Annotated in this window: 70 protein-coding genes, 2 tRNA genes and 8 pseudogenes; 24 read left to right on the plus strand and 56 right to left on the minus strand. The window is 50.7% G+C overall.

The window, feature by feature from the left end; genetic code table 11:
* The first annotated feature begins 531 nt into the window (after window positions 1-531).
* The 4 genes from JCM12308_RS21730 to JCM12308_RS21745 all read left to right on the plus strand — a co-directional run bounded on the left by JCM12308_RS21730 (window position 532) and on the right by JCM12308_RS21745 (window position 5,784).
* Window positions 532-1,845, plus strand: coding sequence for a phosphatidylserine decarboxylase family protein (locus JCM12308_RS21730; protein ID WP_083416412.1), 1,314 nt, complete (start codon window positions 532-534; stop codon window positions 1,843-1,845).
* Between the two features lie 36 nt (window positions 1,846-1,881).
* On the plus strand, window positions 1,882-3,975 hold the full coding sequence (locus JCM12308_RS21735; protein ID WP_054785067.1) for a ferritin-like domain-containing protein: 2,094 nt from the start codon (window positions 1,882-1,884) through the stop codon (window positions 3,973-3,975).
* Window positions 3,976-4,039: 64 nt separating this feature from the next.
* On the plus strand, window positions 4,040-4,933 hold the full coding sequence (bufB, locus tag JCM12308_RS21740) for an MNIO family bufferin maturase (protein ID WP_128647458.1): 894 nt from the start codon (window positions 4,040-4,042) through the stop codon (window positions 4,931-4,933).
* Window positions 4,933-5,784, plus strand: a complete 852-nt coding sequence (locus tag JCM12308_RS21745; RefSeq protein WP_054785069.1) for an HvfC/BufC N-terminal domain-containing protein — start codon at window positions 4,933-4,935, stop codon at window positions 5,782-5,784. Before bufB ends, JCM12308_RS21745 begins: the two co-directional genes overlap by 1 nt.
* 11 nt (window positions 5,785-5,795) lie before the next feature.
* Here the strand turns inward: JCM12308_RS21745 and JCM12308_RS21750 are convergent, their stop codons facing one another.
* The 26 genes and pseudogenes from JCM12308_RS21750 to JCM12308_RS30815 form a co-directional block, all read right to left on the minus strand.
* On the minus strand, window positions 5,796-6,716 hold the full coding sequence (locus JCM12308_RS21750) for a hypothetical protein (protein WP_054785070.1): 921 nt from the start codon (window positions 6,714-6,716) through the stop codon (window positions 5,796-5,798).
* 12 nt (window positions 6,717-6,728) lie between these two features.
* Window positions 6,729-8,237: a metallophosphoesterase family protein gene (locus JCM12308_RS21755; protein WP_083416589.1), complete on the minus strand. Its 1,509-nt coding sequence runs from the start codon at window positions 8,235-8,237 to the stop codon at window positions 6,729-6,731.
* The gene (locus JCM12308_RS21760) at window positions 8,237-8,986 is read right to left on the minus strand and encodes a hypothetical protein (protein WP_054785072.1); all 750 of its coding nucleotides are present in this window, start codon (window positions 8,984-8,986) and stop codon (window positions 8,237-8,239) included. The genes JCM12308_RS21755 and JCM12308_RS21760 overlap by 1 nt, the downstream gene beginning before the upstream one ends.
* Complete coding sequence (locus JCM12308_RS21765; protein WP_054785073.1) at window positions 8,979-9,599, minus strand: hypothetical protein; 621 nt, start codon at window positions 9,597-9,599, stop codon at window positions 8,979-8,981. Before JCM12308_RS21765 ends, JCM12308_RS21760 begins: the two co-directional genes overlap by 8 nt.
* Before the next feature lie 123 nt (window positions 9,600-9,722).
* Complete coding sequence (locus tag JCM12308_RS27940) at window positions 9,723-11,444, minus strand: hypothetical protein (RefSeq protein WP_164845345.1); 1,722 nt, start codon at window positions 11,442-11,444, stop codon at window positions 9,723-9,725.
* Window positions 11,444-12,607, minus strand: a complete 1,164-nt coding sequence (locus JCM12308_RS27945; RefSeq protein WP_083416417.1) for a hypothetical protein — start codon at window positions 12,605-12,607, stop codon at window positions 11,444-11,446. The genes JCM12308_RS27940 and JCM12308_RS27945 overlap by 1 nt, the downstream gene beginning before the upstream one ends.
* Window positions 12,608-12,634: 27 nt before the next feature.
* A complete protein-coding gene (locus tag JCM12308_RS21775) occupies window positions 12,635-13,783 on the minus strand; it encodes a ferritin-like domain-containing protein (protein WP_208978849.1) in 1,149 nt (382 codons plus the stop codon).
* Window positions 13,784-14,780: 997 nt separating this feature from the next.
* Window positions 14,781-15,341, minus strand: coding sequence for a site-specific integrase (locus tag JCM12308_RS30770; protein ID WP_208608737.1), 561 nt, complete (start codon window positions 15,339-15,341; stop codon window positions 14,781-14,783).
* A gap of 255 nt (window positions 15,342-15,596) precedes the next feature.
* Window positions 15,597-15,806, minus strand: a complete 210-nt coding sequence (locus JCM12308_RS30775) for an Arm DNA-binding domain-containing protein (protein WP_208608677.1) — start codon at window positions 15,804-15,806, stop codon at window positions 15,597-15,599.
* Window positions 15,807-16,285: 479 nt separating this feature from the next.
* On the minus strand, window positions 16,286-17,575 hold the full coding sequence (locus tag JCM12308_RS21785; RefSeq protein WP_054785074.1) for a hypothetical protein: 1,290 nt from the start codon (window positions 17,573-17,575) through the stop codon (window positions 16,286-16,288).
* 1 nt (window position 17,576) lies between these two features.
* Complete coding sequence (locus JCM12308_RS21790) at window positions 17,577-18,134, minus strand: hypothetical protein (RefSeq protein WP_054785075.1); 558 nt, start codon at window positions 18,132-18,134, stop codon at window positions 17,577-17,579.
* Window positions 18,135-18,144: 10 nt separating this feature from the next.
* Window positions 18,145-19,536, minus strand: a complete 1,392-nt coding sequence (locus tag JCM12308_RS21795; RefSeq protein WP_054785076.1) for an FAD-dependent oxidoreductase — start codon at window positions 19,534-19,536, stop codon at window positions 18,145-18,147.
* A pseudogene (locus JCM12308_RS21800) lies at window positions 19,520-20,337 on the minus strand (FTR1 family iron permease). Before JCM12308_RS21800 ends, JCM12308_RS21795 begins: the two are co-directional and overlap by 17 nt.
* 88 nt (window positions 20,338-20,425) lie before the next feature.
* Window positions 20,426-21,226, minus strand: a complete 801-nt coding sequence (locus tag JCM12308_RS30785) for a hypothetical protein (protein WP_208978852.1) — start codon at window positions 21,224-21,226, stop codon at window positions 20,426-20,428.
* Entirely contained in the window at window positions 21,198-22,178 is a 981-nt protein-coding gene (locus JCM12308_RS30790) for a multiheme c-type cytochrome (RefSeq protein ID WP_208978853.1), read from the minus strand. Before JCM12308_RS30790 ends, JCM12308_RS30785 begins: the two co-directional genes overlap by 29 nt.
* A gap of 49 nt (window positions 22,179-22,227) precedes the next feature.
* On the minus strand, window positions 22,228-23,430 hold the full coding sequence (locus JCM12308_RS30795; protein WP_208978854.1) for a YncE family protein: 1,203 nt from the start codon (window positions 23,428-23,430) through the stop codon (window positions 22,228-22,230).
* Window positions 23,427-23,741: a hypothetical protein gene (locus tag JCM12308_RS30800; RefSeq protein ID WP_208978855.1), complete on the minus strand. Its 315-nt coding sequence runs from the start codon at window positions 23,739-23,741 to the stop codon at window positions 23,427-23,429. The genes JCM12308_RS30795 and JCM12308_RS30800 overlap by 4 nt, the downstream gene beginning before the upstream one ends.
* A 143-nt stretch (window positions 23,742-23,884) precedes the next feature.
* Entirely contained in the window at window positions 23,885-25,306 is a 1,422-nt protein-coding gene (locus tag JCM12308_RS21810) for a hypothetical protein (RefSeq protein WP_208978856.1), read from the minus strand.
* 86 nt (window positions 25,307-25,392) lie between these two features.
* Window positions 25,393-25,917, minus strand: a complete 525-nt coding sequence (locus JCM12308_RS30805; protein ID WP_208978857.1) for a hypothetical protein — start codon at window positions 25,915-25,917, stop codon at window positions 25,393-25,395.
* Window positions 25,918-26,244: 327 nt separating this feature from the next.
* On the minus strand, window positions 26,245-27,003 hold the full coding sequence (locus JCM12308_RS21815; RefSeq protein WP_054785077.1) for an iron ABC transporter ATP-binding protein: 759 nt from the start codon (window positions 27,001-27,003) through the stop codon (window positions 26,245-26,247).
* Window positions 27,000-27,959 carry an iron chelate uptake ABC transporter family permease subunit gene (locus JCM12308_RS21820; protein WP_054785078.1) on the minus strand — a complete coding sequence of 320 codons (960 nt, stop codon included), beginning with the start codon at window positions 27,957-27,959 and terminating at the stop codon, window positions 27,000-27,002. The genes JCM12308_RS21815 and JCM12308_RS21820 overlap by 4 nt, the downstream gene beginning before the upstream one ends.
* Window positions 27,934-28,886, minus strand: a pseudogene (locus tag JCM12308_RS21825) (ABC transporter permease). Before JCM12308_RS21825 ends, JCM12308_RS21820 begins: the two are co-directional and overlap by 26 nt.
* 59 nt (window positions 28,887-28,945) lie before the next feature.
* Complete coding sequence (locus JCM12308_RS21830) at window positions 28,946-29,854, minus strand: siderophore ABC transporter substrate-binding protein (protein ID WP_054785079.1); 909 nt, start codon at window positions 29,852-29,854, stop codon at window positions 28,946-28,948.
* Between the two features lie 151 nt (window positions 29,855-30,005).
* A complete protein-coding gene (locus JCM12308_RS21835) occupies window positions 30,006-31,565 on the minus strand; it encodes an alpha/beta hydrolase-fold protein (protein ID WP_208978858.1) in 1,560 nt (519 codons plus the stop codon).
* A 106-nt stretch (window positions 31,566-31,671) separates the two neighbouring features.
* Window positions 31,672-32,925, minus strand: a complete 1,254-nt coding sequence (locus JCM12308_RS30810; RefSeq protein WP_208978859.1) for a TonB-dependent receptor domain-containing protein — start codon at window positions 32,923-32,925, stop codon at window positions 31,672-31,674.
* Between the two features lie 8 nt (window positions 32,926-32,933).
* Window positions 32,934-33,707 carry a TonB-dependent receptor plug domain-containing protein gene (locus JCM12308_RS30815; protein ID WP_208978860.1) on the minus strand — a complete coding sequence of 258 codons (774 nt, stop codon included), beginning with the start codon at window positions 33,705-33,707 and terminating at the stop codon, window positions 32,934-32,936.
* Between the two features lie 261 nt (window positions 33,708-33,968).
* On the opposite strand from JCM12308_RS30815, the gene JCM12308_RS21845 reads away from it, so the two are divergent.
* On the plus strand, window positions 33,969-34,829 hold the full coding sequence (locus tag JCM12308_RS21845; RefSeq protein ID WP_208608679.1) for a helix-turn-helix domain-containing protein: 861 nt from the start codon (window positions 33,969-33,971) through the stop codon (window positions 34,827-34,829).
* Between the two features lie 146 nt (window positions 34,830-34,975).
* Complete coding sequence (locus JCM12308_RS21850) at window positions 34,976-35,470, plus strand: ferritin (RefSeq protein ID WP_008547124.1); 495 nt, start codon at window positions 34,976-34,978, stop codon at window positions 35,468-35,470.
* Here JCM12308_RS21850 and JCM12308_RS27950 read toward each other — a convergent pair.
* Complete coding sequence (locus JCM12308_RS27950) at window positions 35,467-35,649, minus strand: hypothetical protein (RefSeq protein WP_128647459.1); 183 nt, start codon at window positions 35,647-35,649, stop codon at window positions 35,467-35,469. The two genes, JCM12308_RS21850 and JCM12308_RS27950, sit on opposite strands and share 4 nt — an antisense overlap.
* Window positions 35,650-35,781: 132 nt before the next feature.
* Here JCM12308_RS27950 and JCM12308_RS21855 point away from each other — a divergent pair, with 132 nt between their 5' ends.
* Window positions 35,782-37,728 carry a TonB-dependent receptor domain-containing protein gene (locus JCM12308_RS21855; RefSeq protein ID WP_054785081.1) on the plus strand — a complete coding sequence of 649 codons (1,947 nt, stop codon included), beginning with the start codon at window positions 35,782-35,784 and terminating at the stop codon, window positions 37,726-37,728.
* Window positions 37,729-37,761: 33 nt separating this feature from the next.
* Here the strand turns inward: JCM12308_RS21855 and JCM12308_RS21860 are convergent, their stop codons facing one another.
* The 3 genes from JCM12308_RS21860 to JCM12308_RS21870 all read right to left on the minus strand — a co-directional run bounded on the left by JCM12308_RS21860 (window position 37,762) and on the right by JCM12308_RS21870 (window position 39,671).
* On the minus strand, window positions 37,762-38,220 hold the full coding sequence (locus tag JCM12308_RS21860; protein ID WP_054785082.1) for a MarR family winged helix-turn-helix transcriptional regulator: 459 nt from the start codon (window positions 38,218-38,220) through the stop codon (window positions 37,762-37,764).
* 102 nt (window positions 38,221-38,322) lie between these two features.
* Window positions 38,323-39,078, minus strand: coding sequence for a hypothetical protein (locus JCM12308_RS21865; protein WP_054785083.1), 756 nt, complete (start codon window positions 39,076-39,078; stop codon window positions 38,323-38,325).
* Window positions 39,075-39,671, minus strand: a complete 597-nt coding sequence (locus JCM12308_RS21870) for an RNA polymerase sigma factor (protein WP_244271989.1) — start codon at window positions 39,669-39,671, stop codon at window positions 39,075-39,077. Before JCM12308_RS21870 ends, JCM12308_RS21865 begins: the two co-directional genes overlap by 4 nt.
* 25 nt (window positions 39,672-39,696) lie before the next feature.
* On the opposite strand from JCM12308_RS21870, the gene JCM12308_RS31800 reads away from it, so the two are divergent.
* The gene (locus JCM12308_RS31800) at window positions 39,697-40,638 is read left to right on the plus strand and encodes a c-type cytochrome (RefSeq protein ID WP_054785085.1); all 942 of its coding nucleotides are present in this window, start codon (window positions 39,697-39,699) and stop codon (window positions 40,636-40,638) included.
* A gap of 57 nt (window positions 40,639-40,695) precedes the next feature.
* On the opposite strand, the gene JCM12308_RS21880 is transcribed toward JCM12308_RS31800, so the two are convergent.
* From JCM12308_RS21880 to bioB, 5 genes and pseudogenes are all read right to left on the minus strand, one after another.
* Complete coding sequence (locus tag JCM12308_RS21880) at window positions 40,696-41,688, minus strand: beta-ketoacyl-ACP synthase III (RefSeq protein ID WP_054785086.1); 993 nt, start codon at window positions 41,686-41,688, stop codon at window positions 40,696-40,698.
* Window positions 41,675-42,933, minus strand: a pseudogene (locus tag JCM12308_RS21885) (adenosylmethionine--8-amino-7-oxononanoate transaminase). The gene JCM12308_RS21880 and the pseudogene JCM12308_RS21885 overlap by 14 nt, the downstream one beginning before the upstream one ends.
* On the minus strand, window positions 42,933-43,571 hold the full coding sequence (bioD, locus tag JCM12308_RS21890) for a dethiobiotin synthase (RefSeq protein ID WP_054785087.1): 639 nt from the start codon (window positions 43,569-43,571) through the stop codon (window positions 42,933-42,935). Before bioD ends, JCM12308_RS21885 begins: the two are co-directional and overlap by 1 nt.
* Entirely contained in the window at window positions 43,568-44,707 is a 1,140-nt protein-coding gene (locus JCM12308_RS21895) for an 8-amino-7-oxononanoate synthase (protein ID WP_054785088.1), read from the minus strand. Before JCM12308_RS21895 ends, bioD begins: the two co-directional genes overlap by 4 nt.
* Window positions 44,691-45,692, minus strand: a complete 1,002-nt coding sequence (gene bioB, locus JCM12308_RS21900; protein ID WP_244271990.1) for a biotin synthase BioB — start codon at window positions 45,690-45,692, stop codon at window positions 44,691-44,693. Before bioB ends, JCM12308_RS21895 begins: the two co-directional genes overlap by 17 nt.
* A gap of 397 nt (window positions 45,693-46,089) precedes the next feature.
* Between bioB and JCM12308_RS21905 the strand changes: the two genes are divergently transcribed.
* Both JCM12308_RS21905 and JCM12308_RS21910 read left to right on the plus strand, forming a co-directional pair.
* Window positions 46,090-46,644: a hypothetical protein gene (locus tag JCM12308_RS21905; RefSeq protein ID WP_054785090.1), complete on the plus strand. Its 555-nt coding sequence runs from the start codon at window positions 46,090-46,092 to the stop codon at window positions 46,642-46,644.
* An 81-nt stretch (window positions 46,645-46,725) separates the two neighbouring features.
* Window positions 46,726-47,286 carry a hypothetical protein gene (locus JCM12308_RS21910; RefSeq protein ID WP_054785091.1) on the plus strand — a complete coding sequence of 187 codons (561 nt, stop codon included), beginning with the start codon at window positions 46,726-46,728 and terminating at the stop codon, window positions 47,284-47,286.
* 401 nt (window positions 47,287-47,687) lie between these two features.
* On the opposite strand, the gene JCM12308_RS21915 is transcribed toward JCM12308_RS21910, so the two are convergent.
* Together JCM12308_RS21915 and JCM12308_RS21920 are read right to left on the minus strand one after the other, a co-directional pair.
* Window positions 47,688-47,764 (minus strand) — tRNA-Arg (locus JCM12308_RS21915).
* Between the two features lie 80 nt (window positions 47,765-47,844).
* The gene (locus JCM12308_RS21920) at window positions 47,845-48,150 is read right to left on the minus strand and encodes an ETC complex I subunit (RefSeq protein WP_008546405.1); all 306 of its coding nucleotides are present in this window, start codon (window positions 48,148-48,150) and stop codon (window positions 47,845-47,847) included.
* A gap of 587 nt (window positions 48,151-48,737) precedes the next feature.
* Here JCM12308_RS21920 and JCM12308_RS21925 point away from each other — a divergent pair.
* Window positions 48,738-50,228: an inorganic phosphate transporter gene (locus tag JCM12308_RS21925; protein WP_174519212.1), complete on the plus strand. Its 1,491-nt coding sequence runs from the start codon at window positions 48,738-48,740 to the stop codon at window positions 50,226-50,228.
* A gap of 352 nt (window positions 50,229-50,580) precedes the next feature.
* Here the strand turns inward: JCM12308_RS21925 and JCM12308_RS21930 are convergent.
* Together JCM12308_RS21930 and JCM12308_RS21935 are read right to left on the minus strand one after the other, a co-directional pair.
* Window positions 50,581-50,657, minus strand: a tRNA-Pro gene (locus JCM12308_RS21930).
* A 390-nt stretch (window positions 50,658-51,047) separates the two neighbouring features.
* Entirely contained in the window at window positions 51,048-51,797 is a 750-nt protein-coding gene (locus JCM12308_RS21935; protein ID WP_008546711.1) for a tetratricopeptide repeat protein, read from the minus strand.
* A gap of 740 nt (window positions 51,798-52,537) precedes the next feature.
* Here JCM12308_RS21935 and parE point away from each other — a divergent pair.
* The 3 genes from parE to JCM12308_RS21950 all read left to right on the plus strand — a co-directional run bounded on the left by parE (window position 52,538) and on the right by JCM12308_RS21950 (window position 57,441).
* Window positions 52,538-54,634 (plus strand): DNA topoisomerase IV subunit B, encoded by a 2,097-nt coding sequence (gene parE, locus JCM12308_RS21940; protein WP_054785092.1) that lies wholly within the window; start codon window positions 52,538-52,540, stop codon window positions 54,632-54,634.
* Window positions 54,635-54,841: 207 nt separating this feature from the next.
* Entirely contained in the window at window positions 54,842-56,272 is a 1,431-nt protein-coding gene (locus tag JCM12308_RS21945; RefSeq protein WP_008547180.1) for a DEAD/DEAH box helicase, read from the plus strand.
* A gap of 110 nt (window positions 56,273-56,382) precedes the next feature.
* A complete protein-coding gene (locus JCM12308_RS21950; RefSeq protein ID WP_008547239.1) occupies window positions 56,383-57,441 on the plus strand; it encodes a GGDEF domain-containing protein in 1,059 nt (352 codons plus the stop codon).
* Between the two features lie 15 nt (window positions 57,442-57,456).
* Here JCM12308_RS21950 and JCM12308_RS21955 read toward each other — a convergent pair whose 3' ends face one another.
* The 9 genes and pseudogenes from JCM12308_RS21955 to JCM12308_RS21995 all read right to left on the minus strand — a co-directional run bounded on the left by JCM12308_RS21955 (window position 57,457) and on the right by JCM12308_RS21995 (window position 65,668).
* Window positions 57,457-57,867: a TfoX/Sxy family protein gene (locus tag JCM12308_RS21955; RefSeq protein WP_280138414.1), complete on the minus strand. Its 411-nt coding sequence runs from the start codon at window positions 57,865-57,867 to the stop codon at window positions 57,457-57,459.
* 115 nt (window positions 57,868-57,982) lie between these two features.
* Entirely contained in the window at window positions 57,983-58,642 is a 660-nt protein-coding gene (gene tenA, locus JCM12308_RS21960) for a thiaminase II (RefSeq protein WP_054785094.1), read from the minus strand.
* 42 nt (window positions 58,643-58,684) lie between these two features.
* Window positions 58,685-59,062 (minus strand): HesB/IscA family protein, encoded by a 378-nt coding sequence (locus tag JCM12308_RS21965; RefSeq protein WP_014285572.1) that lies wholly within the window; start codon window positions 59,060-59,062, stop codon window positions 58,685-58,687.
* 65 nt (window positions 59,063-59,127) lie between these two features.
* The gene (locus JCM12308_RS21970; protein WP_008546804.1) at window positions 59,128-59,523 is read right to left on the minus strand and encodes an SUF system Fe-S cluster assembly protein; all 396 of its coding nucleotides are present in this window, start codon (window positions 59,521-59,523) and stop codon (window positions 59,128-59,130) included.
* A 5-nt stretch (window positions 59,524-59,528) separates the two neighbouring features.
* A pseudogene (locus JCM12308_RS21975) lies at window positions 59,529-60,775 on the minus strand (cysteine desulfurase).
* Window positions 60,772-62,055 carry a Fe-S cluster assembly protein SufD gene (gene sufD / locus JCM12308_RS21980; RefSeq protein ID WP_054785095.1) on the minus strand — a complete coding sequence of 428 codons (1,284 nt, stop codon included), beginning with the start codon at window positions 62,053-62,055 and terminating at the stop codon, window positions 60,772-60,774. Before sufD ends, JCM12308_RS21975 begins: the two are co-directional and overlap by 4 nt.
* A gap of 15 nt (window positions 62,056-62,070) precedes the next feature.
* Window positions 62,071-62,823 (minus strand): Fe-S cluster assembly ATPase SufC, encoded by a 753-nt coding sequence (gene sufC, locus JCM12308_RS21985; protein ID WP_054785096.1) that lies wholly within the window; start codon window positions 62,821-62,823, stop codon window positions 62,071-62,073.
* A gap of 63 nt (window positions 62,824-62,886) precedes the next feature.
* A pseudogene (sufB, locus tag JCM12308_RS21990) lies at window positions 62,887-64,358 on the minus strand (Fe-S cluster assembly protein SufB).
* A gap of 143 nt (window positions 64,359-64,501) precedes the next feature.
* Complete coding sequence (locus JCM12308_RS21995; protein ID WP_054785097.1) at window positions 64,502-65,668, minus strand: cysteine desulfurase family protein; 1,167 nt, start codon at window positions 65,666-65,668, stop codon at window positions 64,502-64,504.
* Between the two features lie 328 nt (window positions 65,669-65,996).
* Between JCM12308_RS21995 and JCM12308_RS22000 the strand changes: the two are divergent.
* Window positions 65,997-66,655: pseudogene (locus JCM12308_RS22000) on the plus strand (alpha/beta hydrolase).
* A 73-nt stretch (window positions 66,656-66,728) separates the two neighbouring features.
* Here the strand turns inward: JCM12308_RS22000 and JCM12308_RS22005 are convergent.
* Window positions 66,729-67,115: an NADH:ubiquinone oxidoreductase subunit NDUFA12 gene (locus tag JCM12308_RS22005; RefSeq protein ID WP_008546198.1), complete on the minus strand. Its 387-nt coding sequence runs from the start codon at window positions 67,113-67,115 to the stop codon at window positions 66,729-66,731.
* Between the two features lie 169 nt (window positions 67,116-67,284).
* Window positions 67,285-67,974, minus strand: a complete 690-nt coding sequence (locus JCM12308_RS22010) for a response regulator (protein WP_054785098.1) — start codon at window positions 67,972-67,974, stop codon at window positions 67,285-67,287.
* Between the two features lie 698 nt (window positions 67,975-68,672).
* On the opposite strand from JCM12308_RS22010, the gene JCM12308_RS22015 reads away from it, so the two are divergent.
* The 3 genes and pseudogenes from JCM12308_RS22015 (at window position 68,673) to JCM12308_RS22025 (ending at window position 75,769) form a co-directional block, all read left to right on the plus strand.
* Window positions 68,673-72,344: a vitamin B12-dependent ribonucleotide reductase gene (locus tag JCM12308_RS22015; protein WP_054785099.1), complete on the plus strand. Its 3,672-nt coding sequence runs from the start codon at window positions 68,673-68,675 to the stop codon at window positions 72,342-72,344.
* 269 nt (window positions 72,345-72,613) lie between these two features.
* Window positions 72,614-73,840 (plus strand): heparin lyase I family protein, encoded by a 1,227-nt coding sequence (locus tag JCM12308_RS22020; RefSeq protein WP_054785100.1) that lies wholly within the window; start codon window positions 72,614-72,616, stop codon window positions 73,838-73,840.
* 262 nt (window positions 73,841-74,102) lie between these two features.
* Window positions 74,103-75,769: pseudogene (locus tag JCM12308_RS22025) on the plus strand (acetolactate synthase large subunit).
* Window positions 75,770-75,772: 3 nt separating this feature from the next.
* Here JCM12308_RS22025 and JCM12308_RS22030 read toward each other — a convergent pair.
* The 5 genes and pseudogenes from JCM12308_RS22030 to JCM12308_RS22050 all read right to left on the minus strand — a co-directional run bounded on the left by JCM12308_RS22030 (window position 75,773) and on the right by JCM12308_RS22050 (window position 81,297).
* Complete coding sequence (locus JCM12308_RS22030; protein WP_054785109.1) at window positions 75,773-76,471, minus strand: ABC transporter permease; 699 nt, start codon at window positions 76,469-76,471, stop codon at window positions 75,773-75,775.
* Window positions 76,472-76,499: 28 nt separating this feature from the next.
* Window positions 76,500-77,444, minus strand: a complete 945-nt coding sequence (locus JCM12308_RS22035; RefSeq protein ID WP_054785101.1) for an ABC transporter ATP-binding protein — start codon at window positions 77,442-77,444, stop codon at window positions 76,500-76,502.
* On the minus strand, window positions 77,441-78,610 hold the full coding sequence (locus JCM12308_RS22040) for an ABC transporter permease (RefSeq protein WP_054785102.1): 1,170 nt from the start codon (window positions 78,608-78,610) through the stop codon (window positions 77,441-77,443). Before JCM12308_RS22040 ends, JCM12308_RS22035 begins: the two co-directional genes overlap by 4 nt.
* A gap of 10 nt (window positions 78,611-78,620) precedes the next feature.
* Window positions 78,621-79,528 (minus strand): annotated as a pseudogene (gene osmF, locus JCM12308_RS22045) (glycine betaine ABC transporter substrate-binding protein OsmF).
* Between the two features lie 455 nt (window positions 79,529-79,983).
* Complete coding sequence (locus tag JCM12308_RS22050; RefSeq protein WP_054785103.1) at window positions 79,984-81,297, minus strand: enoyl ACP reductase FabMG family protein; 1,314 nt, start codon at window positions 81,295-81,297, stop codon at window positions 79,984-79,986.
* A gap of 24 nt (window positions 81,298-81,321) precedes the next feature.
* On the opposite strand from JCM12308_RS22050, the gene JCM12308_RS27955 reads away from it, so the two are divergent.
* The 3 genes from JCM12308_RS27955 to JCM12308_RS22060 all read left to right on the plus strand — a co-directional run bounded on the left by JCM12308_RS27955 (window position 81,322) and on the right by JCM12308_RS22060 (window position 84,712).
* Window positions 81,322-81,519 carry a hypothetical protein gene (locus JCM12308_RS27955; protein ID WP_083416426.1) on the plus strand — a complete coding sequence of 66 codons (198 nt, stop codon included), beginning with the start codon at window positions 81,322-81,324 and terminating at the stop codon, window positions 81,517-81,519.
* A gap of 363 nt (window positions 81,520-81,882) precedes the next feature.
* Window positions 81,883-83,877 (plus strand): BCCT family transporter, encoded by a 1,995-nt coding sequence (locus JCM12308_RS22055; RefSeq protein WP_054785104.1) that lies wholly within the window; start codon window positions 81,883-81,885, stop codon window positions 83,875-83,877.
* A 214-nt stretch (window positions 83,878-84,091) separates the two neighbouring features.
* Window positions 84,092-84,712, plus strand: coding sequence for a 2OG-Fe(II) oxygenase (locus JCM12308_RS22060; protein WP_208608680.1), 621 nt, complete (start codon window positions 84,092-84,094; stop codon window positions 84,710-84,712).
* A gap of 163 nt (window positions 84,713-84,875) precedes the next feature.
* On the opposite strand, the gene JCM12308_RS22065 is transcribed toward JCM12308_RS22060, so the two are convergent.
* The gene (locus tag JCM12308_RS22065) at window positions 84,876-85,517 is read right to left on the minus strand and encodes a DeoR/GlpR family DNA-binding transcription regulator (protein WP_208978861.1); all 642 of its coding nucleotides are present in this window, start codon (window positions 85,515-85,517) and stop codon (window positions 84,876-84,878) included.
* Window positions 85,518-85,895: 378 nt separating this feature from the next.
* Between JCM12308_RS22065 and JCM12308_RS22070 the strand changes: the two genes are divergently transcribed.
* The 3 genes from JCM12308_RS22070 to JCM12308_RS22080 form a co-directional block, all read left to right on the plus strand.
* Window positions 85,896-86,837, plus strand: coding sequence for an ABC transporter substrate-binding protein (locus JCM12308_RS22070; RefSeq protein ID WP_054785105.1), 942 nt, complete (start codon window positions 85,896-85,898; stop codon window positions 86,835-86,837).
* An 80-nt stretch (window positions 86,838-86,917) separates the two neighbouring features.
* Window positions 86,918-87,946 (plus strand): quaternary amine ABC transporter ATP-binding protein, encoded by a 1,029-nt coding sequence (locus tag JCM12308_RS22075; RefSeq protein ID WP_054785106.1) that lies wholly within the window; start codon window positions 86,918-86,920, stop codon window positions 87,944-87,946.
* A gap of 589 nt (window positions 87,947-88,535) precedes the next feature.
* Window positions 88,536-89,470: ABC transporter permease subunit (locus tag JCM12308_RS22080; protein ID WP_244271993.1), on the plus strand; the 935-nt coding region annotated here is incomplete at its 3' end.

Consider the following 89,470-nt stretch of genomic DNA (forward strand, 5'->3'; position numbering starts at 1 on the left):
CACAAAGAGGTTTAGCAAAGCTCCCTCCCGGGAGCTTTTTGCTTTTGTATCTTGTGTCAACGCGCTGTAAGCAAATGAGCGTGCTTGAAAGTGCAATTTCACCTCTCTTAGCTCCTGCAAATACCTTTTCTATTTCTGATTAAGAGCTAGCATCTTAAACCGTCCATTTTTGAAAATGAATAACTTCTTATCGCTGGAAGAAAACCTGCTCGAAACAAGTTGCAACAATGAGAGCGCCTAAATTTTCATTTCCGAATGCCGATGGGAAATTTGAAGCATCCCCGTATTCAAGTTGGATTGGCTACAGAACTTATTGAACTATGTAGAGTTGATGATAAGTATTTTACAAAGAAATTTTCTAAACCATTATGTCGATAAAACTCCAAATTCACACATCTAAGCAAGCTAAGTTAATCTAACTCGGCTGTTGCAGTATTTGCTAAATAGTATTCAGAAGTTGCTCTCCAAAATCCGCTCTCCCTATTGTCAGCACGCATATCAATTTCATGCATGCTGCGACAGGAGCGACGGATGCCACTAGGACAGTTTCAATCTCATCATGAAAACAGGCCTGGTGTGATTGCAGGCTTTCTCCCGCGGGACTCAAAGCTTCTGGGGAAGTGGCTGGATCATATCAGTCAAAAATCCATATCAGCGTATGGAGATCAAATTGAACAAGGCTACTCTTTTCTCGAGCCTTCAGTTCAAGCCCTCGCTTTTTTGCTGAATGAAGATGATCACCTTCATGGTCTGGTGAGCGAGATGATTGAGCAAGGCTGGCAAGTTCATCAAGAAGAAGAACCAAAAGTCGCGTATGGAATTAAATCCATCAACGATATGCTATGCGCCCTCAATTACATTATCAAACATGCACCAATCTTTGACCCGGACTTGCCGCATTCAGCATTTCCAATGTCAGGATTGTTTGTCTACATGATGTGGACACCCGCAGGGAACTTTGTCTTTAAAAACAAGCTTTTCAATGACGCCCTGAGAAACATTCTTGATGCCTGGTGTGAGTTTTTAGACTCTCCGGCTTCACTTAGTGTCGTTGTTACCTCAAAGGATGGTTGGCTTTCTGAAGCCTCATGGAAAGCCAACAGCCTGGATCAGTTCGTTACGAAAGAACAGATCGAGAAAGACCCTGTGCATTGGGGATACACATCGTTTAATGACTTCTTCCATCGTCAAATCATTGCGATCTGCCGACCAATTGATGGGCCGGACAATGATCGAGTGATTACGTCTGCTAATGATGGCACCGTTTATCGCATTGCACGTAATGTAAAACTGGACGACGATTTTGAGACGAAAGCCCAAAACTATTCTCTCGAGCAAATGCTTGATGGCAGCCCTCTCACAACGCGCTTTGTTGGCGGAGATGTCGTTCAAACGTTCCTGAGTGGTAACGACTATCACCGGTGGAGAGCTCCTATCGCCGGTAAGGTTGTCGAAGCACGAGTCGTAAACGGATATATGTTCTCTGAGCTTTACTCGGAAGGGTTTGATCCATCAGCTGGAACTAAGTCTCAAGGATACGAGGCGATGGTAAACACCAGGGCGCTTATCTTTATCGAGAGCGAAAGCCCTGCAATCGGTTGCGTGTGCATTATGCCCATCGGGATCACTGAAATCTCATCGATCTCAATTCAGGTCAAGGTAGGCGATAGAGTTGAAAAAGGACAAGAACTTGGGTGGTTCAGCTACGGTGGATCCTCAATGGCTCTTGTTTTTCAGCCTAAAGCCATCAAACAGTTTACGATTGTAAATCCTCTTTCAGATAACAACTCCAACAACGGGCCATTTGTCAGAGTTGGGGCACAAATTGCAATCTCCACTATTTAAGTCAGTCGTTGTTTTTCTCTTCAGCGCCTGGCGATAATGAAAACCAACGCCAGGTGTGCTTTCGCCAAACCGAAGGACACATCAATGCAACACCCTCTCCTGGAACTGAATGATAGCGCCTGCTCGGCTTTGGTCGATGCTTGCACAGATCGCGACCCCAAGTACATAGATGACGATCTGTCCTGTGTTAAAGCGATAGCTCAAGCAGCCATTAATGTAGAGTTGTTTACAATCCCCCTCTACATGACGGCGCTGTATTCAGTCCAAGGTACACATCAAATCAATAGTAAGGGCAGTAAGCTCTATGAAGGCCGCTGGTGGCCTGGCTCTGGTCCTGCCGCTGACCCTGACACAACAAACAAGCAAGTCTTCAATAAAGTCTACAGCGTGTTTATCGAAGAGATGCTGCATCTACAACTCGCTTCAAACATGGCAAATTTGATTGGAGTAAAACCATGCTTCACAAGTTCAGCCTTACAGAACAACGAGTTTGGATGGACCTGCTATAGGCATGGCAACACCATGATTCCCCACATTTTGGACTTCAATGATTGGATAGATCACCCCGTCTTATGTTCATATGATCCCGACCTTATGAACTTAAAAGGTATGCAAGTGATCCTACGCGCCATGAACAAAGATCAGGCAAAACTGTTCATGGCAATTGAAGAGACCGTTGAGCTCGCCAAGCTTAATCTGGAAAATTCTGAAGTCCCCATACCTGATCCTCAGCCCGATGGTGAAAAGACCCGACCAAAGTACTTTGAACCTGCACCATTTGATTGGTTCAAAGCCAGCATGACGGAAGCAGATCTACCTCTGTTCGGCTCAATTGGGCATATGTACTTATGTTACTGGAGTTATCTTGAAATTACCTATTCAGATGGAACCAGTTTGCTTGGGCGCCTCTTAGGTTTACAACGTGACCGGTTCAATAAGCCTGTACAAACGGCTTCACAATATCCGATGATTGATATGAACCTGGAAGAGCTGGACAGCCTGAAGCTCAAGCTCATTAACAATATCAATGCAATCACTGATCAGGGTGAAGGCGGGGATGTTGTCCAAGACATTGTGAGGGTTTGGGGCTTCAAGCCATGGGCCTACACACTTGCAAAAGGCTCAGAAAATCCTCTTGGCTGCGTGAAGGAAAAGTTCCAGCCTAACAAAGAAGCGTTGGTTCAAGATTATCCTCATTACGATGATCAAGGCAAACAGCTCCCAACGTTATCTGGTATAGCTCGCGCCAGATCTGATGCAGCGGATAAAGACCACTTCGAACTATTTTCGGAAGTGCTTCAACTTGTACAAAAGCCCGATTACATGACATGGGATACATGGCATGAAAAGCATATCTGGAAGCCAGATATGCTTGGTACAAATGGAGCCCCCAACGTGCCATGTGTTGAAGACATCGCAACAGCCCTCAACAACCTGAAAGACAATCCTAATAGCTATCAAATCTTAAGCCAAGCTGCGGTTGGGACGATTAAGGGCATCACTACAGTCTTGAACAGCTATTGGAACAATAGCGATAACACCGAGTTCCCCTCTCCTGCCATGGATGGTTCTGGTGATCGGGTTTCTATATGCTGGGCTGTGACCGGCAAAGTGCCAGATCTTGTGTCAGGTATTGCTTCACAAAAGGAGCATGTTCTCTACCATGCTTGTCAGGGTATGGCCTTAAACGGTTCAGATGCCGAGACTTGTGCAAGCGTTTTAGCTTACCATAGCTGTAAAGGTTCAAACGAATGCAAGACGCAGGGTGGGTGCGGTTTCGTTCAAAGTGCCAGCGGTGGAGGCAGCTGTGGAGGTTCTGTTGCCAAAGGCCTTAAGAGCGCACCAGCCGACAACAAATGTGGTGGCTTTGGAGGATGTGCAGTACCAATTTCAGCCTCTCAGCTTTACCCGAAACAAGACGATGATTGCTATGAGATGCAACTCTACAAATTTGGACCTGCTCCTGAGCATACCTCAGAGCCTTTGAAGCAGCATCTCCCCTACTCTGAAGGGGATACTGTTTACGGCATAGCGTGGCAAGCTTACTGCCATGCGAAAGGGCTCGATCCTGAAGCGAACAAAGCACCAAAAGCCAACGATTTGCGCCTTGCAATGCCACCAAGCACCTAAACGGGATCTAATGAGTTCATCTACTATATCAAAACAGGGAGCCGCAGGTTCAGCGGCTTCTGAGTTGAACGAAAATAAAGATTATCTAGGATTTGGGGTTGGCCTGCGTTCTCAGCACTTCCCCGAGATTATGGCTTGCGAGAGTTTACCTGTCGACTGGTTTGAGATCATAAGTGAAAACTTCATCGACAACCACGGATATGGTCGCCATGTTCTCAAGGAGCTCCGTAGCCGATGTCCGATTGTGATGCATGGTGTCTCCCTCAATCTGGGATCTTCAGACCCACTGAACTGGGAGTATCTTGAAAAGCTCAAAGAGCTGGCTGATTTTGTCCAACCATCATGGATCTCTGATCACCTGTGCTGGACAGGCATTCTTGGGCACAACACTCATGATCTCCTACCAATGCCTTTGACGGAAGAGAGCCTCAATCATGTATCCGAGAGGGTGCTGCAAGTTCAGACCTTCCTTGGACAACCAATCCTTCTTGAGAACCCATCCACGTATCTTGAGTTTCGACAAAATGAGCTCAGCGAGTGGGAGTTCATGTCGTTACTCGTCAAAAAAACAGACTGCCTTTTGTTGCTTGATGTAAACAATGTCTTCGTCTCCTCCTTCAATCATGGCTATGATCCGCTGGAGTATCTGAGGAACATTCCTCACAGCAGCATCCAACAAGTGCATTTAGCTGGTCCTACACGGGCTGGTAACTGTCTGTTGGATACCCACGATCAACCTGTCCCAGATCAAGTCTGGGAGCTTTACAAAGTGCTCCTAGAGAAAACCGGCCCTGTCTCCACGCTATTGGAATGGGACGCAAACATTCCGAGCTTTTCTGAGGTTGTCGCTGAGTTGAACAAGGCACGGCTCATTTTTGAAGGAAAGCCTTACCAACAACTAGAGAATGTCGACATCAATCAAGCGTCTGGTGCATTCTCGAGCCCGGTTGTTCGATAATGAAGGAAAGTTGTCTAAAGAAAGATATCCAACTAAGGCAGCTACAAAACTGGCTACAGGAGGTATTGATAAACCGTGGTGACCTCTATCAAAAACTCTTAGGAGCTCAGCACCAAACAAACTTTACCCTCGAAGAGGCCATAAAAGAGACGGAACAGTTTCCTGCAATCGAGCGCATCAACATTTATGCGTCAGGATACATTATGCGCTTGGTCGAAGCGTTAAAGGCAGAGTATCCGCTGCTGTGTAAGGTCATGGGAGATGAAGTCTTTGAAGGATTCGCAAAGGCATACATTGTCACCCATCCTTCGCGTTATACCAGTTTATATAAGTTAGGAGCTAAACTCCCTGAGTTTCTGGAGGAAACGCAACCGAAGGGAGCAAACTGCCCAGATCAAATCGGCTTATTTAAGATCCCAGCTGAGTTGGCGCGATATGAGAGAACGCAGGCAGAGATATTGCTCCATCATGGTCTTGAAGAGTATTTTTATTATCCTTCAGAAACGTCGATCACTTCTCTGATATCAATCCACTCTGAGCTATTACAAGCATCGCCATGCCTAAGAGTTCTTAAGCTAGAGTACCCAATCCGTACACTGGCCATGTCACTTCATTTGAACGACACTGTGACAACACCACAGCGAACTGAGAACTGGGTAGCTCTCACGCGAAAAGACTACAAGATCGTTTCGTTGCAAATTAATGATTGGCAGGCTGAGTTGTTAGAAGCTTTGAAGTCTCCAGCGCCCGTTTATCGAGCGCTGGAAAATGTTAAATCTGCAAATGTAGCTGAGGTTTTGCTTTGGCTTCCAACAGCGCTAGATTTTGGATTGGTCTACTACCCAAAATAGACCAATCTCAACTACATGAACAAAGCATAGTTTTGGTCGCCCAGTCTGTATGGAATGATTTGCGACACACCTGTAACCGCGGTGATAGTTGCCTCAGTTGTCCACCCCATACAATCGCCATGGACGCGATTTAAAGTCACCTCACCATTACTTGCCATATACGTCATAAAGTAAGGGTCACCTGGCCCAACCATAAATGGATGTACAATATCCAGCTCCTGATCATCCTTCAGATGCAGATGAGATCCAACTTCGTTGGTCCCTTCGCTTAAATCATCCGAGAAATGATCAATATTGACGTTCGGTTTCCATGTATTTGTTTTCAGGAAGAAATTCTCTTTACCCCAAGTAAAGAAGGCAAAACGTGTCCAGCCTTTAGCCCATTGGTGAGCCCAGACATTTTCTACGACAAGCGGAGGGCTTTTCCCTTCAGACTTTGCCGTGGCTGAGATCGTCCAGGTATTAACGGAACCATCTGTATGGTTGTAGCCAAACACAAAATTCTGTCCCAGATCGACAGCGCATTTTACTTCGCTCAGGTTCGTCGTATAGGGATAGCGTGTATGATAGAAATGCAAAGGATATTCGGATTTTAGATCCTTGGTTAAAGGGAAGAAATACATGTGCCCGTTTTTAGACTGATAGGCGAGCAAATGAGGCTTGTTCATCATGTAAAACGGCTGAATTGAATCCCAATCTTTGCCTAGCTCAAATGTATTGGGCACTTGCTTGATCCAAGGTTCTGCTTCAAGAAGCTCAAATGTGTCACAGTTTCCGCTGCCCTTATGGTATCCGACGAGGATCATGGTGCCATAATTGTCGTAGGTTGTCAGGGCGTCATAGGATTGACTGAATGCTGGCTGTCCGACCTCAGACCATTCCATTACGCCAGCTTGTTGAGTTGGCGTCATCGTGTAAAGAGTTGCAGTCATTATTCCCGTCTCCTAGCGTATCTCTTCGCTGTAAATTTTGAGGGGAGCCGGATCAGCGCCGGCGACTTGATAATAAGTGCAGTGGGCAGGCTGCCCTGCCCCATTCAATTTCAAAATCTCAAATCCGCGATTGTACCACTGCTCAACCATCTGGAGTTGTGTGCCCGGTATGATTGGAACCGGGTTCACTTCTGCATAAGGCGTTTCCCTCTCCTGTACCGGAATCGCTGAATGACCGATGCAGCGCCCCTTTGCGAGTGTCTTTAAAGGATTGTCTGGTTCTGAGCTATTAGGAGGCCAGCCAGTGGGCCTGAAGTTATCTTCAAAGATACAAAGGTTATGCTCATGCCCCCAAAACCATGCTGCAACCTTATCAAAATATGGACCGAAGGCTTGCCATAGCGCAGTGTTCACTCCGGGCCGATTGATGTCGCCGTCATAGTCTGGAGCTACACCAACAGTAAAGCGGCCAGAGTAAAGCTGATGGTGGCCGAATAAGAGCGTACGTCCAGAGAATTGGCTGAGGTGGTGACGGTGCCAATCCACTTCATCAGAGCGCACATATACCATAGGTGGTGGATTCTGAGGGTCATATGCATCACGAGGGGTAACGTGGAGCTCTCCCAAAGCCTCATCCAACTTGTCACCCGCCACTTTCAGATAGTGTCCATGATATCCAGTATCCATGCCAAGGATTTGCCAGGCTTCGTCCTCGGTGGTGAGGCGGAAATAGCTTGCTTGTTGCTGCTGATGGGGATGGTTTACCAGCCGACCTTCATCAAGACACCTGAAGTACGGAAATGCACCACAAAAATACTCATGATTGCCTGGAAGCGTATAGACGGGCGGACGGTGTCCAGTGGCTGTAAAAGCTGCATTAAGGAGGCCTAAGAAGTAGGTATCAAACTCTTGTTCTGTACCAGAATAGTAGACATCACCTACGTGCAGGATGGCATCTGGTTTGAATGAGAGTGCAGACGTTAGAACAGCAGCAGCCACATCCGTCCCTGTTCCGATATCACCAATCAAGGCAATGGTGGCATCTGAAGGAAGTTGCCAGCTCACGCAACCATAGTCATAGCTCCCTCCTCCATATTCAGGATCTCGCCAACTCCGGTAATCTAACTTGCCGCCGGAGTGTCCCGGATAGGCCCAGAAGTATTTGACATACTCATCAAACATCTGTTGCCAGGCCGGATTGCCAAAGCTGAAATCATCAAGCTGCGCCTGCATCTGCGCTTCAATTTGCTTATTACCGCTAAAAACTGCGTGTGCTTTATGATGCGTCAGATAAGCGAGGTATGCTGCTGCTTCCGGGTCATTCGCATCTCGAGTGGTCGGAACCGCAGGTGCCTTTCCTGCCAACGCCTTATGTGCATATGCATCCACCCCATCCAGCATCGGGTGAGCGATTGGAACACCTTGGCGAGAGTCATGATCTGTTAGTCTTGAAACAACATTAGCTGCTGCTGATTTCAACCGAGCCAGATCCGCATTCTCATAGTTGACAATGGGTTGCATCATATATCCAAGGTTCGATGAAGCTGAATGTTGAGACTGTTGGGTGCTGTCATGGGTATCCCAGTCCAGTCCTCCCACAGCCCATGCTCAAGTTCATAATGCTCAGAGGTTCGATCCAGCCACGTTGCGGTGATGCTCTTCAAAGGAGCAAAGCAATTTGGATTACCCTCTCCTTTGCCCCAAAGCGCCCAAGCAACAATGTAGCTTTCCCCTACACACAACAATCCGCCTTCTAAACCACTTGCTGACTGCAAGCTCCTTGCCCATTGAAGCGTTTGAGTTCGAAACAATTCGGGAGAGATGTTGTGGTTGCGTGCACCAATATAGTGCACCACATCACCGGACATCCAATCGGCTGGAGCATCTATCAGGAAGTAAGGTGTTTCAGGCTGCAGATCCTTCTCAGGGAGTTGGATAGGAAACTCAGCAGCACTGCGAGACGTATCGTAAAGATCATCGTGCAAATTCGTATAGCAGCGAACAGCAACACATTTAAATGCGTCGTGATAAGTTTGCTGCGAAGTCCAGAACATCAACGCGCTTTGATCGGGCACTGTTGGTGGTTTGCCCTCATGTTTCGGCAACGAAGGTATGTATGCATGCAAGCCTGCATTGGGCTGTAACAATGAGCAGCCCGGTACAAACACAGATCCCAGAAACTCTTCAAACTGTTGCTGAGTTTTATCTTCGCTCCGAAATCCGCGCCAGACATGCACAGCATCGGGAGGAACTTTACGAGTTTCATTCATTCTCAAAAGCCCTCGTGAACTGCATATTGTAAGTGTCTCCGGGCTTTACTTTCATGCCTGGCCAATCGTCCCAAAGGGCTGCTTGCGGTGGCAGTGTTGTCGGAACTGGTTCAAAGACGTGAGACCAGTCACAATGTGATTGCAACTGCTCAAGTCCAGGATCTGTGCCATCTCCCAATTCCCAATACGTGATATAGTCCGCGCCGACGCAGATGATGCCGCCCTGTATCTTTCCACGCACTTGCGTTTCAACAAGGATACTTTGCAGGTTCTGAAACAACTCTGCTGTATTAGCACCAGCTGGTAAACCGCCCACCAGGTGCCTTATCTTGCCTTTCATCCAGTCCTGAGACTTGTCGATAAGGTAGTAGCACTGGTCCAACACCAAATCTCCATCAAACAAGATTGGGAAATCAGCACCACTTTCCGGGGTGTAGCAACCACCGTGGGTCAGTGTGTAAGTACGGCCTGCCAGTGTCTTGAATCCATCCCAATAGGTCTGCTGGGAGTTCCAAAACAAAATTGCAGTTTCATCAGGAACTGTAGCTGGCTTTTGGGCCATGCCGCATGGAATGGTGGGAACATATGTGTCCAGCCCATTCTTGATCTGCATCTGCACGGTTGAGGGAATGAATGTTTCTCCAAGTCTTTGGAAAAACTCGTCTTGTGGAAGCGTTGCCTGGCGAAATCCTCGCCATATCCGGACAGCATCAGGAGGTATCTGGTACGACATGGCTTATGCCCCTCCCGACAGGATCTGATCTGTCACCTGATTTAGATAACCAATTGGGAGTGGTTTTTCCTCTGGTTTGCCATAGGGGCAACCAAGAGGAAATTTCCAATGTTCATTGACACAGAACTGGCATGGACCAGCTGATCGAGACAGGTAGTCTCCTACATCATTCCATGTCAACTTGCCCTCTCGATACATGTATCCGAGCACGTCAGCCATGGTGGCATGCGCATCGTAGAAGCTCTTTTCCAGGTCAGGCCACGCATCAGGCCAACTGGTCTTTATGACCTTCAGAATTTGTGGTGCATTTTCTGCAGAGAACTGGAAGGCATCATATCCATCGCCATTCCCAGGAACATATGTAATCTCGGGATTGGTCTCCAGATAATGCACACATTCAGGAGACTTTTCTTTCAGTCCAGAAAGCCATTCAGGGCTTAGCCGGAACTGAGGCAGGAAGTTTGTGTCGTAAGAAAAATGCGGTGTTACAACGATCCGGGTGTTGATGGCATAAGGTTCACCATCAATCTCAGTAGAGAACTCAAACATGGTCGGATTGTCATTCTCTGTAGTGAGAGAAAACAGTGTGAATGCGTTGTCATAAGGATCAGTCGGTAGTTCAGGTGAGCGCTTTATATGTTCCTTGAAGGCATCTCGGAACATATCCCAGGAACTCTCCCCCACCAGAAACAGAACTGCTGGGTTCGTCATAACCAACTGCTTGAGCGCCCACGCATTTTTAGTCACACAGTTGGAGATGATTGTGTCTTCACTCTCCTCTGATCCACCCAAGAAGGCAGGTTTCCAATGAGGAGATGCACAAGCCACCATATCTAACTGGCAGACATCTTCACCGATTTTCAGGTCAGCACTGCGATGACCTTTAGCTCGTAAATAGTCTGAGAACTCATTGAGGCTTGGAACAAACTGCTCATAGTAAGTCTGTAGCTCCTGATAAACTTCGAGCTTAACACCAGCAGGCATTTGCATCTTTGAGATGATTATGTCGCCTTTTTCGAATTTGTTATCCGGGCTATCGTGATTGAAAAGCAGCACATAACGCGGCGTTCCGGTAGGACGCTCTAATGTAAGCGTAACTTCCGCACCGCTTTCATATTCAATGATCACGTCGTAAGGAGAGCCTGCATGGTCTCTCTCAGCAGATTTAATCACGCCATCTTCGGCTGCGATAATCTGATCAGCTGTAACAGTTGTATCTGCTGTCGGGGTAACGGAACTTCCTGAAATCAGGTATTTTTTGACCTCTTCAAAGGCAAAGCGTTCCTGATAAACATTGCGATAGCGATAGTAGTAGGCATACTTATCATAGCCATCAGTTCCATCATCACTGGTAAAATCAGGGTAGGCCCAGGACGTCCCAGTAATGCCCGGACTGAACGCAGTCAGGTTTGGATTAATCCCTAGAGTCATGATTGGCGCTTTTCGGCAACCATCCATAATCTCGCCATTCGGGAAACCAGAGTTGCGGGTAACTCCTTTCACCCATGGATACATCTCTGGTGTCCCGACAGGATCTGCTGTTTTGGGGAAGTCTGACAAAAAATCATAGGTTGGATATGGGCCGTAAACTTGATCCTTGGGATTTGAAGGCCAGAAGAATGAACAGGTGCCGCAAGGACGAACATTAAAGACCAGCTCAATCTCCATGGGGTTCTTTGGCTGGCGCGGACTGGTTTGCCGCGGTGGCGTATAAGAACTGGTCATCATTTGCCCTTTCTAGTGGCTGCTTGTCCCTTCAAATCTCTATCAGCTACAATGGTTCCCCAGGTGAGCAGAGCACCATTCATGGAAGTATAGAAGCCGTAGTGCTCATAGATCTCACTGGACCAGTTCTCACGCAGCTCTTGCGGGATTGGCTTGCCAGAAGGCGTCTGAGTTGGAATTACAGTGTCAGACATATTGCGAACGAACACATAATCAACGTGATACTCTCCGGCAGCATAACCAACGACAGCATCATCCATCTCCAGCGCACTATACTGCTCGGTATCGTCCCCATCTGAGATGAAGTAATAGTCAGTCGTGAGGAGCGGAATACCTTTCTTATCAAGACCTTTAGGTGCCCCTAGATCTTCAAGCGCCGCGTTCATCATGTCTGCAACAGTGAACTGCCCTGCCCAGTCAGGATTACCTTTGTCTGAATCGTAAATTGCCTGACACAGAAGGTATTCTAGGTAAGGCTGCGTCACGACGGAACTCAGCTTGAAGAGAAGGTTTTTCTCTATAGTTGAGTTCATTGAAAGATCTGGATACCAGCTGGTGCAAGCTACTGTTTTGTCGTTCAGTCCAGAGCTCGTGTTCTCTGGCAGTTTTAGTTTGATTTTGCCGGTGTTCGTGATTGCTGCATCGCCCAGCTTCTCACTTATGGTTGCTCCGCCAGCAGTGCCTATTGAGTAAAGTCGTTCAGGAGATGCTTCCTTGAGGACGAAGTGCACCATAGCGATCAAACCATCTGCATAGGGTGGATGCGAAAGATGTGCGTCTGATTTCCAAAGCAGTATCTTCAAATCTATTCCGGCGGCATTTTTGACAGTAACAACCCGATAGAAGCCCCACAGGTTGTACGCTCCTTTCACATACTCATCGTTGGACCGTAAAAACCAACCCTTTCGGAACTCATCAGATGAGACATAAGCCTCCTTGTCAGAGGACACGAACACGTGGTCCAGCGCGTTCCATTCAGTGTCTGTCCAGGTCATCACAACAATGTCCACCTTTGGGAGTGGCGCATTCTTGTCTGGATTGCCGATATCTACGTTTACAGGAGCACTTTGCCCCACCTTCGCCCAGTCGATAACCGGCAGCGGAGGCAGAGCTCCTGGGCTGGTACAAGCTACACTCCGAGAGTCCGTGTAACGGTTTTTCATAGCTATGCCTCTCCTAAGCGTTTTGATTTATGAAACGGGGACCATAAAAAACTGGTGCTGATAAGTCCGTGTAGTGCGCCATGATCTTGCTTCATCGCCGTAGAGTTCCGGTAGTCGGGCAATCAGATTTGTAGAGATCTGCGAGCGCATGATGTTAAAACAGGAGAGCACACGTAAGTCTGTCATTGCTGCTACGGCCTTGCCAAATGTTGGCCAGGATGCTTCTGCTGGGCCGTTCCACATCAAGTCCAGATCTGTCATGATCTCAGTGTATTTGGCATCAAATGCATTCAGATTGCGTTTGACTGCCTCTCCCTCTGGATCAAGTTCAAGAAGTTTCTCGTAGCCATCGCGTGGAACAGCAAGTACATTGGTCACGTTCGGCCAGGGTATTTTGTGGCCTTTAAAAAATTCAGTTTCTGTCTCAGGTGTTAGTTTGGGTTCCGGAGTTGGAACGAGAAGCTGCGCGCCATAGTAGATTTCCGCGAAACGTGCGTAATGGCTCCCCTCCCCATCAAAGTTCTGCGCATAAAGATCTTGAGCATTGCTTCCTTCACCCTGCTCAATGATTTCATCAATACCATCGAGAAACTGCTGAACAGGCGTTCGTTTATCCTCTATGGAAAAAATGGTGAAACCGATGTTGTCACCAACTTGGTTGGGATAAGTGTTGGCTGGAGCTGTGAGTACCTTTTGGGCAGTAGCATTGATCTCAACCACATTTGCTGTGATTGCAGCCTTAATTTTTGAGTAGAATGCTCCTATTGAAGGATACTTCTCGTCTCTATATTTTGCCGCTAACAGACTGATTGGCGTTTCAAGACGTAAGAAGTTCTCCAGCTGGTTCTTACTTAACTGCGCAAAAACAACCGGCAGATCAGGCTCCACACCACCAGGCAATCCTTCAGAAGGAGAAAGTGGATCCAGTTTCTTTATTGAAGGCTTTTCTCCGAGGGCTGCCAATATGTTACAACCGATGGCCATATGAACCATCTCTTCCATCACGACAGAACGGATCAGGTTGTAGGTTGTATAATTTTGAACTTCCAGGGAAAACATCGCCGACAAGTAGAGCGGCAATGTTGCATGCTCTAAAGCAACAGCAGACTGAAGCGATGCTTTAATCCATTCAAGGTCTCGATCCTGCGGGGGAACTGATAGCAGCTGCTGGTCCACAAGTGGCCTCCCTCTGATAGCAAAAGTAATGCATACGAGAAAAGCCGCACCGTTTCTCTTCGAGGAAGATTAATAGTCCTCGAATAAAGCAAATTTCCTTGAGCTGGGTGCATTTTTTCACGTGGCCGGAAATTGTGCTTGCAAAATACGTGACTTCAAAAATATAAATCAATCATGCAATTGGAATGTGATAGTTATGACAGTTTTTACATTGCGTTAATTTCAAATAATTCAACATTAATAGCTTAAATGCTCCAACTCGCAGGACCATTTATTTGTTGCGACCTTGGATTTTTAAGAAAACTATGTTGTGGCGTTAAATAAGATTAGATGTGTTCAACTGTAAGATTCAAAAATACGTAACGGCACTATGGTTTGCTCTGAAACGCGCTTGGTATTGTGAAGAAGTAGAGCAAACAGAAAAGCTTTGAAGATTGTAATCAGGGCTTGAGGTCTAACTACACTGCATTACTTCCACTTGATGGAACAAGTCATGCTCGGTTCTGGATGCTTCGGACCTCAGCTGGTTTTAGCAACCGGATGCATAGCGCTGAGAGCCGCTAGTGTGCGGTCTGTTGGGTCATTGAAACATAAGCACAGTCCACCTCTTGAGTATCATCCAACAAATACGAAAACTCAAAGCCAATCTCTTAGGCTACATCACCTCAGCGCACGAAAAAGATCACTGAAAAGCTGCAGTTGGCTCCAAGGGGAGTGCTGGTTCTTCGTCTAATTAACTTTGATTGAACTTATCCTACAAAATAGCATGTACTTTAAATCGGTTTTTGAAGCTAACATGCCCTCCAAATTCGTGTACTTTCTCAGCGAATGAGGACTGTAAAGGATCGACATTTATACCTGCATCAAATTTGCAGAGAAATCGCTCGTTTTCGAATGTCCGCTATCGGTCAAAAGCCTCGTGCAGTACTCGCAAAAATCCAAACACCGCTCTCAATACCAGTAGCGGACCTCTCACTCCCCTCATCCAATCCCGCCTCTATGCGTTCCCCATTTGCTTCTGAAAGCATCCGGATCGAGTGGCATCGTGGTTAACATAGCGGTTGATGATAGTCACGTTGCGGTGACGCAGAAGGTGGCTGATAAGGACGGCGTTGCTACCTGCTTGAGCTGCCAAAGTACCAACCGTGTAGCGCAGATCGTGAATACGAACATCAGGAATATTGGCATGGATGTGGATGCGCTGCCTTGCGTTCTCAATCAACTCAATCGAAATAGGTTGTGTCGGATCTTTACAGCCGAGCAAAACATAAGGTGACCCATCCTCTCTTGGAATATTAGAGAAGATGTCGATCACACTAGCACTCACTGGATGAGGTTTCCGCTCATCCCCTTTTCTTGAACGCAGTGCAATCGTGACTAACTCAAAATCAATATGCTCCCATTTCGGGGTTGCTATTTCACTCATACGCGCACCGGTGTAAAAGAGCTGACGTAAGCAATAAAGAGCTCTGGGATTAACAGGTGCCTTCCGCTTTGCAATATCCTTGGGTAAGTGCTTGACTGTGCTCTGGCCGTAGGTCCCATACTTCAGCGAGATTGAACGCCTTTGATAAGACCGCTAGAACTTGATTGGTTTGATGAGGTGTTGCTCTCAACGAGTAGTGCAGCTTTGAAATATCCTGCTGCCTGACTGAGTTCAGTTCGATGTGTCCCAGTCGTGAACGACACATCGCTTTAGGAGACGTTCATTGTCTTGGGCATATTATGAAACTGCACATGTTTGCTCATGTAAGTATTACGAAGAACATTCACTATGGGAGCCGATCGTTTGTTTTTGCGCTTTAACAAGGGATCATCCCCGTTTCGGACCTTCGCCAGAACATCGGTCGCCAAGGCTCATACGACGGGAGCGGCCTTCATGCGTGCGATTTTGCACAATGATTGTTTTTGCACCGCTTGGCATCACTTGAAGGCCAAAGCCTTTGAGCTTGCTATCCCATAGAAGTCGCTTTTTGCTTGCTGGACTTGCCGCATCCGCCGTTCGCTCCGTTATGTTCGGCATAGACAAACCTCTCCCGCTGACGGCTCGTGACAGGAGCCACCACACATACGAAAATATCAGTTGAAATACGTACCAGATTGCCGCTGTTTCTGAAGGCCTGACAGCTTGTGACGACCTCTAGGAGGTTCTTTTAGAACCTGTGCAAGACAGCATCCAAACCGTGATAGGTCAAAAACGAACTGCTTAACGTTCTCTGTCAGCACTATATGAGATTGAGCGCGAAAAGCAAGGTAGGTCAGAGCAAGTAATTTTCTGCAACTATTTGATTTATAGTAATGAATCGCTCTTTAACGCAAATGATCGTTCCCCGCTGAAGTGCCATTTAGTCAGTAGGTCCACGGTTCGAACCGGTGCGGGCTCACCATTTAACCTCATGGTATATTAAGAGGTTTATTAAAGTTCCCAATTGGGAATTTTACTGCATTTTGGAGTGAATATTTAAGAAGCAACTAAAATTCTCTAGTTCGATTTCGCAATACTCAGCAATTAGACTGAATATGCAAGTCTCTCTCGCCAAGTGTTCTGCTTCCAAACGAGTAATTGTTTTCACACCATTTTATATCTTCGGTTGATCCTGTAAGTTTCCACGCAGGACTGTTTGTTTGAATAGTTAGTCGCTCTTCACCATCAATGTAATAAGCATCTTTAATCTGATGTTTGGGTAGCCGATCTCGCAGATAGTAAACTCCGCGATTTGTAACCAACAGGCTGTTTGGTTGTTTCTCTAGGTAGCCGATCGACCGATCTAATGGTGAGTCTGATGTAGGTTGAAGTTCAAGTTGAGACCACAAGTTCAGCTGCAATAGCACACTGATATACAATACATATCTCGTAGATCTCGCCCGCAAACTTGCCAACCAAATGACCAACAAAACAGTTGGCAGCAGTACGTGGCGCAGGTTCTCTGGGTTTTGGGCGAATGCTGTCCATAGGAGAGCTGATAGGGTGGCGATTGTGAGAGGAGTGAGTTGAGGCTTTTTGAAAAGTGCATAAGCAGCAGTGCAGATGAGCAGGGATAAGGTGATGAAAGCGAGAGGTTCGCGGGTTGCTGCGTCGAGCCAAGTGTCGCGTTTTGTTGCTTGCTCGAATGAGGTGTTTCCCCAAACTGTGAAGTGGCCCTCTGTAAACCGTAGCGCTTCCAGGAAGTAGCTTTCGCCCTCTAGCAGGACAACTGCGCCGAAAAACAAGAAGAGTGTTGCTGCCGTTGTAATGAACATGGTGAACCGGGCTTCTTTTTTCAAACACCATTCGATGAAAAGCGATAGCCCAATAGGGATGAAGAAGGACGGTCTGCAGGCGAGTGCCATTCCTGCGAAAGCACTGGCAAAACCGTGATGCCCTCTGCCTATGCTTGCCAAAGCAGCGAGGAAGAAGGCGATGCCTGTGGCATCACTCATCATGCTAAGGCTAACGAGCGGCAGGAACGGGAGGGTTAGAACTCCGGCAAACGCGAGTAATGTGCCAGTTGGTGAGGCACCGTTTGTTTTTGCGGCCCATGCAGAAAGTGGTGGAAGTGTAAGTGCCGAGAAAAGCGTGAGATAGAAGACGGCTTGCTTGGCGGTTAGTCCTGCAAAATACAGAAGTTTGCTGAGAGCGATGAAACCGGGGTAGCCGGGGAAATGAGGCCTGAACTCAAGGACACTGAAACGGATTGTGCCATTGACGAAAAAGAATGCATCGTCAGTCGGAATGCTGGGAGGGTGACGGAGCAGCCAGATTGACAGCACCGCATAGCAGAAGAGAGCAAGGCCCCACCCTAGCCTCAGCATCTTAGTTTGCCAAAGCTTTCAGAGTGGCTTCGACAGCCGCGTTATATGCAGCTAGATCAGGCTCGCGCTTACCCACACCGAACACACCCGGATTGCCAATCGCCTCCAGTGCATGACGCAGGGCTTCATCTGCTGCCTGACGTTTTTCTCCAGGCAGCTCCCCAGCCATTGAATCGAAGAAACGCTTGGATTTGACCACCAGCACCTTTGATGTTTGATAGTCGTTTAGGTTCTCTGCCCCAGCCTGTAGGCGCCGTGTAATCTCCGCGATGAATGCACGGTTGATTGCGGCTGAAAGCGCAGGTGTATCCTGCGATGCGAGTGCATTCTCGAATGCCTCTGAAAGGCCGCTATCATAATCTTGCGTCAGATACGTCAGCTCCTCAGAGATTTCATTTGCAGCGGCTTTTGCTGCTTCAAAGTTGCCTTCAAGTGCAGCCTTCAACATTGCTTCACGTGCATCGATCAACGGCTCTTTGCCCGCAGCGGCATAGGAATACGCATGTGCCTGCCCTGCTACAAATAGGGAAATCAGCAATGCATAAAACACTCTCATCATGACAAATCTCCTAGGCGACACTTTCCGTTTCAATCACGGTTCGCTCGCTGCGGTGTTCATAAATCGTTGTACGGTTGTTCTCGCCGTCAATCAGCACATTTGCAGCCATCTGGCCCATCTCCATAGAGGTGTCCGTGAAGATGTAACGGAAAGTGCCTTGCCGGCCACACTGAATTAGATTGTCGAACTGATTGAGGTGAGCAATTGCTCTGGCTCTTTTTGCTTCATAGCCAACAGACATCAAAGGATAGGCTTGGCTCTGATAAGTCGAGAAATACTCCCCTGTCGCCGCTGCGCTATCAACGCCGAGCTTGTTCAGAACTTCGCAAACCTTGGCGAACATCTGCTCGTTGTCCATGTCCCAGAGCGGACTACCTGGATCACATGGGATTTCAAGCATAGCCGAGGTATGTCCCTCAGGCACCATGAAGGGTGAACGTCTCTTAGGTTCTTGTAGACGGGTAGCTATGATGTCAGGATCAGAGAGGTACTGCCAGGTGCAATCAGACAGGTTGTCCATTTCCAATGGCATATTGAAGAACCGTAGGCCTCTGAACGAAAGATCGCACTCTCCGCCTGTCAGGTTGACCATGTAAGGAAGCGAGAGTGTAGAGAGCACCGCATCAGCGGAGTAAGAGTTGCCGCCAGCCTTTACAGCTTTGATGAACCCGCCTTCATAATCAAAACCATCTACGGGTGCGTCATAGATGATCTTTCCGCCCAGTTCTTCAACCTTCTGCGCCATGCGCTCAAAGATTATGCCAAACCCATACTTGGGATAGCGATAGCTTCTGGCATAGGTGCGTGGTGTATCCCTGCCAACAGGCAGTAGGCGTTTTGCAACATCCTTCAGATCCAACAGACTGATCCGCTGCCCTGCCCAATCAGCTGAAAGCTCTGTCGGGTCAATGCCCCAAAGCTTGGCCGTATATCCTTCAAAGAAGTTTTTATAGAGCGTCTTGCCAAATCTGCTGGTGATCCAGGTCGCAAAATTGTCGTCATTCGGCTTGCTAAACGGTAAGGCCGCCAGATCCTTTAGGGCACCGGCCAGCAAGGATGCTGGAGCTGTTTTGAGGATATTACCCATCGCCAACGGGTAATCATAGGTACGGCCCTGAAAGCGGATGACACTTTTACGCTGACTAGTGAGCAACTCATCACCGACGAGGTCCTCCACCAACTGCAACAGTTCTGCATTGTGGGTGATGAAGCGGTGACCACCGTAATCAAAGCGATAAGTTCCGTAGCGCCCTTCGAAAGTGGTTGTTCCACTCTGACCACCCTCTTTGGCAGCTTTTTCAAGCACAGTGACTTGAATACCGGCTTCCAGCAGACGCAGTGCGGCTGTCAGGCCAGCTGGGCCCGCCCCCAGCACCAAAACATGATCAGGCCTTTTGAGCATAGCCGCGGCTCCAGAAATTCAGGAATAGTCCAAGATAAAGCGCCCAGCTTGTAAACTGGATCATCGTTGGAGATGCGTTATAGCCGAACAAGGCGCGCATGAAAGTGCCAAAGGTGCCCTGATCATCAAGAATGAACGATATATTGAAGATCTGCTCCACAACAATCGGAACCACATCAATCGCTTGCAGCATATTGATAGCAGAAGAAAACAACCCGGCCGCGATGATGATGATCAACAAGCTAGTGTACTTAAAGAACGGAGCGATTGGAACCTGACGCGTACCACGCATCATGGCCCAGACCAGAACAATCGACGCAATCAGACCGATGGAGGCACCAATCAGGCCGTTCTCCAGCGTCACACCCTGCCCTGAATACATAAGAGCGGAGAAGAACAGAACGGTCTCAAAGCCCTCGCGCAGCACAGCAATGAACGCCAGAAACACCATGCCCCACAGGTTGCCAGAGGAGATATGAAACTCAAGCTGCTTTTTGACATGATCAACCTGTGCTTTGGCCTGTCTATGCATCCAGATGGCCATGTAGCTGAGCACAAGCGTAGCAAACAGCAGGATGAAGATCATCAGAAGGTGCTGATAGTGTTCATTGGAGAACTGATCGATCACCACCTGGAAGACAAAGGCAAGACCAAGAGAAACGATGAGCCTAAAATGACGCCCAGATAAACGTACTTATTGAAGTGCCGAACACCCAGTTTATGCATATATGACAGGATGATACCGACCAGTAGGAATGCTTCCAGACCTTCGCGGAAAGTGATCAGAAAACTAGCAAACATTATGGCTGCTCCAGTGTTTCGTTTAGTTCAGCCATAACAACAGCTTCAGGGTTTGGCAGGTCAGGGTAGGATTGACGAACGGCATCCGTCACCCATTGTGGTAGATGCGGAACATCATCTTCACATCAACGCTGAGTGGATACGAAACACCTTCTGGCAGAGCAAAGGTCTCATCCCGATAGCCATCCGCTGGGATCTTGGTGTCCTTGATCATCTTTTCATAACGCCAGAACAGCAGACCAACAGGATTGCCATCCTTGTCACCAAAGACCTTCTGGAACATACGGGCATCGGCTGGCACAACGCCTTTAGCATCCATTTTCCCGTCTTCCAGAATGATGGTTCCATTGGCGTCTTTGACCGTCACATCCAGCCAAAGCTGACGGAAGTCAGCCACACCGGTTGGCAAAGCGTGCCCTGCCCCAACATTCTTGACGCGAACAACCAGCTGGCCATCGTCATCAATACGACTTTCAAGTTCGGCCGCAGTTCGCAGCAACTCGATACTCATGTCTGCAAGTTTTTTGTTGCGCAGGCCAACGAGGTGATGATTGGCACCCGTGAACTGGTGCGTCACCACATTGTCTTTAACTTTGCCACCATCCGTAGAGATGCCTTGAACGTTCTCACCGATCTTCTGAACATCCGCCATCATGTGGCAACTGATGCAGGTTCGGTTTTTAGAAGGATCATCCGGGTTGTTGTAGGAGGACTTCTCCCACTCTCCATAGGTGTTCACAATCACACTGCCTGTGCCCGGAGCTACCTCGTTGTGGCACGTGCTGCACAGCGCAGAATCCTTGTAAAACGGCTGAGAGTAAGACTTGGCATGTACTTCCGGCTTGGCGTTGATCTGGCGGTTACCAACAGTGTAGCAGCGTATTGTCATTATCTTCGAATATGTATTTCTCTCTGTCCTTCACATTCACAGTGAAGCTAGCGTTGGTGCCTGCTGTTCTGCCCATGGCCGCTTCAATGCGTGTGATGCGGTGACAGAACAGGCAACCGGTGCCTTCATCAGAATCCGGAGTGCCGTCTTCGAGCGCTTTGAAAAGGCTTGCTCCGCCTTTTTCAAACATGTGCCCTTCCTGAGGAACGGCCTTTGGTTCCGTAAACTGCTCTTGCGGTTCATGGCAACCAAGGCACCATTTGCCGAACTCTTTACCCTCAGTCTGTTCAGCAACAGACTTCACGACCATGAAGTACGGGTTGGACTCCCCCATCAGGCGGTGATTTGAGTCAGCCCATTGCTCGAACATATCTGAGTGACAGGAGGCACATGCGGCGGAGTTCACCCAGTCCTTTTCGTGCAGAACCTTACGATCATCATCCAACCGGACCCAACTCGCGCCCAGAGGAAGGTTGCCACGCGACGTTATAAAGGCCTGCAGCGCTTCCATGTCGCGTTTAACAGGTTCGGTAGGCTCATCCGGGTTGATCTGCAGTGCGCCATCGCGATCGTCGTGGCCCATCCCGCCTTGTGTTCTCTGCATAATACGCAGGTAGTCGCTGACAAAATTACCTGAAATCATGTGTTTCAGATTGTCGTGGCCAATAACGGATCTGTCGAACTTTTTGGTCGGCGTGGAACGGTAAAGATAACCGTTGGTGAAGTTAAAACCGTCCACATGGCAACTCTGACAACTCATCCAGAAATCACCTGTGGTCGGCGTCAGCTTGGCATCATCTGTGTTGCCGCTATTAAAGAGCGTTTTGCCTCGACGAAGCTTGGGCTCAACGGGGTCCTTCGTCACAAGGCGCACAGACGGTTTGTCACTCAATGCAACTCTGGCAAACGGACCATCACCACCACGCTTCAGTTCAACCAGATCAAGCGTCATCGCATTTTGCACGAAAATGTCTTGCCCTGAGACCACAAGACCGCGCGGGTTATCGCCTGGGATATGGCGGAAAATTTGTGTAACTTTTGCCCACCTGATTGAGTTTGCCTTTCCGGCGCGCGCGACGTTTTTTCTTGCTGGTCAGTGCAGTTCTGCGTGTCAGATCGAAAACCATAAGGTCTTCACTGCCCGCCAGTGTTACATAGACCTTTTTGCCATCTTCAGAAAACTCAGCATCATGAGGGTTGGAAACAATGCGAGTGCGATTGTTGGTGTCGACGATGTTGATCTGTTTGAACAGATGCTTACGGCGCTCAGCAACTTCTTTTTCCTGCCCCCGCTCGAGGCTCAGCAGTGAAACACTCGGGAATACAGTAGACTGAAACTGAAACGGATGATCGAAGTTCCAAAGAACGTGAGGCAGCCACGCTTCTTTCTCATCCGGGCTCACCGCGATATCATCCAGAATGCGTGGAACGCCTTGAGAAACGGCTTCATCGCTGTCCTGCGTTTCAGCAAGAGCAATGATCTTGAGCAGTTTCAGTTTTGCGCCAGCAGTGTCCCAAATGGATACTTTACCAACCATCGCATGAGTAACAATCAGGCGGCCATCATTCAACAGCGCGAGACCGCGCGGCGTTTCTTCACTCTCGACTGCCTGAAGAACACCACGGTTGGGATCAATCGCAATAAGCTTGTGTGCTTCGAATAGAGACACCCAATAAACATCATTTGCCTTGTCATAGACGATCCCAAACGGGCGGTAATCTGTTTTGAACTCGGAAAGCACCTTGTTGGTCTTCAGATCAACAAAGACCACACGGTCGCCTGTGTAATCAGTTAGGCCAACAACATTGCGCTGACCATCCAGCGCAACACGGCGAACTTCTCCACCAACTGTAATTTCGTGGAGCAAAAGGTTGGAGCTGCGTTCAAGAACAGACACGCTGCCTGCATCAAAATTGGCAGAAATCAGCTTTGTTCCATCCTTATTGAGTATAAGGGAGCCACTTTCAACGGAAGCATAAGCTGGCACCATGAGTGCCACCAGCGCCAGTAGAAATGGAAAGATCCAAGCTGCAACCTTGACCATGGAATAGCGTTTGGCGTGATGGAATACCAATATGGATACAGGAAGCGCTGGCAACAGGTGCAACCAATAAGCCAGCTGCCCTAACACATTGCCTCTATTACCAAAAAACGCGAGATATATGCCGCTCAGCACCAATAAGGCCAGCACAATCTCAATCATCTGCCTGTTCTGCGCAAAAACGGACGACCGTTGCGCTTGATAAGATCACGATGAGAAAACCAAAATGGAAGAACGAACAAGGGAAAGATAATGAGGGAAACAACAAAGTGGACGGCAAGCGTGGGCTGAATGAGTTGCCACGGGAGACCAACCACATCCCACAGCATCAATCCGCTGATAGTGAGGAAGTAAAGCACGAACTCAGCATGTTTGCTTTTGTAACCAAGACGCTTCCAAAACACTGCTATTGCGCCGGGTTGTGCTGGCTTAGGTCCGTTTGCAGGTACACTATTTTTGCTTGCATCATCCATGAGTACGGATCGATTCTTTTGTAGGATTATTGGTTTTGTTGTCTCTATAGCTAAATGCGAATGCTTCGCATTTGACTTAAGTTAACAAGCAGAAGAAGCCGGGATGTTTTACACCCCGGCTGTCGTGATCTTCGGTAAACTACTTATTTTACAGCAGAAACCTTGACCTTACCGGCCATCACCATAGCTGTACCAGCCTGCACGACCTGAGGAACGCCATCTGCATCAGTGTCGATATCCTCACTGCCTGCAACCACGTTCTCACCACTGTCGCCAAGCCACTCCGACAACTGCATGCCTTCGTTCACATTGCGGCCATTGATGACAGTGCGGAACCAGCTCTCATAACGTCCAGTCAGGCTTGCCAGATCCAGCAGAGGCTCGCTTTCACCTTCACTGTTGCGCAGGATCAGCATTGCACTGCGCAGGCCCGCGCTGATTGCAGCGGCAGTGTATGGTGTATGCTCAGTTGGCTGACCCGGAACAGCAGCATAGGTGCCAATCGCCTTGTCATACATCTTCGCTTCAATGGTCAGGAACAACTTGCGCGCTGCCTCTTTGTAAGCTTCATCCTTGGTCGCGAGGAATGCTGAGGTCAGGCCATGAACAACTGCAAACTGAGTGCCGAGGCTTTGCCCAGCTTGTGCACCTTTTCCAATCTCAAAGCCATCAACGGCCAGACCGTTATCAGCAATCAGGTTCTTCAGGATAAAGTCTGCCTGTGCTTTGATCAGCTCCAGAGCGCGCTTACCACGTGCAGTATCAAGGCTTTCACCGGCATCAGCTGAAGCGTAACCAACCGCCAGAGCATCCTGAGAACGCTGGAAGATATTCAGCGCCTGCAAAGCGTATGCTGCATCGTAGGTAGTAACTATAGCGCCCTGCTTGCCATCATAAAGGTCGACCAGAGTGCCTGCTTCTTTGTTGAAGTGAAGCGCATCAAGGTTTTTGAAGGTTGCGTTGGTCAGAACACTGGCCGCAGAGAAGACATCGTCAGAAGCGACGTCATTCATTGGATCATTGTCTTTGTTCAGATCAGCAGCTGCTGCAAACGGAGCACCATCAAACACCGCAAGGAACGCAGGGTTCTGGTTGGTGTTCACTGTACGTTGATCACTGTACGCGTAGATCTCAGCCAAAGGCCACAGCATCAGCCATGTATCACGCAGAGTAGAAGCGCCGTCGATCACCTTCAAAGAGCCAATTGCTTTAACAGTATTCTCGGTCTTTTCGGTCACTGCCACTTTACGAGGGAACCAGATTGGACCGTTTGCAGGATTATAGGACGCTGTCAGCTTCACACCCAGCATCTTGCCATCATAGCCAAACTGATCGCGCAGTGTGACCAGACGATCATTGATCATTTCAGTCAGGATAACGCCGTTAAAGCCATCTGCGGTGGAAACGCCAAGTGCATGTATGCCGTCCTGATCCATGACAGCGCTTTCAGCTTCGACCTCCAGATCATCAGCAATGGTGTGCATGCCGCCCATGAAGTCCTGCGCCCACATCACGTCCTTCAGCATGATACCGGCAGCAGCACCCGGGTTGAAGGATTTGTCCATGCCCTCTTCCTTCCACGCAAGCGATGCGTAGTCGCGGAAGTAAGCAGGAATGTCGACCTTTACGATCTTGGACTTTCCATGCGCATTCAGGATCTCTGCTTCATCACCAGAAACAACAGAGGTGTCGACAGCCTGCCCAAACTCAGGAAGAGCTGAGATGTATGGAAGGTAATCGGATACATGTTGAGCGGGATTTCTTCTGCCGGGAAAGCAACGGAGCCAGCCAGCTCAATCACGCGCTTGCCAAGACTTTCCAGAGAACCACCACGTGCTTTGTTCAATGGTCCGTTGACGATATGCGGGCCCATTTTGGACTGGTAGTTCACCGCATACATTGCTTCTTCAGAGTACTCGTAGCTTTCGATGCCGGCTGCGTAATCAAAAGCAGTTGGCTGGTTAACGAGGTTTGGATCCAGAACATCAAGATCCAGACCAAGGCCCTCAGCCAATGGTTCTCCGGAAAGTTCGAATTCGGTGTATGCCAGGAAGCCGCCTGCCGGATCAAAGACCTTGTCGAGAACCTCGACTTTTACCTCAGGAGAACCAGCCAGTGCTGCGGAGCTGATTGCCACTGCGGATGCGAATGATAGAAGTGCTGTTTTGTTCAACATGCTTTAACTCGGAATCTCTTTATGAGGATATGGCCCAACATGAGCAAACCTCCCCTATCCCCCTCCAACGCGCCGAACCAACCAGGGCAAAACTGATCGCTTCCCGCAATTGAGAATGATTTGCAATCCGAGAAATATGGAAGAGACTTCCTATCGCAAATGACAAAAGTCAAATATGAGTTAAATAATCAGGATTTTGAATTACTCAAAAATACAATACGTTATATGGATTAGTGACTACATTACATATCTTCAAGATCACTGCATTTCACAGAACCAAAAATCAAATCAGCACTTTAAATCCTGACTGAGTTGTCACCTAACACCCTACAAATGATGTAGTGCAACAAGCTGCCCCTCGTGTTGGGTTACTGTGATTTCCATGGAGTAAAGTGACTTCAGGGCCTGGGTTTCCAGAACGTCATGTGGAGTTCCATGGATGGCGAGTCCTCCGTTTTTTAGGGCTATGATTTCGTTGGCGTAGGCGCCTGCGTAGTTGATGTCGTGGAGGACGATGACGAAGGAGCGTTGGCGGGCGTCGGCAATTTCTCGCAAGCGTTTCATGAGGCTACGGGCGTAGTACATATCGAGATTGTTCAGGGGCTCGTCGAGCAGCAGGTACTTGGTTTCCTGACAGAATGCCATGGCCACGAGCGCGCGCTGCTTTTGACCGCCAGAAACTTCATCAATGAACCTGTCCGCCATATCCTGAAGATCAAAATAATCGAGGGCTTCGTCTACGGCTTTGTGATCTTTTGCAGTTGGCCGTCCTTTGTGGTGAGGGTAGCGACCAAAACCGACCAGATCCCTCAGGGACATGCGGCTGCTCAAGGCATTGTCTTGCCGCAGGATTGCGAGTGTCTTGGCTAGTTCTCTGGTTGGTGTCTGAGCGACGGATTGTCCGTCAAAGGAGATAGAGCCGGTTTGAAGTGGTTGAAGGCGGGCCATGAGGGAGAGCAGCGTTGACTTCCCTGCCCCGTTTGGACCAATCAGAGCTGTAATACCGCTGTCCTGAATGGTGAGCGAGATATCGCTCAGGATCTTGCTCTTTCCATACCTATGAGAAACGCCAGTTATTTCAATCATTTCATTTTCCCTCGGAAAAGAAGCAGTAGGAAGAGAAGGCCGCCAAAGAACTCTACGGTTACGCTGAGCGTGGATTGGCTCTTCAGAATGCGTTCAAAGGCAGTCTGGCCAGTCACAAGAATGATCGCTGCGATCAAAACGGATGCAGGGAGAAGAATGCTGTGGCGATGCGTGTTCATAATGAAATGAGCCAGGCTGGTGACCAGCAAGCCGAAGAAGGCTACGGGCCCAACCAGAGCGGTTGAGACCGATACAAGCGTTGCGACCAGAACAAGAACGAGAAAGCTTGTCCGCTCATAGTTGACACCAAGGTTGATGGCATTGTTGCGTCCCAGTGCAATGACATCGAGAGTATGTCTGAGACGCCAAATCACGATACAACAACCAGATACCAGCAGAATGCTGACTCCCAATAGTTCCTTATCAACACTGGAGAACTGCGCGAAACTGGCACCTTGCAGGATGGCGAAGTCATTCGGGTCGATAATGCGCTGAAGAAAGCCTGAGAGACTGCGGAAGAGCACACCAAAGATGATGCCGACCAACACCATGCGGTGGAGGTCCTGCTTTCCTTTACCCATGATTGTTGTGAAGAGAAGTGTTGCCGCAAAGAGCATGACACCCACTTCTGCAAGAAACTTCAGCTGTCCATCCAAAGCCACGTAGGTAAAGCCGCCAAGCGTGAAGACCAGCAGTGTTTGTACGAGCAGATAAAGAGAGTCGAATCCCATGATGGATGGGGTCAGGATGCGGTTTCCGCTGATGGTTTGGAACAGCAGTGTTGCAACGGAGATGGCGACCGAAACCAGCAATAATGCGAGGAGCTTGGTGCCACGGAACACCAAAAGGAAGCTCCAGCTGCCCTTGGCGCCAATGGTCATGAACGCGATGCAGGCCAATGCAAGCAACACGCCCATAATGATGAGCTTTTTAGCGTGCATGGGCTGGTCTCGCATAAAGCAGATACAGGAAAACAAAGGAGCCAATCACGCCCAGAACTGTGCCCACTGGAATTTCATAGGGAAAATGAATAAGTCGGCCAATCAGATCGCAGGTCAGCACGAGTAATGCACCGAGAACAGCCACCCAGGGCAAGCTCGCCCGCAGGTTATCTCCCATCATGCGCCTTGCAATGTTGGGCACGACCAGCCCGACAAACGGGATCATGCCGACAGTTACGACGATCAGAGACGTTGAGAGCGCCAGAATAAACAGACCAAGGATAACCACTTGTTTGTAGTTAAGACCCAGATTGATGCTGGCGTCTTTGCCCATGCCGATGATGGTGAACTGGTCGGCTACGATGTAAGTCAGTATTGCCAGAACCCCGCAGAGCCAAAGCAGTTCATAGCGGCCGCGCAGGATGCCTGAGAACTCGCCGCTCATCCATGTGCCCTGAAACTGGAGCATATCTGTCTGGAAGGCGATAAAGACGGTCAAGGCCTCCACAATGCCGGCGAAGATCAATCCAACAAGCGGCACAAGCAGAGGCGACGTCACAGGTAGTCGGGAGATCATTGCCAGAAAAACTGCCATTCCGATCATGGCAGTTGCAGCAGCCACAATCATCTTTACGATTAGAGGCTCGCCGGATAAAGCAATGTGACCAATAAGATACCGAGAGCTGCACTTTGAGCCGTTCCGACGCTGGATGGCTCAACAAAGCTGTTGCGTGCAAGCATTTGCATGACGGCGCCTGAGACCGCAAGCGATGCGCCAGTCAAAACCACGGCCAGTGTCCGTGGGATTCGGCTGATGAGAAAGAGGTCGGTATTTTGTGGGTCTTGCCACCAATCTGTGATGGAGACTTCCTGAACACCTACAAACAGGCTGAAGCAGCAAAGAGCGAACAGAGCGACGATGGCAACGCCGATGTTTTTCATGGGGCACCGAGAGAAAGGCTAGAGCTGAGCAACGTTTGCCCAGCTCCTGGCTATAGTGATTATTTATTAAAGGCTTCGATCAGCTGCTCGAAGATGCGTGTGGTGGCCTGATAGCCGCCTTGAGCAATGTAGGTTGCAGCTGGATCAAGATAGATCACCTGCCCCTTCTTCCAGGCTGTTGTGGAGGTCACCAGTTCATTATCCAGAACCTGACGTGCATTTTCAGCATCGCTGCCGATTGCTGTTGCGCGATCCATAACCAGTAGCCAATCCGGATTTGCCTTCTGGATGTATTCGAAGGAAATGGCTTCGCCGTGGGAGGCAACTGCAATTTCGGCCATTGCTGGCTCGATTTCCAGTTCATCGTGGAACCAGCCGAAACGTGATCCCGGACCAAAAACAGAAACCTTTGGACCGTTGGTCAGAACAAAGAGCGCCTTGCCCTTGCCTTTAACCGCTGCTTTCACTTCATTCAGCAACTCATTGTATTTGCTTGTAAGTTCGGCAGCTTCTTTCTGCTTGTTGAAGACTTTGCCGTAAGCTTCCAGATGAGCAAGCAGCGTCTGGGACACCTCGGAGGCACTTGGGGTCATATCGATGGTTGGTGCAAGCTCAGAGAGTGGTTTCGCCTGCTTGCTAGAACGGCCACCAACAATGATCAGCTCTGGTTCCAGAGCGTTGATGGCTTCGAAATCCGGCTCAAAAAGGGTGCCGATGACTTCAGCATTGGACTGTACGCCATCCAGATAATCAACGTACATTTTGTTGACCACGCCTGCAGGCTGCACGCCCAAGGCGTTCAGGTTGTCAACTGCGCCAATATCAAACACGACAAGGTTTTTGGGTGTTACAGTGACGTTGGCTTTGCCTGTTGCAGTGGTAATTTCTACCTGATCAGCAAGGGCTGGAGACGCGGCCATTGCGAGGCAAGCCAATGCAGCTACAGACCTTTTAACACGATGAAACATGTCTAACTCCGTTGGATAGATGTCTCATGGCTTGGCCGCAGCCTGGCTGTTGAGCTTTGTCTCTATCTAAAATCAAAACTAAAAGTTGTCCAACAATACCTGAGGGTTACACTCAGATTTTTATACAGGTGCATCTAAGTGTGATGTATGGCTACTTTCTTGCGGCGTTTCCAAGCAGGTGAATGAGGCCATCACTGAGGATGGTTTGCCATGAAAACAGATCATGTCCAGCAGCATATGTTTTCATCTGAACTGGATAGCCTTTTGCCATCAGGACATCTCTAAGATGTTGATTGGAATAAAGGATACCGCGGTCTCTACCGCCGACTCCCTTCTCAAACAGCCCTGCACTCAGGAAAAATGCGATGTCCTGCTTTGGCTTGCTTGCAATGAGTTTGGCAACATAGTTCTCATCCCCTTCCTCTGAATACCAATAGGAGCCGGACATGGAGAGGACGTTTCCAAACTGCTGCGGATAGCGAAGGGCAACAGTGCTTGAAGCAAGACCGCCGTAGCTGGAGCCAGCCAAAATGGTTCTATCCGGTGATGAAGACGTCCCTAACTGCTCTTCCACAAACGGGAGGAGAGTTTTGGCCATAAACTGCGCAAAATCCGCATTGTTCGGCAGTTCACTGGACCGTGCTTTACCATCTATATGAGAGATGAAAACTGCAGCGAGTGGCGGGATTACGCCTTCCTCAACCATGTTATCCAGAATGACTGGGACTGAGATGCGACCGTTGTAATGCTCTGCATCGAACATCAGCAGAAGCGGCGCAGTTTCTTTTGATATCTCGTAGCCTACCGAGCGGTAGATCCAGATATTACGTTTATTTTCAAGGAGCTGGCTCTCTATCACGTGTTTGGCCAGAGAGCCTTTTGCGGCGCCATTTTCTTGTATAAAACGACCTTTATCGGCTTCTGGCAAAAGAACCGTAGAGTGTTGATTATATGGATCAATTGCGTCTGCAGGCCATGGATTTTTGTTGAATGGGTCCGCAGATAAAGTTGCAAGGATTGCTCTGCGGCGTTCCGTCCATGAGCCAGTAATCTGAGGAACGTCCTTTGCCAACTGATAGGACAATCGGGTTGTGTTGGGCACAACAAATGACTTGAACCAGACATCGCTGGTGCCAAGTCTTTCCAGTTCTTCGTGATTGCTGGTTGGGGCGCCTAACAAACGGACGGCGTTTTTTGCGTCTTTGGCCAGAAACGTCAGGATGCTGTTACCATCGCCTTGATCTTCAATGAGAGGTGTACCGGTTTCCGCCACATCCAACCAGAAATCATCGGAAGTACCACCAGTTTTCAGGTGCACAGCCAGTTTTGCAATGCGTGGGCTAAGGTATTCTTTTTGTGAGGAAACTTGCTCGCTGGCAGCTACCTTTCTCAAAACAGAAAGCGTGAACCGGCCTGTCTGAACAGCAGAAACTTTAAGATCCATCGGTTGCTCTCCGGCAACCAAAAGATATGGCGCTCTGCCGATGTTCTCGGAGATGAAGCGGCGTATGTGTTTGCCGGTTGTTCTTTCAACGCTGTCCAGATGAAAACTTCCGGATTGGGAGGACCAGCCGAGCTGAATGTAATCCCCCGGATCTGCCTGCAACTCAAACAACAGCTCCTGGCCCTGTTGAAGAGACACAGCTTCTGCTGCTGTTTCGGGGCTGAGGGAACGCGCTGCACTGCTCGGCACGACACTTTGTGAAATCATAAGAACCAACAGGCCTAGAAGAGTTTTCCTGAATGAAAACATGATGGTACGCCTTTACACGAAAAGGTGGGCGACACCCACCTTCCCGTTTCAATATGCCAATCCGTTAGAAACGTGTGGTGCCGGAGATGAAGTAGCGGCGGCCATCGATGTTGAACTCATCCCAGTCCGTTTTGAGGATCTGATTATCTGCGATGTTCAGGACACCTGCCCGGAGAGTGAAGTTCTCGTTCACATCATACCGACCTGTAAAATCTGCGGTGACATAACCATCAACTTTGCGGGCGTAAGTCATATCTCCATTGGCAGGTACTGAGGTGTACTGTTCGCCTACATAGTTGGCAGACAAGGCAAAACTCAGCTTTTCGTTAAAGGCGTAGTCCAGCTTGATGTTGGCAGAGTGTTCTGGCTGGAACGCCAGTGGAGCGTCGTTAGCGCTGGTGTTTTTTGCATCCAGATAGGTGTAGTTGGCGGAGACTGTCAGCTCATCGATTGGACGGACAGTCAGGTTCGCCTCTATCCCCATTGTACGGGCTTCTTCAATGTTCTCAAACTTGAAGATCGGCTTACCGTCAGAGGTCAATCCAACGTAGTTGGAGTATGTCTGAGCTACAGCTACATCAGCGGTTCGGGCTGGTGGAAATTGGATCATGTCTTTGATTGTGTTATGGAAACCTGTCAGGCCAGCACTCCACTTTGCCTGATCATATTTAAAGCCGACCTCGAAGCTGCTGCCAACTTCCGGGTTCAGATCTTCAGCGCCCTCCAGAAAACAATCCCCGCCACAGGAGACTTGTTTCCAGTTTGGAGACAACTGCAGAAGCGTTGGAGCTTTGAAGGACGAGGACCAGCCGCCTTTGAATGTGAGTGCGTCGGTGAAGTGGTAGACGCCGTAAACGCGAGGGCTGGCGTTCCAGCCAAATTTTTCGTGTTTGTCGAGGCGGCCGCCGAGGGTGAGCTCGAAACTATCTGTGATTTCAAGGCGATCTTCGATGAAGGCTGCGGCTTGCCAGATGGAGCTGTCAGAGCCGCCTTCGCCTGTCAGAACGAACTTATCTTCGAGGGATTGATGTTGATAAGTCGCGCCCACGGTGAGGAAGTTTGGCACGAGCAGATCAGCGTCAAAATTGACTTTACCATCTCCTGTGAAGTTGTAGGCGGTGTTCGGCATGTCTTCACCAGCGGCGTTGCCGTGTCCATAGGAGTTCTCGATCCGGTCCCCGAAAGCACGCAGTTCGGTCTCACCAAACTCGTAGGAGCCGTGGTGGGTTATGCCCCCAGAAACCCGGTCCAGTGTTGTCTTGTCGTGTGTGCGTTTGCTGTAACCTGCGTTAAAATCGAGAGAATTTTCCTCATTCACATCCCAGGTCACAGTCGTATCGATATACTTGTTATCGCTCTTGGCGAAGCTGCGTTGGCTCCCCCACTCGGACTATCCGGGTTCAGACTGCCTGAATCCTGACGACGGAAATCCCAGCTGCCATAGGTGCGCATGAAGAGTTTGTCCTTCAGCAACGGGCCGGAGACATTGAATCCTGTGCGGCCATAATCACCGGATTTGCGGTCTTCCTGAAGGGTATACTCGGTGGTAAGTGAGCCGTGCCATTCCTCCGTTTCCTTCTTTGTGATGATGTTGACCACACCGCCAATGGCATCTGAACCATAGAGTGAAGACATGGGACCGCGAACGATTTCAATGCGTTCGACGGCTTCCAGTGGGACCCAGCCTGAATCGTAGTCGTTGCCGCGGAAAGCGTTTGGGGCGGAGGTGACGCGTTTTCCATCGATCAGGAAGAGCGTGTAATTCTCATTCAAGCCGCGGATCTGCACCTTGCTCTGGTTGCCTGCTCTGTTGAATGTGAGGCCCTCCACACTTTCCAGCAGGGAACGAACATCCTTAGCGCCCTGATTTTCCAGGTCTTCTGCGGTGATAACCGAGATGCTGGCCGGAGCATTCTTGTAGGTCACTTCAGAGGCCGAGGCTGTGACGACCACCTCATCCAGCAAGTTATTCTCCTGCGCGACAGCCGCTGTTGAGCAAGTCAGCGCCGTTGACATCAATAAGAGATTTAGTGCGTTGGTTTGCGTTTTTTTGCAGAAAAGGCCGTTCTTAAGTGCTTTTTCAACGCCGCGGCTGGTCATCGAGACATTCTCCAATCCTGTCCGCGCGGCAGCACAGCACCATGAGCGCCTGCGGGGATAACAAGCACTTTGGGCACCTCATTCAGAGATGTTGGTTAGCTGGAAGGTCGCGCTGGACTAACTTCAATCATACGAAGTTTTAAACTTGACTTCAAAACTCATAATATATTTATGAGGGGGTGTTCGTCGATTGGAAATGCATTGGCGTGTGCGCCAAAAACATCTTCATGCGCGCCAATGAAAAGTCAGGGGGCATTTTCGGTGCAGATTGCGCAGCAGATTCGAGTCAAAGTTCTGGATGAGACCATGGGGCATCATGCGCATGATAGTCTGGTGGAGCTCTCACCCATTTTTCAGATCTTCATTTATCTGGAAGGACAGCAGCAGTTTTACATTGATGATGTCTATTTTGATCTGGATGCGGGCAATCGAAATGCACCCAAACCTCAGGCGCTGCTTTTTAACCTGAAAAAGAGCGCTAATCTGCGTTTGAAACCGAGTGAAGCGGGGCATTCTCTGCGCAAAGTTGGCATAGCGGCACAGCCGGACTGGTTTGGGTCTCTTGGGCTGGCGTCCCCTGCTCTTTCTGAGGAGCTGCGCAGCTTCATGAACGGGCATTTGAACTACTTCATCTGGCAACCGGATGAGCAGATGGTGGAATGCGCTGCTCGTGTTCTTTCCATGAGCTCTGAGGGCTGTGATGAGATTGGCGGTTTGCAGCGCCAGGCGGAAGCTTTGGGCCTTCTGGCGCAAACTTGCGCGCATTTACGCGGGGCTGTGCAAGCAGAAGCGCAGGAAGATGACACGAAACTGCGGATCAAAGGCCTGAAGGTTCGTGAGTACCTGCTGGAGCATTTGGGAGAAGACCTCTCTATTGAACGAATTTCCAAAGAGACGGGCCTCAGCAAGCGCAGCATTCAGCGGCATTTCAAAGAAAAGTACAATCTGACGGTCTCCGATTTCATCCGCAAACAGCGCCTGGAAAAAGCAAGACAGGCAATCAACAAGGGCGGCGTTACGGTTGCGGAAGCGGCGTATATGGCTGGCTATAACAGCCCGTCCAGCTTCAGCAATGCGTTTAAACGGGTCTATGGCTCTGCGCCTAAAAACTGGCGGGCGTGAGAGCAAAAACATGCGCCGCAAGTGCATTTGTGAAATTGCTAATCACTTGCAATTGCTAAGATAATTCTGTTGCAATTGACTTTGGTCAAGGCGATTAGTTTGTAGCTTTTCAAATCTGTCTCCACGAATTTTGATTGGAGATTGTGATGAAACTGAACACAAAAGTTGCTGACGCCCTGAACCAGCAGATCAATGCTGAGCTGAGCGCATCCTACGTTTATCTTGCTGTGGCTGCCTATTTTGACTCTTGCGAACTGCCAGGCTTTGCAAAGTGGTTCCGCCTTCATTCCAAGGAAGAAACCGAGCACGCCATGCGTATCTACGACTTCATCGTCAAGCGCGATTCCCGCGTGACGCTGGAAGGCATTTCCGCTCCGACTGTTGAATTTGATTCAGCTCAAGCTGCGATTGAACTGGCTATGAAAATGGAAGTGAAAGTAACAGAGCAGATCCACGCTCTGTTCGATCTTGCCCATGAGGAAAAAGAGTACGGCACTCAAAACATGCTGCATTGGTTCCTGGAAGAACAGATTGAAGAGGAAGATCTGTTCCGCCGCGTTCTTGACCAGGTTAAAGCAGCTGGTGATGACCGTTGGCACCTGCTGACACTCGACGATCAGATGGGTCAGCGCCAAGCTTAATCCTCTTTGTTTTTATGAGCCCCTGCCAAGCGATTAGTGGGGGCTTTTTTTGTGCCTTTGGTCAGCCTGTTGCGTTTAGCACCTGTTAGAATTGCCAGATACACACAGGTGCGATTCAGCACAAAATACCTACTAACATATTGATTTAAATAAAGAAGGGAGATCTTCACTTCCTTCACTGCAACTTCACCTATTTAGATGCACTTGCATCTATAATTTCCTTCCCATATACCCACGCGAATAAACATGAGTAATTTTCTCATATTTGATTCGCCGTAGGTAATACGGCCAATATGTGGGTGGGGACCATAATGAAGAAACTTCGGTGGCGTTTGCTTGTTTCCGTTTGTGTTTTAAACGGTGCTTATTTTTCTACCGGGGCTGCAGCGCAAGATAGCGTAGATGCCAGCGAAGAGCTGGATCCTGTTGTTGTTTACAGTTTCAACAATGACCGTTTTGCAGTGGCTGCAGACAGAAACACCTCAATCTACGTTTCCAGACAGGCGATTGAAGCGGCAGAGATGGGCACTCTGCGGGATGTGTTTGCTGAAGACGCCTCTGTGACTGTTGGCGGCGGTATTCCGATTGCCCAAAAGATCTTCGTCAATGGTGTGGACGCGCTCAACCTGAACATGACCATTGAAGGGGCAATGCAGAACAACCGCGCCTTCCACCATGTGACAGCCAATGCCATTGATCCTGCTTTGTTGCGCGCCGTGCGTGTGGACGCAGGTATCGCGGCTGCAGATTCCGGTCCAAATGCACTGGGCGGTTCTATCGCCTTCCAGCTGATTGATGCGCTGGACTTGCTGGAAGATGGTGAGACCATGGGCGGCAAAGCCACGCTGAGCTTTGACACAAACGGCAACACGTTCTCTCAAGCCTTGACTGGTTTTGCTGAACATAACGGCTTTGATATTCTCGCCTTTGCCAAGAACGCAAAAGGACAGGATTACACCTCAGGCGGCGACTGGGAAATCCCGGGTACCGGCGCAAACCTGCAAACCGGCCTTCTCAAAGGTGGTTACACTTCTGACACCGGGCACCGGTTTGAGGTTTCCGGTATGATGTTGAAGGACAAGGAAGAGCGGCCACATCGCGCGAATATTGGCTCTCTGACGAGAAAACCTAATGATACTATTAGGCTCTATGACACTTTGCGTAAGAGCTTCTCATTCCGTTATGAGCATCTTGAGCCGACCGATCTTTATGATCCCGAGGTGGTTTTGGGTTTCAGCGAGAACAACATTGATGTTCCTGTGCCGTATGGAAGTAAAGGCACCTCCAACACACTAAACGGCAAAGTCGCAAACACTTTCCATTTCGGTGAAGATATTGGTTTCACAACCGGCTTCGACTTTTATAGAAAGACGGCGAATTATGAAGATCCGTCCTCTGATTTAGAAGAGGTTGCGACTAATTTCGGTGGTTTCGGACAAGTACGTTGGACCCCCTTGTCGGCATTAAAGCTCTCAGCGGGCCTGCGTCTGGATCATCAGCGGTTTGAAGGTCTTGGAGATTTTGATACTTCTGTAACAGGGCTCAGCGGTAACGGGTCTGCATCCTATGAAGTCTTGGAAGGGCTCAAACTTAAAGCTGGTTACGCCACTGTTTTTGGTGGGATCGCTCTGGAAGACAATTATGTTTTCAACCCATCCTGGGATTACTCCGGCATTAAACCATCACGTTCTCACAATGTGACCACTGGATTTGAGTTTGAACGTTCCGGCTTCTTGCTTTCAGGTGAAGTTTTCAGGACCGACATTAGTGATGCTCGCTCAGGAGACAACAATGTCGACGTTCTTACCGAAGGCTTCAACTTGGCTGCGGGCTACAAATGGAGCTCGGGGACAGCAAAAATCACCTATTCCAACACTCGAGTGGAAGTTGATGGTGATGCAGCTGATACCTATATTGCACAGGACTTTGCCGCACCACTTGGGCAAGTTATTGCATTCAACATTTCCCATAGGTTGGAAGAGTATGATCTGACAGTTGGCGGAGATGTTCAGGCTGCTTTGGATTATGACACCGGATCTGGCGATTCCAACAGAACGATAGACGGTTACGCGGTTGTTGGGTTGTTCGCAGAGTATCAACCTGAACAGATTGACGGTCTGAAGCTGCGCTTTGAAGCGAACAATATCTTCGATGAAGATTACTCAGACCGTGGCACCTATGGTGGTGACTATCAGACAGTGAACACCCTAAAAGAACCAGGCCGGTCTTTCAGCCTAACGGCGAACTACAAATTTTAAAATGAATTTGGGCCGCTGCTGAGCGGCCCTTTTTTATGAATAGATCTTTGTTAGCAGTTTGAAGAGCGTAAAGGCTTCGTCCTTGTTGAGATGGGCGCCGACTTCCTTTTGAATAGTGCGGAAGTAGTGGGGCCAGAGCTCTTTGTTGACGTCTGCTCCCTTCTTCGTCAGGAAGATCAGATGAGCGCGACCATCTTCTTTATCGGGTTGACGCTCCACCAAGCCCTTCTTTTCCATTCGTGAGATATGCCGCGACATGGTGAACTGGGCCATGTAAAGCTTGTCCTGCAAATCAGCAGCCTTTGCGCCTTGCTCTCCTGCCCGCTCAATCTCCAGCATGATCTCGTACCAGACCGGATTATCAATGCCGTAGTCACGCAAGCTCCGCTCAAACCTTGGGTAGAGGTAGCGATGAGCCCGCATCAGGTGAAACCAGGCACGACTGGCCAGTTCTTCCTGATTTTCCGCTTCAATCTCATTGTAAGTCTTCATAAAACAACATCCTGATCGGCAATTCCGAAGACTTATCATAAGAACACCCGTCAATGCAGGGGCTCTTGAAGATACTGACAGAAAGATAAGTGCTTAGACCACCTACAGAACGTGGGAGTGGATTTGCTGAGCCACGGTGTCGATGCGGTTCTGGTTGTCCCCGCCGATGACCAGATAGCGGTAGCCATTGCCGGTCCAGTCGGCGGCTGCCATGCCTTTCAGATTATCGGAGTGCATGGCGGTATCTGATGCGCCGGTGTCTTTCAGGATGCAGAATGCGATGGGAGCGCCATTTGGATCCGCGAAGACGATCTGGATCAGCGGAGCCCCTTCATGGCCAAGGATCTGGGTTCTGAGCAGCTTCAGGCCTTGCAGGTCCGTCAGGTCGCTCAGGTTAAGCTGCTGGCCTACCGCAGCAGACGCTATGGCAAGTTCCTGCTTCAGTTCGGCTTCTGAGCGGTTGAGAGATGCAATGGTGTCTTTGACGTAAAGGGCCTGATAGCTGGCGACTTCCTGGCGCCAATCCGGTGCATCATCCGCCCAGACCATCATACCAGCGCCGATCACAAGGCCTGCCACTAGCGTTGCCGCGCGGGCGCCCCATTGGCGATAGAACGGTGTGGTCGGGATTTGCTCACTGGCGGTATCTTCAAAAATCTTCTCTTCCAGTTCCTTCAGGTGTCCTGGAGCTGGTTGGTCTGCAAAGCCGTGCTGGATGACCGGTATCAGACCTTCCAGAGCCAGAAGGCGCTGCTCAAGTATTGGGTCGTTTTCCAGATCTGCTTCGATCTGCTGGGCCAGAGAGGCTTCTGCCGTACCAGCGAGATAGGAACGCAGTTGTGCATCGGTGTATGTCATGCCAGCTCTCCTTTCTTCATCTGGTTGGCGTGATCCTGTTGCAAAGGTGCCAGTGTTTTGCGCGCAGCAGATAATCGACTCATGACCGTCCCAATAGGAATACCCAAAATTGCGGCTGCTTCGCGATAGGTGAATTGCTCTACAAAGACAAGTTCCACCACAGAACGCTGTCCTTCTGGCAGCTGCATCACTTGCTTAAACACTTCAGCGGCGAAAATATTCGTTTCTGGGGATGGTGACGGATCTATAAGGCCAGATTCCACGGCAGCATCAAGCTGTCCGGTCTTTCTGAGGTGCTGGCTGCGCATTTCGTTGAGCCAGATGGACCGGCAGATGGTCATGGTCCAGGCGGCAAAGTTTGATCCGGCCTTGAACTGGCTTTCCCTTTCCAGCGCGCGCAGGCATGTGGCCTGCACCAGATCGTCTGCCAGATCCTTTTGCCCGGCCAACGATAGCGCAAAGCGCCAGAGCCTTGGCATCACTGTGATCAGATCCCCCTGAAAACGCTTCGGATATTTTTTTCCAAAATGCATCGAATAAAAGCCAGCTGTCGTGTGTTTCCCATTTGATAGCAACCAAAAATCGTCAATCACATCAAATCACGAAGGCGACATACCTATGGTAAAATCCTTTTTCCGTACCTCCGCGATGCTTTTATTGTTGTCCGGCAGCGCTCTTGCACAGAGCTGGACAGTTGACAGCGACAGCTCGCGTCTTTCCTACGGCACAATCAAAAAGAACACCGTTGGTGAGGTGAACAGCTTTGAAAAGCTTTCCGGCACGGTGTCTGAGAATGGCAAACTGCAACTGGCGATTGATCTGGGATCAGTTGAAACCAACATCGATATCCGCAACGAGCGTATGCGTCAGATCGTGTTTCAAAGCATTGGTGCGGCTGATCTGACAGCGCAGCTGGATATGGCAGAGCTGAACAAGCTTGGCGTGGGAGAAACGACCATCGTTGATCTGGAAGCCACGCTGAACCTGCTGGGAACCGAGGTTCCGCTGGAAACGGAAGTGTTTGTGGCCCGGATTTCTGAGGGCAAGGTTCTGGCGACCACCAATGACATGCTGTTTTTGGGGACAGAAGAGGCTGGTGTGAATGCTGGCGTTGATCAGCTGAAGGTGCTTGCCAAGCTGAACAGCATTACGCGGACTGTGCCGGTGACCTTGCGTCTTGTTTTGAATGCGGATGGTAAACAGGCAACTGCTGCGCCAGCGCCCGTGGCTGCCCCGGTTCAGGTGGCGCTGGCAGGTGACGTGAAGGCGGGCAAGAAGGTTTTTAAGAAGTGCAGAGCCTGCCACAGCGTGAAGGAAGGACAGAACAAGGTTGGACCCAGCCTTTATGGTGTGATTGGCAGCCAAGCAGGTGCTGTTGAGGGCTTCAAATACTCCAAAGCCATGGCGAATGCGGATGTGACCTGGGATGCTTCGAGCCTGACTGAGTTCCTCGCCAAGCCAAAGAAGTTTATTCCGAAGAACCGTATGGCCTTTGCAGGCCTGAAGAAGCCAGCAGATATTGAGAACCTGCTGGCTTATCTGGACAGCGCATCAAAATAGCTGCGGTTTGATGCGCAAGCGCCCGCTCGTTTTTCCACCGCGAGTGGGCGCCCCTTGTTACATGCCGATCAGCAATGAGCCACTGACGAAGCCTGCGCCAATCGCAGACAGCAACAGCTTGTCACCGGGCTTATAGCTGCGCTCTTCACGGCATTTGGATAGGCTGAATGGGATCGTTGCCGCAGAGCTGTTGCCGTACTCCCCCAGAGTCATCAGAGTCTTGCCGGTGTTTATTCCCAGATTGGTTCCAACGGCCTGAATGATCCGTGCGTTGGCTTGATGGGGAGCCCAGTGGTCCACATCAGATGGTTTCAACCCGGCCTTATCCAATATCTTCATGGCAGAGTCTGTGAGGGTGTTCACCGCTTTGGCGAATACGGTCTGACCGCCTTTCAAGCTCATCAGGTATTCGTTGGGGTCCATATCCGGTCGGTACGGATTGCGGCTGCCGCCACCTGAGATCTTGATGAGATCGTAGTAAGCGCCATCGGAGGCAAGATCGGAAGCAAGAATGCCCTGCCCGTCCTGCGTTGGCGGTGTCACTACAACGGCTCCAGCCGCATCTGCAAACAGCACGCGGCTAGCCCGTTCTTCCGGATTGATACGGCGGCTCAGGATGTTGGCTGCGACGACCAGCACCGCAATGCCCTGCGTTTTGGCATAGGCATCGGCCATGGCGAGTGCGTAGAGGAACCCGGCGCACGCACCTGCCATATCGATGCCACCAGAGTTCGGCAGGCCGAGCTTGTGCACCAGCAGCGGAGCAGATGGTGGCAGCAGGTGATCCGGCGTGCTGGTAGCCAGCAGTGTCAGGCCGATCTTGGACGGATCGATGCCAGAATCTTCGATGGCCATTTGTGCAGCTGGCAGCGCGATGTCTGTCAGAGCTTGATCCGGCGCCACATAGCGGCGTGCGCGAATGCCTGTACGGCGCTCAATCCAGCCCTCTTCAAGGCCCAGATCCTGCTCGATTTCAGCGTTTGCTACACGTCGTTGCGGGGCGTAGTGCCCAAAACCAATCAGTCCACCGCGATCCTTAAAGGAGTTCATCAGCGGCCTCGGCAATTGCATCGTAGATCTGGTTGATGTCGTCTTGCGTTACACAGTAAGGCGGCATGGAATAGAGTGTGTTGCCCAGTGGGCGCAGCAGCAGGTTCTTAGATTTGAAGAACTCATAGAGGCGCGGGCCAATATCGGACAGATAACCGTGATCCTTCACGTTGATATCCATTGCGGCAATAGTGCCGGTCTGACGGATGTTGGTGAAGCGGTCGTCATCCTTAAAGCGCGCCAGACCTGCTGCCTGCATTTCAATGAGGTTTTCAATGCGCTCGTAGACAGGTTCGTTCTCCCAGATCTCCAGATTGGCAACTGCTGCGGCGCACGCAATCGGGTTGGCCGTGTAGGAGCTGGAGTGGAAGAAGGTTTTGCTTCTGTCTGTCGAATAATGCTCATCATAAATAGCTGAGGAGCACATGGTGATCGCAAGTGGCAGAGACCCGCCGGTCAGGCCCTTGGAATAGCACGCGATGTCTGGCGTGATCTGGGCGTGCTCACAGGCGAACAATTTGCCTGTGCGGCCCCAGCCGGTCATCACTTCATCAGCGATGAACAGGGTGTTGTGCTTTTTGCAGGTCTCATAGAGCGCCCGCAGCGTTTCTGCGGAGTACATGAGCATGCCACCCGCGCCCAGAACCAAAGGTTCGACAATAAAGGCGGCAACATCGCCTTGAGCGCAGAGCTTTTCCAGCTGGTCGATTGTGGCTTGCTCGTTGCCCGCAGACGGGAACGGCACTTTAGCCACATCAAACAGCAGCGGATTGTAAGGCTGGTTGAACACCCCACGCTCACCAACAGACATGGTGCCGATGGTGTCGCCGTGATAGCTGTTTTCCATCACGATGATGCGCTGGCGGTTCTCGCCAGATGATGCCAGTAGCCGAGGGCCATCTTCAGCGCAACTTCCACACTGGTGGAACCGCTGTCGGAGAAGAACACGTAATCCAGACCATCTGGTGTGCAGCTCAGCAGCTGCTGGGCCAGACGTTCAGCTGGTTCGTGGGTATGGCCAGCGAAGATCACCTGATCCAGCTTATCGGCCTGCTCTTTGATGGCGCCAATGACGTGCGGATGGCAGTGACCGTGGGTGACGACCCACCAGGATGCGATGGCGTCGAGCAGTTTTTCACCGTCAGCCTTGGTCAGGTAAGCACCGGAACCGCCGGTAATCTTGGTCATTTCCTGCAGCACGGCATGCTGAGTGAACGGATGCCAGATCGGTGAGCTCTTGGACATTAAGCGGTCTCCCCGGTTTGCGTGCAGAAATCTTCCAGACGGAAGTTCTCAACAAACGCTGTTCTTATTGTTTCTGGGGTGATTTCTTTCAGCAGCGGCAAGCGGCCAAGTTTTTTGACGCCTGCGTATTCTGCAATGGTGCGCTCAGAATCTGCCACTTCATCGCCAATGAATACGATGCCGAGCAGATTGCAGCCACGGGCTCGCAGCGCTTCAATGGAAAGCAGGCTGTGATTGATGGTGCCAAGACCTGTGCGGGCGCACAGCACAATGGGTGCCTGCCACTTTTTGAAAAGGTCGATATAGAGCGTCTCGCGGGTGAGCGGGACCATAAGGCCGCCTGCCCCTTCAACCACCAGAGGACCATCAATCTCAGGCAGGGTCAGGTTCTCGACATCAATCAGGACGCCTTCTTCCTCTGCAGAAAAGTGCGGAGATGCCGGAATTTGCAAGCGATATGTTTCGGGCAAAGCCGTGCAGCCTGTGAGGCGTGTGACAGCCTGCGTATCTGTTTCTTCTTCCAGGCCAGACTGGACAGGTTTCCAGTAGGTGGCGGAAAGAGCCTGAGTCAGCGCTGCAGAAAAGATTGTTTTGCCGATGCCGGTGTCTGTACCAGTAACAATGATTGGTTGTGTCATGACGGAACCAGATCCATTTCCTCTGCAAGCACTTCAAACATGCTGGATACATCAGCCTTGCTGGCGTGCAAGGTCAAAGCAATACGTAGACGGGAGGTGCCACGCGGAACGGTTGGCGGGCGAATGCCGCGGATGTCGTAACCGGTTTCTTGCAGGGCCTTCGCGATACGCATGGTGCGTTTGTCATCGCCAATTAAGAACGGCAGAATATGTGTTCCGCTGCCCTTTTGACCGCACAGACGTTCCATCTCCGCATTTGCGTGGGCGACCAGATCGGCCAGTTGCTCCCGGCGCTGCGGCTGGCTCTGCACCAGTTGCAAAGACGCGCGGACGATGGCCGCAACCAGTGGAGATGGCGCCGTGGCGTAGATGAATGCGCGGGCGCGATTGATGAGATAGTCGATCATGACCGATGGACCGCACACAAGAGCGCCGGATGCGCCCAGTGCTTTGCCACAGGTGTGCAGTGAAATAACGTTTTCACGGCCTTCAAACTCAGCTGCCAGACCTCGACCACCCTTGCCCAGGACGCCAGTCGCATGGGCCTCATCAACCAGCAGGAAGGCATCGCGTTGATCGGCAAGCTCTACCAGTTCCCTGATCGGCGCCTGATCGCCATCCATGCTGTAAAGGCTTTCGCAGGCCAACCAGATACGACCCGTGCCACCCTGCTCGCGCCATTGCCTGATACGGTCTTGCGCGTCGTCCACCTGATTGTGGCGGAAGGCCATGGACTGCGCTGAGCCCAGTTTGATGCCGTCGTGCGCACTGGCGTGGATCAGGCTGTCGTGCAGCACCAGATCGCCATTTTGAGGAAGCGTGGAGAACATGGCCAGATTGGCGTTGTAGCCGCCACCAAAGAACAAAGTTCGCTCAGCGCCAAAAAGCTTGGCAGCTTCTTCTTCCAATGCCTCATGTTCAGGATCATTGCCGCGCAGCAGACGGGAGCCGCCTGCCCCCATGCCAACGCCACGTTGCAGCGCATTTTCTGCTGCCAAACGCAATTCTGGCGCTGTTGTCAGCGCCAGATAGTCGTTGGATGAGAAATCACAGCCATGCGCTTTGAGCAGGGAACGGGATCTCCCCCGTTCCGCCAGACGCTCCAGCGCACCCTGATGCTTATTCAGCAGGCTCATGGGCAGTCGCACAGCTCTTCAGCCCCATTGGGCGGATGCCAAGGCGTTTGAACAGAGCTGCGTCCTTGGAGTCTTCAGGGTTGTCTGTGGTGAGCAGCGTGTCGCCTTTGAAGATGGAGTTTGCACCCGCAAAGAAGCTCATCGCCTGTGTTTCATCAGACATTTCCGTACGGCCTGCGGACAGGCGTACGTGGGATTTTGGCATCATGATACGCGCAACAGCGATCAGACGAACGAAGTCGATCGGATCAACCGGCTCTGCATCCTGAAGCGGTGTGCCCTCAATCGGGATAAGCATGTTGATCGGCACACTGTCCGGATGCTCATCCAATGTAGCCAGGGAAACCAGCATGTCGAGGCGATCCATATCCTTCTCGCCCATGCCGACGATGCCACCGGAACATACCTTGATGCCCGCTTCCTTCACCAGATTGAGGGTGTCGATACGGTCGGAGAACTTACGTGTTGTAATGATCTCGCTGTAGTAGCGCTCAGAGGTGTCGATGTTGTGGTTGTAATAATCCAACCCGGCATCTTTCAGGCGCAGGATCTGCTCAGGGGTCAGCATGCCAAGTGTCATGCAGCTTTCCATGCCGAGCTCTTTGACGCCTTCCACCATCATTTCGATGGCCCGCATGTCGCGGTCTTTTGGAGAACGCCAGGCAGCGCCCATGCAATAACGGGTCGCACCGCTTTCCTTCGCCTTCTTGGCTTCTTCAAGCACCATTTGCACTTCAAGCATCTTTGAAGCGGAAAGCTCGGTGTTGTTGCGAGCGGACTGACTGCAATAAGCACAATCTTCCGGGCAACCGCCTGTCTTGATGCTCAAGAGCTGGCTCTGCTGGACCTCATTGGGGTCAAAATGCTCGCGATGAACGCAATGAGCTTTAAACAGCAGGTCATTAAACGGCAGGTTGTAAAGGGCTTCAGCCTCTTCACGTGTCCAGTTAGTACGGATTTCTGATGAATTTTGCACGCAGTTCAACTCGTTGATTTCCCCTAGGGCGTGTTTTGCCGTCAAATACAGCAAAAATGTGGCATGCACAATGATCTATTAGAGGAATTTATTAAAACTGCGGCGGATTGAACACCTTATATCCCTTCAGTTTTGCTGGGGTTTTGAGAGGTTCAAAACTGCAGATTTCAAAGAGCTTTACAATCGTGGAATACAAAGCTGCACTGCTCAACTGATGAGACGAATTTACTCTTTAGGTGCAAAAACAGAGAAAGCGGTTTCCGCCCTTTCAAAGACATCAGCCTCTGTTCTTCAAAACTATTATGGAAAGCTAATGCACATCTAGTGTAAATTTTACAACCATTAATTGTATTAAACTCTTAAGCACATTACGCTCACTTCAGAATCGTTTAAATAGAGGCCTGGTATGAGACAACTTTATTTGCTCATGATTGCTATGTTTTTAAGCTTGATGAGTGGCCAATCAGCATTCGCTCAGCTTATAGATATAGATTCTTTCAGAACAATGCGCTCAGCCTTCTTCAACTCAATTAAAGCTGTCCAAGTTAGTGTTGATGATAATGTAAAAGGCGGCTGTTTGCCCCGCCCTCAAGGGCTAAAGAAAAAGATGGAAGCCCACCTGCGAGAGAATGGCTTTTCAATACTTGGTGAAGGTGACATTCCTGATGCTAGAGTAATACTCAGAATCGCAGGACTTAGGACGGAGGCCGGTTGTGTGGGTTACATCAACACAGTAATCGCCTTTTTTGTATATGGTTATGTCCCAGAATCTGAGTATGTAGAGCCCGCCACCTCATCTTACATTGGTAGCGAATTTAGTATTGGTGCATTAATGCTATCGGGCTTCAACACTAATATGCAAATGCGTCTTGAGAAAGTCGCAGAGTTGCATGCAAAAAAACTTCAAGTTGAAGTTATGCGCGGAAAACTTCACCTTCTAAAAAACATTAATTCTCAATAAATTAGTAAGTTCATCACCTCTCTCAGGAAGGTGAAAGGGCATTTGAGGCTGACTCTTTAAACAGTTAGAGCAAGATTTGTTATGAAATCAAATTATTTATCCATCGCAGCTTTGTTTGTGAGCTTGATATACACCCAGACTGCCTTTGCGGCAAGCTTATCTTCTTACGAGGCGGTGGATGCTGCTTTCCTCACTTCAATTAACACCGTTGAAGTTCGCATCGATGATCAAGTTAGTGGAGGATGTTTGCCACGCCCTCAACAACTTAAGCACATAGTACGAGCCAACTTAACAGAAGATGGATTTTTAGTCGTTGAAGAAGGGCGAGAGTCTGATGCTCGAATTGAGATAAGCGCCCTAGGTTATAGAACCAAAGCTGGCTGCGTCGTTCACATCAGGACGGATGTAGCCTTTTATACGTTGGGTTTTGTACCGGAGTCAGAGTTTGTGAAAGTAGGAACCTCCGGTGTGATTAATACCGAGTTGAATGTTGGGGAGAGGCTGTTAACAGGCTCCAATATGCAGAGTCGTCTTGATAAAGTTGTAATGTTGCATGCAAAGCAACTCAATTTGGAGATCACGCGAGGAAAACTCTATATACTAAAAGGTGTAAGGGATAAAAATCTCTACATTGCGCCTTGAAGTGCATCAGACCGTCTATCACTACTTCTATTCATAGCGTGAGCGGATCAGGGTGAGTTGTTATAGTTTAACAAAGGGAAAACGATAGCAAGTTCATTCTGATCCAGCCCTTAAATACGTAACCATCAGAAATTAAAAAGAAAATCTGTATTTTCGCTTGCCGCTGAAACTTAGGCAGTAACGCACCAACAAGCTTGTAAAGCTCATCTTGAGCAATTCTCACACTCTATGTTTCTATCAAAGTTTCAAGTCGTTATTTAGTAAAGATGTCACGAAATGGACTGTGGCAGGAGTAACAACTCATTAGGTTATCCTGAAAATAGACCGAATCAGAAAGGATACAAAACTGTCAAACAGTCCAACTAACTTTTAGGAAGAAGATGCCAAGCCGTTTAAAAAAGTGGCGATCCCTGCAGGATTCGAACCTGCGACCGTCGGCTTAGAAGGCCGGTGCTCTATCCAGCTGAGCTAAGGGACCGCTTTGGCTCGGGGCGATCAGCTCGCCCCTTGCGTGAGATGTTTCATAAGGCCGTTAGAGAATAATCTCAATGGCGAAACTTAATGTGTCCACGGAGATAATCTGTCAAAACGGAAATTATCTGAATAAGATGCACGGCGGTGCTTGCGCTTGGCCTCTTCATCAACGCGGTACTGAATGTTGTTGCGGCTGGCATACGCGACCGCTTCTTCCTTGGAGGAGAATTTCAGCTTCACCTGCTGTTTCATGTCGCCGGAAGATGTGTAGCCCATGAGCGGGTCAATGGACTTTGGAGACTGCGGATCAAACTCCAGCACCCAGTTGTTGGTTTTGGCGGTTCCGGACTGCATGGCCGTTTTGGCTGGATTGTAGATTCTAGCTACCATGTCACCTCTCTTGCTCGCATCGGAATCGGAAACACGTTTTCCAAGGCGAAATACCAGTTTTCCTGTTTCTTCTCCAATTATGCCATTGGTGTCAATGCACTTGGTAAACCTATACCGATTTCTCTTAGTAAATAACTATAGATGCACTCATTGCGGCAGCAAGTGCAATAATTGCGCTCATAGGTGCAATATTTGCGGTTTTGACTTCAGTATTATTGGACTTGACGCTGAGCCATTTTGAGTGAAGGTAGTGCGAAGTTTTCGTGAAATATCTGTGACTAGTTACTTCTCCAAAGTTTATAGGTATTTTTAACTTGAAATATACCGGCGCAAAAACTAGTTTGCACGCGAACTGAGCGTTCACCGGAAATAAAAGCGCTTGCAGGTAGCTTTAATACACAAAGTTCCTCGAGAAATGTTTCCGGCGCAGGCTCATTTGAAGGCAAAGGTGCCACACTAAATGACATGCACTCACCTGTCCTTATCGGATGATGAGGGGTTGGGTGCCAAATTGCAGTGGGTATGATGCTTGCTGCGCGGTGCATGAGAAACTACGCGAAGAAGACGCGGCGAAAAAAGTATACAGCATGTCTAACCTTAGAAAAAAGCCGACTCTAGACAAAGACTTAGAAAAGTTTTCCAGGCTAGAGCTGGCCGGCAACGCAATGGCACGGCCATTGGTTGCTCCTGCGGTCGCATTTGTTTTTCTAATGTTCGCTATGGCGATGGCTGGTTTTTATGTCTCTGACCAACCAAACGCTATTATTATTGTTGCTGCAGCTGGTATTGGCGCCTATCTGGCGATCAACATCGGCGCAAATGATGTGGCAAACAATGTGGGCCCTTCCGTGGGCTCCAAAGCTCTCACAATCGGCGGCGCCCTGCTGCTGGCTGCCATCTTTGAGAGTGCTGGCGCTTTGATTGCCGGTGGTGACGTTGTTAAAACGGTTTCCAAGGGCATTATCGACGCAAGTCAGGTTGGTGACTATACCGACTTCGTAAAGCTGATGCTGGCGGCGCTGATTTCCGCTGCAATCTGGCTGAACCTTGCGACCTGGATCGGCGCACCTGTTTCCACCACTCACTCCATTGTTGGGGGCGTGATGGGTGGCGGCATTGCTGCTGCTGGTTTCAGCTCTGTAAGCTGGGGCACTATGGCCGGTATCGCGGCCAGCTGGGTTATCTCTCCGGTTCTGGGCGGCATCATTGCTGCACTGTTCCTGGCCTTCATCAAAAGCTTCATCATCTATCAGCACGATAAAATCGCTGCTGCGCGCCGCTGGGTGCCACTGCTGATCGCGATTATGGCGGGTGCATTTGCGACCTACCTGGCGATGAAGGGCCTGAAGAAGATCGTCAAGATCGACATCGAGATTGCTCTTCTGATTGGTGCTGCAGCGTTTGTTATCGCGCTGCTGGTTTGTCGCCCACTGATCCGCAAGCAGTCTGAAGGCATGGAGAACCGCAACCAGTCTCTGCGTACGCTGTTCCGCTGGCCTCTGATTTTCTCTGCTGCGCTTCTCTCATTTGCGCATGGTGCAAATGACGTTGCAAACGCGATTGGTCCGCTCTCTGCAATCGTGCACACCATTCAGGAAGGTGGCATTGCGAAAGCTGTTGCGATCCCTCTGTGGGTGATGCTGATCGGTGCGTTTGGTATTTCCTTCGGACTGATGCTGTTTGGTCCTAAGCTGATCCGTATGGTTGGCGAGAAGATCACCAAGCTGAACCCAATGCGCGCTTACTGTGTGTCCCTGTCCGCTGCGATCACCGTGATCTTTGCAAGCTGGCTCGGCCTGCCTGTGAGCTCCACGCACATTGCTGTGGGTGCGATCTTCGGTGTTGGCTTCTTCCGTGAGTGGTACACCATGAAGTCCAAGCGCCGCATTGCTTTCGTGAAGCAGAGCACCGGCATGGAGACCTTCAAGCAGAATCGCGTCAAGGAAGACGAGAAGCGCCGTATGCTGGTTCGCCGCTCGCACTTCATGACCATCATTGCTGCATGGGTTATCACCGTGCCGCTGGCAGCGATCCTGTCTGCTTGCATGTTCTTCGTTGTGGACCTCTTCATCTTCTAAGAAGAGCCGAACAACACAAGATTTCAAAAGCCCGGAGGTTTACGCCTCTGGGCTTTTTTATTGCGCCAGCGTGCTTCCCTCATTGCTAAGCTGAATGCTCTTTATGAGGCGCATAGAACCGCCTGTAATGCCCACCTGAAGCCCTTCGCACAACCATTGCTAAATGGGCCTGCGAACGCCACTGGAGAGGCCTGCGAATAGACTGCTGCTCCAGCATAAAGGTCTTGATTGTACGAGAAAGTTTCGGTGCACCTGATGAGCTCGCAGCCTCTGAAAGGTTGGTGCAGACACAAAAAAACACGGAGATGATCCGTGCTGTTTCAGTCTTAAATTTTAAGAGAGAAAAAGAAGATGGTCGGAGCAGCAGGATTCGAACCTGCGACCCTCTGGTCCCAAACCAGATGCGCTACCAGGCTGCGCTATGCTCCGTTACTCATCAACGTGACGCCCCGCGGCGTCTTGTTGAGGCAGGTATATAGGCAGAGTTTTAAAGCTTGGCAATAGCGTTTTGTAGTTTTTCCCAAATCATGCGTGAAAAATGAGAAATCAGCTTCCAGCTGTTGAAAAGGCTGAAATTTCAGGGGCTTAAACAATATGCGTGAAGACTGTGAAAATTTTAGCTTTTCTGCGGGGTTCAGGCAAAAAAAGAGGGTGAGCCAAAAGACTCACCCCAAGTACATTCCAGAGACCCGCATCGGGGTCTACAATCGCCAAACAGAGGTCAATAACAAAACTTGAATATTGAACTCATGATTTAAATCGCAGAAATAACCTGAGTGGTCAAGTCATATTTAGAAGAAAATGCAGGAAGGGCGTGGATTAGTTGCTGGAGGCAACCACGTGACCGCGTTTTGCGAGCCATTCATCAGCCCATTCAGCGGATTTGCGGCGTTCTTTTTCGGAGGCCAGAGAGAAGGCTTTCTCGTGCAGCGTGACGATCCAGGTGTCATTTGCACCGCCGACAATCTGCCTGCGCGCCAAAGTCATCCATTTCAGACCGGTTATGCGTGCTGTGGTGAGTTCTTCTGTAAAGTAAAGAAGTTCACCGAATTTAGCCTGTGCGCCCACATGACCTTTTACTGCTGCCAGCTTAAGCCAACGCGCCGCGAGACGGCGGTCATGATCCGGAAGCTTGTCGTCCAGATACATAAGGCCGAGATTGTACTGGGCATCTGCATCACCGAAATAAGACGCGGCGTAGGTGAAGACCTCACGTGCCTTATAGGTGTTCTGCTTGACTGGAGTATCGCCAATGCCTGTCAGGAAGTAACGGCCTAGTTCAACGAGTGCACTTGCCACGAAAGGAGCGGAGCGCGCGTTGGGACCATCGGAAGAATATTCTCGGACGACCTGAGAAAAGTACTGGAACGCCTGAAGATCATCTTCTGGCACACCATCTCCCTGCGCGTACATTCTGCCGAGCTTCCAGGCGGCCATGGCCTGCCCGTTTTCAGCAGCATAACGAAGCGGAGAAAGTGCCTTGTCTTTTTCACCGGAGTAATAAGCGCGGGCCCCTTCTTTCAGAGCCTGCTGAGGTGTGACGTTTGCCATCTGGTTGACGGCGGCCATAGCATCGGCACTCTTATTTGAATCGAGTGCGTAAACATTTGCAACTGCAGCGAACGTGAGAACCGAGACACAGCTCAAGCTTGTTATAAGACGCGTAAACGCAGCGCGGTGCGTCACCATTCCATCTTTAAACAATGCTTTTTTCAAAGTGCCTCACTTGACCGCTGTCGAATGATCAACGGTTCTGACTTCTCATGTTTTCATGCCGTCGTTGTAGGTTCAGGCTATGAAAGGAAAAAATGTCAATTTTGTTTCCAAAGGCGACATATCTTCAAATTGTCACAAATGATCTTACAAATGCCTAGCTTTCAATCTGATTGACAAAAAACCTACACAGTTCGACCACCTCTCAAACATGGACAAGGCAAACTATCCAATTTGCCTTTACCGAACCAGTGTCAGTTTCGACCATTCCGGTCAGCGTAATTTCATGTTGCAAGCTCGCAACAATCTACAGCACATGACGCTACTGCATTGTGTATGTGCGGTGTAAAGTTTTGACCACAGGCCATAGGGTAATCAGAAATGCCATTTGTATTTTCGCCGCGAATGGCGCATATGGCTGTCAGATGCCCGCTAAAGGTGGGGCTCGGCACATTCAGGTAAGCGAAAAAGCGTATATCTGGCGCTTACCCACAAGGAACAAGAGTAGAACTCCGGCAGATCTTTGCCCTTTTCTCTCAGTCCTGCAAAACTGCCGTTTGATTCGAGACTACTAAGCGCAAGACCAAAGAGGTACGATGAGCACGCCTGATGATCTGTTTGCAGATGTTACCAAAAGCATGGATGAGCTGACATCCTCTTCTGGCAGCACTGAGAAGAAACAAGCACCAGCAGCAAGCGCACCGTCCTCCCCTGCCAAATCATCCAGCGCAGGCCGGACTCCCCCTCCTACGGCTGCGGGTGATGCGGAATATACTGCTGCCGACATTGAGGTGCTTGAAGGGCTGGAGCCTGTTCGTCGCCGTCCGGGTATGTATATTGGTGGTACGGATGAAAAAGCGCTGCACCATCTGTTTGCTGAAGTGATTGACAACTCCATGGATGAGGCTGTTGCAGGCCACGCCAGCTGGATTGATGTCTCCTTAAGTGAAGATGGCTATCTGACCATTACAGATAACGGTCGCGGTATCCCGATTGATCCGCACCCCAAATATAAAGACAAGTCTGCGCTGGAAGTCATTATGACGACCCTGCACGCTGGTGGTAAGTTTGACAGTAAAGTCTACGAGACCTCCGGTGGTTTGCACGGCGTGGGTATTTCCGTTGTGAACGCGCTCTCTGAAGAGCTGGTGGTTGAGGTTGCCCGTAACCGGAAACTTTATCGCCAGACGTTCCGTCGTGGCCTTGCTGATGGCGGCTTGGAGCTGGTTGGTGATGTTCACAACCGCCGTGGCACCATGGTGCGCTTCAAGCCGGATGCGGAAATCTTTGGCAAAACACTGAAGTTCAAGCCTGCCCGCCTGATGAAGATGGCCCGTTCCAAAGCCTATCTGTTTGGCGGTGTTGAGATTCGCTGGCGCTGCGCCAAATCTCTGGCTGATGAAGCCAATGGTGTTCCTGAAAGTGCAACCTTCCATTTCCCGGGTGGTCTGAAGGATTATCTGGAAGAAGCGTTGGGCAAAGAGCGCCGCGTGACGGATGAGGTTTTTGCTGGCCGTACACAGGCCACCGGTAAACATGGTGCAGTTGAATGGGCTGTTGCCTGGTTTGCAGGCGATGGGTTCGTCAACTCTTACTGTAACACCGTTCCAACTCCGGAAGGTGGTACACACGAGACCGGTCTTCGTTATGCCCTACTCCGCGGCCTGAAAGCTTATGGTGAGCTGATCGGCAATAAGAAAGCTTCCATTATTACTGGTGATGACGTTCTGACGTCTGCGGCTGGTATGCTTTCTGTGTTTGTACGTGAGCCTGAGTTTGTTGGTCAGACCAAGGACAAACTGGCGACGAATGAAGCGACGCGTATTGCAGAAAATGCCGTTCGTGATGCCTTTGATCACTGGCTGACGGCTTCCCCGAACCAGGCCAACAAGCTTCTGGAATGGGTGATTGATCGCGCAGAAGAGCGCCTGAAGCGTCGTCAGGAAAAAGACGTTGCCCGCAAGACTGCGGTTCGCCGTCTGCGTTTGCCGGGTAAGCTGGCAGATTGTTCCACCAGTAAGTCTGATGGCACTGAACTGTTCATCGTGGAGGGTGACTCAGCGGGCGGCTCTGCAAAGCAGGCCCGTAATCGCTCAACACAAGCTGTTCTGCCGCTGCGTGGTAAGATCCTGAACGTTGCCAACGCTGGTCGTGACAAGCTTGTGGCCAACCAGCTGCTCTCTGACCTTATTCAGGCGCTGGGTTGTGGCACACGCTCCAACTACGACGACAAAGATCTGCGTTATGAGCGCATCGTGATCATGACCGATGCGGACGTTGATGGTGCGCACATTGCGGCGCTGCTGATCACCTTCTTCTATAAAGAGATGCCTGATCTGATCAACAATGGGCACCTTTATCTGGCTGTTCCTCCGCTTTACCGCATCAGTCAGGGTGGCAAAACGCTGTATGCCCGTGATGATGAGCACCGTGAGCAGCTGCTGAAGACCTCCTTCAAGAAGAACGGCAAGATTGAAATTGGTCGCTTTAAAGGTCTGGGTGAGATGCTGCCTGCGCAATTGAAAGAAACCACCATGGACCCGAAACGCCGCACCCTTTTGAAGGTGGTTGTTGGTGAAGATGAAGTGATTGAGACCCGCAGCGCTGTAGAGCAGCTTATGGGCAACAAACCTGAGGCTCGTTTCAACTTCATTCAGGAGCGCGCGGAGTTCGCGACTGATCTGGATATTTAAAAGAGCCTTAATTCTGAATAGTTGCTGAGTTTTACGTAGGTTAGAACTCAGCAACCTTGGCATAACTTGAAGGAATATATCGGTTATGCCGCAGAATTTATTGACAACGCTGCTTAGAAATGTAGTGTTCCGCCAAACTGGTTGGAGAAACCTGTAAATCATACGGATTCCAGCTTCTCTCCTTAATTATCGTAAAGAACATGCCATATGTCGTTTTCCACTCTCGGACTTAGTGAGAAAGTTCTCGCCGCTGTTGAAGCCTCTGGTTACACAGAGCCGACTGCCATTCAGGCAGGCGCCATCCCTTACGTTTTAGAACGCAGAGATGTCCTCGGCATTGCTCAAACCGGAACCGGGAAAACGGCAAGCTTTACTTTGCCGATGATTACTCTTCTGGAAAAAGGCCGTGCGCGCGCCCGGATGCCAAGAACTCTTATTCTTGAGCCAACCCGTGAGCTTGCTGCGCAGGTGGAAGACAATTTCAACCGTTATGGTGTCAATCACAAGCTGAACGTGGCTCTGCTGATTGGCGGCGTTTCCTTCGCTGAGCAGGATCGCAAGCTGGAGCGTGGCGCTGATGTTCTGATCGCGACACCTGGCCGCCTGTTGGATCACTTCGAGCGCGGCAAACTGCTTTTGCAGGGCGTTGATATCCTCGTGATTGATGAAGCCGACCGCATGCTGGACATGGGCTTCATTCCGGACATTGAACGCATCTGTAAGCTCATCCCATTCACGCGTCAGACCCTGTTCTTCTCCGCAACAATGCCGAGCGAAATTCAACGTCTGACCGATACATTCCTGCAGAACCCTGCCAAGGTTGAAGTGGCTAAAGCTTCCACTACAGCTGAAACGGTGACACAGCGTATTGCTGCAGCTGAGCCGGAAGATTATGAGAAGCGCGCGAAACTGCGCGAGCTGATCGAAGGCGCTGAAGATCTACAGAATGCGATTGTGTTCTGTAACCGCAAGCGCGATGTGGCCACCCTCTTCCGCTCGCTTGTTCGTCATGAATTTTCCGTTGGCGCCTTGCACGGCGATATGGACCAGCGCTCCCGCATGACCATGCTGGACAACTTCAAAAAAGGTAACATCAAGATCCTTGTTGCCAGTGATGTTGCTGCACGCGGTCTGGATATTCCGAGCGTAAGTCACGTATTCAACTTCGATCTGCCGATTCAGGCCGAAGATTACGTCCACCGGATTGGCCGGACAGGACGCGCAGGCCGTGACGGCACCGCGATCTCCATTGTGACGGGTAAGGACGAGAAAGCATTGCAAGCGATCAACGAGACCATTGGCAAGGAACTGGAATGGGTTGGCGAACCTGTCGACTTCTCAGCGCCTGTCGAAGAAAAGAAATCTCGCCGCCGCTCTACCCGTGGCCAGAAAGATAAAAATCGCTCACGTAAGTCCAAAGCAGAAGCACAGGAGGCTCCAGTTCAGGAAGCTGATTCTGTTCCAGCTGGCTTGGAAGAGCAACCTATGGTTCCAATGCACACCGAACGCCGTGCTCCAGCACGCGCACGAGGTGGTCGCCGCGCTAACCAACCTAAGGATGAAGCGATTTTCCGTAATGCAAGCCACATTCCGGCGTTCCTGCTGCGGGAAACTCGTTCCAAAGTTCAAAGCCGATAGCCCATTTTCCTGAGGTTAACCACTGGTTAGGTATATCCCATTAAATAAGCTAATGTTAAATTAGCTTATTAACTATGGGGTAGCCCTATCCGTGACGCGGTGATGCAATCATGAGTCAAGAAGACGAGTTCAAGCGTACTATTGTTTATGCAGACAGTGCGCTCGATTACATCAAAACGAATAAGCTTCCAGCGTTTCCACGCAACTATGAGCTGTGGTATTCTTACGCATCCGGATTTAACCGGGCTCTCAACCGGACCATCAATAAGATTCTTGCCCGTGATGGCAAAATCTCTCCTGAAGAAACTCAGAAGATCTACAACCGTTTTTTGTCGCCAAACCGTTTGGGTGAGCGCATTGACGAAGTTGGCGACAAGATCTCCGAGGAAGTCCGGGAACTGATTTCCGCTCTTGATAAAGGCACGCTGAAGACCACCGAATACGGTGAAGAGCTTGCCCGCACTTTGAGCGCTCTGGAGAACGTGAGTGATCGTTCTCAACTTTCCAAACTTGTGATCCATCTTGCCAAGCTGACCACTGAAACTGCTGAAAGCAATCAGGAGCTTCGCGAACAGCTGGTTGATTCCCGTCGCCAGATTGGCGTTCTGCAGGAAGGTTTGGAAGCGATCCGTTATGAGTCGCTCACCGATGAGTTGACCACGCTGAACAACCGCAAGCACTTCGATCAGAGTTTGGTGCGCGCGGTGAAGGAAGCAGAAGAGAGCCATGCGCCCCTCTCCTTGCTGATTTCAGATATCGACCACTTCAAGCAGTTCAACGACAACTACGGCCACCAGACCGGTGACCAGGTTCTTCGTCTTGTTGCACTGGCTGTAAAGCAGAACGTGAAAAACAATGACATCGCATGTCGTTACGGCGGTGAAGAGTTTGGTATCATTCTGCCACGCACCACTATTGAAGATGCGAAAGTGATTGCGGAGAAGATCCGCAAGAACGTTGTTGCAAAGGAACTGGTGAAGCGCTCTACGGGTGAGAACCTTGGCCGTATCACGATTTCTATCGGCATCTCCACTTTCCGTCCGGGTGACAGTGCGGAGAGCATGGTTTCTCGTGCTGACCTTGCGCTTTATGCGGCAAAGAAAGCTGGCCGTAACCTTGTGAAAGCTGAGGAAGAGAAGAAAATCCCCAGCGTGACACAGGTTGCTTGATCTAAGCGACTAACTTTAAAAGAACAACGGGTTCGGGACGGCAGATCGTATGGTTGCCGTCTTTTTTTGTCGGCTATCCAATGTGACAGATGCCTTAGCTGTTTTCTCGGCTTGTTCCAGCTGCCGGATTGCCTTTGCGATCCACTTGGTCAGCTGAGCCTCATCCTCCACAACATTCAGCGGAACTGAATAGAAGTTTGTCGGGAAATACTCGCCAAAACACTGATGGATGTAGGGTAACTGACCGGTCAGAAGAAAGTCTGCAACATTACCGGAACCTGCCTTGAGGTACAAAGACTTCTCACGCACAAGCGCGAACATTTTTCCGTTTGCATAGTATCCGTGACCGCCAAACATGGGGCGGCAGCGGATATTCTTTAGAAATAACGGGCGTTTATCAGATAGAAAAAATGCGGACAAAGACATAAGCTATCACCAAAAGAAATAAATATACCGAAAGCTTGCAATATTCAGTCAAACACCGACAAGAATATTGCCTACTTCATCCACTCACAGAAATGTGATGTGATCTTTTGAATGATTATAGCTCGAGGCCCATTTGCCAGAAATTGGCCTCAAGTCTAGTGGCCTCTCTAAATATTCTAGACAATTTGGCGTAGCGGGCGTCTGTGGCGTAGAGTTCGCCGAGATCATCGATCTCTTTCACAGTATCCGCTGCCAGTTCCTGATACTCATCACTGGAGTACTCTTTGATCCACTCCGCATACGGATTGCTTGGATCAAGTGCACCATCCTGCTTTGCCAGCTCAGCACCAATTTCACCGTAACCAATTGCACATGGTGCAAGCGCGACTTTCAGATCGAGCATGTCGCCTTTCATCGCGGTGTCGAGAACATATCGGGTGTAGGCCAGATTAGCTGGCTCTTCCGGCGTTGCCACGATTTCAGCTTCTGAAAGCCCCCAGCTTTCGCAAAGGCGAATGTGAAGACCCATCTCTACTTCCAGAATGCCTTTAGCGGAGGAAAGGCACTTTCTCATCTGGGTCAAATCAGTGGACTTGTACATGCCAAGCGCATAGGCACGGGCAAATTCGATGAGGAAGAGATAGTCCTGAACCAGATACTTTTTGAAGGCATCAATCGGCAGTGTGCCGTCGCCAAGGCCCTGGACAAACTCATGTTTTGTGTAGGAATGCCACGTCTCGAGATTATCGTTTTTCAATGAGTTAAAAAGAGACATGGCACCCCACCTATTGCCATAGTTGCTCTTAAAGGAGCACTATTAGTTTTTCTGAGCGAACTTTGAAAGGTCAGCCGCCTGCAACTCTACGGATTCACCGCAGCCGCAAGCAGATACTTCATTTGGATTTTTGAAGGTAAAGCCAGAGCGGAACTTTGTGGATTCAAAACCCATTTCCGTTCCAAGCAAGTAAAGTGTTGCAGCCGGATCAACAAAGACCTTCACGCCTTTGTCTTCCACCACATCGTCACCGGACTTTGCTTCTGTTACCAGATCCAGTTCGTATTCCATACCAGCACAGCCACCGGACTTGATAGAAACGCGCAATCCGAGTGGATCAGCGTCACTTGCATCAAGCAGTGTGCGGATGTGCTCAGCAGCTTCCTCTGTCAGCTGTAATACCTGAAATCCTGAGGCCATTTTGCACCCTCCATGGGCACCTCAACACTGTCGAGGTGCCATACATTGTAAGCGCTGTTCGAACCTTAGAAGAAGTTCAATGCGACGCGAGCTTCGTCAGACATGCGGCTTGGATCCCATGGAGGATCAAAAGTCATGTCTACCTGCACAGCACCAACGCCAGGTACTGAACTTACTGCGTTTTCTACCCAGATCGGCATTTCGCCAGCAACCGGGCAGCCTGGAGCGGTCAAGGTCATGTCGATTTTGACCGTGCGATCGTCCTCGATATCAACCTTGTAAATCAAACCGAGTTCGTAGATATCGACCGGGATTTCCGGATCGAAAACGGTCTTCATCGCAGCAATGATATCTCCGGTCAAACGTTCCAGTTCTTCTGCAGGGATCGCAGAGCTCTGGTTGATTTCCGGAGTTGTCAAAGGTCCGTCAGAGAACTCGCTTGTTTGTGTGTTGTCTGTCATAGGTCCTAACCAAACATCATCTGCGCTTTACGCAAGGCTTCTACCAGAAGGTCGACTTCTTCATGGGTGTTGTACAGGCCAAAACTTGCACGGCATGTACTGGTCACACCATAGCGAGCCAATAGCGGCTGCGCACAATGCGTACCTGCCCGAACTGCAACGCCCGCTCTGTCAATCACCATTGAGATATCGTGGGCATGCACCCCTTCAATCTCGAAGGAGAAGATAGATCCTTATCCTTGGCATTACCAAAGATCTTGAGGGAATTGACTTCCTTTAAGCGCTGCTCTGCATAATCACGTAGGGACGCTTCATGCAATGCGATATTTTCGCGCCCCAGACTATCCATATAGTCAAGTGCGGCCCCTAATCCAATAGCCTGGACGATTGGTGGGGTACCAGCTTCGAAGCGATGAGGTGCTTCGGCATAGGTGACGAGACACTCGGTCACGTCCTTGATCATCTCACCACCACCCTGGAATGGGCGCATCTGGTTGAGAAGTTCTTTCTTGCCGTAGAGCACGCCGATGCCGCTTGGGCCATACAGTTTATGCCCGGTGACTGCATAGAAGTCACAGCCGATATCCTGAACGTCTACAGGCATATGAACTGCAGCCTGTGAGCCGTCCACCAGGACTTTTGCACCACGTTCGTGCGCAAGACGTGTCACTTCTTTCACTGGAACAACTGTTCCGGTGACGTTGGACATGTGGGTGATTGCAACGATTTTGGTGCGATCCGTCAGGAGCTTTTCAAACTCCTCAATCAGGAATGTACCATCTTCTGCAATCGGTGCCCATTTGATGACCGCACCTTTGCGTTCCCGCAGGAAGTTCCAAGGGACGATGTTGGAATGGTGCTCCAGAATGGAGATGATGATCTCATCGCCTTCCTGAATGTCCTCTTCCAGACCGTAGGACACAAGATTGATTGCTTCCGTGGTTGACTTGGTGAAGATCACCTCATCCACGCTTGGAGCATTCAGGAAGCGGCGCACGACCTCGCGTGCCGCCTCAAAGTTTTCAGTGGCTGTGTTCGACAGATAGTGTAAGCCACGGTGCACATTGGCGTATTCCTGGCTGTAGGCTTTGGTGATTGCATCAATAACTGCCTGCGGCTTTTGGGCCGAAGCGCCGTTATCCAGGTACACCAACGGCTTGCCATAGACTTGCGTGGATAGGATCGGAAAATCTTTCCGAACCTTCTCTACGTCGTATGGAGCTGTGAAAGCCGTGTTGTCGACCTTGGTCATTCGCTCACCATCTCGTCGGCGTGGAGCCACTTGCGTGTCATTGCTTCCAGCAATTCTACAGAGCGTTCCTCTTCAAATTCCTCAATAGCTTCAGAGAGGAATGCAAGAACGAGGATTTTACGCGCCTGTGCTTCCGGAATACCGCGAGCCATGAGGTAGAACAGCAGGTCTTCGTCAATGTCGCCGGTGGTAGAACCGTGGGCACACTGAACGTCGTCTGCGAAGATTTCCAGCTCAGGTTTGGCATTGATTTCAGCCGTATCGCTCAAAAGAAGAGACTTGATCATCATCTGACCGTCTGTCTTCTGGGCACCTGGTTCCACAATGATCTTGCCTTGAAAGACTGCGCGGGCTTTGTCGTCTACGACGGCGCGGTAGTATTCGCGGCTTTCACATTCTGGCACTGCATGGTTCACAAACAGTGTAATATCAGCATGTTGGCTGTCTTTGAGCAGACATGTGCCGCGCAGACCTGCGTGGGTACCCTCGCCTTTGAACTCCAGGAAGAGCTGTGCACGAGACAGCGCTGAGCCTTCATTGTAGATGAAGTGCTGGAAATTGGTTTCCGCACCCAGTTCAATGCTAAGCGTCTCAATGTGCTGCGCTTTTTCGCTTTCCACCTGCAGTTTCAGCCAGTGAATGTTGGCTTTATCGCCCACTTTCACTTCTGTCAGAGCGTTGGACTGGTAAGCAGCCTCAGCGTCACCTTCGAAGCTTTCGATGATGAGCGCTTTTGCGCCAGAACCGATTTCAACAGAAGTGCCTGCATAGGAGCTGACTTCTGTGCCGTCGGTGTAACGAACGATCTCAATTGGCGCTTCAATGGTTGCATCTGCATCAATCTTGATGGTGATGCCGCCCTGAACAAGAGCCTGATTGAGGTGCGCCATGGCATCGTCTGTGCCTAGCTGAGCGGCCAGGAAGCCCTCTGCTTCGGTCACAGTTAGACCTGCAAGTGCCTGATTTGACGACAATTCCGGTACATAACGACCGTTGACGATCGCAATGCGATAGGTCTCCAGACCACCAGCACCAGTCAAAGCGTCAGCCTTTGGCGACGTCTTGGATGCCAATGCAAACGCATCGGTCATCTTGGTGCGCAAGTCAGTGTAGTGCCACTCTTCAACGCGGCGGTGCGGGATGCCTTTCGCTTTGAAAGCGTCCCACGCCTGTTTGCGTTGGTTTGCGTTATCTTGCGTTGTTTGCGCGAGAGTTGCGTCGAACTGAGCGTTCAGGCTCTGCTCTGCTTTTGTCTCTTGAATTTTTGCCGGAGCATTCATCGGTTACCCTCCAGCTCAAGCAGCTTCTTCGTCGACGTAGTCAGCGTAGCCGTTTTTCTCCAGCTCAAGAGCAAGCTCTTTGCCGCCAGTCTTTACGATCTTACCTTTGGACAGAACGTGCACGACGTCTGGTACAATGTGATCGAGCAGACGCTGATAGTGAGTGATCACGATCATGGAGCGTTCTGGGGAGCGAAGCTGGTTGACGCCTTCGGAAACGATGCGCAGTGCATCGATGTCCAGACCTGAATCTGTTTCATCCAAAACGCAGAGTGTTGGCTCCAGCAGAGACATCTGCAGGATTTCAGCGCGCTTCTTTTCACCGCCGGAGAAACCAACGTTAAGCGGACGCTTCAGCATGTCAGGCGTGACTTTGAGCTCTTTGGACTTTTCGCGTACGAGCTTCATGAAGTCCGGGGTGGAGATTTCGTCTTCACCACGTGCTTTGCGCTGCGCGTTCAAAGCGGTCTTCAGGAAGGTCATGGTTGCAACACCCGGAATTTCGATCGGGTACTGGAATGCCAGGAACATGCCAGCCGCTGCGCGCTCATCAGCGCCAAGCTCAGACCAGTCCACACCGTTGTAGCTGATGGAGCCCTCGGTGATCTCGTAGTCTTCTTTACCTGCCAGAACATAAGACAGGGTAGACTTACCAGAACCGTTTGGACCCATGATTGCGTGGACTTCGCCCGGGCGAACAGTCAGGTCAATGCCGCGAAGGATTTTGTTGCCATCAACTTCGGCGTGCAGGTTTTTAATCTCAAGCATCTATCGTTCTCGTCTTTTCAATTCTTCAATAGGTACGAGGCAAACGCGGGATCTGTCCGCGTTTTAGCCCACACTTCCTTCAAGGCTGATGGAAATCAGTTTTTGAGCTTCAACTGCAAATTCCATTGGCAGTTGCTGGATTACGTCCCGGACGAAACCATTCACGATCAGCGCGACAGCTTCTTCCTCATCAAGGCCACGGGCCTGACAGTAGAACATCTGATCGTCGGAGATCTTGGAGGTTGTCGCCTCGTGCTCGAACACCGCTGAGGAGTTCTTGCTTTCGATATATGGGACGGTGTGGGCACCGCACTTATCGCCAATGAGAAGCGAGTCACATTGGGTGAAGTTACGTGCGTTAGATGCCTTGCGATGCGCGGAAACCTGCCCGCGATAGGTGTTTTGAGAAACACCTGCTGAGATACCCTTGGAGATAATCCGGCTGGCCGTGTTCTTGCCCAGGTGGATCATCTTGGTACCGCTGTCGATCTGCTGGTGACCATTGGAGATCGCAATGGAATAGAACTCACCTTGGGAGTTATCACCGCGCAGAATGCAGCTTGGGTATTTCCAAGTGATAGCAGAACCAGTTTCAACCTGTGTCCAAGAGATCTTGGAGTTCTTTTCGCGGCAATCGCCACGCTTGGTCACGAAGTTGTAAATACCACCCTTGCCTTCAGAGTCGCCTGGATACCAGTTCTGAACGGTGGAGTATTTGATTTCTGCATCTTCGAGCGCAACGAGCTCAACAACAGCTGCGTGAAGCTGGTTTTCATCGCGCTGAGGAGCTGTACAGCCTTCCAGATAAGACACGTAAGAGCCTTTATCTGCAATGATGAGTGTACGCTCGAACTGACCGGTGTTCTTCTCGTTGATACGGAAGTACGTGGACAGTTCCATTGGGCAGCGAACGCCTGGTGGTACGTACACGAACGAGCCGTCAGAGAAGACTGCGGAGTTCAAAGTTGCGTAGAAGTTGTCGGAGACCGGCACGACTGAACCAAGATACTTCTGCACCAGTTCCGGATGCTCACGAACCGCTTCGGAGATCGGGCAGAAAATCACGCCAGCTTTGGCAAGCTCTTCCTTAAAGGTGGTTGCAACTGACACACTGTCGAACACGGCGTCAACTGCGACGCGGTTTTCAGGTGCGACACCGGCGAGGATTTCCTGTTCGGACAGCGGAATACCTAGCTTCTTGTAGGTTTCCAGCAGTTCAGGATCCACTTCATCAAGGGACTTGGGCCCTTCAGTGTTCTTTGGTGCTGCGTAATAGTGAAGGTCTTCGAAGTCGATCTTCGGATATTCAACACGCGCCCATGTTGCTCTTCCATCGTTTTCCAACGACGAAATGCCTCCAGACGCCAGTTTAGCATCCATTCCGGTTCTTCTTTTTTGGCTGAGATGAACGCAATGATATCTTCGTTGAGCCCTTTGGGAGCAAGCTCACTTTCGATATCCGTTACAAAGCCATATTTATACTGATCAACGTCAATTGCTTTGACCTGATCAATTGTTTCCTGGACTGCCGCCATGCTTTGTCTCCATACGCGGTTCAAAGCCGCATTGGGTACACCTTATTGGACCCTTTTGCCCTATCTAACAGATGCGCTGTCGCAACACAGTGCATCCTTATTTATACGAGGGTTTTGTCCTCGTTTATTTTTATATTTGGCGCTCACCCCTTCTGTGTGGGCTTCATTCGTTTATAAATTTTCGTCCAAGCGCCTAAAAAGCGCTCGACGTCGTCTTCGGTCGTTGCCCAACCCAGGCTTACCCGGATTGCGCCCCGCGCCAGTGATTCCGGCACCCCCATCGCAAGAAGCACATGGGATGCGCCTACTTTGCCGGAAGAACAAGCTGATCCAGATGAAACTGCCACACCAAACAAATCAAAGTTGATGAGCGCGGTTTCAGCTGAAATCCCTTCAACTGCGAAACACGTCGTGTTGCCAAGACGCGCGACATCTTTACCAAAGATGATCGCATCAGGAGAGATTTGTTTCACTCTCTCCTCCATATGGTTTCGCAGGCGCAAAATTCTAGCATGTTCATCAGGATCAGTTGATTGCGCTGCCGCAACTGCAAATCCTGCAATCCCTGCTGTGTTCTCTGTGCCTGCTCTTCTCCACGACTCTTGTCCGCCACCGGTGAGCAGCGGGATTGGCCTGAAGTCACCCTTACCTAAGATAAGAGCGCCTACCCCTTGCGGACCTCCGATTTTATGGGAGGAGATCGACATGGAGTTACAGCCAATCATGGCCATGGAGATTGGTTCCTTACCCGCCATCTGGACTGCATCCACATGGAAGATGTGACCTTTATCTTCTACCAGTACGCCTATTTCCTGCAGCGGCTGCAAAACACCGGTTTCGCTGTTTGCGGCCATTACGGAAATAAGAACTGTTTCATTTTCACCCAGAGCATCCAACATATTGGAAAGTTCGCCGACAATGACACGGCCTTCCTCATCAACCGGAATGCTCTGTACGTTCTGAGCTGCAAATCGGCCACCTGCGACAACGGAGGGATGCTCGATTGCGCTCACAAAAACCTGGGTCAGAATATAGGGCTCGCCATTTTTCAACCAAGTGGGCGATAATGCCGTTACATTCGCCTCAGAAGCACCACTTGTAAAAATAATGTTTGCCGGATTGCCATCTACCAGATCTGCAATTTTGTGCCTTGCGTCTTCGATGATCGCCCGGGCGCGCCGACCGCTGCTGTGAATAGAGGACGCATTGCCAGCGGCTTTATATGCTTCCTGAAGAGCTAAAAGAGATTCTTCCCTCAACGGAGCGCTGGCGTTATAGTCTAAATATGTCAGTTCGCGGTTCGTTGTCATAGTTTAACACAGAAAATGGGGTTCTTTAGTGCCCTAATTGGGTCTCTATGGAAATGGAAACCTTGATATTTTCCACGGTGCTTACGATAAGGGTTAGTGAGTTCCCTTTGAATTCGTTGAGGTCTATAACGTGAGTGCGCCGAGTTGGATATACCTTTCTCCAATAGAGGTCGATTTTCAGTGTAGTCCTTGAGATTCACCGTAGAATAATTCTAAACTGGTTCTAATAAACTTGCCCTTCGCAGTCAAGTTTAATCGACATTGATCCAGTGTACCAAAAAATCGGCGGTCATTTGCTGCCGACCAAAACAAAAGGATTTTGCAGTATATGCCTGAGGTGATCTTCAATGGCCCTGCAGGGCGGCTAGAAGGCCGTTTCCATCCAGCTAAAAAACGCAATGCTCCAATCGCATTGGTGCTTCATCTGCATCCGCAGTTCGGCGGGACGATGAACAACCAGATCATCTATCAGATGTATTACATGTTTGCGAAACGTGGCTTTGCGGTTCTGCGCTTCAACTTCCGCGGTGTCGGTCGTTCACAAGGCCAGTTCGATCATGGACAGGGCGAGTTGTCTGATGCGGCAGCAGCGCTGGACTGGGTACAGACTGTTCATCCGGATGCGCGCGCGTGCTGGATTGCAGGCTTCTCGTTTGGTGCGTGGATTGGTATGCAGCTTCTGATGCGTCGTCCTGAAGTGGAAGGCTTCATTTCCGTTGCTCCACCAGCAAACCTGCATGACTTCTCCTTCCTTGCGCCTTGCCCGTCTTCCGGCTCATCATTCATGGTGAGCAGGATAAGGTTGTTCCGCAGAAAGACGTTCAGGCTCTGGTCGACAAGCTGAAGACCCAAAAGGGTATCATCATCGATCACCAGGAAATGCCTGGCGCGAACCACTTCTTCGAGAACCATGTTGATGGTCTGATTGATAACTGTGCCGGTTATCTCGATCGTCGTCTCGGTTTGATCGGTGAAGACGCGATGTAATCCGCGCAGATTTTCCGAATAAAAAAAGCCCGGTCAAATGACCGGGCTTTTTTTTTGTAACTGATGTTCTGACTTATTCGCCAGGTGTCCAGGCGTGGTAGTCTCCAGTCACTTCCGGACGTTTTTCCGGGGTCAGGATGGAGCCTTTTGGACGGTAGGCGTTTGGTGTGCCTGTCAGGTTTGGCTGGTGATCTGCTTCCCAGTCGCGCTTGACGTATTCCATCTCAGTTGGAGGCGTGTCAGTGCGGTAGTGCATCCAACCGTGCCAACCGGCAGGGATCTGGGAGGCTTCTGCGAGGTTCTTATAGATCACCCAGCGACGCTTGCCGCCACGCTCTCTATAGTACTTGTTGCCAAACTCATCGGTACCGACGAACTCACCCTTTCTCCAAGTGAAGAAGCGAGTGCCCCACGTGTCACTGTTCCACCATGTGAAGAACGTAAGCAGAAGGTGTTTCATGTGTCTGGCCTTTCCAGATCGCTGGCTTGTAAATTTTGCTGGAATATGACGAGTGTTGGCCTGCCTGTCCAGTCTTTGAGTACCGTAGTTTCAACTATTCACCGGAAGTCGCTTAAAATATCCTAGGGTCAGTTAGCAATTTCCCAATTCTGCCCCTCATTTTGCGACTTCACTTCTTGGCTCTGCGCGGCAAGTACGGGTTTTGACTGAACTTGTCTGCCGGTGAAATGTTGCCAACTTCCAGATCCTTGAGGGAAAGCGGTTCATTATCGTCCCTGCCCCGCTGTCTGCGCTTCGGTGGCACCGGTTCAGATTCGGGGGCAGCTGCGTTTTCATCCTTCTGGTATTCGCGCGCTTTGTTGAGCGCTGCGAACTTGGCCTGATTCTGTTCCAGACGCCTTGCCGTGCCATCAATGATGAAACCACCATCATCGTTGCGCACGAACTGACGGCGATCCTTACAGATTGATTCCAGCGACTTCTTCAGCACTGCGGAGGAAATAGGCGTCACCAGCAGATGGTGCGCCCCCGCTTCCATGGCGCGGGTCACGAGTGCACGGGTGCCGTAAGCGGTGATGAAGACGAGCGGAACGTTGATGAGTTCAGGGATTCGGCCTGAGCGCATCAGCTTTAAAAGCTGGAAGCCGCTGACCGGTTTCATCTCCCATCCGGACAATACTATATCTGGTGGGTCCGAGATAAGCATCGGCAATGCATCCTTGGGACTGTCATAGACACGTACGCGCCCCAGCTTCAGGGTGCCTAATATGCCCCTTAGGATTGCTTGGGTGGGTTTTGACTGTTCCACAAGAACCACATCTAACTGAGAAATGTCCTTGCCGAAGGAGGTGTGATGCATATCTGCTCGCTAATTTAACCTAACCAGATACTGAAGGTAATTGAGAAACTATATATGATCTCTCCATACAACTACTGCGTAAAATTGCGTGGGGTGCACAGACTTTTTTACCTGCGATTTTTTGTGATCCACTGAATAATTTTTCCGAAAAATATCCCCCAGAAAAAATGAGGTTGAGTTTGCTTTTTCGCTTGGCTTTGCGGAAATGGCAGGGTTCTGCTGCCTGTGCCCCATTTCGGACATACTTGAAGCTCCACACAATCCACACAGATTACAATATTTGGTGTTCCGATCCCTCTTATGCACACAAGCAGTGGACAGATCGACCTTGACGATGGTTTCCGATTCAATCTAGTTTGAGGTCGAAATCAAGACGTGTTCAGGATAGTGCGGCCTCGGCCGGGAGTTCACCTAATTTAAGTAGCTTCGAGTGCTAGGAGTTGGATTTATTTTCAGTTCCGGCGGTCGCTTTTTTTTGCCAATTGCAAGCTAAATATTGTGTTAATGTATTATCGACACACTAGATATTGTGATAGCATCAGATTGCGTACCACTTTGCCTGCGTTAACTAGTATAAATACCAGATGGCGGATTAGTCGAAACCGGCGGCGGATTTTTGATTAAAATCTTAGCTATCTGATCTCTCAAAACCGAGATGCGCCGCGGTGGCCTTCACCGGGTGCGATAAGGGGCTAAATATGAGAATTGAGCGCCGATATACTGCGGAAGGACAATCCCCCTACGCAGATATTGAATTCTGCAATGCCACAAGTGAGATCCGTAACCCAGACGGGTCCGTTGTGTTTCGCCTTGAGAACATTCAGGTTCCAAAGCAATTCTCTCAGGTTGCCTCAGACATTCTTGCTCAGAAGTATTTCCGTAAGGCGGGTGTGCCTGCAAAGCTGAAGGCCGTTGAAGAAAACACGATCCCTTCCTGGCTGTGGCGCAAAACTGCAGACGACAAGGCGCTGAACAAGCTGCCTAAAGACAAGCGCTTCGGTTCTGAAACCGACAGCCGTCAGGTCTTCGATCGTCTGGCAGGCACCTGGACGTATTGGGGCTGGAAAGGCGGATACTTTGACAGCGAAGCTGATGCGCAGGCGTTCTATGACGAACTGCGGTACATGCTCGCCACTCAGAAAGTCGCGCCAAACTCCCCACAGTGGTTCAACACTGGCCTGCATTGGGCTTACGGCATTGATGGCCCAAGCCAGGGTCACCATTACGTTGACTTTGAAACCGGCAAGCTGACCCGCTCTGCGACCGCCTATGAGCACCCGCAGCCGCATGCTTGCTTCATTCAGTCCGTTGATGATGATCTGGTGAATGAGAACGGCATCATGGACCTGTGGGTTCGTGAAGCGCGTCTGTTCAAATATGGTTCCGGCACCGGCACCAATTTCTCTTCTCTGCGTGCAAGCGGTGAGCGTCTTGCAGGTGGCGGCAAGTCCTCCGGCCTGATGAGCTTCCTGAAGATCGGCGACCGTGCAGCGGGCGCAATCAAATCCGGTGGTACCACTCGCCGTGCAGCGAAGATGGTTGTGGTCGACATCGACCATCCGGATATCGAAGAATTCGTGACCTGGAAGGTGCATGAGGAACAGAAGGTTGCGGCGATCGTAACTGGTTCCAAAGTCTGTCAGAAGCACCTTCAGGCTGTGATGAAAGCTTGCGTCAACTGCGAAGGCAGCGGCGACGATTGCTTTGATCCGAAAAAGAACCCTGCCCTGAAGCGCGAAATGCGTGCTGCCAAGAAGGCAATGGTTCCTGAAAACTACATCCAGCGTGTGGTTCAGTTCGCACGTCAGGGCTACAAGACCATTGAGTTCCCAACCTACAACACAGATTGGGATTCTGAGGCATACCTGACCGTTTCCGGTCAGAACTCCAATAACTCCGTTCGCGTGACTGATGGCTTCCTGAAAGCTGTTACCGCTGATGGTGAGTGGGATCTGATTGGCCGTATTGACGGTGAAACCAAGAAGACCATCAAAGCTGCTGAGCTTTGGGAGCAGATTGGTTACGCGGCATGGGCATCTGCTGACCCAGGCCTGCAGTACCACACCACCATCAATGAGTGGCACACCTGCCCACAGGGCGGCGAGATCCGCGCATCCAACCCATGTTCTGAGTACATGTTCCTGGATGACACCGCGTGTAACCTTGCATCCCTTAACCTGCTGCAGTTCCGTCAGGATGATGGTCAGTTCGACTTTGACAAGTTTGAGCATGCGACCCGCCTCTGGCAGATCGTGCTTGAGATCTCCGTCATGATGGCGCAGTTCCCATCCAAGCAGATTGCAGAGCTGTCCTACGAATACCGCACCACAGGTCTGGGCTACGCCAACATCGGCGGCCTGCTGATGACCTCAGGTATTGCTTATGACAGTGACGAAGGCCGCGCGCTGTGTGGTGCAATCACCGCGATCATGACCGGTGTGTGTTACGCCACTTCCGCTGAAATGGCTGGTGAGCTGGGTGCGTTCCCTCGTTATGAGGAAAACGCGAAGGACATGCTGCGCGTGATCCGTAACCACCGCCGCGCTGCCCACAGCGATACGCAGGGTTATGAGAAACTCAGCACTCTGCCTGTTCCTCTGGACGCTGCCAACTGCCCACAGGCTGACCTTGTTGAGCGTGCTCGTCTGGCATGGGACAAGGCGCTGGAACTGGGTGAAAAGCACGGTTACCGCAACGCGCAGACCACTGTTATTGCTCCAACCGGCACCATCGGTCTGGTGATGGACTGTGACACCACTGGTATTGAGCCTGACTTTGCGCTGGTGAAGTTCAAGAAGCTTGCTGGTGGCGGTTACTTCAAGATCATCAACCGCGCTGTGCCTGAAGCTCTTCGCGCTCTGGGTTACTCTGAAGCTGAAATTGGTGAGATCGAAGCTTATGCTGTTGGTCACGGTTCCATTGCTCAGGCTCCGGCAATCAATGAGGCCAGCCTGAAGGCAAAGGGCTTTGATGATGAAGCGCTTGAGAAACTGGCTGGTGCCCTTGGCTCTGCCTTCGACATCAAGTTCGTGTTCAACCGCTGGACCCTTGGTGACGATCTGCTGACCGGTAAGTTGGGTGTTTCTGCTGAGCAGCTGGAAGATATGGAGTTTGATCTCCTGTCCCACATGGGCTTCAGCAAAGCAGACATTGAAGCAGCAAACACCCACGTTTGTGGTGCAATGACCCTGGAAGGTGCACCGCACCTGAAGGAAGAGCATTACCCAGTGTTTGACTGTGCGAACCCATGCGGTCGCATTGGTAAGCGCTTCCTGTCTGTGGACAGCCACATCAAGATGATGGCAGCGGCTCAGCCGTTCATCTCCGGTGCGATTTCCAAGACCATCAACATGGCAAACACTGCCAGCGTTGAGGATTGTAAAGACGCCTACATGCTCTCCTGGAAGCTTGGCCTTAAAGCTAACGCGCTTTACCGCGATGGTTCCAAGCTGTCTCAGCCGCTGAACGCTCAGCTGCTGGAAGACGATGAGGATGATGCAGAAGACACCGTTGATGACATCCTCGCACAGCCACAGGCTGCACGTGCGGAAGCTGTTGCAGAGCGTGTTGTTGAGCGCATCGTTGAGCGCGCTGTCCGTAACCGTGAAAAGCTGCCAAACCGCCGCAAGGGCTACACTCAGAAGGCTTCCGTTGGTGGCCACAAAGTGTACCTGACAACCGGTGAGTACGAAGATGGCCGCATCGGCGAGATCTTCATCGACATGCACAAGGAAGGCGCTGCATTCCGCTCGTTGATGAACAACTTCGCGATCGCGATCTCTCTTGGCCTGCAGTACGGCGTGCCGCTTGAAGAATACGTAGACGCATTCACCTTCACCCGTTTTGAGCCCGCTGGCATGGTGATGGGTAACGATGCGATCAAGAATGCAACATCCATTCTTGACTACATCTTCCGCGAGCTGGCTGTGTCCTATCTGGGTCGTAACGATCTGGCACACGTTCCACCAGAAGCGCTGGACAGCGCAACCTCCACCTCCCGCTCTTCTGCTGAAGGTCAGGGTGATGAAGGTGGACCGGCGATCGTGTCTCACGGCCTTGTTCGTGGTCAGACCGAGAAGTTCCGTCTGGTTCCAGGTGGTGATCCAGCTGTTCAGCTGGCCGGTGCGATCACAGCTCAGTCTGATGCCATTGCAACTGCGTTCCAACGTGGCGGCGAAGCAACCGCAACAGCAACTGTTGGCACAGCTACACCAGCTGCTGCACAGCCATCCGTTGCAAGCCAGGTCGCTCAGGCCCGCATGAAAGGCTATGAAGGCGAAAGCTGCGCAGAGTGCGGCAACTTCACCATGGTTCGCAACGGCACCTGCCTAAAATGCGACACCTGCGGCTCCACAAGCGGCTGTAGCTGATTGGAACCTGAGATCAACGCGAGATAACTCCGCTAATCTTTGGACTGATTATGAAAAAGGCCCTGAGCTTCGGTTCAGGGCCTTTTTTGTGTTTACGATTTAAAAATGCCAAACATAACATCACTAACTTCGCAAATGAAATGGACGTCGCCGATCAGGCCTATTTGACAGCAGCCTAATGCATTTCGCCAACTTGAAACTCACTAATTTTTCGTGCGGGCTAAGCGTGATTTACTTGAGCAGATTTCATCCATATTTTCAGGTGTTTCATGTCCCTCGTAAAATTCTTTTCTGCATTTTCTGCTGTTTGCTTGCTCATACTCGTTTCACAATCAAATGCGGTGTTGGCCGATCAGAAGTCCGAGATCGCATGTGTCCAGACTTTTCTTGATTTCTGGAAGTTAAAACCGGGACCAATCGACGGTGCTCTTGGAGCTAAAACAGTTAGAGCCTCAAGGGCTTTTCAGGAAAAAAGAGGTGGTGGCCTCCCTACTCTTTCCAGCGAGAGTACTCATGAGTGGTGCCAGCATGCCCTTGTTTCACGCCAATTTGCACGGTTGTTGGCAGGCGACAAGCAACCAGTAAAGTCATTCAGTTATGCAAAACCAAGACTTAGTGACATCTTTATAGGAGGTCATGGGAGTAGGTATGAGCAAGCAGAACGAAACATCAAAAACCCTAGAGCACTGGAGCTTGTGCCTCTTGCTGATGGAAGTGCAGCAGCCCGTGTTGCTGTGAACTATGAAGACAAAGGGCATCCTGATGATTGGCTAGAGCTCAAACAACCGGGAATGACACAGCGATATGAGTTGACTGAAAAACGCAAGTTGTTTCAGCGACCCGGCAAAACTTATTGGCATCGTATTTCGATATTCATTCCCGCAGGTACCCACATTAAAGATCATGTCACACTGTTTGGCATGCACCCGTGGGGGAAGACTATTGGTCTTGACCCTGTGTTTTATCTCATGATTGCGCACGACTGGTTACGCTTCCAGCACACCTTAGATGAAAGCTTTAAATGTGTTGTCGGACCAAGCTGGCGAGGCGGAGATGTCTCTTATTGTGATGCTGATATTACTATTGAGCGGCTCAAGCCTGTCTACAAAATAACCGGCAAATGGATAACGTTGGTGTCCCGTGTTTACTGGGGCAGTAAGCAAGGCACCTACCATTTGTGGATGAATAATGAGCTGGTCTTAGGTGTGAAAGGTCCAACCCATCCACCCCGCACCATTTCGATCGGGAACAAGTTTGGAGTGTTGAGGGGCTATTATGAAACGCTTGGCACGCCTTCCCCAGATCTCTCTATTTACTTTTCGAAGATAGGTCGGGCCAAAGATTGCAAGAGCTTGGAGCTTTTGAACTGCGCACAGTTTGAAGCAGACATCAAAACCTTTGGTAAGTTTACCGTTCACAGTACCAAGAAGCTCATCACCCGCGAGATGAGCAAGTACTTGAAAAAAGGTGGCCGCGTTAGATACCGAATGTATTAGCGCTGGTCTGTTCGCTGCTCGAACAGACATGACCCATCATATCAGGATAGAGCGCGATCTGGGTGCTCTAAAAGACAAGAAAGTACGTATCTCTTTAGTAAAACAGGTGAATTGCGAGATGGCAGATGATTTACTATCTGCCGCTTCCCTCTATTTCCGAAGATTGTGGGCGCGAACTGTTCACTTTAGGCTGGCTGTGTGAGTGTCAGGTTTTTCCACCTGCCCCGCCAAAACAACGCCTTGACTGAATGGAGGCCTTCTTATGCCTGAGACTGCACCCAAAGCGCCGATGAAAGCTTCTGATCTTCTTGTGGCGGCACTGGAGGCGGAAGGGGTAGAGTACGTTTTTGCCGTTCCAGGCGAAGAAAACCTCGATATCGTTGAATCGCTGCGCACATCATCGATTGAGTTGGTACTCAACCGGCATGAGCAAGGCGCAGGCTTCATGGCAGCAACCTATGGGCGCCTGACGGGCAAGGCTGGTGTGTGCATGGCAACGCTTGGGCCCGGCGCCACCAATCTGGCGACACCGGCGGCCTACGCCTATCTTGGCGGGATGCCGCTGATCATGATCACAGGTCAAAAGCCGATCAAGCAATCCAAGCAAGGGCAGTTTCAGATCGTTGATATCGTGAGCCTTTATGAACCTATCACAAAGATGTCGAAGGCCATTATCAACGGGAACACCATCCCTGCCCTCGTTCGTGAAGCCTTTCGGGTCGCGGAAGAAGAACGCCCCGGCACCGTGCTTCTGGAGTTGCCGGAAGACATTGCAATTGAAGAGACAGATGAACCGTTGCTGCTGCCTCACCCACGCTACTACGCCATTGCTGGCGATACAGTGCTTGATGAAGCAGCGGAGATGATCCGCGACGCCAAGATGCCACTGCTCCTTCTGGGCGCTGGTGCAAACCGGAAGGATGCGCACGCTGCGCTGAGTGCATTTGCTGAAAAAACGCAGATCCCGTTCTTCAATACCCAGATGGGCAAAGGGGTGATCGACGAGCGCTCTGATCTGTTTTTGGGAACGGCTGCCCTGTCTGATGGCGACTACATCCACTGCGCAATCGCGCGGGCGGATCTGATTATCAATGTGGGCCATGATGTGGTTGAGAAGCCGCCCTTCCTGATGGAGCCTGGCGGCACCAAGGTCATCCACCTGAACTACAAGGCTGCGCAGGTGGATCAGGTATACTTCCCTCAGGTGGAAGTGGTTGGTGATCTTGCAAAGTCCATTACCCGTCTGGGAGATATCCTCGGCGGACCACTGGAGTTTGATCGCAGCTATTTTGAGCGCATCAAGAAGGAAACGGACCTGCACACCTCAGAAGGGTCCAATGTTTCCCGTTTCCCGGTGATCCCGCAGCGATTGGTGGCAGATACCCGTAGGGTGATGGGAGATGACGACATCATCGCCCTGGATAATGGCATCTACAAAATCTGGTATGCCCGCAACTACAAGGCGCATAAGCCCAACACCATTCTTCTGGACAACGCTCTGGCGACTATGGGTGCAGGTCTGGCGTCTGCATGATGGCTGCCAAACTAAATCCGGATAAGCGGGTTATGGCAATTTGTGGAGATGGCGGCTTCATGATGAACAGCCAGGAGATGGAGACCGCAGTTCGAGAAAAGCTCAATCTGGTGATCGTTGTGCTTGATGACAGCTCATACGGCATGATCCGCTGGAAGCAGGCCCATGCCGGTTTCCCTGATTGGGGCCTGCAATTCGGCAATCCGGACTTCGTTGCCTATGCAAACAGTTACGGCGCCACCGGCCATCGCATCACGCGTACTGAGGATCTTGTCCCGACGTTCGAGAAAGCGTTCGAGGCTGGCGGCGTACATCTGGTGGATGTCCCCGTTGATTACAGTGAGAACCAACGGGTTCTGATTGATGAACTTGCCGCAAAGACCTGTTTGATTTAGCCGTTAGTGAGCCAATCCAAGGCGTTTTTGGAAGAAGGTTTCCAGCTGGGTGAGTGCGTCGTAGATCAAGACTGCGAACAGGCCGACTATGAGGCCGCCTTGCAGGACGTAGGCGGTGTTGTTGGTGAGCAGGCCTGCGATGATGACCTCTCCCAGTGTGCGAGCTGCAACAGTTGAACCGATTGTGGCAGTGCCGATGGCGATGACGACTGATAGGCGGATGCCAGTGAGGATCAAAGGGAGCGCCAGAGGGAGCTCGACCTGAAACAGGCGCTGGCGACGGCTGAGGCCTATTCCTCTGGCAGCTTCCATTGTGGCGGGTGGCAGAGTTGAAAGGCCGGTCATAGTGTTTTCAAAGATCGGCAGGATGCCATAAAGGAACAAGGCGACCAGCGTTGGCCCTGAGCCAAACCCCAGCATGGGGACAGCCAGCGCAAGCACAGCAACAGGCGGGAATGTCTGGCCCATATTGGCGATTGTGCGGGAGAGTGGCAGGAAGGCTTTGCCAGATGGTCGTGTCACAAGAATGGCTAGCAGTAAAGCAACAAAAACCGCAGCCACAGATGCTGCAGCGACAATGACGAGGTGGCTCAAAGAGAGCGACAATAGCGATGCGCGATCGTAGATGATTGCAGCGCCTTCTGGTGCAAATGGTGCGAACATCGGTTCAAACCATTCAGGACGCAAAACGAGCGCGAGCATCAAGCCACAAACGGCGGCTCTCAGGAGATTAGCCCAGCTCATGGCTGCCCTCCGCTCTGGACCGGATTGCCTTCAGAGTCACATGACCGATCAGAGCGCCATTTCGTTCCACCGGGACAGAATCTCTTCCGCTCCACAGACACGCAGACAAAGCCTCTCGCAGGTTCGTCTTTTCATCTATTGGCTCACCCTCAGCAGCTCCGTCCTCCAGAATGTCAGAGATGGGGAGCAAGGACAGCAAGCGGAGCGGGCGATCAACACCGCCAACCATCTCCGCAACAAAGTCTGTCGCTGGGTTGCTGATGATCTCTGCCGGGGTGCCGTGTTGGACTAGTCGCCCTTGATCCATAACCGCGACCTGATCCCCCAACTGGATGGCCTCTTCCATGTCGTGCGTCACAAGAAGGATTGTGGATCCGAGAGTGCGCTGGATACGGTGCAGGTCTGCTTGTGCTCTTGTGCGGATGATAGGATCGAGCGCGCCGAAAGGTTCGTCCATGAGCAGAAGATCCGGGCGGGAGGCCAGGGCTCGGGCGACACCGACGCGTTGCTGCTGTCCGCCTGAAAGCTCTGCCGGATAGCGACTGCGAAACTCTTCAGGTGGCATAGAGAACAGATCGAGGAGTTCGTCAACCCGATCCTGTATCTTTGCCTTGTCCCATCCAAGCAGCCTGGGAACAGCGCCAATGTTGCGGGCAACAGTGTGGTGCGGGAAAAGTCCGTGACCCTGAATGGCGTAGCCGATCCGTCTGCGTAGCGCATTCTTCGCCATGCCTGTTGTCGGCTCACCATTGATCCGCACTTCGCCTGAAGTTGGTTCAACAAGGCGGTTGATCATGCGCAACAGCGTGCTTTTGCCGGAGCCGGACGTGCCGACAATAGCGGTGATCGTTGCGCTCTCAATGGTCATTGAAACGGCATCAACAGCAGGGCGACCCTCATAGATCTTGGTGATGTTGTCGATCTCAATCATTGATGCCTCGTTGTGTTTGGCTGGGCGAGCTCGACCAGAATGTCCATTGTGATCGCTGAGACTAGAGCCAGTGCCACTGTTGGCAAGGCTCCGAGCAGGATCAAATCTGTTGCGGTTTGATTGAGGCCCTGGAAAACAAAGGTTCCAAAGCCACCGCCACCAATCAATCCGGCGATGACTGCAAGGCCGATGTTTTGCACCAGCACAATGCGGATGCCTGCGAGCATGACAGGAAGGCCAAGCGGCAGCTGGACTTGCAACAATCGTTGATTGCGTGTCATGCCCATACCGCGTGCAGCATCCATTGCCGCAGGTGGAGCCGCCTCCAGCCCTGCAACGGTGTTGGCGACAACTGGCAGCAGCGAGTAGATGACAAGCGCCAGAAAGGCCGGGAGGAATCCAATCCCGGCAACGCCCAGTTCCCGCGCGCCGGGCACTGTTGTGCCAACCCATGCCAAAATCGGGATCATGATACCGAACATGGCAAGTGATGGAATTGTCTGGAGGAAACTGAGTATCGGCAGCACCGCACTGCGCATGGTCTCATTGCGGTGGCTTAAAACTCCAAGCGGGAAGCCGATGACCGCGGCAACAGCCAAAGAACCGAAGGCTAATCCTAAATGCCGTCCTGCAGCATCAAAGAAGGCATCCTGTCTGCTGGCGTATTCTTTGAAGATGGAAAGGTCCGTTAAAGCCCCTGACCACAGGATGAGGACCAGAGCCGCTATCGTCCCAATCAAGAGCACACCGCGCGTGAGCGGACCGGGAGCGAGATACGATAGCGCATCTGCTGCGAGCAGGAGAAGGATCGCAAAGAGGAACCAGAACCCGCTTCCCAAAGACACCCTTGCATACGTCCCTGCCCCTTGCAGGAGCGTTTCACTACCTTGCATAAGCAGCCAGACCAAAGCAACAATGCCCAAGGCTGCACCTATCAGCCTCAGCTTGGGGAGAGCGGCTGGCAGGCTCAGAACAAGGCTCAGGGCTATGGCGATCAGCCCGGGACCCGTCACTTCCGGTGCGGCAACCGCCCAGACAGGGATACCCTCACCTGCCACGATCCGGTTGGCTGCGAGCGTCAGAAAAGGTGCGAACAAGGCAAAAAGTCCCAGAACCGCGAACAAAAGTCCGGGTCCTGAGACCGATGATTTGATCCTGCTAGGCATAACGTGGTAATTAGTCCAGAACACCAGTTTTGGTCAGATAGTCCTTCGCCACTGCAGCTGCTGGCTCACCACCAACCTGAATGCGGCCATTGAGTTCCTGAAGCGTGGCCAGATCCAGACCAGAAAAGATTGGGTTCAAAACCTCAGCAACCTGCGGGTACTCTTTCAGGGTTTCGCTACGGATAACCGGCGCTGGCTCATAAACTGGCTGAACACCCTTGTCATCGGTCATAACAACAAGACCTGTTGCTGCAACGCCGCCATCGGTGCCGTAGGCCATGGCTGCATTTACGCCGGAAGTTCCACGTGCTGCTGCCTGAATGGTTGCTGCGGTATCACCGCCAGAAAGAACAACTGTTTGGTCTGGAGAAAGTTTGAAGCCATAAGCTTCCTGCATTGCAGGCAGAACAGCTGGCGAAGACACGAACTCTGTTGAAGCAGCCAGTTTGACGTCACCGCCTTTTGCGACCCATGCACCGAAATCTGACATGGTTGCAAGGTTGTTCTGGCTTGCCAGGGCGCCAGTTACGGCAATAGCCAGGTGTTGTTCGCCGGGGCTGGCTGCAGCCATACCAAGCTGTTCTTTTCGCCATCCAGCTCAGCTGCGCGGGCGTATCCGGCCTTTGCATCTTTCCAGACATTGCTGTCTGCTTCGTTGTGGAAGTATGCGGCATTGCCAGTGTATTCTGGATAGATATCAATCTGATCCGCCAGCAGCGCTTCACGCACCACTTGCGTGCCACCGAGCTGCAAACGACGTTCAACAGGCAGGCCAGCATCTTCAAGAGCAAGAGCGATGATGTTTCCGAGGAGGCCACCTTCTGTATCAATTTTGGAAGAAACAACGATTTCAGCATGAGCCGCAACTGTGAGGGCTCCAGTCATGCCGATTGCAGCAAGAATTCGATTAAGTGTCATAGCGAAGTAAGCTCCTCAAAGCTCTCTGTTTTGGCAATGCAATTTGAATTTTCGATTATGGGAAGAATGTGACGCTCTTGAAAGGACGATTGTCCTAAATTTGCGGATGCCCGATGGAATCGATTTCGCAAATTCCTTTGAATGTCACCTGAGAATTCTCCTAGCTCAGCGGCTATGTTTGCCTTCCAGCACGCTCCTGTGAGCCAAACTTGGTTCTGAGCTGTGCTAAGGAAACATCCATATAGGTAACCGCTTGCCACCAGACAACCGGAGTCCACCGCAAATTTCCGATTAATCCATTGTTCTTGCTGTCTGTCAGTTTCTCAGCATAAACGCAGCTCTGCCCTCACCGCAAGGTTTTGCATCAATTACCAAGACAATCTGTGTTTGCAATAAAAAACGGCCCTCCAAATGAAGGGCCGTTTCTCGAAATGTTTCGCTTTTACAGCTTAGGTTCAGTTTGACTGAATGAGGCTTTGGGCGACCATGTCGTGGTCGAGCCAGAGGACTGGAGCTGCTGGTTCGCTGGCTTCGCCGAAGATGAGCGCGCCGGTTGCTGCGACCACGTGCTGGCTCAGCTCATCGCTGATCAGCTCTTTGCGGTTTTTGTGCAAGTCCACGATTTCCTGAGAGGTGCCAACGGTCTTGTCGACCTGCGCTGCAGAGTTCTGCATTGGCCATGCTTCGAAGTTGTAGAACGGCTGCATGGCGTCATCCTGCTGATAGTCAGAGACTTTCTGCAGCATGTCTTCCACGGTCGCGTCGTCTTTCAGCAAGCCCTGACACTTTTGCCAGATGCCATCCACCCATGCGCCGCCACCTTCTTTTTTGAAGGCCGCAAGCAGAGGCAGAAGAGACAGTTCAATGCCTGCGAAAACATCAGAAGAGTTGGTGCGGATTTCTGGACAGTTGAAGACAGTTGCCTTCACGCCATTATCCCAAGCCGCTTTCGCAAAGTTTTCCAGGTTCATTTTGGCAAAGCCCTGCGTATAGCTGGTGTAGGTCTGCCATTTGTACTCGCCATCAATCAGAACGCGAGTGCCGTGGTAACCGTAAGCGGTGTAACGCACCTGGCCGCCGTCCGCTTCAATGCGCTCGCGGATGGACTTACTTGCTTCCAGCAGATGACCGAAGCTGTTTGCGGTCACTTCGTCGAAGTTCTGCAGGATCAGCTTGCCCAGATCACTGTCAATCAGATCCTGTGATGGCATGTGACGTGCGCCGCGGCCTTTATAGATGCGGTTTGCGATTGCCATGAAGACTTTCGCGCGCGGGATGCCGCCAGCCATGGTGTGGGCGAAGAACACGTTCTTGCCTGCCGGGATCATGTCATTCAGCTGTTCCATGATCTTTGCCAGAGACGCTTTAAAACGCTCGGTGCCCAGCTCACGGCATTTTGCCAGATGATCCCAGTCGAGCTTGTGCTCCTGCCAGGTGTCCATGGTCATTTCGTTGACCAGTTCGGTTGGCGTTGGTGTGCCTTCCGGCGCATCCTGATCAAAGCCAGCCATCAGTGGCACGTTGATGATTTTGCCGCCAAGGTTCGCTTCAGCTTCTGCCAGCTCTTCATCGGTCAGCGCACGCAGGGTGTTGTCAGCGTCGCGGCGACCAACGGTGATGCCGATGACGTCCATGCCTGCAGCTTTGGCTTGCTCCAGCAGGCCAGTGGCATAGCCGCGTCCAAAAAGCTCGCCGAACAGAACGAAGATATCACCTTCCCGGAACAGGGTGTTGTGACTGATTTTTTCGAGCGGTCTGGATGTGTTCATCAAGATCTTCCAAGGAGTTTAACAATGACAGACCACGACGCGCGCACGTTGGTGCTGCACGAACATGGTGTTTTTCTTTGTCTGGTGGTTCGTGCCCCTATGGCACATCCCACGCGAGAAATAGTTGTAATGCCGCAGCTAACCTTTTTGGATTTGAACGGTCAACACCATACAGGCGCTAAATCAGGCTTTTTCAGGATTGGTTGCACCAAAACACTCTGAGAAGCGTTTTTGAGTGCCTTTTTTAGATGATTAACGTGTTAAGCAGGCCATTTCTTAGCCCTTTGCGTCGTGAATACCATTTCATCCAAGCGCATTACTTTAAAGTAAGTTCGAACCGCAAAAAACAACCGAGTAATAGGTAATGCGGACTGCGACACAAAAGCATTTGCCTGGCAGATGGAGTAGGCGTATCTCCAGCGCCCCGCTTTTGATGTTCTGCTTTGAGTTCAATCAGAACAAACCAGAGTTGGACTGGTTGTTTTAAGGGACCGTCTACACAACCAAGTTAGTTTGACCATGAAAAATGCAGGTCTCGTCACTCGTGCGTCTTTTTGCATTTTTCGGCGCTTGTTGAAGCACGCCATGACAATAAAACATAAGTTCAATCCCCACGTCTTTATCAGTTCAATCTCGCTGATCTTCCTGCTGCTGCTCACTGCGGTGATCTGGCCGAAGGGATCTCAGGAGTTTTACACCAGCATTCAGGACTGGATCGAAACCAATACCGGGTGGCTTTACATTCTCGCCGTTGCGATCTTTCTGCTGTTCATCCTGTTCATCATGGTGAGCCGGTTTGGGGACATCAAACTGGGGCCCGACCATGCGGAACCCGACTACAGCTACAAAAGCTGGTTTGCCATGCTGTTTTCGGCAGGTATGGGGATCGGGCTTGTGTTCTTTGGTGTTGCTGAGCCAATCATGCACTTCATGTCCCCTCCGGGGATGGAAGGCTACACGATTGAAGCTGCCCGCGAAGCCATGAAGATCACCATGTTCCATTGGGGGCTGCATGCCTGGGCGATCTACGGCGTAGTTGCGTTGTCACTGGCCTATTTCACTTATCGCCATCAGCTGCCGTTGCTGCCTCGCTCAGCACTTTATCCTCTCATTGGGGAACGCATTTACGGGCCGATTGGTCATGCGGTGGATACATTCGCGGTGCTTGGGACGCTATTTGGTGTTTCTACGTCGCTTGGCTATGGCGCATTTCAGGTGAACTCAGGCCTGAACTATCTGTTTGATGTTCCGGTTTCGACAACCTCGCAGATTGTCCTGATCGTGTTGATCTCCAGCATGGCAACGGCTTCAGTCTTTTCTGGCCTCGACAGAGGCGTGAAGCGGCTTTCAGAGACGAACCTCATTCTCGCGGTTTGCATCATGTTGCTTGTGTTGATCGTAGGGCCAACGGTTACGCTGTTGCAGACAGCCGTTCAAAATGCAGGTGCGTATCTGGGAGACCTGATCCATAAGACCTTCAACCTTTATGCCTATGACAGAAAAGACGAGTGGCTGGGCGGCTGGACCCTGCTCTACTGGGGCTGGTGGATTTCATGGTCCCCGTTTGTGGGCACATTCATCGCCCGTGTTTCGCGTGGACGTTCCATTCGCGAGTTTCTTGTGGGCCTACTGTTTGTCCCAACCGGTTTCAGTCTGATCTGGTTCACGATTTTCGGGAACACCGGTATCGATCTGATCCTTCATGGCGGCGCAGACAATCTGGCTGAGGCAGTCTCATCGGATGTATCACTGGCGCTCTTCAAGTTCTTTGAGTACATGCCATTTTCATCCGTGCTGTCCATGCTCGGCATCGTTCTGGTGGTTGTATTCTTTGTGACCTCTTCAGACTCGGGTTCGCTGGTGATCGATAGCCTGACATCTGGCGGCGACATCAACTCACCTGTGTGGCAGCGTGTGTTCTGGGCAGTCTTGCAGGGTCTTGTGGCCATCATCCTGCTCTATGCCGGTGGTCTTGGCGCCCTTCAGACGGCGACAATTGCCAGTGCCTTGCCGTTCCTCATTGTGATGCTACTGATGTGCTTTGGGCTTTACAAAGCTTTGCAGGACGATGCTTTGCGCACCAAAAACCTGCAGATGCACCACACTACGGTTCAATATACCAAGAGCACGGTGGACTGGCGCCAGCGCATTGGAACTTTAACCGAGAATGCCACATTGCAGGATGCCCGGCAGTTTATGCAGACCGTAGGCAAGCCTGCGCTGGAGAAGGTTCAGGAAGAGTTCGAGAAACGCGGTTTCACCACCACGTTGACGGGATCCAGAAACTACCGGTTGACTATTGAGCAATCGGAGGAAACCATCTTCGTCTATGGCCTGCGCAAGCGCTACTTCACTACTGCTTTGGCGATTGGTCCTGGTCACTTGATTGATGATGAAGACGGTGAAGAAGAAAGCGATGATGAAGGCACAAACTACTACCGTGTTGAGGTGTTTCTGGCTCAAGGTGGTCAAGAGTATGATGTTCTTGGCTATACAGAAGAACAGCTGATCGCGGATGTGGTGACCCAATACGAGCGCTTCATGCAGTATCTGCATCTCTCTCAGGCAGAGCTAATCTGACCCACCAAACGGCATGCTGGAGCCGTCACGGTTTCAGCATGCTTCTCGATCCCCTAGAGCGGTGGGATTAGGCGCTGACTTCTTCTCATTTAAAATCCAAACGTGAATATTCTGCACTGAGAACTGACAATTTTGGAAGCTTTCGCAGCGTGTTACAGCTTGCATTCATATAAGTTTAATGACGCGGCAGCAGCGCTTTCAGGGAAGTCAGAAAATGATCAATTTCGATGCTCTCAGGGCCTCCAATACTCGCACAAGTCCTTTCCAGTACATGGTTGGAGAGAATGTTCTTACCAAAGAGCAAGCTGCTGACATTCGTCGTGATTATCCTGAGATCAAACAGACTGGCTATTTGCCTCTCTCCAAGTTGGAGTCGACCGGTGCTTTTCAGAGCTTGATTGAGGATTTACAGAAGCCTGAGCTTGCAGAGATCCTTTCTGACAAACTGGATCTGGACCTGATAGACAAACCACGGATGATCACCGTACGTCGCCTTTCCAAACATGGAGATGGCCGGATACATAACGATTCCAAGTCCAAGATCTGCACCATGCTGATCTACCTCAATGATGATTGGGACAACGCAGAAGGTGGAGCTATTCGCGCGCTTAACGGTGACAAGGACATGGATGACTATGCCGAAGAGGTGTCTCCTCTTGCTGGCAATGTCTTCGCCTTCAAGCGCTCAGAAACAAGCTGGCACGGGCACCCATCCTTTAAAGGCGAGCGCTACGTGGTGCAAACGACGTTCTTGATTTCAGAGGAAGAGTTGGCACGCAAGGAAAAGCGTGGTGGTTTTCAAACAAAGCTGAAGCGGCTTCTACGGATAAATTGATCCAGCTGGTTCGTTATGGCTGAGTATCGCGGTTGAGCTTCATAGAAAGTTCTCAAAGCTGCCTATGACGTTGCTGATTGATTGAATGTCATGCGATACAGGTGGAAATGAGCTGCACGGCATTCAGCCCTGCATTGATGGCCGTCTAAGGCTCCATACCCCGCTAGTTTGCAACGACGATTCTGGCCTCCCAACATTCTGCTGACTGATAGAACGTGTCGGTCGGTTTCTGCTCTGTGACAAGCGCATCAATCAAAGTTGGATCGCAGACATTGATGGGGGCTGTTCGGGTGAATTTTCTGGAATCTGCGGCCACGATTTTGCAGTTGGCGTGTTGCATGACTGTTCTGGAGATTTGAGCTTCTTCAAGGTCAAACAGCATGATGCCTTTGCTTGGGCTTATGGCAGCAGCCGATAAGATGGCGTAGTCTGTTTGAAAGTTCTCGAAGAAGCTTGCGGCTGTGGCGCCAAAAGCGCCCCCATCATGGGCGCGCAGTTCTCCTCCGGCCATGAAGACGCGGTTTTCATTTCGTGTGGCAAGCTTGTAAGCAACGGCGACCGAGTTGGTGACGACCATCAGGCGCTTATGGTCTTTGAGCGCATCGGCAATGAAAGCAGTGGTGCTGCCCACATCCAAAAAGAGTGAGCTTTCGTCTTCGATCATGTTTGCGACAGTTGCAGCAATCTTTCTCTTTCCTGCCGGGCACTCAAGCATTCGTGCGTGGAAGTCGCTTTCCTCATTGTCTTCATGGAGCAGTCGCACGCCCCCATGGACTTTCTCCAGAAATCCTTCTTTCGCGAGCATCTCACGTTGCGGCGGATGGTTTCTTCAGAGACTGCAAGGTGCTTGGCAAGGCTTACGATTCGGCTCGTTCCTCCTGCCTTTCTGACCGCTTCCAAGATTTCACTTTGGGTTTGATTATTAATGTTTTCCATGAAATCCGCTCCACAACAGCTTTGCATATGCCAGTGTTAAGTTCCATTACTCAAAACACAAAATACCTCAAATAGCCACATTAACCCACATAACAGCACATTATTTGAGAATTATATCTGTGGGATTATGTTGATTTTCTCAAATACCTCAACGTAAGCTAAGTGCACGCTGATGGAGTTGTTCGGGAGATGGGTTTCAATTCTTGCAGCGTTGAGATGAGGAAAATCATCTGCAGGAGGGGACAGGATGAAATACTCTGGAATTCCATCAGTTGCTTTGGTCATAGCTTTGAACATCGGCGCTGCCAAGGCCGACGTTGAATCGCTTGATCCAATCAAAATCACCACGCATGACTGGTCTGGACAGATCATCACCACCACCATCATGGGAGAAGTTCTGAAGCGGGCTGGTTATAACATCGAGTATGTACAAGCCGATTACATTGCTCAGTTTGCTGGCCTGAAGACCGGCGATTTGCACGTTGCCATGGAGATCTGGGAAACCACAGGTCGGGAAGCGATGGATGAAGCCATTGAAACCGGGAATGTGGTGAGCCTGGGTGAAAGCGGCATGATCGCCATCGAGGAGTGGTGGTTTCCATCGTACATGGAGGACGTTTGTCCCGGTTTGCCGAACTGGGAAGCTCTCAAAGACTGTGCCGAAGCATTTTCAACTGCTGAGACCGCACCACTAGGGCGTTATCTGGGTGGTCCTGTCACCTGGGGCGGTTTTGATGAAGAGCGGGTTGAGGCTTTGGAGCTGGATTTTGAAGTTGTCCATGCCGGTACCGATGCTGCGTTGTTTGCAGAGTTGGAGTCTGCTTATCAACGCAAGGCGCCCATCATTCTCTGGCTTTATGAGCCCCATTGGGCGCCTGCAAAGTATGACGGTAAGTTCATCGAGTTTCCGCCCTACTCTGCAGCCTGTTACCAGGACGCGACAACTGGAGTTAACCCCAGTGCGGCCTATGATTGTGGCAAACCCACTGGCCCCATCTGGAAGGTTGCCTGGGCGGGTCTAGGTCAAAAATGGCCCGGCGCTGCGCAGGCAATCTCCAACTTCCACGTCAGCAATGCTGAAATGAGCGCGATGATCTCCAAAGTGGATCTGGAGGGGCAAGCCGTTGATGCGGTTGTCGGTGAATGGCTCTCTGCAAATGAAGAAAGATGGCAGGGCTGGTTAAAATAACTCTGCCCTGGATCTGGCCTTGATACGAGGCAGATCTTCCTTTGCTTCCAGTTGACGATCAGCGCTTGTGGGGATGTTTCATGAACCAGTCTGTCCTTTTGGATTGCCAGGATCTTTGGAAGATCTATGGGTCTAACGCTGAGACTTTTCTACGTGATAGATCGTCTACGCCAGATCTTGAGGCGCTGGATACTGCTGGGCTGACGGGTGCTGTTCGTGCTGCAGATCTGCAGATTATGAAGGGCGAGATCTTCGTGATCATGGGCCTTTCCGGATCTGGTAAATCAACTTTGGTGCGCTGCCTTTCCCGTTTGGTGGAACCCACCGCAGGTTCGATACGTTTTGAAGGGCAAGACCTCCTCAGCATGTCCGAGCGTGAGCTCATAGAGGTCCGGCGCAAGAAGATGGGTATGGTGTTTCAGCAGTTTGCCTTGCTGCCGCATCTGACTGTCCTTCAAAACGTTGCCTTTCCATTGGATGTGCAGGGTGTGCGCCGCGCAGAACGCGAGGCGCGTGCACAGGAGATGATTAACACCGTTGGCCTGACGGGGCGTGAAAACGCCTATCCTCGGGAGCTTTCTGGCGGGCAACAGCAGCGGGTTGGAATTGCGCGATCGCTCGTTGGTGATCCCCATCTCTGGTTTCTTGATGAGCCCTTCTCTGCGCTGGACCCCTTGATCCGGCGAGAAATGCAGAATGAGTTTTTGCGACTTCAAAGCAAGCTTCACAAGACGATCATCTTCATCACCCATGACTTTGAAGAGGCTATTCGGTTAGCAGACCGAATTGCCGTGATGAAGGATGGCGAGATCGTCCAGATTGCAACGCCGGAACAGCTGGTCACTCATCCAGCAACAGAGTACGTGGAAGAATTCACCCAGCATATTCCCAAGACCAAAGTCATTCAGCTTGCAACGATCATGGAGCAAGGATGCTCCGCAGGCTCGTATGCCGGAGATTTGAGTGCGCACCAGAAGGTCGCGGATGTGGCGGTTCAAGTTGGAAAGTCAAACCGTCCATTTCGTGTGATGAATGATGATGAACCGATTGGAACCATAGATCGCGATAGGATTGTTAGCTTGATGCTGGAACAGGAGTTGGTGGAATGATCAACCAACTCTCGGAACGCTTTCGCAGTCCTGCTCTCTTTTGGAGCGTTCTTTTTGCCGCAACATGGTTGCTCTCCGCCTACTCGTTTCAGCTGTACAAGGCCTTGGGGGCGCGATGGATCATTAAATTTCCCAGCGCGTGGGAATGGAAGTTGGACAACCGGATCAGCAGTTTCATGTCGTGGTTGGTTGAAGACGCCAGTTTTGGGCTTTTCACATTTCGTGAACTCACACGTTTCTTTTCTGCCTTGATTGAAGTTCCCTATGATGCTGTGAGGGCTTTGCTAGCGGACGGTTTTAACTCCGGCGTGGGGCAGCAGGCTGTTGAGGTTCTGCCGTCCTTAAGCTGGATTGCAGTTACACTGCTGCTGACACTACTGGCACTTCGTGTTGGTGGCAGGCGTTTGGCACTGTTGGTCGCTGGCTGCTTCCTCTATCTCGCGGTCTTCGGGCAATGGCAAAGCGCGATGGTGACGCTGGCTTCAATTGCTATTGCGGTGCCATTTGGTGTGTTTGGTGGGCTTGCACTTGGCATTCTGGCTACAAGTCTGCGAGTTTTGAGCGACTTCTGCGACCAGTTCTGGATCTTATGCAGACGGTTCCCATCTTCGCTTATCTGGTGCCCATCCTGTTCCTGTTTGGCTTTGGGCCGGTTTCTGCGCTGGTCGCAACTATCATCTATGCAATGCCGCCGATGGTGCGTGTTGTGTTGGTTGCTCTTCAATCTGTGCCAACGCAGCTTCATGAAGCTGGGCAGATGTCTGGGTGTACATCTCGCCAGATGATGTGGAAGGTTCTGCTGCCTTCAGCTCTGCCAACACTGATGGTTGGCGTCAATCAAGTCATCATGCTCTCCCTGAACATGGTCATCATTGCATCAATCATTGGCGCTGGAGGGTTGGGTTATGACGTTTTGGCAGCCCTGCGACGATTGGATATTGGTGGTGGCATCGAAGCCGGACTGGCCATCGTCGTCATCGCAATTGCATTGGACCGGTTGAGCCAGGCGTTTTCTCAGCAAGACCACGGACAAAATGACGGGCTCGGTATTGATTGTATCAAGCCGCTTCCTCTGGCTGGGATTGCCCTCCTCAGTATTGTTGTATTGGCATTGCTGGGGAAGATGTTTCCATTTCTGCAAAGCTATCCAGAAACGTTGACGCTCACGACCGGTTCTTTCTGGGATGAGGCTATCAAGTGGATCAACATCAACTTCTTTGAGGTGTTTGAAGCGTTCAAGACCGCACTACTGACCTATCTTCTGTTGCCTATAAAGCGCTTTTTTGTTGGCATCCCGTGGGCATGGGGTATTGTGGCGCTGGGGCTTGTAGGGGGGCGTGTTGGTGGCCTTAAGCTAGGCTTGCTCTGCGCGTCTCTTGCTGGGTTCATTGCGGTGAATGGGCTCTGGCGGGATGCGATGATCACCGTTTATCTTTGCGGCGTATCCGTCTTACTGGCCGCAGCCATAGGAATGCCGCTTGGGGTTTGGGCGGGGCAGTCTGAACTGGCGAACCGGGTTCTTGG

Source organism: Pseudovibrio denitrificans JCM 12308, assembly GCF_001310815.1.
Taxonomy (GTDB): domain Bacteria; phylum Pseudomonadota; class Alphaproteobacteria; order Rhizobiales; family Stappiaceae; genus Pseudovibrio; species Pseudovibrio denitrificans.

Excerpts from the sequence above, each read along its gene's own strand:
- JCM12308_RS21730 (WP_083416412.1), top strand. The coding sequence starts at position 532 with ATGCCACTAGGACAGTTTCAATCTCATCATGAAAACAGGCCTGGTGTG.
- JCM12308_RS21735 (WP_054785067.1), top strand. The coding sequence starts at position 1,882 with ATGAAAACCAACGCCAGGTGTGCTTTCGCCAAACCGAAGGACACATCA.
- JCM12308_RS21745 (WP_054785069.1), top strand. The coding sequence starts at position 4,933 with ATGAAGGAAAGTTGTCTAAAGAAAGATATCCAACTAAGGCAGCTACAA.
- JCM12308_RS21750 (WP_054785070.1), bottom strand. The coding sequence starts at position 6,716 with ATGACTGCAACTCTTTACACGATGACGCCAACTCAACAAGCTGGCGTA.
- JCM12308_RS21755 (WP_083416589.1), bottom strand. The coding sequence starts at position 8,237 with ATGCAACCCATTGTCAACTATGAGAATGCGGATCTGGCTCGGTTGAAA.
- JCM12308_RS21760 (WP_054785072.1), bottom strand. The coding sequence starts at position 8,986 with ATGAATGAAACTCGTAAAGTTCCTCCCGATGCTGTGCATGTCTGGCGC.
- JCM12308_RS21765 (WP_054785073.1), bottom strand. The coding sequence starts at position 9,599 with ATGCAGATCAAGAATGGGCTGGACACATATGTTCCCACCATTCCATGC.
- JCM12308_RS27940 (WP_164845345.1), bottom strand. The coding sequence starts at position 11,444 with ATGACCAGTTCTTATACGCCACCGCGGCAAACCAGTCCGCGCCAGCCA.
- JCM12308_RS27945 (WP_083416417.1), bottom strand. The coding sequence starts at position 12,607 with ATGAAAAACCGTTACACGGACTCTCGGAGTGTAGCTTGTACCAGCCCA.
- JCM12308_RS30775 (WP_208608677.1), bottom strand. The coding sequence starts at position 15,806 with ATGCCGAACATAACGGAGCGAACGGCGGATGCGGCAAGTCCAGCAAGC.
- JCM12308_RS21785 (WP_054785074.1), bottom strand. The coding sequence starts at position 17,575 with ATGCTGAGGCTAGGGTGGGGCCTTGCTCTCTTCTGCTATGCGGTGCTG.
- JCM12308_RS21790 (WP_054785075.1), bottom strand. The coding sequence starts at position 18,134 with ATGATGAGAGTGTTTTATGCATTGCTGATTTCCCTATTTGTAGCAGGG.
- JCM12308_RS21795 (WP_054785076.1), bottom strand. The coding sequence starts at position 19,536 with ATGCTCAAAAGGCCTGATCATGTTTTGGTGCTGGGGGCGGGCCCAGCT.
- JCM12308_RS30785 (WP_208978852.1), bottom strand. The coding sequence starts at position 21,226 with ATGACAATACGCTGCTACACTGTTGGTAACCGCCAGATCAACGCCAAG.
- JCM12308_RS30790 (WP_208978853.1), bottom strand. The coding sequence starts at position 22,178 with ATGACGCTTGATCTGGTTGAACTGAAGCGTGGTGGTGATGGTCCGTTT.
- JCM12308_RS30795 (WP_208978854.1), bottom strand. The coding sequence starts at position 23,430 with ATGATTGAGATTGTGCTGGCCTTATTGGTGCTGAGCGGCATATATCTC.
- JCM12308_RS30800 (WP_208978855.1), bottom strand. The coding sequence starts at position 23,741 with ATGGATGATGCAAGCAAAAATAGTGTACCTGCAAACGGACCTAAGCCA.
- JCM12308_RS21810 (WP_208978856.1), bottom strand. The coding sequence starts at position 25,306 with ATGGACAAATCCTTCAACCCGGGTGCTGCTGCCGGTATCATGCTGAAG.
- JCM12308_RS30805 (WP_208978857.1), bottom strand. The coding sequence starts at position 25,917 with ATGTTGAACAAAACAGCACTTCTATCATTCGCATCCGCAGTGGCAATC.
- JCM12308_RS21815 (WP_054785077.1), bottom strand. The coding sequence starts at position 27,003 with ATGATTGAAATAACTGGCGTTTCTCATAGGTATGGAAAGAGCAAGATC.
- JCM12308_RS21820 (WP_054785078.1), bottom strand. The coding sequence starts at position 27,959 with ATGCGAGACCAGCCCATGCACGCTAAAAAGCTCATCATTATGGGCGTG.
- JCM12308_RS21830 (WP_054785079.1), bottom strand. The coding sequence starts at position 29,854 with ATGTTTCATCGTGTTAAAAGGTCTGTAGCTGCATTGGCTTGCCTCGCA.
- JCM12308_RS21835 (WP_208978858.1), bottom strand. The coding sequence starts at position 31,565 with ATGATTTCACAAAGTGTCGTGCCGAGCAGTGCAGCGCGTTCCCTCAGC.
- JCM12308_RS30815 (WP_208978860.1), bottom strand. The coding sequence starts at position 33,707 with ATGACCAGCCGCGGCGTTGAAAAAGCACTTAAGAACGGCCTTTTCTGC.
- JCM12308_RS21850 (WP_008547124.1), top strand. The coding sequence starts at position 34,976 with ATGAAACTGAACACAAAAGTTGCTGACGCCCTGAACCAGCAGATCAAT.
- JCM12308_RS21855 (WP_054785081.1), top strand. The coding sequence starts at position 35,782 with ATGAAGAAACTTCGGTGGCGTTTGCTTGTTTCCGTTTGTGTTTTAAAC.
- JCM12308_RS21860 (WP_054785082.1), bottom strand. The coding sequence starts at position 38,220 with ATGAAGACTTACAATGAGATTGAAGCGGAAAATCAGGAAGAACTGGCC.
- JCM12308_RS21865 (WP_054785083.1), bottom strand. The coding sequence starts at position 39,078 with ATGACATACACCGATGCACAACTGCGTTCCTATCTCGCTGGTACGGCA.
- JCM12308_RS31800 (WP_054785085.1), top strand. The coding sequence starts at position 39,697 with ATGGTAAAATCCTTTTTCCGTACCTCCGCGATGCTTTTATTGTTGTCC.
- JCM12308_RS21880 (WP_054785086.1), bottom strand. The coding sequence starts at position 41,688 with ATGAACTCCTTTAAGGATCGCGGTGGACTGATTGGTTTTGGGCACTAC.
- bioD (WP_054785087.1), bottom strand. The coding sequence starts at position 43,571 with ATGACACAACCAATCATTGTTACTGGTACAGACACCGGCATCGGCAAA.
- JCM12308_RS21895 (WP_054785088.1), bottom strand. The coding sequence starts at position 44,707 with ATGAGCCTGCTGAATAAGCATCAGGGTGCGCTGGAGCGTCTGGCGGAA.
- JCM12308_RS21905 (WP_054785090.1), top strand. The coding sequence starts at position 46,090 with ATGAGACAACTTTATTTGCTCATGATTGCTATGTTTTTAAGCTTGATG.
- JCM12308_RS21910 (WP_054785091.1), top strand. The coding sequence starts at position 46,726 with ATGAAATCAAATTATTTATCCATCGCAGCTTTGTTTGTGAGCTTGATA.
- JCM12308_RS21920 (WP_008546405.1), bottom strand. The coding sequence starts at position 48,150 with ATGGTAGCTAGAATCTACAATCCAGCCAAAACGGCCATGCAGTCCGGA.
- JCM12308_RS21925 (WP_174519212.1), top strand. The coding sequence starts at position 48,738 with ATGTCTAACCTTAGAAAAAAGCCGACTCTAGACAAAGACTTAGAAAAG.
- JCM12308_RS21935 (WP_008546711.1), bottom strand. The coding sequence starts at position 51,797 with ATGGCCGCCGTCAACCAGATGGCAAACGTCACACCTCAGCAGGCTCTG.
- parE (WP_054785092.1), top strand. The coding sequence starts at position 52,538 with ATGAGCACGCCTGATGATCTGTTTGCAGATGTTACCAAAAGCATGGAT.
- JCM12308_RS21945 (WP_008547180.1), top strand. The coding sequence starts at position 54,842 with ATGTCGTTTTCCACTCTCGGACTTAGTGAGAAAGTTCTCGCCGCTGTT.
- JCM12308_RS21950 (WP_008547239.1), top strand. The coding sequence starts at position 56,383 with ATGAGTCAAGAAGACGAGTTCAAGCGTACTATTGTTTATGCAGACAGT.
- JCM12308_RS21955 (WP_280138414.1), bottom strand. The coding sequence starts at position 57,867 with ATGTCTTTGTCCGCATTTTTTCTATCTGATAAACGCCCGTTATTTCTA.
- tenA (WP_054785094.1), bottom strand. The coding sequence starts at position 58,642 with ATGTCTCTTTTTAACTCATTGAAAAACGATAATCTCGAGACGTGGCAT.
- JCM12308_RS21965 (WP_014285572.1), bottom strand. The coding sequence starts at position 59,062 with ATGGCCTCAGGATTTCAGGTATTACAGCTGACAGAGGAAGCTGCTGAG.
- JCM12308_RS21970 (WP_008546804.1), bottom strand. The coding sequence starts at position 59,523 with ATGACAGACAACACACAAACAAGCGAGTTCTCTGACGGACCTTTGACA.
- sufD (WP_054785095.1), bottom strand. The coding sequence starts at position 62,055 with ATGAATGCTCCGGCAAAAATTCAAGAGACAAAAGCAGAGCAGAGCCTG.
- sufC (WP_054785096.1), bottom strand. The coding sequence starts at position 62,823 with ATGCTTGAGATTAAAAACCTGCACGCCGAAGTTGATGGCAACAAAATC.
- JCM12308_RS21995 (WP_054785097.1), bottom strand. The coding sequence starts at position 65,668 with ATGACAACGAACCGCGAACTGACATATTTAGACTATAACGCCAGCGCT.
- JCM12308_RS22005 (WP_008546198.1), bottom strand. The coding sequence starts at position 67,115 with ATGAAACACCTTCTGCTTACGTTCTTCACATGGTGGAACAGTGACACG.
- JCM12308_RS22010 (WP_054785098.1), bottom strand. The coding sequence starts at position 67,974 with ATGCATCACACCTCCTTCGGCAAGGACATTTCTCAGTTAGATGTGGTT.
- JCM12308_RS22015 (WP_054785099.1), top strand. The coding sequence starts at position 68,673 with ATGAGAATTGAGCGCCGATATACTGCGGAAGGACAATCCCCCTACGCA.
- JCM12308_RS22020 (WP_054785100.1), top strand. The coding sequence starts at position 72,614 with ATGTCCCTCGTAAAATTCTTTTCTGCATTTTCTGCTGTTTGCTTGCTC.
- JCM12308_RS22030 (WP_054785109.1), bottom strand. The coding sequence starts at position 76,471 with ATGCTCGCGCTCGTTTTGCGTCCTGAATGGTTTGAACCGATGTTCGCA.
- JCM12308_RS22035 (WP_054785101.1), bottom strand. The coding sequence starts at position 77,444 with ATGATTGAGATCGACAACATCACCAAGATCTATGAGGGTCGCCCTGCT.
- JCM12308_RS22040 (WP_054785102.1), bottom strand. The coding sequence starts at position 78,610 with ATGCCTAGCAGGATCAAATCATCGGTCTCAGGACCCGGACTTTTGTTC.
- JCM12308_RS22050 (WP_054785103.1), bottom strand. The coding sequence starts at position 81,297 with ATGAACACATCCAGACCGCTCGAAAAAATCAGTCACAACACCCTGTTC.
- JCM12308_RS27955 (WP_083416426.1), top strand. The coding sequence starts at position 81,322 with ATGACAGACCACGACGCGCGCACGTTGGTGCTGCACGAACATGGTGTT.
- JCM12308_RS22055 (WP_054785104.1), top strand. The coding sequence starts at position 81,883 with ATGACAATAAAACATAAGTTCAATCCCCACGTCTTTATCAGTTCAATC.
- JCM12308_RS22060 (WP_208608680.1), top strand. The coding sequence starts at position 84,092 with ATGATCAATTTCGATGCTCTCAGGGCCTCCAATACTCGCACAAGTCCT.
- JCM12308_RS22065 (WP_208978861.1), bottom strand. The coding sequence starts at position 85,517 with ATGCTCGCGAAAGAAGGATTTCTGGAGAAAGTCCATGGGGGCGTGCGA.
- JCM12308_RS22070 (WP_054785105.1), top strand. The coding sequence starts at position 85,896 with ATGAAATACTCTGGAATTCCATCAGTTGCTTTGGTCATAGCTTTGAAC.
- JCM12308_RS22075 (WP_054785106.1), top strand. The coding sequence starts at position 86,918 with ATGAACCAGTCTGTCCTTTTGGATTGCCAGGATCTTTGGAAGATCTAT.